Origin of the sequence: Frankia sp. AgB32 (genome assembly GCF_023243045.1) — a bacterium.
Classification (GTDB): Bacteria; Actinomycetota; Actinomycetes; order Frankiales; family Frankiaceae; genus Frankia.
Genome location: NZ_JALKFX010000001.1, coordinates 119,503 through 223,506 on the forward strand (window position 1 = coordinate 119,503; position 104,004 = coordinate 223,506).

Annotated in this window: 96 protein-coding genes, 1 tRNA gene and 5 pseudogenes; 52 read left to right on the forward strand and 50 right to left on the reverse strand. The window is 71.2% G+C overall.

Annotated features, from left to right (window positions below):
• The 4 genes from MXD60_RS00455 to MXD60_RS00470 form a co-directional block, all read left to right on the forward strand.
• Positions 1-2,658: ATP-binding protein (locus tag MXD60_RS00455; RefSeq protein ID WP_248816657.1), on the forward strand; the 2,658-nt coding region annotated here is incomplete at its 5' end.
• A complete protein-coding gene (locus MXD60_RS00460; protein WP_248816658.1) occupies positions 2,622-2,975 on the forward strand; it encodes a response regulator in 354 nt (117 codons plus the stop codon). The genes MXD60_RS00455 and MXD60_RS00460, both read left to right, overlap by 37 nt.
• 157 nt (positions 2,976-3,132) lie before the next feature.
• Positions 3,133-3,771 carry a response regulator gene (locus MXD60_RS00465; protein WP_248816659.1) on the forward strand — a complete coding sequence of 213 codons (639 nt, stop codon included), beginning with the start codon at positions 3,133-3,135 and terminating at the stop codon, positions 3,769-3,771.
• Between the two features lie 525 nt (positions 3,772-4,296).
• Positions 4,297-5,982, forward strand: coding sequence for a serine/threonine-protein kinase (locus MXD60_RS00470; protein WP_248816660.1), 1,686 nt, complete (start codon positions 4,297-4,299; stop codon positions 5,980-5,982).
• Here the strand turns inward: MXD60_RS00470 and MXD60_RS00475 are convergent.
• Positions 5,972-6,619 carry an alpha-ketoglutarate-dependent dioxygenase AlkB gene (locus MXD60_RS00475; protein ID WP_248816661.1) on the reverse strand — a complete coding sequence of 216 codons (648 nt, stop codon included), beginning with the start codon at positions 6,617-6,619 and terminating at the stop codon, positions 5,972-5,974. The two genes, MXD60_RS00470 and MXD60_RS00475, sit on opposite strands and share 11 nt — an antisense overlap.
• A gap of 355 nt (positions 6,620-6,974) precedes the next feature.
• Between MXD60_RS00475 and MXD60_RS00480 the strand changes: the two genes are divergently transcribed.
• Positions 6,975-7,520, forward strand: coding sequence for a MarR family winged helix-turn-helix transcriptional regulator (locus MXD60_RS00480; RefSeq protein ID WP_248816662.1), 546 nt, complete (start codon positions 6,975-6,977; stop codon positions 7,518-7,520).
• Positions 7,521-7,547: 27 nt separating this feature from the next.
• Here the strand turns inward: MXD60_RS00480 and MXD60_RS00485 are convergent, their stop codons facing one another.
• The 4 genes from MXD60_RS00485 to MXD60_RS00500 all read right to left on the reverse strand — a co-directional run bounded on the left by MXD60_RS00485 (position 7,548) and on the right by MXD60_RS00500 (position 11,861).
• Positions 7,548-7,829, reverse strand: a complete 282-nt coding sequence (locus MXD60_RS00485) for a metal-sensitive transcriptional regulator (protein WP_248816663.1) — start codon at positions 7,827-7,829, stop codon at positions 7,548-7,550.
• 34 nt (positions 7,830-7,863) lie between these two features.
• On the reverse strand, positions 7,864-10,062 hold the full coding sequence (locus tag MXD60_RS00490; protein ID WP_518467093.1) for an allophanate hydrolase: 2,199 nt from the start codon (positions 10,060-10,062) through the stop codon (positions 7,864-7,866).
• Positions 10,063-10,193: 131 nt separating this feature from the next.
• Positions 10,194-11,030, reverse strand: coding sequence for a biuret amidohydrolase (biuH, locus tag MXD60_RS00495; RefSeq protein WP_248816666.1), 837 nt, complete (start codon positions 11,028-11,030; stop codon positions 10,194-10,196).
• Positions 11,031-11,138: 108 nt separating this feature from the next.
• Positions 11,139-11,861 carry a GntR family transcriptional regulator gene (locus MXD60_RS00500; protein ID WP_248816667.1) on the reverse strand — a complete coding sequence of 241 codons (723 nt, stop codon included), beginning with the start codon at positions 11,859-11,861 and terminating at the stop codon, positions 11,139-11,141.
• Between the two features lie 444 nt (positions 11,862-12,305).
• Between MXD60_RS00500 and MXD60_RS00505 the strand changes: the two genes are divergently transcribed.
• Positions 12,306-12,956, forward strand: coding sequence for an alpha/beta fold hydrolase (locus MXD60_RS00505; RefSeq protein WP_248816668.1), 651 nt, complete (start codon positions 12,306-12,308; stop codon positions 12,954-12,956).
• 244 nt (positions 12,957-13,200) lie between these two features.
• Here the strand turns inward: MXD60_RS00505 and MXD60_RS00510 are convergent, their stop codons facing one another.
• Together MXD60_RS00510 and MXD60_RS00515 are read right to left on the reverse strand one after the other, a co-directional pair.
• Positions 13,201-13,344, reverse strand: a complete 144-nt coding sequence (locus MXD60_RS00510; RefSeq protein WP_248816670.1) for a hypothetical protein — start codon at positions 13,342-13,344, stop codon at positions 13,201-13,203.
• Between the two features lie 187 nt (positions 13,345-13,531).
• Complete coding sequence (locus tag MXD60_RS00515) at positions 13,532-13,819, reverse strand: hypothetical protein (protein WP_248816671.1); 288 nt, start codon at positions 13,817-13,819, stop codon at positions 13,532-13,534.
• Between the two features lie 79 nt (positions 13,820-13,898).
• Between MXD60_RS00515 and MXD60_RS00520 the strand changes: the two genes are divergently transcribed.
• The gene (locus MXD60_RS00520) at positions 13,899-14,129 is read left to right on the forward strand and encodes a hypothetical protein (RefSeq protein ID WP_173402713.1); all 231 of its coding nucleotides are present in this window, start codon (positions 13,899-13,901) and stop codon (positions 14,127-14,129) included.
• A gap of 740 nt (positions 14,130-14,869) precedes the next feature.
• On the forward strand, positions 14,870-15,100 hold the full coding sequence (locus MXD60_RS00525; protein WP_248816673.1) for a hypothetical protein: 231 nt from the start codon (positions 14,870-14,872) through the stop codon (positions 15,098-15,100).
• 14 nt (positions 15,101-15,114) lie between these two features.
• Here MXD60_RS00525 and MXD60_RS28435 read toward each other — a convergent pair.
• Together MXD60_RS28435 and MXD60_RS00535 are read right to left on the reverse strand one after the other, a co-directional pair.
• Positions 15,115-15,351: pseudogene (locus MXD60_RS28435) on the reverse strand (FmdB family zinc ribbon protein); the annotation flags it as partial.
• Positions 15,336-16,145 (reverse strand): 5-formyltetrahydrofolate cyclo-ligase, encoded by an 810-nt coding sequence (locus tag MXD60_RS00535; protein WP_308222324.1) that lies wholly within the window; start codon positions 16,143-16,145, stop codon positions 15,336-15,338. The pseudogene MXD60_RS28435 and the gene MXD60_RS00535, both read right to left, overlap by 16 nt.
• 279 nt (positions 16,146-16,424) lie before the next feature.
• Here MXD60_RS00535 and galU point away from each other — a divergent pair, with 279 nt between their 5' ends.
• The 6 genes from galU to MXD60_RS00565 all read left to right on the forward strand — a co-directional run bounded on the left by galU (position 16,425) and on the right by MXD60_RS00565 (position 22,637).
• Complete coding sequence (gene galU / locus MXD60_RS00540; protein WP_248816674.1) at positions 16,425-17,354, forward strand: UTP--glucose-1-phosphate uridylyltransferase GalU; 930 nt, start codon at positions 16,425-16,427, stop codon at positions 17,352-17,354.
• 275 nt (positions 17,355-17,629) lie between these two features.
• Positions 17,630-18,994, forward strand: a complete 1,365-nt coding sequence (glp, locus tag MXD60_RS00545; protein WP_248816676.1) for a molybdotransferase-like divisome protein Glp — start codon at positions 17,630-17,632, stop codon at positions 18,992-18,994.
• Positions 18,994-19,524, forward strand: coding sequence for a cyclic pyranopterin monophosphate synthase MoaC (moaC, locus tag MXD60_RS00550; protein ID WP_248816677.1), 531 nt, complete (start codon positions 18,994-18,996; stop codon positions 19,522-19,524). The genes glp and moaC overlap by 1 nt, the downstream gene beginning before the upstream one ends.
• A complete protein-coding gene (locus tag MXD60_RS00555; protein WP_248816678.1) occupies positions 19,521-20,063 on the forward strand; it encodes a MogA/MoaB family molybdenum cofactor biosynthesis protein in 543 nt (180 codons plus the stop codon). Before moaC ends, MXD60_RS00555 begins: the two co-directional genes overlap by 4 nt.
• Positions 20,064-20,073: 10 nt before the next feature.
• Positions 20,074-20,703 (forward strand): GNAT family N-acetyltransferase, encoded by a 630-nt coding sequence (locus tag MXD60_RS00560; RefSeq protein ID WP_248816764.1) that lies wholly within the window; start codon positions 20,074-20,076, stop codon positions 20,701-20,703.
• 644 nt (positions 20,704-21,347) lie between these two features.
• Complete coding sequence (locus MXD60_RS00565; RefSeq protein ID WP_248816679.1) at positions 21,348-22,637, forward strand: SepX/GlpR family protein; 1,290 nt, start codon at positions 21,348-21,350, stop codon at positions 22,635-22,637.
• 18 nt (positions 22,638-22,655) lie between these two features.
• On the opposite strand, the gene MXD60_RS00570 is transcribed toward MXD60_RS00565, so the two are convergent.
• Positions 22,656-23,408, reverse strand: a complete 753-nt coding sequence (locus MXD60_RS00570) for a cyclase family protein (protein WP_248816680.1) — start codon at positions 23,406-23,408, stop codon at positions 22,656-22,658.
• Positions 23,409-23,622: 214 nt separating this feature from the next.
• Between MXD60_RS00570 and MXD60_RS00575 the strand changes: the two genes are divergently transcribed.
• Together MXD60_RS00575 and MXD60_RS29175 are read left to right on the forward strand one after the other, a co-directional pair.
• On the forward strand, positions 23,623-24,189 hold the full coding sequence (locus MXD60_RS00575) for a YbaK/EbsC family protein (protein ID WP_248816681.1): 567 nt from the start codon (positions 23,623-23,625) through the stop codon (positions 24,187-24,189).
• 136 nt (positions 24,190-24,325) lie between these two features.
• Complete coding sequence (locus MXD60_RS29175; RefSeq protein ID WP_248816682.1) at positions 24,326-24,661, forward strand: hypothetical protein; 336 nt, start codon at positions 24,326-24,328, stop codon at positions 24,659-24,661.
• A 56-nt stretch (positions 24,662-24,717) separates the two neighbouring features.
• Here MXD60_RS29175 and MXD60_RS00585 read toward each other — a convergent pair whose 3' ends face one another.
• Positions 24,718-24,966, reverse strand: coding sequence for a hypothetical protein (locus MXD60_RS00585; RefSeq protein WP_248816683.1), 249 nt, complete (start codon positions 24,964-24,966; stop codon positions 24,718-24,720).
• Positions 24,967-25,124: 158 nt separating this feature from the next.
• Between MXD60_RS00585 and MXD60_RS00590 the strand changes: the two genes are divergently transcribed.
• The 4 genes and pseudogenes from MXD60_RS00590 (at position 25,125) to MXD60_RS00605 (ending at position 27,629) form a co-directional block, all read left to right on the forward strand.
• Positions 25,125-25,355: a sortase domain-containing protein gene (locus MXD60_RS00590; protein ID WP_368861157.1), complete on the forward strand. Its 231-nt coding sequence runs from the start codon at positions 25,125-25,127 to the stop codon at positions 25,353-25,355.
• Between the two features lie 138 nt (positions 25,356-25,493).
• Positions 25,494-25,955 carry an anthrone oxygenase family protein gene (locus MXD60_RS00595; protein WP_248816685.1) on the forward strand — a complete coding sequence of 154 codons (462 nt, stop codon included), beginning with the start codon at positions 25,494-25,496 and terminating at the stop codon, positions 25,953-25,955.
• A 417-nt stretch (positions 25,956-26,372) separates the two neighbouring features.
• Entirely contained in the window at positions 26,373-26,702 is a 330-nt protein-coding gene (locus tag MXD60_RS00600; protein WP_248816686.1) for a transposase, read from the forward strand.
• A 77-nt stretch (positions 26,703-26,779) separates the two neighbouring features.
• Positions 26,780-27,629: pseudogene (locus tag MXD60_RS00605) on the forward strand (IS630 family transposase).
• A 465-nt stretch (positions 27,630-28,094) separates the two neighbouring features.
• Here the strand turns inward: MXD60_RS00605 and MXD60_RS00610 are convergent.
• Positions 28,095-28,526 (reverse strand): Hsp20/alpha crystallin family protein, encoded by a 432-nt coding sequence (locus MXD60_RS00610; RefSeq protein ID WP_248816687.1) that lies wholly within the window; start codon positions 28,524-28,526, stop codon positions 28,095-28,097.
• Between the two features lie 433 nt (positions 28,527-28,959).
• Between MXD60_RS00610 and MXD60_RS29620 the strand changes: the two genes are divergently transcribed.
• Positions 28,960-29,361 (forward strand): ATP-binding protein, encoded by a 402-nt coding sequence (locus MXD60_RS29620; protein WP_283097564.1) that lies wholly within the window; start codon positions 28,960-28,962, stop codon positions 29,359-29,361.
• A gap of 96 nt (positions 29,362-29,457) precedes the next feature.
• Here the strand turns inward: MXD60_RS29620 and MXD60_RS00620 are convergent, their stop codons facing one another.
• Entirely contained in the window at positions 29,458-29,853 is a 396-nt protein-coding gene (locus MXD60_RS00620) for a helix-turn-helix domain-containing protein (RefSeq protein ID WP_248816689.1), read from the reverse strand.
• Between the two features lie 607 nt (positions 29,854-30,460).
• Positions 30,461-30,685, reverse strand: coding sequence for a YnfA family protein (locus MXD60_RS00625; RefSeq protein ID WP_308222329.1), 225 nt, complete (start codon positions 30,683-30,685; stop codon positions 30,461-30,463).
• Positions 30,686-30,944: 259 nt separating this feature from the next.
• Between MXD60_RS00625 and MXD60_RS00630 the strand changes: the two genes are divergently transcribed.
• From MXD60_RS00630 to MXD60_RS00660, 8 genes and pseudogenes are all read left to right on the forward strand, one after another.
• Positions 30,945-31,211, forward strand: coding sequence for a hypothetical protein (locus MXD60_RS00630; RefSeq protein WP_248816690.1), 267 nt, complete (start codon positions 30,945-30,947; stop codon positions 31,209-31,211).
• A 49-nt stretch (positions 31,212-31,260) separates the two neighbouring features.
• On the forward strand, positions 31,261-32,259 hold the full coding sequence (locus MXD60_RS00635; protein ID WP_248816691.1) for an IS30 family transposase: 999 nt from the start codon (positions 31,261-31,263) through the stop codon (positions 32,257-32,259).
• Positions 32,260-32,328: 69 nt separating this feature from the next.
• The gene (locus tag MXD60_RS00640) at positions 32,329-32,622 is read left to right on the forward strand and encodes a hypothetical protein (RefSeq protein WP_248816692.1); all 294 of its coding nucleotides are present in this window, start codon (positions 32,329-32,331) and stop codon (positions 32,620-32,622) included.
• Between the two features lie 289 nt (positions 32,623-32,911).
• Positions 32,912-33,139, forward strand: a pseudogene (locus tag MXD60_RS00645) (transposase); the annotation flags it as partial.
• Between the two features lie 90 nt (positions 33,140-33,229).
• Positions 33,230-33,451 (forward strand): hypothetical protein, encoded by a 222-nt coding sequence (locus MXD60_RS00650; protein WP_248816693.1) that lies wholly within the window; start codon positions 33,230-33,232, stop codon positions 33,449-33,451.
• Positions 33,448-33,570: a hypothetical protein gene (locus tag MXD60_RS28450; protein ID WP_283097538.1), complete on the forward strand. Its 123-nt coding sequence runs from the start codon at positions 33,448-33,450 to the stop codon at positions 33,568-33,570. Before MXD60_RS00650 ends, MXD60_RS28450 begins: the two co-directional genes overlap by 4 nt.
• Positions 33,571-33,584: 14 nt before the next feature.
• Positions 33,585-33,851: a PIN domain-containing protein gene (locus MXD60_RS00655; RefSeq protein WP_248816694.1), complete on the forward strand. Its 267-nt coding sequence runs from the start codon at positions 33,585-33,587 to the stop codon at positions 33,849-33,851.
• A 104-nt stretch (positions 33,852-33,955) separates the two neighbouring features.
• Positions 33,956-34,411, forward strand: a complete 456-nt coding sequence (locus tag MXD60_RS00660; RefSeq protein ID WP_248816695.1) for a GNAT family N-acetyltransferase — start codon at positions 33,956-33,958, stop codon at positions 34,409-34,411.
• Positions 34,412-34,524: 113 nt separating this feature from the next.
• On the opposite strand, the gene MXD60_RS29185 is transcribed toward MXD60_RS00660, so the two are convergent.
• The 3 genes from MXD60_RS29185 to MXD60_RS00675 all read right to left on the reverse strand — a co-directional run bounded on the left by MXD60_RS29185 (position 34,525) and on the right by MXD60_RS00675 (position 35,928).
• The gene (locus MXD60_RS29185; protein WP_308222325.1) at positions 34,525-34,812 is read right to left on the reverse strand and encodes a DUF4037 domain-containing protein; all 288 of its coding nucleotides are present in this window, start codon (positions 34,810-34,812) and stop codon (positions 34,525-34,527) included.
• Positions 34,813-35,281: 469 nt separating this feature from the next.
• Positions 35,282-35,578: a type II toxin-antitoxin system RelB family anti-toxin gene (gene relB / locus MXD60_RS00670; protein ID WP_248816696.1), complete on the reverse strand. Its 297-nt coding sequence runs from the start codon at positions 35,576-35,578 to the stop codon at positions 35,282-35,284.
• Positions 35,548-35,928 carry a type II toxin-antitoxin system RelE/ParE family toxin gene (locus MXD60_RS00675; protein WP_248816697.1) on the reverse strand — a complete coding sequence of 127 codons (381 nt, stop codon included), beginning with the start codon at positions 35,926-35,928 and terminating at the stop codon, positions 35,548-35,550. The genes relB and MXD60_RS00675 overlap by 31 nt, the downstream gene beginning before the upstream one ends.
• Positions 35,929-36,206: 278 nt before the next feature.
• Here MXD60_RS00675 and MXD60_RS00680 point away from each other — a divergent pair, with 278 nt between their 5' ends.
• Together MXD60_RS00680 and MXD60_RS00685 are read left to right on the forward strand one after the other, a co-directional pair.
• On the forward strand, positions 36,207-36,449 hold the full coding sequence (locus tag MXD60_RS00680) for a hypothetical protein (RefSeq protein ID WP_248816698.1): 243 nt from the start codon (positions 36,207-36,209) through the stop codon (positions 36,447-36,449).
• Positions 36,450-36,500: 51 nt separating this feature from the next.
• A complete protein-coding gene (locus MXD60_RS00685; protein ID WP_248816699.1) occupies positions 36,501-36,995 on the forward strand; it encodes a tyrosine-type recombinase/integrase in 495 nt (164 codons plus the stop codon).
• Between the two features lie 155 nt (positions 36,996-37,150).
• Here MXD60_RS00685 and MXD60_RS30175 read toward each other — a convergent pair whose 3' ends face one another.
• From MXD60_RS30175 to MXD60_RS00710, 5 genes are read right to left on the reverse strand one after another with little or no spacing between them, the layout of a single operon-like run.
• Positions 37,151-38,734 carry a hypothetical protein gene (locus MXD60_RS30175; RefSeq protein ID WP_248816700.1) on the reverse strand — a complete coding sequence of 528 codons (1,584 nt, stop codon included), beginning with the start codon at positions 38,732-38,734 and terminating at the stop codon, positions 37,151-37,153.
• A complete protein-coding gene (locus MXD60_RS00695) occupies positions 38,734-40,764 on the reverse strand; it encodes an AIPR family protein (protein WP_248816701.1) in 2,031 nt (676 codons plus the stop codon). The genes MXD60_RS30175 and MXD60_RS00695 overlap by 1 nt, the downstream gene beginning before the upstream one ends.
• A complete protein-coding gene (locus MXD60_RS00700; RefSeq protein WP_248816703.1) occupies positions 40,761-41,774 on the reverse strand; it encodes a PD-(D/E)XK motif protein in 1,014 nt (337 codons plus the stop codon). Before MXD60_RS00700 ends, MXD60_RS00695 begins: the two co-directional genes overlap by 4 nt.
• On the reverse strand, positions 41,771-44,620 hold the full coding sequence (locus tag MXD60_RS00705) for a Z1 domain-containing protein (RefSeq protein ID WP_248816704.1): 2,850 nt from the start codon (positions 44,618-44,620) through the stop codon (positions 41,771-41,773). Before MXD60_RS00705 ends, MXD60_RS00700 begins: the two co-directional genes overlap by 4 nt.
• Positions 44,617-46,143 (reverse strand): ATP-binding protein, encoded by a 1,527-nt coding sequence (locus tag MXD60_RS00710; protein WP_248816705.1) that lies wholly within the window; start codon positions 46,141-46,143, stop codon positions 44,617-44,619. Before MXD60_RS00710 ends, MXD60_RS00705 begins: the two co-directional genes overlap by 4 nt.
• 308 nt (positions 46,144-46,451) lie before the next feature.
• On the opposite strand from MXD60_RS00710, the gene MXD60_RS00715 reads away from it, so the two are divergent.
• The gene (locus tag MXD60_RS00715; protein ID WP_248816706.1) at positions 46,452-48,449 is read left to right on the forward strand and encodes a DNA cytosine methyltransferase; all 1,998 of its coding nucleotides are present in this window, start codon (positions 46,452-46,454) and stop codon (positions 48,447-48,449) included.
• On the opposite strand, the gene MXD60_RS00720 is transcribed toward MXD60_RS00715, so the two are convergent.
• From MXD60_RS00720 to MXD60_RS00735, 4 genes are all read right to left on the reverse strand, one after another.
• On the reverse strand, positions 48,446-48,871 hold the full coding sequence (locus tag MXD60_RS00720) for a very short patch repair endonuclease (RefSeq protein ID WP_248816707.1): 426 nt from the start codon (positions 48,869-48,871) through the stop codon (positions 48,446-48,448). The genes MXD60_RS00715 and MXD60_RS00720 overlap by 4 nt on opposite strands.
• Positions 48,872-49,272: 401 nt before the next feature.
• Positions 49,273-50,025, reverse strand: a complete 753-nt coding sequence (locus tag MXD60_RS00725) for a hypothetical protein (RefSeq protein ID WP_248816708.1) — start codon at positions 50,023-50,025, stop codon at positions 49,273-49,275.
• Between the two features lie 552 nt (positions 50,026-50,577).
• Positions 50,578-50,651: transfer RNA gene (locus MXD60_RS00730), tRNA-Ala, on the reverse strand.
• Positions 50,652-50,749: 98 nt separating this feature from the next.
• Complete coding sequence (locus MXD60_RS00735; RefSeq protein WP_248816710.1) at positions 50,750-51,307, reverse strand: hypothetical protein; 558 nt, start codon at positions 51,305-51,307, stop codon at positions 50,750-50,752.
• A 671-nt stretch (positions 51,308-51,978) separates the two neighbouring features.
• Between MXD60_RS00735 and MXD60_RS00740 the strand changes: the two genes are divergently transcribed.
• Both MXD60_RS00740 and MXD60_RS00745 read left to right on the forward strand, forming a co-directional pair.
• A complete protein-coding gene (locus MXD60_RS00740) occupies positions 51,979-53,289 on the forward strand; it encodes a phosphoribosyltransferase family protein (RefSeq protein ID WP_248816711.1) in 1,311 nt (436 codons plus the stop codon).
• 151 nt (positions 53,290-53,440) lie between these two features.
• Positions 53,441-54,184: a CBS domain-containing protein gene (locus tag MXD60_RS00745; protein WP_248816712.1), complete on the forward strand. Its 744-nt coding sequence runs from the start codon at positions 53,441-53,443 to the stop codon at positions 54,182-54,184.
• Between the two features lie 58 nt (positions 54,185-54,242).
• Here MXD60_RS00745 and MXD60_RS00750 read toward each other — a convergent pair whose 3' ends face one another.
• From MXD60_RS00750 to MXD60_RS00760, 3 genes are all read right to left on the reverse strand, one after another.
• On the reverse strand, positions 54,243-54,980 hold the full coding sequence (locus MXD60_RS00750; RefSeq protein WP_248816713.1) for an ABC transporter ATP-binding protein: 738 nt from the start codon (positions 54,978-54,980) through the stop codon (positions 54,243-54,245).
• Positions 54,977-55,918 carry an ABC transporter permease gene (locus tag MXD60_RS00755; protein WP_248816714.1) on the reverse strand — a complete coding sequence of 314 codons (942 nt, stop codon included), beginning with the start codon at positions 55,916-55,918 and terminating at the stop codon, positions 54,977-54,979. The genes MXD60_RS00750 and MXD60_RS00755 overlap by 4 nt, the downstream gene beginning before the upstream one ends.
• Before the next feature lie 114 nt (positions 55,919-56,032).
• Positions 56,033-56,440 (reverse strand): TOBE domain-containing protein, encoded by a 408-nt coding sequence (locus tag MXD60_RS00760; protein ID WP_248816715.1) that lies wholly within the window; start codon positions 56,438-56,440, stop codon positions 56,033-56,035.
• 241 nt (positions 56,441-56,681) lie between these two features.
• Between MXD60_RS00760 and MXD60_RS00765 the strand changes: the two genes are divergently transcribed.
• The 4 genes from MXD60_RS00765 to MXD60_RS00780 all read left to right on the forward strand — a co-directional run bounded on the left by MXD60_RS00765 (position 56,682) and on the right by MXD60_RS00780 (position 59,217).
• Positions 56,682-57,185: an NUDIX domain-containing protein gene (locus tag MXD60_RS00765; protein WP_248816716.1), complete on the forward strand. Its 504-nt coding sequence runs from the start codon at positions 56,682-56,684 to the stop codon at positions 57,183-57,185.
• A 132-nt stretch (positions 57,186-57,317) separates the two neighbouring features.
• Entirely contained in the window at positions 57,318-58,298 is a 981-nt protein-coding gene (locus MXD60_RS00770; protein WP_248816717.1) for a zinc-binding dehydrogenase, read from the forward strand.
• A gap of 98 nt (positions 58,299-58,396) precedes the next feature.
• Positions 58,397-58,576 (forward strand): hypothetical protein, encoded by a 180-nt coding sequence (locus MXD60_RS00775; RefSeq protein ID WP_248816719.1) that lies wholly within the window; start codon positions 58,397-58,399, stop codon positions 58,574-58,576.
• A gap of 107 nt (positions 58,577-58,683) precedes the next feature.
• Positions 58,684-59,217 carry a hypothetical protein gene (locus MXD60_RS00780; RefSeq protein ID WP_248816720.1) on the forward strand — a complete coding sequence of 178 codons (534 nt, stop codon included), beginning with the start codon at positions 58,684-58,686 and terminating at the stop codon, positions 59,215-59,217.
• Positions 59,218-59,437: 220 nt separating this feature from the next.
• On the opposite strand, the gene MXD60_RS00785 is transcribed toward MXD60_RS00780, so the two are convergent.
• Both MXD60_RS00785 and MXD60_RS00790 read right to left on the reverse strand, forming a co-directional pair.
• Positions 59,438-61,792: a hypothetical protein gene (locus tag MXD60_RS00785; RefSeq protein WP_248816722.1), complete on the reverse strand. Its 2,355-nt coding sequence runs from the start codon at positions 61,790-61,792 to the stop codon at positions 59,438-59,440.
• An 88-nt stretch (positions 61,793-61,880) separates the two neighbouring features.
• On the reverse strand, positions 61,881-62,699 hold the full coding sequence (locus tag MXD60_RS00790) for a TetR/AcrR family transcriptional regulator (RefSeq protein WP_248816723.1): 819 nt from the start codon (positions 62,697-62,699) through the stop codon (positions 61,881-61,883).
• 127 nt (positions 62,700-62,826) lie between these two features.
• On the opposite strand from MXD60_RS00790, the gene MXD60_RS00795 reads away from it, so the two are divergent.
• Positions 62,827-64,416, forward strand: coding sequence for an MFS transporter (locus tag MXD60_RS00795; RefSeq protein ID WP_248816724.1), 1,590 nt, complete (start codon positions 62,827-62,829; stop codon positions 64,414-64,416).
• 254 nt (positions 64,417-64,670) lie between these two features.
• Here MXD60_RS00795 and MXD60_RS00800 read toward each other — a convergent pair whose 3' ends face one another.
• The gene (locus tag MXD60_RS00800) at positions 64,671-65,567 is read right to left on the reverse strand and encodes an acyl-CoA thioesterase (RefSeq protein ID WP_248816725.1); all 897 of its coding nucleotides are present in this window, start codon (positions 65,565-65,567) and stop codon (positions 64,671-64,673) included.
• Between the two features lie 419 nt (positions 65,568-65,986).
• On the opposite strand from MXD60_RS00800, the gene MXD60_RS00805 reads away from it, so the two are divergent.
• Together MXD60_RS00805 and MXD60_RS00810 are read left to right on the forward strand one after the other, a co-directional pair.
• Positions 65,987-66,709 carry a cysteine hydrolase family protein gene (locus MXD60_RS00805; RefSeq protein ID WP_248816726.1) on the forward strand — a complete coding sequence of 241 codons (723 nt, stop codon included), beginning with the start codon at positions 65,987-65,989 and terminating at the stop codon, positions 66,707-66,709.
• A gap of 17 nt (positions 66,710-66,726) precedes the next feature.
• Positions 66,727-68,457, forward strand: a complete 1,731-nt coding sequence (locus MXD60_RS00810) for a regulator (protein WP_248816727.1) — start codon at positions 66,727-66,729, stop codon at positions 68,455-68,457.
• 29 nt (positions 68,458-68,486) lie between these two features.
• On the opposite strand, the gene MXD60_RS00815 is transcribed toward MXD60_RS00810, so the two are convergent.
• The 6 genes from MXD60_RS00815 to MXD60_RS00840 form a co-directional block, all read right to left on the reverse strand.
• The gene (locus tag MXD60_RS00815) at positions 68,487-69,266 is read right to left on the reverse strand and encodes a YceI family protein (protein WP_248816728.1); all 780 of its coding nucleotides are present in this window, start codon (positions 69,264-69,266) and stop codon (positions 68,487-68,489) included.
• A gap of 126 nt (positions 69,267-69,392) precedes the next feature.
• The gene (locus MXD60_RS00820) at positions 69,393-70,520 is read right to left on the reverse strand and encodes a family 43 glycosylhydrolase (protein WP_248816729.1); all 1,128 of its coding nucleotides are present in this window, start codon (positions 70,518-70,520) and stop codon (positions 69,393-69,395) included.
• 66 nt (positions 70,521-70,586) lie between these two features.
• Positions 70,587-72,131: a SulP family inorganic anion transporter gene (locus MXD60_RS00825; RefSeq protein WP_248816730.1), complete on the reverse strand. Its 1,545-nt coding sequence runs from the start codon at positions 72,129-72,131 to the stop codon at positions 70,587-70,589.
• Between the two features lie 234 nt (positions 72,132-72,365).
• Entirely contained in the window at positions 72,366-73,256 is an 891-nt protein-coding gene (locus MXD60_RS00830; RefSeq protein WP_248816731.1) for a DUF305 domain-containing protein, read from the reverse strand.
• A gap of 110 nt (positions 73,257-73,366) precedes the next feature.
• Positions 73,367-74,890, reverse strand: coding sequence for an FHA domain-containing protein (locus MXD60_RS00835; protein WP_248816732.1), 1,524 nt, complete (start codon positions 74,888-74,890; stop codon positions 73,367-73,369).
• A 253-nt stretch (positions 74,891-75,143) separates the two neighbouring features.
• On the reverse strand, positions 75,144-76,928 hold the full coding sequence (locus tag MXD60_RS00840) for a glycoside hydrolase family 15 protein (RefSeq protein ID WP_248816733.1): 1,785 nt from the start codon (positions 76,926-76,928) through the stop codon (positions 75,144-75,146).
• A 424-nt stretch (positions 76,929-77,352) separates the two neighbouring features.
• Between MXD60_RS00840 and MXD60_RS00845 the strand changes: the two genes are divergently transcribed.
• Positions 77,353-77,919 (forward strand): hypothetical protein, encoded by a 567-nt coding sequence (locus tag MXD60_RS00845; protein ID WP_248816734.1) that lies wholly within the window; start codon positions 77,353-77,355, stop codon positions 77,917-77,919.
• Between the two features lie 62 nt (positions 77,920-77,981).
• Here MXD60_RS00845 and MXD60_RS00850 read toward each other — a convergent pair whose 3' ends face one another.
• Positions 77,982-78,179, reverse strand: a complete 198-nt coding sequence (locus tag MXD60_RS00850) for a hypothetical protein (RefSeq protein WP_248816735.1) — start codon at positions 78,177-78,179, stop codon at positions 77,982-77,984.
• Between the two features lie 359 nt (positions 78,180-78,538).
• On the reverse strand, positions 78,539-80,227 hold the full coding sequence (locus tag MXD60_RS00855) for a dolichyl-phosphate-mannose--protein mannosyltransferase (protein WP_248816736.1): 1,689 nt from the start codon (positions 80,225-80,227) through the stop codon (positions 78,539-78,541).
• 85 nt (positions 80,228-80,312) lie between these two features.
• On the opposite strand from MXD60_RS00855, the gene rsmI reads away from it, so the two are divergent.
• Positions 80,313-81,320, forward strand: a complete 1,008-nt coding sequence (gene rsmI, locus MXD60_RS00860) for a 16S rRNA (cytidine(1402)-2'-O)-methyltransferase (protein WP_248816737.1) — start codon at positions 80,313-80,315, stop codon at positions 81,318-81,320.
• A gap of 131 nt (positions 81,321-81,451) precedes the next feature.
• On the opposite strand, the gene MXD60_RS00865 is transcribed toward rsmI, so the two are convergent.
• Both MXD60_RS00865 and MXD60_RS00870 read right to left on the reverse strand, forming a co-directional pair.
• Positions 81,452-82,099 carry a YdcF family protein gene (locus tag MXD60_RS00865; protein ID WP_248816738.1) on the reverse strand — a complete coding sequence of 216 codons (648 nt, stop codon included), beginning with the start codon at positions 82,097-82,099 and terminating at the stop codon, positions 81,452-81,454.
• Positions 82,100-82,199: 100 nt separating this feature from the next.
• Positions 82,200-83,294: a type 1 periplasmic-binding domain-containing protein gene (locus MXD60_RS00870; RefSeq protein ID WP_248816739.1), complete on the reverse strand. Its 1,095-nt coding sequence runs from the start codon at positions 83,292-83,294 to the stop codon at positions 82,200-82,202.
• 132 nt (positions 83,295-83,426) lie between these two features.
• Between MXD60_RS00870 and MXD60_RS00875 the strand changes: the two genes are divergently transcribed.
• Together MXD60_RS00875 and rsmA are read left to right on the forward strand one after the other, a co-directional pair.
• Entirely contained in the window at positions 83,427-84,251 is an 825-nt protein-coding gene (locus MXD60_RS00875; RefSeq protein ID WP_248816740.1) for a TatD family hydrolase, read from the forward strand.
• Positions 84,252-84,307: 56 nt separating this feature from the next.
• Complete coding sequence (gene rsmA / locus MXD60_RS00880) at positions 84,308-85,180, forward strand: 16S rRNA (adenine(1518)-N(6)/adenine(1519)-N(6))-dimethyltransferase RsmA (protein ID WP_283097573.1); 873 nt, start codon at positions 84,308-84,310, stop codon at positions 85,178-85,180.
• 70 nt (positions 85,181-85,250) lie between these two features.
• On the opposite strand, the gene MXD60_RS00885 is transcribed toward rsmA, so the two are convergent.
• From MXD60_RS00885 to glmU, 3 genes are all read right to left on the reverse strand, one after another.
• Positions 85,251-86,276, reverse strand: a complete 1,026-nt coding sequence (locus tag MXD60_RS00885; protein ID WP_248816742.1) for a tryptophan--tRNA ligase — start codon at positions 86,274-86,276, stop codon at positions 85,251-85,253.
• Positions 86,277-86,308: 32 nt separating this feature from the next.
• A complete protein-coding gene (locus MXD60_RS00890; protein WP_308222327.1) occupies positions 86,309-87,283 on the reverse strand; it encodes a ribose-phosphate diphosphokinase in 975 nt (324 codons plus the stop codon).
• Positions 87,284-87,566: 283 nt separating this feature from the next.
• Positions 87,567-89,141, reverse strand: a complete 1,575-nt coding sequence (glmU, locus tag MXD60_RS00895; RefSeq protein ID WP_308222328.1) for a bifunctional UDP-N-acetylglucosamine diphosphorylase/glucosamine-1-phosphate N-acetyltransferase GlmU — start codon at positions 89,139-89,141, stop codon at positions 87,567-87,569.
• Positions 89,142-89,860: 719 nt separating this feature from the next.
• Between glmU and MXD60_RS00900 the strand changes: the two genes are divergently transcribed.
• On the forward strand, positions 89,861-90,898 hold the full coding sequence (locus MXD60_RS00900; protein ID WP_248816743.1) for an acyl-CoA desaturase: 1,038 nt from the start codon (positions 89,861-89,863) through the stop codon (positions 90,896-90,898).
• A 638-nt stretch (positions 90,899-91,536) separates the two neighbouring features.
• On the opposite strand, the gene MXD60_RS00905 is transcribed toward MXD60_RS00900, so the two are convergent.
• Positions 91,537-93,420, reverse strand: coding sequence for an ABC-F family ATP-binding cassette domain-containing protein (locus tag MXD60_RS00905; protein WP_248816744.1), 1,884 nt, complete (start codon positions 93,418-93,420; stop codon positions 91,537-91,539).
• A gap of 153 nt (positions 93,421-93,573) precedes the next feature.
• Between MXD60_RS00905 and MXD60_RS00910 the strand changes: the two are divergent.
• Positions 93,574-94,551 (forward strand): annotated as a pseudogene (locus MXD60_RS00910) (RNA-guided endonuclease InsQ/TnpB family protein); the annotation flags it as partial.
• Positions 94,552-94,587: 36 nt separating this feature from the next.
• Here MXD60_RS00910 and MXD60_RS00915 read toward each other — a convergent pair.
• Entirely contained in the window at positions 94,588-95,697 is a 1,110-nt protein-coding gene (locus tag MXD60_RS00915; protein ID WP_283097575.1) for a 4-(cytidine 5'-diphospho)-2-C-methyl-D-erythritol kinase, read from the reverse strand.
• Between the two features lie 624 nt (positions 95,698-96,321).
• Here MXD60_RS00915 and MXD60_RS00920 point away from each other — a divergent pair.
• The 3 genes from MXD60_RS00920 to pth all read left to right on the forward strand — a co-directional run bounded on the left by MXD60_RS00920 (position 96,322) and on the right by pth (position 98,561).
• Positions 96,322-96,510: a hypothetical protein gene (locus MXD60_RS00920; RefSeq protein ID WP_248816746.1), complete on the forward strand. Its 189-nt coding sequence runs from the start codon at positions 96,322-96,324 to the stop codon at positions 96,508-96,510.
• Between the two features lie 741 nt (positions 96,511-97,251).
• Positions 97,252-97,878, forward strand: a complete 627-nt coding sequence (locus MXD60_RS00925) for a 50S ribosomal protein L25/general stress protein Ctc (RefSeq protein ID WP_248816747.1) — start codon at positions 97,252-97,254, stop codon at positions 97,876-97,878.
• An 89-nt stretch (positions 97,879-97,967) separates the two neighbouring features.
• On the forward strand, positions 97,968-98,561 hold the full coding sequence (gene pth / locus MXD60_RS00930; RefSeq protein ID WP_248816748.1) for an aminoacyl-tRNA hydrolase: 594 nt from the start codon (positions 97,968-97,970) through the stop codon (positions 98,559-98,561).
• Between the two features lie 43 nt (positions 98,562-98,604).
• On the opposite strand, the gene MXD60_RS00935 is transcribed toward pth, so the two are convergent.
• Positions 98,605-99,828 carry a glycosyltransferase gene (locus MXD60_RS00935; RefSeq protein WP_248816750.1) on the reverse strand — a complete coding sequence of 408 codons (1,224 nt, stop codon included), beginning with the start codon at positions 99,826-99,828 and terminating at the stop codon, positions 98,605-98,607.
• A 164-nt stretch (positions 99,829-99,992) separates the two neighbouring features.
• Between MXD60_RS00935 and MXD60_RS00940 the strand changes: the two genes are divergently transcribed.
• A complete protein-coding gene (locus MXD60_RS00940) occupies positions 99,993-101,201 on the forward strand; it encodes a glycosyltransferase family 2 protein (protein WP_248816752.1) in 1,209 nt (402 codons plus the stop codon).
• A 127-nt stretch (positions 101,202-101,328) separates the two neighbouring features.
• On the forward strand, positions 101,329-102,240 hold the full coding sequence (locus MXD60_RS00945) for a glycosyltransferase family 2 protein (RefSeq protein ID WP_248816753.1): 912 nt from the start codon (positions 101,329-101,331) through the stop codon (positions 102,238-102,240).
• A 59-nt stretch (positions 102,241-102,299) separates the two neighbouring features.
• On the opposite strand, the gene tyrS is transcribed toward MXD60_RS00945, so the two are convergent.
• Positions 102,300-103,589, reverse strand: a complete 1,290-nt coding sequence (gene tyrS / locus MXD60_RS00950; protein ID WP_248816754.1) for a tyrosine--tRNA ligase — start codon at positions 103,587-103,589, stop codon at positions 102,300-102,302.
• A gap of 9 nt (positions 103,590-103,598) precedes the next feature.
• Positions 103,599-104,004: pseudogene (locus MXD60_RS00955) on the reverse strand (hypothetical protein); the annotation flags it as partial.

Below are 104,004 nucleotides of genomic sequence, written 5' to 3' on the forward strand. Positions count from 1 at the left end.
CTGGGCGGCCAGGCGCACGTGCGGGGCGTGTCCGGGGTGTGGCGGGACCTGACCGAGTCGGTGAACTCGATGGCCGGCAACCTCACCGGCCAGGTCCGCAACATCGCGCTGGTCACGACGGCCGTCGCCCGCGGCGACCTGTCGCAGAAGATCACCGTTCCGGCGCAGGGCGAGATCGCCGAGCTGAAGAACACCGTCAACACGATGGTCGACCAGCTCTCCTCGTTCGCCGCGGAGATCACCCGGGTGGGCTGGGAGGTCGGCGTCGAGGGCAAGCTCGGCGGCCAGGCGACGGTCGCCGGGGTGGCCGGCACCTGGATGGACCTCACCGACAACGTCAACCAGCTCGCCACCACGCTGACCATCCAGCTGCGGGCGATCGGCGACGTGTCCACCGCTGTCACCCGGGGTGACCTGACCAGGTCGATCACGGTGGAGGCCGAGGGCGAGGTCGCCGAGCTCAAGGACAACATCAACCAGATGATCGCGCGGCTTCGGGAGACCACCGAGGTCAACGCGCAGCAGGACTGGCTGAAGTCGAACCTGGCCCGGATCGGCAGCAAGATGCAGGGCCAGCGCGACCTCTACGCGGTCTGCCAGATGATCATCAGTGAGATGACCCCGGCGGTCAACGCCCAGCAGGGCACGGTCTACCTGCTCGACTTCATCGAGGGCGACAAGCTGCGCTACGTCGCCGGCTACGGCTCGGTGCCGCGACGGCGCTCGGACGGCACGTTCCTGTTCGGCGAGGGCCTGATCGGCCAGGCGGCACTGGAGCGCAACCGCATCCGGGTCGAGCACGTGCCCGCCGGCTACCTCAACATCCGCAGCGGACTGGGCGAGGCACCACCGTGTGATCTTGTCGTTGTCCCGGTCGTCTTCGAGAACCAGGTGCTCGGGGTCATCGAGCTGGCCTCGTTCACCCCGTTCTCCGAACTGCACCTCACTCTTGTCGACCAGCTCGTCGACACCATCGGCGTCGTGCTCAACACGATCATGGCGAACGCGCGGACGGAGGAGCTGCTGGCCCAGTCCCAGCGGCTCACCCAGGAGCTGCGCTCGCAGTCGGTCGAGCTGCAGCGCACGAACAACGAGCTGGAGGAGAAGGCGGCGCTGCTGGAGGACAAGAACCGCGAGATCGAGCTGGCCCGCATCGGCCTGGAGGAGAAGGCCGAGCAGCTCGCGCTGTCCTCGCAGTACAAGACCGAGTTCCTGGCCAACATGAGCCATGAGCTGCGCACGCCGCTCAACAGCCTGCTCATCCTGGCCAAGCTGCTCGCCGACAACCCGGACCGCAACCTCTCCCAGAAGCAGATCGACTTTGCCGAGACGATCCACTCGGCCGGTTCCGAACTGCTCGGGCTGATCAACGACATCCTCGACCTGTCCAAGGTCGAGGCCGGCAAGATGGACGTCGACGCCACCAGCGTGCGCACCGCCTCGCTGTGCGACGCGGTCGCCGGGGCCTTCGGGCCGCTCGCCGACGAGAAGGGCCTGGCCTTCGAGGTCAACCTGGCCGCCGACGTGCCCGCGGAGTTCGTCACCGACGAGCAGCGCCTCCAGCAGGTGCTGAAGAACCTGCTGTCCAACTCGGTGAAGTTCACCGACTCGGGCACCGTGCGGCTCGACGTCACGCTCGCCCGCCCGGACCTGCCGCATCTGGCCAGCCACCTGCGCTCGGCCGGCACGGTCCTGTCGTTCGCGGTCTCCGACACCGGGATCGGGATCGCCGCCGACAAACTTCGAATGATCTTCGAGGCCTTCCAGCAGGCCGATGGCACGACCTCGCGGCGCTACGGCGGCACCGGCCTCGGCCTGTCGATCAGCAAGGAGATCGCCCGCCTGCTGGGCGGTTCCATCGCGGTCTCCAGCGCGGTCGGCCGGGGCAGCACCTTCACCCTGTACCTGCCGGCCGCGCCGCTCGCGCAGATGCCGGTGTTCGGGGTCACCCCCGGCGAGCCCGACGACGTGCTCATGATCGTCGGCATGGCCGACGGTGGTCTGCCGCGGGGCAACGGCGAGCTGGTGCCGGCGTCGGCGAGTCTGGCGACGGACGGCATCGAGGTCGGGACAGCGCAGGCGTGGCGCCACGGCGGCACGCACCGGTCGGGTCGTGATGACTGGTCGGAAGGCGGCGCCGGTGCCGGCGCCGCGGCCGCCCGCAACGGGGCCCCGGGGGGGGGTGCCGCGCGTGCGGCCGGCCGCCCGCCCGGGGCCCCCCGGGGGGGGGGGGGTCGCCGGGGGCGCCGGGGGGCGGGGGGCCCCCCCCCGCGGCCGACCGAAACGGTGCCACGGGGGCGGGTGCCGAGCGTGCGGCCTCCGGCCGGCCGGAGGCACCGGTTGCCGGGCCCGACCCGGCCACCGCTGGCGCGAACGGGGCTGGCGCGAACGGGGCTGGCGCGAACGGAGCCGGCACGAACGGAGCCGGCGCGGCCCGTTCCGGCGGCCCCGCGCGGATCGCGAACGGGTCGGGCGGTGGGGCCGCGACCACTCCGGCCACCTGGCGGCCGAGTGAAAGCGAGGAGGGCATACCGTTCCTCACCGGTTCGGCGGACACCGACGGGCGCGCGCCGGTCGACGCGTCCGACGGTTCCGACCCGCTTCTCGGGACGACCGTCCTCGTGGTGGACGATGACGTTCGCAACGTGTTCGCGTTGACGAGCGCGCTGGAGATGTACGGCATGCGGGTCCTCTACGCGGACAACGGCCACGACGCCATCCGAACGCTGCAGCAGGAGACCGGAGGGGTTCACCTGGTCCTGATGGACGTGATGCTGCCCGGCATGGACGGCAACGAGACGATGTCGATGATTCGAGACATGTCCGCGTTTGCCGAGCTCCCGATCCTGGTACTGACCGCGAAGGCCATGCCGGGGGACCGGGAGAAGAGCATCACCGCCGGGGCGTCCGACTACATCACCAAGCCGGTGGATCTTGACCACCTCCTCGGGGTGATGCGGTCACATCTGTATTGATCAGATCGCGTATGGTGCGCATTCGGGTGTCTACAGGTGGGGCGGTGGCGCGCCGCCAGAGGCAATCGGCGATGGTGGTGGGGTGGCTACACCCACCACGGACCGGCAGGGCGACCGCGCAGGTCGGCAGGGCGACCGTGAAGGAGGAGGCAGGCGGGTGACCGAGCGGACCGGCGGTTTCGCTGACGGTGAAGGCGGGCCGACCGCGGAACGGCCCCGTAGCAAGATCCTTCTCGTTGACGACCGGGCGGACAACCTCATGGCCCTGGAGGCGATTCTGGCCTCGCTGGACCAGGATCTCGTCACCGCGTCCTCGGGCGAGGAGGCGCTCAAGCGGCTGCTCGTCGACGACTTCGCTGTGATCCTTCTAGACGTCCAGATGCCCGGAATGGACGGATTCGAGACGGCCCATCGGATCAAGCAGCGTGGGCGTACCCGGGACACGCCGATCATCTTTCTCACCGCGATCGACCGGGAGCCCCACCATGCTTTCCGGGGTTACGCCGTCGGCGCCGTCGATTACATCGCGAAGCCCTTCGATCCGTGGTTGCTGCGGGCCAAGGTCAGTGTCTTCGTGGAGCTGTTCGAGAAGAATGAGCGACTCTCCGAGCTCGCCCACCAGCGAGTGCGGGACTTCGACCTGATGGCGGAGGTCGCCGAGCGGCTCATCGCGCTCGACGTGCTGTTGGAGGGCAGCGGTGACGGCACCGCGGACGAGACGCTCGCCGCCGCCGGGGCCGAGGTCCGTGGGCTGGTCGCCCGCCTTCAGCCGTTCGCCCGGTCCGCCAACTCCTGACGCGGGCCGGACCACTGTCGTCGCGGCCCGGTCGGGGCGGAGGCGGTCCGGCCGGGCCGATCGGCCGCCGCTCCCCCGCGGGGGACATCCCTGCGGGGGCGTCCGGGGGGCACGAACGGGTGGGACCCGTGGCCGCGATTGGCCGGTTGGAGCGTTCCCTCGGTCACATCATCAGGTCGTCGACGTCGACGACGGACCCGGCAGTGAACGCCGATGCGTTCGCGCGTTCCTACGCACGGTCATAACCGCTGAGTCGGCGGGTGTCGTACCGGCCGTCAGGCCGCTCAGGTCGCTCCGGCGCGCCCGCTGCGGCGGGGGTCCTCTCCCGGGGCGGACCGATTCATCGGCGCGCAATGTTCCGCCGTCGCCGATAACATGGATTTGTCGACCAGATCCGCCGGCGTACCTGCACGGCTGGATTGCCCGAACCGCAGGAGGTTTCGTCGTATGGCGATAGCCCGGCGCGATCATCATGGGCTGACCGGGTTTGACCCAGCCACTATCGGTCCGTATACGGTTGAACGGATGGTCGTTGACGCCGGGACCGGGCCGGTGTTTCTGGCGCGTAACAATCGCGCGCAGCCGGTTCTCGTCAAGACCGTCACCGCGGGCTTCGCCCGGGATGCGAACTTCCGCCGCCGCCTGAGCGCCGATCTCGACCGGCTCCGCGAGCTCGCGCCGTTCTGTCTGGCCACGATCCTGGACGCGGACATCGAGGCCAGCCCGCCGTACGTGGTTGTCGAGTACGTCGATGCGCCCACGCTCGCGACGAGCGTCGCCGACGAGGGTCCGTTGTCGGCCTCCGACGCCCTCCGGCTGGCGCTCGGACTCGCCACCTCGCTCGCCGCACTGCACGAACTGGACATTGTCCTCGCCGATTTGAAGCCCACTAATGTGGTGCTTTCCGGACAAGGTCTACGACTCGTCGATTTCGGCCTGGCCAGGGTGCTGAATGGCGACCTGCCCGATAATTCGGGAATGTCCGTCGGTGGGATTGGAACGCTCTCGTTCATCAGTCCCGAACAGGTTCTCGGTCAGCCGGTAACGGCGGCGTCCGATATCTTCACCCTGGGCGGGGTGCTCCTCTTCGCGGCGACCGGCCGGCCGCCGTTCGGCCAGGGCAGTCCCCGCGCGCTGCTCCAGCGTGCGGTCTACGCGGAGCCGGACCTGTCCGCGCTCGAGCCGGATCTGCGCGGCCTCGTCGCCGCCGCCATGCGCAAGGACCCCAAGCACCGGCCCGAGGCGGCCGAGCTGCTGGAGCGCCTCCTGGGCGACCTCCCGGCAGGCGACCCGGACCCGACCGGCGTCGCCCACCCGTCGACGACGCGCCCGCCCGCCGAGGCGGCTCCCGCGACCGTCGCCCCCCCGGCGCAGCGCCGTCCCACCACCGGGGCCACGCCTGTCCCGCTGCTCGTCAAGCCGCGCAGGCCAGCTGATGACCTGGAGCCGGTCACTCCCGCGGTCGAGTCCGCGAGGAGATCGTCCGCTGGCGGCAGGCCCGCCCCGCGGTCGGCCAGCGCGCGGACGGTGGCCGCGGCCGTCGCCGGCGCGGACGCCGACTTCGCCGCCGGCCAGGCCGCCGAGGACGACACTGCGCCGGCCGGCGCCAGCCCGCGTGGCGGCATCGTGGCCGGCAGGGTCGTCCCGGGTCTGGCGGACGTCTCGGAAGGCGACCTGGTCCTGCCGGCTGACCGGGTCGAGTCCCACGGCACTGCTCTCGACGAGCGGGACGATGTCGACCCGGACGACCTCGACCCAGACCTCGACCCCGGCGACGACGACTCGGCGGACGACCGGTCGTCGCGGCGGTGGCGGCCGGTGACCGCCGGCGCGGGCCGGCCGGACGGCGACCGGCCGGCCGGCGCAGGTCCCGCCGCAGCGGTGGCGCGCAGATGGCCGGGCGGCGGGCGGTGGCACCTCTCCGGGGCCGGCCAGCGCCTGCGACCGGAGCGCATCGACGGTGATCAGCTTGTCCGGCCGCCCGGGGTTGGCGCCGTCCGCGCCGTGCCGCCAGCAGGACCGGGCGACGATCGGCTCGGGCGGCCCGCCGGAGCCGAGGCCACCCCGGCTGAGCAGGCAGCTCCGTTTGCGCAGGCAGCTCCGTTTGCGCAGGCAGCCAAGGTCGACGACGCCCGGCCGCCGGTCCGTGGCTGGTTGCGGCGGGTCCTGCCGATCGGTTTCGCCGACGGGGGCCGTCGCGCTATCGGCTGAAGTGCCGGGCCGCGCCGTAGTCGGGCCCCTGCTCGGGACGCCCGGACCGGGAGGTCCACCGCCACTGCACCGAGATGCGGCCGCCGACGTGGCCATGGACCCGCGGGACGGCGTGCAGCCAGTCGGCCTGCGCCCGGCCGCCGAGAACGATCAGATCACCGCTGGCGGGGGAGAGGTCCCGGCCGCCGGGCGCGTGCGGGTCGTTGAGCAGCCGTCGGCCCGGTGGCAGGTGACGTGACTTCACCAGGAACGGCCGGCGCGCGCCGAGGCTGAGAATGGCGATCACCGTGTCGTCCAGCCAGCGCATCTCACGGTCCCGGTGGAAGGCGACGGCGTCGTTCCCGCCGCGGTACATCGACATGCCGAAGCCGTCGAAATCCACTCCGTAGGTGCGCCGCAGCGAGCGGTAGGCGTCCACCAGCGGGGGAAAGGGGATGGGACCGCCGCGCGGGATCCACGCGCTCAGCCGCGGTGCGGTGATGTGGCGTTCGTACCGCCACATGGTTCCCTGCCGCCAGGGCAGACCGTCGCGCATCGCCGCGTACAGGTCGTCCGCGCCGCGCAGCCACCCGCGGGCCACGTCCACCCAGGACTGGTCGTCGAGCCAGATCCGCTCGGCGCGGGCGGTCGGACTCACCCCGCCGACCGCCGGATCCGCCCCCGAGCCGCGAACGCTCCCCACATCCGGCAGGTCCGGCGGGTCTGGCGGAGCAGGCGCCGGTCCGGGCGGGGGCCAGCCTGCGTCCTTCACGGGATCGACGCTACTCCCGCTGGATGCGGCGGCCAGCAGGATGATCTGGACGGGCCGTGCCCGCCCCTGGACCGGCACGGCGTAATCTCCGTTCAGCCAGGGAGCCCTGTGGACGAGTGGACGTACTCCCGCGTGTGCGGGGATGGCGACTCCCACACCCACTGGAAGGGGAGGTCGCCACCTTGACGAAGCGGCATTTCCTGCCTGCCGTCCAGGGCATGGTCCCCGCGTCGCCGCCCCGATGAACGGCCCTTCGGTCGACGCCCAGACCGCGGGCGGCGTCGACGGCGGGTCCGCGGGCCCAGCGGCCGGCTCGGATGGTGATCTGGCTGGTCTGGACCGTGACGTGCGTCAACTCACGGAGGTCGTCAACCGGCTGCGGCGGGCCCTGCGCGCCAGCATCCGCACCGAGTACACCTGGGAGTCGCTGCCCATGGCCCAGGTCGAGCTGTTGCAGTGCCTGGCCGAACGCAACGGCGCCCGGGTCGGGGAGCTCGCCGGTCTGCTGCGGCTCGCCCCGAACAGTGTCTCCACGCTGGTGCAGCACCTGTCAGACGCCGGCTACCTGCACCGCGAGCGGGATCCCGCCGATCGTCGGGCGGCCCTGCTGCGGCTGACGCCGGTCGGGGCCGCCGCGCTCGCGGGCTGGCAGCGAGCCCACGAGCGGCGCCTGGGCACGGCCCTGGCCCGGTTGGGCGAGGGTGACCGGACGGCGATTCTGGCCGCGTTGCCCGCGCTGTCGAACCTGGTCGAGGCCCTCGGCGACCGCGGCGAACCGGACCGCTGAACCGCGCTCGGCAGGCCGCGCGACGGTTCAGGAACGCACGAGCCGCGCGATCGCCGCGGACGCCTCGCGCAGCTTTTCGTCGGCGACGGGTCCGCCCTCCGTGGCGGCGTGGGCGACGCAGTGGCCGAGATGGTCCTCGAGCAGACCGAGCGCGACCGACTGCAGGGCCCGGGTGGCCGCGGAGACCTGGGTGAGGATGTCGATGCAGTACTTGTCCTCGGCGACCATCCGTTGCAGGCCGCGAATCTGGCCCTCGATTCGCCGCAGGCGGGCGGTGTACTCGTCCTTGGAGTTGGTGTAGCCGTGCATCCACCGCGCCTTCCCCCAGGTGACAGGTACCCCCCTACGGTACCCGGGACGGTGTGGGCTCCGACCGGGATCCGGCGAGGAAGCGTCGCCACCCGCCAAGCTCGCTGATGTCCTCCGCGCCCGCGACAGCCGCCGACTCGCACAGGAAGCCCAGGGTCGGCCCACCGACAAGGTCGACCGTTCCGATCGCGAGCGGGGCCGGAACCCCGCGCAGGAACGTGCCGACCGCGGCGACCGGCATCCGCCACACCTCGGCGTCGATCGCCACTCCGTCGGCGGCCACCCGCAGCAGACCAGGACGGCGGGGCGGGCCGCCGGGCAACGCGTACAGGCGGTAACGCGGCAGCGTGCGATCGCGGCGGAGCAGCACCGCGCCGAGACGGACCAGCTCGCCATTGAGCGGCAGCCCACTCATGTGGGCACCGACCACGGCAACGTCCACCCGGTCCGTGTCCACCCGGTCCGTGTCCACCCGGTCCGTGTCCACCTCGTCCGCGGGACTCACCGGCGAAGCCGACGTACCGTCGGCCGCTGCGACACCTCGGGCGGCGGGCGTCGTACCGCGGAGGGTCACGGAGCCCGAGCGGACCAGGGCATGGCCCGTGGCGCCCAGGGGCAGGGCCGCGCGGGACTGGAACTGCGTGGCGACGTCCGCGAGAAGCGTGTCCCGGCCCGCCGGCGCGATGAACGTCACCCCGTGCGGAAGTCCGTCGGCGAAGCCGGCCGGGACCGCGATGGCGGCGAGGTCGAGCAGGTTCACGAAGGTCGTGTAGTGACCCAGCTCGCCGTTGCGCCCGATCGGGTCGGCCAGCACCGCCTCGACCGGGTAGGTCGTGGGCACGGTGGGCAGGACCAGCACGTCGATCGTTGTCCACACCTCATCCACCTGCTGGCGCAGCGCGCGCAGGTGGGACAGCCCGCGGAAGACGTCCACCCCGCTGATCCGCGATCCGGGGGCGAGCACGGCCCGGACGACCGGGTGCGTCTGCTCCGGTCGGGCCATCACGAACTCGCCCACCGAGGCGAACCGTTCGGCCAGCCACGGTCCGTTGTAAAGCAGCGCGCCGGCGGCCAGGAACGGCGCGAGGTCGACCTCGCGCGTCCGGTCTCCGCCCGCCCTGATCAGTTCCAGGCTCCGGGCGTGAACGGCGCGGGCCCCGCGGTCCCCGAAGAACGTCAGATCCTCCGGTCGGGCGATGCCGACGCGTAGTCTGCCCGTGCCTGGTCCGGATGGGTCGGTGCGCGGACCTGGCCCCGGACCTGGCCCCGGACCTGGCGGGTGGCCCGATCCGATCAGGCGCTGGCCAGCCGGCGAGCTGACCGGCCCGGACCCGACACCCGGCGGCGGCACGAGCGGCAGGCGGCGGGAGTACGGGTCGGCCGGGTCGTAGCCGTTCATGACCGACAGCACCAGTCGGGCGTCCGAGACGCTGAGCGCGAAGACGCTCAGGCAGTCCAGCGAGCGGCAGGCAGGGACCAGACCCCGGGTGCTGACCAGACCCCGGGACGGCTTCAGCCCGACGACGTTGCTCAGCGCCGCCGGTACCCGGCCCGAACCGGCGGTGTCGGTCCCGATCGCGAAGGTCACCAGTCCGACGGCGACCGCGACACCGGAGCCGGAACTGGAGCCGCCGGCGATCATTGAGGAGTCGAACGGCGAGACAGGCGTGCCATAGGGGGAACGGGCGCCGGACAGTCCCGTGGCGAACTGGTCGAGGTTCGTCTTGCCGACGCACACCGCGCCGGCGGCGAGCAACGCGGCCACGGCGTGGGCGTCCTCGGCCGGCTCGCGGGCGAACGCCGGGCAGCCCGCCGTGGTCGGCAGCCCCGCGACGTCAATGTTGTCCTTCACCGCGAACGGCAGCCCGAACAGCGCGGGCAGGTCGGCCTGGTCAGCCGGATCCTGGCCGTCCGGACGGCCGTCGTCGGGCCCGCCGGCCCGGTCGGCCGGCGGGCCCAGGAGCGCGTCCCGTTCGGTGTCCAGCGCCACCGCCCTCGCCAGGGCCTCCTCGCGCGGCACGGTCGCGATCCACACCGCGTCGTCGCCGCGCCGCTCGATCCGGTCGTAGACGGCCCGGATGACGTCTGCCACCCGCAGGGTTCCGGCCCGGTATCCGGCCCGCAGGGACGCGACCTGCAGATCCGCAGCGTCCGCCGCGGGCCATTGCCGTGGCTGTCCGGGGGATGCCCTGGGCGGTTCTGGGGATGCCCTGGGAAGTTCCGAGGATGCCATGGGCGCTTCGGGTGATTCCCTGGCTGGTGCGGGGGATGCGGTGGGCGCCTCGGGGGATGGAGTGGGCCGTGGGGGGGCCGGTCTGGTCGGATCGGGGGAGGGCGCGTCGATCGCCATGCGGGGGGTGCCGCTCAGCGGGCGGCGGTGGCGGCGGCGGTGACCGCCGACCGCACCGCATCGGATGACGCGACCGCGCCAAACACGCCACCCTGCATTTTGACCATGTGCAGGGCGGCCGCGTGGTTGGCCGGATCCGTCGCGCCGGTGCAGTCCGACAGCAGTAGGCACTCGTACCCGCGGTCGTTGGCGTCGCGCATCGTGGTGTGCACGCAGACGTCGGTCGTGATGCCGGTCAGGATGATGTGCGTGATCCCGTGCCGGCGCAGGACGAGGTCCAGGTCGGTCGCGTAGAAGGAGCCCTTGCCGGGCTTGTCGATGATGATCTCGCCGGGCAGTGGTGCGACCTCGGGCACGATTTCCCACCCGGCCTCGCCGCGGGTGAGGATCCGGCCGCGCGGACCGCGGTCGCCGATGCCGGCGCCGATCTGCTTCGACCGCCACAGCTTGTTCGGTGGGCAGTCCGACAGGTCCGGCCGGTGGCCCTCGCGGGTGTGGATGACGAGGAAGCCGAGTGGCCGCAGCAGGTCCAACAGCGCCGCCGTCGGCGCGAGGCCCGCGCGGGTCAGCGAGAGGTCGTAGCCCATCGCGTCCACGTAACCGCCGGGGCCGCAGAAGTCGACCTGCCAGTCAATATTGATCACAGCGGTCGTGGCCGGGCTGAACGAACCGTCGTACGGCCAGGCGTAGGGCTCGGCGCTGACCGGGCCGATCCGCAGGCCGCTGCCCTCGGCCAGGCGGTCGACGTTCGGCGGGGGCGGTCCCGCGGTGACGGCCGGGCGCCCGGGAGCGGCCGGGACGATGGTGGACTCCGTGTCACCATCGGTGACGGTGGACGTGGTGATGGTCATGGTGGCTCCTCTCGGGCGAGCCGACGGTCAGCTATGAGCCGGCGGACGGCAACAGCGATCGTTACCTTGGGTCGCTGGTGTGGCTGTCGGGGCGCCGATCCTGGGCGGTCAGTCCCGGCTGGCCGTGGTGCGATGGCGGTTGAGCACCATCTGGGTGATCGCCCGGGCCGCGCGCTTCTCGACGACGTCCATGGATTCGCCGACGTGCCGACGCAGGGCGACGACGCTGCCCTCGAGATCGCCCGAGAGCACCCTCTCGACGATGTCGAGATGCTGGTCGATGGTCAGATGAACACGGTCGGCCGTCACGAAGTCGTACATGCGGACGGGCCGGATCCGGGCATTGATCGAGTCCAGCATGTTCGCCAGCTCGGCATTCCCGGATGCTCTGCTGAGGGCAATGTGGAAACCCTCGTCCAGGCCGACGAAGGCGGGATCGGGGGCGGGCGGATCGTCCCGCAGCGCCCGCCAGGTGTCCCGCAGCGGCTCGAGCAGGGCCGGGTCGTGGGCCGCGCCGGACTCCACCGCGCGTTCCAGTCCGCGCAGTTCCAGTGTGACCCGGATCTCGTAGAGGTCGCGCAGCCCGCCCAGGTCGGGTTCGGCCGGGTAGTAGCCGCCGTCCGGGCGCCTCTGCACGAGCCCGTCGCTGGCAAGCCTGGTCAGGGCCTCGCGGATCGGGGTACGGGAGACGCCGAGAAGGGCCGCGAGGCGTTCTTCGGCGAGTCGATCCCGGAAGGAGAACTCCCCGGACATGAGCCGCTGGCGCAGGGCGACATAGGCCTGGTCGCGAAGATTCCCGGCGGCGGACCGGGAGGACGGGGACGCAGTCATGCAGCCGAGCATCCGGCATCGGGCCGGGCGGCGCGGCACCCGCCTCGGCCTGGCCACCCGAGCCCGGCCGGACGGCGACTTCCGACCGGAGCGTGGCGGCGGCCGTGACAGGCTTTCCGTCCGTATTGCATACTGACCTGTATACAGGGCCGTGTACATGGTTGGGACGTTAAGGATTCCAAGGTTTCCAATCAATGCATCGACTGTTACGTTCGTCTGCCGGCGATTGCGGGTCTGTTAACGACGGGGACCGTTGTCGCGGCCAGATCCGCCCACCGGTCGCGCGGCTGGCCCGGTACGTCGGGTTGGCGGCGGGTTGGACGCCGGGAACCTCGGAATGGAGGGGCCGCAGTGGCACAGCTCAGCTCGGCCGGCCACCCGGCCGGCCACCCGGAAGGCCACACTGAGGGTCAGGCAGGGGGCAACACGGAGGGTGAGGCGGGGGTGGAGCCGCCCGGCTTCGTGGGGATGTTGCCACCCGTCGTCCTGGTGCACGGCACCGCGACGACCGGCGCGGTGTGGCGCCGGGTGCGCCGGGAGCTCGGCGACCGTCGGGTGCACGCGCCGGACCGGCCGTCGAGCGGCAGCCTCTCGACCGAGTTGGCGGCGCTGCGGCCCCTGCTCGACGGTGCGGTGTACGGCGGGGTCAGCGGTGGGGCCACTCTGGGCCTCGCCCTGCTCGCCGCCGGCGTTCCGCTCGCCGGGGCCGTGCTGCACGAACCTGCGGTGGGATCGCTCCTGCCCGGCCTGCTGGCGCCGGTGGCGGCCGCCTACGCCGACGGTGGGGTGGCCGCGCTCGCCCGAACCCTGTACGGCCCCGCGTGGACGCCGGCGGACGCGCCGTCCGATCCCGCGGTGGTCGAGCGCGACCTGGCGATGTTCCTGGAGTTCGAACCGGAGCCGCTGCCCGAACGGGCAGGTCCGACGATCATCACGGTCGGCGCGAACTCTCCGCCGGTGCGCCACCGGGCCGCGGCTCTGCTGCGGGAACGGCTGGGCCTGACCGTGCGCGTTCTGCCGAACTGCGGGCACGCGGCCCATCTGGAGGCGCCAGCGGCCTTCGCCCGGACTCTGTTTGACGTGTACCGACCCTGACGGCTGGTCAGGCCGCCGGATTCCCAGGCGGAATGCGGCCCCGGCGACGGATTACCGGGTACCGGACCCGGATGGTTGGGGAAACCGGACCCGGCACCCTGGTAATTCCGCGGCGAGACATCTCGATCGGCACGGTTGTCGGCTGGGTGGACTTACCGGCCGGAGGGCGCAATACACCGGAAAGGGCGGGTGTCGGACTTTCCGGGCCGGCGGCCACCCCGCCGACGGTCGGCGACGCCGCTGGTCAGCGCTCCACGTGGTGCGGAGGCAGATCCGCGATGAGCCGCTCGATGTCCGGATCCTCGTCCTCGGACAAAGACTCGTCGCCCCATCCGATCTCTCGTTCGTCCTCGGTCCAGTCGTCCTCACGCGGCTCGGTGACGCCCATGGCCTTCCCCCTTGTGTGGCGTGCTTGTGCGACGTGCTGTGTGGCGTGCTGTGTGGCCTGATTGTGTCCTGTGCGCCCGCCGGAGAAATCGACCTGTCGTCGAGGCGGGCCGCCGCCGACCGGTCACCCGTGCCGTCCTGCCTGGCCCGGGTGAGCGGCGGTCAGCTACCGGCCGGTCCGCCGGCGGTCAATCTACGCCGCGCGTCGGCGGCGGCATGGCCAGAGCGTGGCCAATCACCTCGACGACGAGCCGCAAGGTGGCCCTGCTGCCCGCGAGAAAGGCGTCTGCCTCCCGCTGTGACCAGGCGCTGGCCACCACGCCGGGTTCTGGGGCCTGGGCGGCCAGGGTCGCCCGCAGCGCTGCTCGGTACCGGCTGACCGTGATCGGTGGATCCCCGATCGGATCCTCGTCGTATGCCTCGTCGCGGTCTAACAGCGCCCCGACCTCATCGGCGCGGCGCGGGGTGTGGGGCATGGTTTCCTCCTCCGTCTTAATTTGCTGTCAAGCAAATTAGACCCTAGCGAGGTTCTTGGGGAAGAGCAAAGTGGTTACGATGTTCCGTGTGGACGACGGTGAGCAGTTGGTCGGCATCGGGGACATCGCGTTCCAACTCAAGATCACTCGCCAGGCGGTGGACTACTGGACTCGCAAGGACTCCCGGTTTCCGGCGCCCTTGCAGGTCATCAACGCGCCGACGGGTAGTGGGGCCAAAGGGACCCGAGTTTGGCGCAAGCGAGAGGTAGACGCCTGGATCGTGGAGCACTATCGGCGGCGCAAACAGTAGACCGGCTGGTCAGCCTGCCGGAGCGGGTGCACGATCCGGTCTGGACCGATCGGGATCGACGTCCGGTGTGGTCCCGCAGCTCGTTGGCGTCAGCGCGATCGGGCTGCGGCCGAAATGCGTCGGCGCCCGGAGTGCCGTTTGCTCTCAAGCGCATTTCGGTGAACTGGGCGAATAGGTCGATTGCTTCCGAGTGGGAGTGACGACGTGGCGGAGCGGCGGCGATGTCGCATGCTCCGCACTGGTCGCGCCGCCACGTGGCGGTCGCGCGCATTGAGTCGGATTCGCGACACGTCGTGGTCCGTCGTGCGCGGGCCCGCCCGCCGTCACCGCGCGTGGTGGGCTGGCTGGTGCCGAGGCGGTCCGATGGTCGCTCTGTACGGACAACTCTGTACGGACAACCAGCCATGGAACCGGGTAGAACGACCATCGCGGCTGTGCGGCCTGACTCCGAACCGCGTGCGACGTCGACCCAACGTGGGTCCTCGGTGCCGCACTGACCGCCGCGCTCGCGAGGGCGTCACCGGAGGCGCTCCGCGCCCAGGTCGGCTACGCGTGCGTTACTGGCCGATCGAGCGGTCCGGTGGCGTGTGGTGGGTTGGCCGGCACCAGCCCGGTCCTGGCTCGTCCGGGCCTGAACAGCGGCAGCCCATCACCGTACGTACCGAAGGCGTCCGGGCACGGACGCCAGGACGCCTTCGGTAGACGGCGAGGCCTGCGCAGCCGTGGGCGGCGGAGGCTGCGTGCCAGCCGGTGGTCAGGCCGCCGCGGTGCTGGAGGCCGTACTCGTGCTCGCGGAGGACGCGGCAGGCGTCCCGCTGCCCGCCGCGGCGCCGGACGAGGAGTCCGACGACGAGTCTCCGTTGGTCGACGTCGAACTGGTGCTGCTGGAGCTCGCGGCGTCGCCGGCGGTGTCCTTCGGGCGTTGCTGGGTGGCGCCGCCCGAGGAGCTCGACCTGCTGTCGTTCTTGTAGAAGCCGCTGCCCTTGAACACCACGCCCACCGAACCGAACACTTTCCGAAGTCGGCCGGCGCAGGTCGGGCACTCCGTCAGTGAGGCGTCGCTGAAGCTCTGGACGACTTCGAGATCACGCCCGCAGTCGGTGCAGCGGTACTGGTAGGTAGGCACGTACTCCTCCCGGAGTTGGCACTCGGTAGTGGCGACTGCCAACTTTAGCTCGTGAGCGGGCCCGGATGTTCCCGGGTCCGTCAGACGGTTTCGCACCGTAGAGTACGACTCGGTGTGACGATGATGTCCACGCTGCGGTCATGTGGCTCGGACGGCACCCGATCGAGCAGTTCCTGATCATAGATGACGGCGATCACCGCGGCGCCGGCGGCCCGCTGCAGCGCCCGGTCGTAGGAGCCGCCGCCGCGGCCGAGTCGCCGCCCCGCGTGGTCGACGGCGAGGGCGGGCACGATCACCGCTCCGGCTTCGGCGAGGTCCCCGGGCGGCGCCGCGGCCGGGGGTTCCCGCGTGCCGAGCGCACCTGGCACGAGCGTGCCGACGTGCGCGCGGAAGTCCAGGTCAAGATCGGCGCGCAGGGTCGGCAGGAGCACCCGGGTGCCCTGCGCCAGCAGCCGGGTGAGCAGATCGCCAAGATCCGGCTCCCCGGGCAGCCCCACGTAGCCCGCCACGCACTGGGCGCTGGCGACCTCGGGGAGCCGCAGGATCCGGGCGGCCAGCGCGGCGGGGCCCGGCCGCGACCCGGAGCCGCGCCGCGGCGCTGCCAGGGCCCGGCGTTGGGCCAGCATCCTGGCGCGCAGCCGACTCTTGGCGACGCTGACGGACACGGTCTCGAGCGGCACCGTGTCCGGTGTCACCGTGTCCGGTGTCACCGGGTCTGGGGCCACCGACTCGGGGGGCGCCGGCCCGGTGGCCGGGCGTGACGCGGCCGCGTCCGGATCGGCCTCGCCGGGGTCGTCCGTGCCGGGCGCGGCCGGCGGGCGTAGGTCGGGCGTCGAGGGGCTGACGGCGGAGGTCCGCTGGTCGTCTGGTGAAAGGTGGTGTCCCACCATGCGCGCGGCCTCCCGCTGATCGGCGCCGCAGGGGCGTTGCTGCGGTCGCTGACCCTGGATGATGCACTGTTCGGGCCACTGGGTGGCGGTGTCCGCGTGGCCACGGCCGCCCGTGGCCGGATCCTCCCGGGCGGGGCGTTGCCCGCGCCTGCCACCGAACCCGCCGGGGGACGGGAACGCCATCGCCTCGTCCGGTGCCGGAGCGCCGTGAGCTGTGTGTTGTCCCTGAAGGCGGCCGCCGTGATGCTTCTGCTGCGCCGGTCCCGCTAAGGTCTGTCCATGCCAGTGACGAAGGCGGTAATTCCGGCCGCGGGTCTGGGTACGCGCTTCCTGCCGGCCACGAAGGCAGTGCCCAAGGAGATGCTGCCGGTGGTCGACAGGCCGGCAATCGAATACGTCGTCGAGGAGGCTTCGCGGGTCGGACTGCGCGATGTCCTCCTTGTCACCAGTCGCAGCAAAAAGGCCATCGAGGATCATTTCGACCGAGAAGCTGAGATCGAGGCGGCGCTCGAGCGCAAGGGCGACGAGACTCGCCTGGCCAGGGTGCGCGCGTCGTCCTCGCTCGCCGAGGTGCATTCCGTTCGTCAGTCCTCGCCGCGCGGGCTGGGGCACGCCATTCTGTGCGCCGCGTCGCACGTCGGTAACGAACCGTTCGCGGTCCTGCTCGGTGATGACCTCATCGACGAACGTGATCCGCTGCTGGAGGAGATGCTTACCGTCCAGGCGCGTTTCGGGGGCAGCGTCATCGCGCTGATGGAGGTCCCGCGCGAGCAGGTGTCGCTGTACGGCGTGGCCACCGTGGAGGCGGTCCCCAGCGGTCCCGACGACCGGTATCCGATCGTGAAGATCCGCGATCTGGTGGAGAAGCCGCCGGTCGCCGAGGCGCCGAGCAACCTGGCGATCATCGGCCGTTACGTCCTGGCGCCCGAGGTGTTCGAGGTGCTGCGCCAGACTCCGCCCGGCCGGGGCGGGGAGATCCAGATCACCGACGCGCTGCGGACCCTGGCGCTGCGGGCGGCGGAGGATCCGCAGGCCGCCCCGGTGCACGGCGTCGTCTTCACGGGCCGGCGTTACGACACGGGTGACCGGGTGGACTACCTGAAGGCGGTCATCCGGCTGGCCTGTGAGCGGGCCGATCTCGGTCCGGAACTCTATCCGTGGCTCGAGGAGTACGTCGCGGCGGGTGGGCCGAAGGAAGGCCTGTCCTGATTGTGGTATTTCATCCACTTGTCATCTACCGGACATTCCTGGTTGCATTCGTTTAACCTCGGCGGCCTGGCGGTGGGTCGGTAACGCTTCCGGAATCGGCCGACGCGCGGTCCCGTGCGGACCCGCCGTCGGCCGACGATCCGGCTCGGGTGCGCCACTTGGCGTGACCAGTGGTGCCGAGGTGATGCCCGGGTTCCGATGGCCGTAGCCCGGGTGATGGCGGAACGCGGCAGCGCGAGTCACCATCGACGGGCACGGAACGGGGACATGCGCCGATGACGACGGTGGACGAACACCTGGAGCGGATCCTTTCGGCGGTCTCGCCGGGCCGTCCCCGGCGAGCCGATCTGCACCAGGCCCACGGCTGCGTGCTCGCGGCCGCCGTCCGGGCGACCGTGGCGCTGCCCAGCTTCGACAACTCGTCCATGGACGGCTATGCCGTGCGCGCCGCCGATGTCGCCGACGCCACCGAGCAGGAGCCCGTCACCCTTCCGGTCGAAGCCGACATCCCGGCCGGACCCGGCACCCCGGCCCCGCTGGCGCCGGGCACCGCGGCCCGGATCATGACCGGCGCGCCGCTGCCCCGCGGCGCGGACGCGGTCGTCCAGCTGGAGTGGACCGACGGCGGGCGGACGTCCGTCGCCGTGCGCCGCCCGGTCGACCGCGGCCGGCACATCCGCCGGACCGGGGAGGACGTCACCCCCGGCTCGCTGATCCTGCCCGCCGGGACGATCATCGGAGCGGCCCAGATCGGTCTGCTCGCCGCCGCGAACGTGGCGCGGCCGCCGGTGCACCCGCGGCCCCGGGTCGCGGTGCTCTCCACCGGAAGTGAACTCGTCGAGGTCGGTTCGCGCCTCGGCGACGGGCAGATCGTCGACTCCAACAGCCACGCGATCGCCGCCGCCGCCCGGGAGACCGGCGCCGTCGTCGACCGGCTGACCGGCGTGCCCGACGACGCCGATGCCTTCGCCAAGGTCTTCTACGCCCTGCTGTCCGACTACGACGCGGTGGTGACCACCGGCGGGGTCAGCGTCGGCGCGTACGACGTCGTCAAGGAGGTGCTGACCGGCGCGGGCAGCGTCCAGTTCGACCAGGTCGCGATGCAGCCCGGCAAGCCGCAGGGCTTCGGCGTGGTCAGCGGCGTCCCGGTCTTCACCCTGCCGGGTAATCCGGTCAGCGCGCTGATCTCCTTCGACCTGTTCGTCCGGCCGGCTCTGCAGCGCATGCGCGGGCTGCCGGCGACGGGCCTGCCGCGGGCCGAGGTGACCCTGGACGCGCCGGTGCGTTCGGTGCCGGGCCGGCGCGGCTTCGTCCGGGTCACCCTGGCCGGCCTCGGCCCCGACGGGCGGCCCGGCCCGGACACCCTCGCCCGCCCGGCCGCCAGCCAGGGCTCCCACCAGCTCTCCTCCCTCGCCAGCGCGCAGGCACTGGTGATCGTGCCGGAGGAGGTGACGCAGGCGCCGGCCGGCTCGCGGCTCGTGGCGCTGTTGCTCGGCAACGGCCCAGGGTCCATCCTCTCCGGAATGGGCTGGGCGGATTCCGACTCGACGGACACGGGCGGCTCCCGCGCGGGGGGATCCCACCAGGCGTCGCCAGCGGCGGGCGCGCCGAAGGAGCCCGGCCCGGAGCCCACCCGCTGATGACGCACCCACATCTCACCCACCTCGACGAGCACGGCGCGGCCCGGATGGTCGACGTCTCCGCGAAGGACGTCACCACCCGGACGGCCACCGCCGCCGGGTTGCTGCGGGTCACCCCGGAGGTCGTGCGGCTGCTGCGCGGCGCGGGCGTGCCGAAGGGGGACGCCCTCGGGACCGCCCGGATCGCCGGGATCATGGGCGCGAAACGCACTCCCGACCTCATCCCGCTGTGCCATCCCATCGCGATCTCCGGTGTGACGGTGGACCTCACCGTCCATGACGACGGCGTGGAGATCACCGCCACGGTGCGGACCGCGGACCGGACCGGCGTCGAGATGGAGGCGTTGACCGCGGTGACCGTCGCCGCCCTGACCCTGCACGACATGGTCAAGGCGGTCGATCCTGGCGCGGAGCTGACCGGTGTGCGGTTGCTGGCGAAGACCGGTGGCCGGCGCGGGGACTGGCGGGCCGAGCCGTCCCGGGAGCCTGCGGGCGAGCCCGGCTCCGGGGCGGGGAGCGCGCCCCGATGAGCGCGGCGGCCAGGCCGCCGGCCGGCTCCCGGGCCAGGGTGGTCACGGTGTCGGATCGGGCCTACCGAGGCGTCTACCCGGACCGGTCCGGGCCGCTGCTCGCCAGCGGGCTTGCGGCGCTCGGGTTCGCCGTCGACCCACCGCGGGTCGTGCCGGACGAGCGGGAGCGGATCGAGGGCGCCCTGCGCGAGGCGGTCGCCGCCGGCGTCGAGCTGGTCGTGACGACCGGCGGTACCGGCCTGGGGCCGCGCGACGTGACACCGGAGGCGACCGACGCCGTCCTCGAACGACCGATCCCGGGCCTGGCCGAGGCGCTGCGCTGCGCCGGCCGGGACGCCGTGCCGACGGCCGTGCTCTCCCGCGGCCTCGCCGGCACGGCCGCGGGCACGTTGGTGGTGAACCTGCCGGGCTCGACCGGCGGCGTCCGCGACGGGCTCGGGGTGCTCGCCGGGGTCCTCGCGCACGCCGTCGCCCAGTTGCGGGGCGCCGACGATCACGGGTCCGTGCCCGGGCACGGCCCGGCCGGGACCGGAGGTTAGCGCGGCCATGGTGCGGGCCCCGGGTTGGCCGGCCATCCTGTCCGAGGGGCCGGTGACGGTGCGGCCGCTGCGGCTGCGGGACGCCTCGGCCTGGGTGGAGGTGCGCCTGCGCAACGCCGACTGGCTGGCGCCCTGGGAGGCGACGCCGCCCGGCCTGGTGATGGTCCGGGAGACCTGGGCGCAGCGGCAGTCCGTCGGCGTCTACCGGCAGATGTGGCACCGTCTTCGGCAGCAGGCCCGGATCGGCGTCGCGTTGCCGTTCGCCGTCGCCTTCCAGGGCCGGCTCGTCGGCCAGGTGACCGTTTCGCCCATTGCCCGCGGCGCCTTCAACAGCGCCCAGGTCGGCTACTGGGTGGACCGTGATTTCGCCGGCCGGGGCATCACCCCGACCGCGCTCGCGCTTGTCGTCGACCACTGTTTCGGCCCGGTGGGGCTGCACCGCGTCGAGGCGAATGTGCGCCCGGAGAACGCGGCCAGCCAGCGCGTGCTTGCCAAGCTCGGCTTCCGCGAGGAGGGGCTGCACCGGCGCTATCTCGCCATCGACGGCCACTACCGCGACCACATCTCCTTCGCACTCACGACGGAGGACGTTCCCACCGGGCTGGTGTACCGCCTGCGGGAGAACACGCGGCGCCACTGAGCCCACGGTCGAGGGTGCCCTCTCGACGGGTTGGCGTCCGGTGGGTTGGCACCTCGGCGGAACCAGAACGGTGACCCCGGCCGCCCGGTGCCCTGCCGCAGCGGCTCCACCTCGGGGGTTCCCGCCACCGGCCGGGGGTCCACAGGTGGGTGGCGCCCGGGTGGGGTGATGAGTTCCACGTCGCGCGCGGCGCCGCTGTCGTGAGGCGGACGTCCAGGGCCACTGTCACCCCCTGTTGTTCCCGCACTCACGCCCGAGCTCATTCCCGGCGTGGAGCTGGACCCTCGTGCTTTACCCGAGTGCCGCCGTATGTTGTCCCGTGATCTTCCTTGGTGTCTGAATTTGGTTGGACGACGACAGGACGATCGAGTCACACCTCATTGCGGATGCGACACGCGGGGTGCGGGTCGGTGACCACGTGGATTTCGCTCACTAGCGTCAACCCCGAAATCGCAATCCGCTGGTGTCGAGAAGAGGCTCCCCATGGTCTGCACCGCCGCCCCCGCCGCGCCTGTCGCGTCCGGCGCGCGCGGTGCGCGCCCGGTATTCGATGCGGTACGTCCTGTCCTCGGGAGGCCGGCGGTCGCACATCCGCCCGCGTCGCCCCACGCCGCGTGCGTTGCGCGTCGGGGAGTGATGTTCCGGTGAGCGCGCTGATCTGGGTGGCGATCGTCGCGGTATGGGGATTCGTGCTGATTCCCATGTGGCTGCGCCGCCACGACACGTCCTCCGAGCAGCGTGCCACGGAGCGGTTCACGGTGGCGATGCGGGTGCTCTCCCGCCGCCCCTCGGTCCACGACGAGGGAGTCGTCGACCGGCCGCTCGATGATCATGAGAGTCTCGACAGGGTGGGAGGCACGGCCATGTCGCACGCGGAGTCGATGGACCCGCCGGATCCGCTGACCCGGGAGGAATCCGCTCCGGCCCGCCCGGTGGCCACGACCGGGCCGCGGGCCGCGCGTCCGCTGGGCGCCCGGTCGGCGCCGGACCTGCGGGTCGAGCGGCGCGATACCGCCCGAACCGGCCCGAGACGGCGACCCGGCCCCGAGCGGGCGGCCGCGATGCGGGTTCGCCGACAGCGGCTGACGCTGCTGGCCGCGCTGTTCCCGCTGACGGTCATCCTGGCCGCCGTGCTCGGCGGACTGTGGATCGGCGTGCAGCTGCTGGCCGATCTGGCGATCGCCGGCTACGTCGTACACCTGCGTCGTTCGGCCCAGGTCGAGCGCCGCCTCGAGATCACCCGGGCGGCGATCGAGCGGCGCATCGAGGCCGAGCGGGCGGCCCGCGGCCGCCGGCGCCCCGCCGGTTCCGCCTTCGCCTACCGCGGCCGGGACGCCGACGGGCCGGCCGATGCTGAGGACGACTTCACCCCCGAGGAGCTAGCGCACGCCCAGGCGGAGACGATCGACCTCGGTGTGCTGATGTCCACGGCGTCGACCAGGTCCGGCGACTGGTCCGAGCCGGCCGATGACGAGCGGTGGGAACCGATCTACGCGGACGGCGCCGGGCACCCCGCGGCCCAGGTCGCCGAGCCCGGGGCAGGCCACGCGATCGGCGGCGGCCCCGCGGCGGTGCTGCCCTCGCGCGGCGCGGTCGATGCGGACCAGTTCTACGAGGCGCACCAGGTCGTCGAGGCGTATCAGGTCGTCGACGCGGACGTCGCCCTGGAGGTGGACGTCGAGGTCGAGATGGCGGTCGACACCCCGGAGGTCGCCCCGGCCCGGGCGGCTGCCCGCCCCGTGAACCGGCCGACGGGCCGGCCGACCACCTCCCGTCCCGGCCGCGTGCAGATCAACCCACCCGGCACCCACGGCGGTCTGACCGCCCCGCCGGAGGCGGCGCCGACAAGCCCGGCCGCCGGCGTCGAACCGGCCGCCGCGGTACCTGGCGAGGAGATCGACCCGCTGCTGCGCCGGCACGCCGTCGGAAGCTGACCGGCGGCGTCCACCCGCTCACCGCGGTGGCGGGCCCAGCCGGGCGACCGCGCGGACGGGCCCACCGTCGGCACCCGCCAGCGGCAGCGGGAACAGGAAGACCTCGATCGGCCGCCCCTGTGCGGCAGCGTCCAGCAGACCGCCCAGGGCGGTCAGGTTCTCCACGATGACCGCGCCCGCCCCGCACAGCACCCGGTGCGCCGCCAGGCCGGGCTCCCCGTCCGGCGCACCGGCAGCCACCGCGGCGAGGCCGGCCGGTCCGTGATCGCCCGGCCCGGTCGTCGGGTCGACGCTCGCCGCGTCGATGCCGACGGTCCGGACACCCGCGTCGACGATCGCCCGGGCTGTCGCGGCCGTCAGATACGGATGGTCGAGGTACTCGGCCCGACCCCAGTGCCGAGACCAGCCGGTCACGATCAGGACGACGTCGCCCGCGCGCAGCCCGGCCGGCAGCGCGCCTGGCCCGATCGGGGCCCGCGGCGCCAACCCGCGGGCGTCGACCAGCGCCACCGGCCCGGTGAAGCGTTCCAGCGGCAGCTCGTCGAGGCGGGGCAGCCCGTCGTCGACATGCCAGGGCGCGTCGACATGCGTGCCCGTCTGCGATCCCAGCCGCAGGCACTGGACGTTGACGCCGTCGACCCCGACCCGCAGCGCGGGCTCGACCGCCACCTCGGGGTCCCCCGGGTACACCGGCATGCCGGTGGTGATCGCCACCGAAAGGTCGATCAGGTCCCCCGGGGGCGGATCCGGTTCGACGGAACTGCTGGACATCGCGGACCTCCGGCCCGATCGGGTGCCCGCCGACGCGACGGGCCTGCCACCACCATGGAGCTGTCGCTTCCATAGGGATAAACCGGCCGCAAGACCCTGTGGAAGCGACAGGAAGCCCTTCTCCCACGTACCCCCGGGGCCTGTCCGCGCCGCATGCTGCCGCGGTCGCCCCCGGCCGCCGCCGCCCCGGCCACCGTCGCCGTAGCCTGCTGGCATGACCGACATCGTGCAGCCGGTCGGCGCGCTCGCCGGCGCGGACCTGCTGGCCGTCGCCACCGCGTCGGCGCTCACGAACTGGCCGGACCCGGCCACCCGGCCGCTGCTCGAACAGGCGGAGGTCGCCGAGATCGATCCCGAACTGGCCGACACCGCGGCCTTCTGCGAGCGCTACGGCGTCGCCCCGGGCGACTCGGCGAACTGTGTGATCGTCGCGGCCCGCCGCGGGGAGGTCACGACGCTCGCGGCGTGCGTGATCCTCGCGACGACCCGGGCCGACGTGAACGGCCTGGTCCGGCGGCGGCTGAACGCCCGCAAGGTGTCGTTCGCGCCGATGGACACGGCGGTGGCGCGCACCGGCATGGAGTACGGCGGCATCACGCCCGTCGGCCTGCCCGCCGACTGGCCGGTGCTGGTCGACCGGGTGGTGGCCGAGCATCCGCGGGTCGTCGTCGGCTCCGGGCTGCGCCGGTCGAAGCTGTGGGTGCCCGGCGCGCTGCTCGCCGCTCTCCCGAACGCCGAGGTCGTCGACGACCTCGGCCGTCCCGAGCCGGCGGCCCGCTAGCGCGCCGCCCACGATCCTCCCGGGCAGCGCGGTCACCGACCGCAGCGCTCGTTTCGGCTTCTGGGCCTGACGGCGGCACCGCCGAACGCCGCCCCGGGCTTGACAGCCTGCCCCCGCACCCGGCAGAATCGAATGCGTGTTCGAATTCCTCGGAACCCGGCCACGGCCCCGCCTCGCGACGCGTGACCATGCCGCCGGGCGGCGCGCGCCAGCCGTCGGACCTCCTTCGCGGATCGACGCCACCGCGCCACGCCCGTCCGCCGCGCTGCCGCCGAGCGTGGCGCGGGTGGCGGCGCGCAACCGGCTTTCCGCCGACCTGCTCGCCGCCCTTCTCACCGTTGACGGCCGCTCCCGCGCGACCCTCGACGACATGGAGCGCGCCGACGCCCTCGCGGACGCCATGCTCGCCCGCCGCCGCCAGCGCGCCACCCCCCACCGCCCCGACCTCACCGCGGTCGGCCGGCGTGGCTGACCCGGCCCCGGTGGGTCGACGCCGAGATGACCCAGGACGTCGAGGACTGACGCCGGTCAGCCGGCCTCGGTGGCCCCCGGGCTGGCCGGAGTCTCGTGCGGGCGGTTGCGGCGCCGGCGCTGGGCGTTCCAGTCATCCACCGTCGAGCGGTGCCAGCGCGGCCGCCGCCGGTGGGGCTCCTTGCCGTCGTCGGGGTCGTCGGGCTTCGGCGCGGATCCGTCGGCGACGGAGGCGCGCCAGGAGGACGCGGTCAGGCGAAGGCGGTCAGCGACTTCGGTGACGGTCAGCAGAGGATCGGCGTCCATCTGACCATCGTGCCTCCGCCGCCCCAGCACGACGCTGCCAGACGGATCACACCTGAATATCCCGAATTGTCGCATCATCTGTGGGTAGGTGAGTGCCGCCCTGACGAACCCGCTGCGGTAGGCCCACACCACCAGGCGGCCCGGCGGACTGCTACCGGCTGCGCGGACTGCGCGCGGGCGCCAGGGTGTTCGTCGACCGGGCGGACGTCACGACCGCGACCTTCGTCGTGGACAGGCTGGCCGAGTTCGCGAAGGCCGACTTCCTGGACCAGGAGGTCCACCACTCGGGCAGCGGCGCACAGCTTCGCCTGATCACCTGCGGCGGCCACTTCAACCACGGTACCGGCCACTACCACGACAACGTCGTCGTCTTCGCCCATCTCGGCTGAATCGGGCGGCGGCCAGGCCCGCTCCGCTGGGACATCCGCCAGGCCAGGCATGAAGTGGACAACGGGCGGCGACGACCCGTCCGGCTTGGTACGAATGCAGCCACTCAGCCGCGCCTGATGGATGGAGTACCGAAGATCATGGTCTCGTCCCTTGTAGTGGTCTCCCTCGTTCTGACCGGCCTCGTAGCGGGGACAATGACCATTGGTCTGGTCGCCGTGCGGCCCGCGATGCACTCGCTGCCCGCGACGACCTACGTGCTCGTCAAGCAGGCGTTCGATATCAGCTATCCGAAGTTCATGAAGCCGCTGCAGATCGCCGGCCTGCTTTCGACGGTGGCCCTGGCGGTGGTCGCCGCCGTAGCTGGCCCCGCAACCTGCGCGATCCTGGCCGCGGTCGCCGCGGTGGCCGTCTTCACCAACATCATCGTCACGGTGCGGGGCGATCTCCCGATCAACAACGCGATGGCCACCTGGACGCCGGACGCCCCGCCCAGCGACTGGCAGTCCCAGCGCGCCCGCTGGGACTACTTCAACTCCATCCGGACGATCGCCGCGGTCAGCGCCCTGGTGCTGCTCGCACTGGCGGCGACCGCGTCCTGACGCGGGTCTCCGAAGCGCCAACTCGATCAGGCTCTCCGACATCACGGCGGCTCGTCAGTCAACCCTCGCCTGGGCCACAGGGTCGCCAACCGGATATGCCGACGCCAGTCGAAGATCGCGAACGAGTTCGTCGACCGCCGCGAGTCACGTGTCGCATCGTGCACAGGTGTGCGTAGGGCCGCCGCTGCCCGTGAACGTGGGTCGTCTCGTACGACAACGAGTACTTCTGGACGAGCCAGGGGGCGGGCCGACGGAAGCGGACCGTGAGCGAGAACGGGCTGCGCGCCACCCGCAGGAGGGAGCCCCCGCTACGACCGAACCCGGGCGCCTGTGAAGAAAACCAGAGCGAACAGAAGAACGTCGCGAGACGCGTCCCGTGACAGTTACCGACTAGTTTTCCGTGATGCCACTTCCTTTATGATTGACGCTCGGCTAAGCACCCAGCCCCTGCCGGCGGCTCCTGACCAGGCTGGCTCTGAGGAGAACCCCAGAATCCACTTCCACTTCACCCCAAAAGGGTCATCGTGGAACAACCAGATCGAAACCTGGTTCGGCATCATCACCAAGCAGTCAATCCGCCGGGGCACCTTCAGTTCAGTCAAGGTGCTGGTCAAGCATATCCGGGACTACATCAAGCACTGGAACTCCCCTGCGGAGCAGTTCGTCTTGGACCGCGACAGCCGGGGAGATTCTGGCCAAGGTCAAACTCGTCGAGACCAACATCAAAAAACTGGTTGCCAACAATGAATAATAAAGGAAGCGAAATCACGAGACACTAGTGTCCTGAGTCGTTAATTCGCATGTAGATCTTATATGCTTGGGGTATGCCGGGTCCGCGTGCTGTGCAGATCGAGTTGACCGCTGATGAACGGCGGGTGCTGGAGGGCTGGGAGCGTCGACCGAAGACGTCGCAGGCGTTGGCGACGCGTTCCCGCATCGTTTTGGCTTGCGCGTCGGAGGCGACGAACGGGCAGGTCGCGGCGGCGGTCGGGGTGTCGATCGCGACGGTGGCGAAGTGGCGGGGCCGGTTCCTGAAAGATCGGCTGGAGGGTTTGGTCGACGAGCCACGGCCGGGTCGTCCGCGGACGGTGTCCGACGACCAGGTGGACGCGGTGATCACGAAGACGTTGGAGCAGGCGCCATCGAACGGGGACACCCACTGGTCGACGCGATCGATGGCGAAGGCGTCGGGTTTGTCGCAGTCGACGGTGTCACGGATGTGGCGTGCGTTCGGCCTGAAACCGCATCTGGTCGAGACGTGGAAGAGTTCGTGGAGAAGGTTCGCGACGTGGTCGGCGTCTACCTCGACCCACCGGAGAAGGCGATCGTTCTATGCGTGGATGAGAAAAGCCAGATCCAGGCTTTGGACCGCACCGCGCCTGTCTTGCCGATGATGCCCGGTACTCCGTCGCGGATGACCCATACCTACGTCCGCAACGGCACGACCAGCCTGTTCGCCGCGTTGGACCCGGCGTCCGGCTCGGTGATCGCCCATCACTACCGGCGCCACCGCCAGCAGGAGTTCCTGCGTTTTCTGAAACTGATCGATGCCTCGGTTCCGAAGGGGCACGACCTGCAAAGGACCCCAAGCCGTTCGTCTGGGCCAAGACCGCCGACGAGATCCTCGAGACCCTCGGCGCCTACTGCCAACGAATTAACGACTCAGGACACTAGTAGGGGGCACTGTCCGGAAGAAAAGAGGCACCTCAGCAGGTCTGGTCCCGGTAGGGCGGCCGGGGCCAGACCTGCGCGCGAAGCGACGTGATGATGGGAGTTTCTTGGGGTCGTGAGCGGTGGCTATGTCTCCCTTCGGCGTGTCGGTGATTCGGTGTCATGGTTCGGACTGTCGGGCGGCGCCCGCTGCCCGGCTCTCCGTTGGAGTCGTCGGGTAATCGGCGGTCCGGATCGGTGAGGGTGTGAACGGCAGGCGGTCCGTGGTGGTCCCTGCGGCGCTGGTCTCGGCGCGGGTGGCCGCCCCGGCCCGCCCGTCGGAACGTCGCTGTCCCATCCGGCCGAGATGATCGCGTCGAACTCGGCGTGCAGCAGGTCGGGGTCGGAGCAGATCAAGTCGGCCAGCTGCGCCTCGACTGGCCGGACCGGCGCCGCACCCTGCAGGTTCGTCATCGGTCCAGCCGCGGCTCAGGCGTGGATGGACCGGCGGTCGTCGCTGGAGGTGTCGATAGCGATCTTCCGGGGCTTGGCCTTTTCCGCGACCGGGATCCGCAGGGTCAGCACGCCGGCGTGGTAGCTGGCGGTGATCTTCTCCGTGTCCAGGTTGTCGCCCAGGATCAACTGGCGGCTGAACACACCGCGTGGCCGCTCGGCGACCAGGACCTCGCGGTCCCCTTTCAGTGCCGGACGTTGCGCCCGCACGGTCAGCACGTTGCGTTCGACGTCCAGATCCACAGTGGCCGGGTCCACCCCGGGCAGATCGAACTCCGCCACGAACTCCTCGCCCTCGCGCCAGGCGTCGATCGGCATCCCGGTCGGCCGGGCCACCGTGCCCAGGGTGCCGAGCACCTGCTGGCTGAGTCGATCCAGCTCCCTGAACGGGTCGGTGCGCACCAACATCGGAACTCCACCTCCACGATCACGATTTTGTCGATCAGAGCGTTGGGTCACCACTTATCTGTGGTGGCTGACCCATATTTTATATAGCACTGGCGGCACATCTGAGGCAAGACCCCGGTCGGCCGTCCGGGCGGAATCCCAGGAGGCGCCCCGTGAGACCGTCCGGTGTCGACCCGACCCAGGGGGTGTACGGCTCGGTAGTTAGGCTGTCGCGTCCAGCCTTAGGACCGCTGTCGTGGTGGACGCGACGACGAATACCAGCCCAGCAGGCTGCCTGCCCCGTGGGCCAGCAGCGCGCTGGCGGGGGCTAGCTTGGCAGGAGCGGTGAAGATCCGCTTGACGCGGTGTGGGCTACGCGAAGGGGCCGGCTGCGGGCACGGTTCGTGGAGTCCGTGGGTAGGCACGACGGCCGGTGAGAGACATGATCGACGGGATGAGGGGTTGGTCGCGGTGCGCGACAGGGGCTGGTCGGCCAAGTGTGGAGCTCCCGTTCGCCGCGCGTTCCGTGGGCGCTTCTCGAGAGGTGCTGCGGGGGTTGTTGCTGGCCTGGGGCCATGAGCATCAGATTGACGATGCTGCGGTGGTGGTGTCGGAGCTGGTGACCAACGCCGTGCAGCACGCCTGTGAACAGGGGCAACTGCGGCTGGAGCTTCGGGTCACCGGTGAGGTGCTGCGCCTGGAACTCGCCGACGGGTCGTCGGTGCGGCCGATGGCTCGGGAGATCGTCGACTCCGATGAGCGGGGCCGTGGGATGCACATCGTCGATGTGCTCACCGCCCGGTGGGGAGTCGAGACGCACGGCGACGGTAAACGCGTCTGGGTCGAACTCGACTAGCTGGCCCTCCGGGGCGGCCACTTGGACGGGGTCGTTCGGTGGCTGTGTTCGCCACGGGTCTGCGGCGGCTGGCCTGCGACGTCGCGTCCACCACCGCTACCCGAAGGGCGGGGCCACATCCCGACTGGTCCGCTTGCTGTTGGTCTGCGCGTCCGGGGTTTCGGCGGGCGACGGCTGGCTGTCGCGTATCTGCTGGTTGAGTTGCTGGGCTTCGGCGAGTTGATCTTCGAGGATGACGATGCGGCAGGCGGCGTCGATGGGGGTGCCTTGGTCGACGAGTTCCCGGACGCGGGCCGCGAGACGCAGCTGGTAGCGGGAGTAACGGCGGTGGCCGCCTTCGGAGCGAAGCGGTGTGATCAGGCGGGCTTCGCCGAGGGTCCGCAGGAAGGCCGGCGTGGTGCCGAGCATCTCGGCCGCGCGGCCCATGGTGTAGGCGGGGTAGTCGTCGTCGTCGAGACTGTCGGCTGGTCTACGAGCGCTTTCAGGGGTCATCGCGCCTCTCGGGACACGTCGAGGGGCCCGGTGCCATATAGCACCGGGCCCCGAGGGTTCACCACCATCTACCGGCCAAGACGCGCCGGGCACTGGAACCCGCCTGCCCACCCGAGAGGGCGGGGCTGCGGGGATCGCATATGCGTGACCGGGGACCACCTTCCAATCCGGGGCCTGCGCGGTGACCGAGCGAGAATGCCCATCGCCCGGGCGATCCTGATGGTGCCTGCTCCCCTCTCCTCGTGGGTCACCTAGGTTCTGCCGAACTTGTCGCGGTGATGCTCGGCGGCCTACCCTGGCCGCCGTCCTGCTCGCGGCAGTTCCTGTCTGCCGCGACCATGGACTCTCTTGGCTACGAGAGGAACTGTACCCAGCGTGGCGCCGGATGTCTAGTACGGCGGGGACAGATTTTCGGGCCCCCAGTAGACAGCTACCCTCCGGTGACTCTGGTAGCGAGTCTTGGATCCGGTGCTGATCTTGTGATGATCCGGTCTGCTGTGACAGCGCGCGGGCGGCAAGGATCGGGTCGCGAGCCGCAGACGGCATTGATCGAGTGGGGGGCCTGCGGTCCCTGTGCGACCCGGACGCCGCGAATCGAGTGAGTCGGTCAGTGACCGCCCGGCGCGAACATGATCACGGACATGCCGGTCAGGCAGATCAGCGCACCGGTGATGGCGAAGCTGTCGGGTCGGCAGCCGTCGGCCACCGCGCCCGACAGCAGCGAACTGGCGACGAAGATCCCGCCGTAGGCAGCCAGAATGCATCCGAAGTGGGCGTCGGGCTGGAAGGTGGCGGCGAAGCCGTACAGGCTGGCAACGCCAGCTCCGCGCAGCCCCGCCGGAACCCCGTGCGGACCTCCTGAACGTGCCCGACCCGCTCGGCCAGCGCCTCGCGCCCGGCCACGTTCAAGCCCGCCAGGTCCGCGCCCACGCCCTCCACCGCGGCGACCGGGACGTCGGTGAGCAGCCGGGTGCTGGGATGCGCCAGCAGATGAGCCAGCCCGACCTGCCGGACCCCCCTACTTCTACTGACTCGGCCGGCAGCGCGGAATCTGCCGGCAGCCCTACGTCACGATCGAGGTCGTCGAAAAGATGGTCGAGGAATGGTGGCGTCGTGTGGAGATCACCCCACGGCAGAAAGCCAGTATCCGGGACATCGTTCTTGGTAGCGCCCAGAGCCTTACCGCCAACGGGGCACAACAGGCCGACCGGCAGAAACGGAAAATCGGCGCGCTGGACGACGAACGGCGCCTGTGCATGCGTTCCTACTACAACGGCGCGATCAGCGAAGATTTCATGAAAGAAGAACAGCAGCGGATCGACCGGGACCTGAACCAAGGCAGGGTCAAACGGTCGTAGCGACGCCCCGATAGGATGATCGTGATGGTGTTGAGGGATGGGATGGTGGATGGTGCGGTGGGAGCTGTTGACGGTCGAGGATCGGGAGGTCATTTCCCGGGAGTTGAGCCAGGGCCGTTCGGCGCGGTTTATCGGGGCGATGCTCTGCCGGCATCATTCGACGGTCTCGCGGGAGATTGAGCGTAACGGCGGCGGGAGTGCGTACCGGGCGGTGGATGCGCAGGCGCGTTGTGACGCGATGCGGGCGCGTCCGAAGGAGCGGAAGCCTGTGGCGTCGCCGGAGCTGCATGACGCGGTCAACGCGGGCTTGGCGGAGAGGTGGTCACCGAAACAGATCGGGGAGAGACTGAAGAAGGCTTGTCCCGACGACGAAGGCATGCGGGTGTCTCACGAGACGATCTACGAGTGTCTGTATCTGCAGGCCCGCGGTGAGCTGCGTACCGAGCTGAAGCTCGCGTTGCGTAAGGGCCGGACCAGGCGGGTGAACCGGTCCCGGACGACCGTGGCCCGTGGCCAGATCGTCGACATGGTCAACATCAGCGAGCGGCCGAAGGAGGCCGACGACCGCGCGGTACCCGGCTTTTGGGAGGGCGACCTCGTCATCGGGAAGGGAAACAAGTCCCAGATCGCGACGCTCGTGGAGCGTACCACGCGGTTCGTCATGCTGGTGCGTATTCCCTACGACCGCAACGCCGAGAAGGTCGCCTACCTGCTGGCGAGAAAGATGGAGACCCTTCCCGAGTTCCTTCGTAACAGTGTGACCTGGGACCAGGGGAAAGAGATGGCCCGCCACGCCGACTTCACCCTCCGGACCGGGATATCGGTGTACTTCTGTGATCCGCATTCACCCTGGCAGCGTGGGTCGAATGAGAACACCAACGGGCTTCTCCGCCAGTATTTCCCGAAGGGTACCGACCTGTCCTTGCATTCCCGGGACGAACTCGATAAAGTAGCCGCGCAGCTGAACGGAAGGCCACGCCAGACGTTGGACTGGGCGACACCCGCCGAGGTCCTCAACGATCTACTGACAAAGCATGCGTCGCCATGACCACTTGATTCCGCCCAGGCACGCGCCACCCTCCACGCCTGCGAAGGTGAGTGGAAATCCGTCGGCACCGTGCTTGACCGAATTCTCAGCCTGTGCGAGGACGGCCACACCCTTTACCGAACCGTCCCGCCGGTCGTGAAACGCCAACTCAACCAGGCCGCTTTTCAACGCTTTTGGATCATGGATAAGGGCATCCACGGGTCGGACGTCTACCCGCCACTGGCCCAGATCCTGACAAACGATCTTGCCGAGCGGCTCACTCGGGAAACCGAGATCCTGATCAAGGCTCAGAACGTCTCAGACGCTTCAGAACAAGCCGACCCGGAAACCCCCTATCAGGCAGGCATGCCCGACAGCCTGTAGTGCTGTCGGGACCCACTACGGGGGTGCGACGGTGCCGTTGGGCATCTACCCGAACGGCCTAACCGCTTTCCAGGGTGCGAGCCGTGATGATCAAGTTTCAAACATCACAACTCTTGTGGACCTGACGCAACACAATAAGAACCGCCTGATCTTGGTTCAGGGTCCTGAGATCACCGTCCGCCCGGTCTCTGCGAGGCTCCCGACCAGGGGCGATGCCGAGTGAGCACTCGACTCGCGACATCATCGCCAGAATCGAACACGCGTTCCGTAGGTCTGGCGGGTCCGGACGCTGCGGTCCCGTTGGCGGCGCCGAGCGGGTCCCGTCGTCCCGTCAGGGGTGTGTCGCCCTCGTCCTGGCCTGGCGCCGCATCCCTGGCGGCAAGCCCCAGCCGAACTCACCGGATGGTGTGCCCGCCCGGTCCTCGCCGACGCCGGCTACGGAGACTCGGCGGAGTTCCGCCAAGACCTCACCGGCCAGAACCTGGTCTACGTCGTCGGCGCGGCCCACACCGCGACCGTGGCGGCCGTGCGGGGCTGAGATCCGCCGTGCAGCTCGCGTCCCGGCGGATCTCAGTGGCTGGCCACGCGTCGGTCGTATCCTCGATGGGTGAGTACTCTGCGGGACGAGCTGCACAGTCTGATCGACCGCCTGCCCGAGTCGCACGTGGCGCCGATCCTGGCTCTCGTGCGCGAGAACGCGCCCGCCGAGAGCGGCGGCGACGAGTGGCCACTACCGGATTTCGTAGGTGCGTTGGCCAGCGGCAAGGGCGATCTCGCCGCCCGTTCGGCGGAGATCCTGCGCGCGGAACTGGGGCGCGACCCCGAGTGATTGTCTGGGACACCGGGCCGCTGATCGCCGCCGCCGACACCGACGACGAGCACCACGCCCGCAGCGTCGCGCTCATGCGGCGCACACCCGGCCGCTACTCGTTCCCTATCCCGTCCTGACCGAAGTCTGTTTCATGCTCGAACGGGAGAAAGGCACCCGCGCCGAAGCCGCATTCCTGCGCTCCATCAGCACCGGACAGATCAGCCTGATCCCACTTGCTCGCCAGGACCTCGACCGGATGGTCGAACTGGTCGAAAAGTACAGCGACTTCCCACTCGGCGCCGTCGACGCCTCCGTTCTCGCGATCACCGAACGGCTCGGTGCCGATGCCATCGCGACCCTCGACCGGCGGCACTTCTCCGTCGTCCGCCTCACGAAGCCGGTCGCACTGCTGCCATGAGGCGGCGTCAAGCCGAAAGCCCGCCGGACCGCCAGGTCGCGGCGTCCCTCGGCCTGTTGCTAGCCCGACTGATGGCGAAATGATCGAACTCGTAGCCTCACACCATGACCCGCTCCCATGACCTTCGGGGTCGGCCCGCTCTGATCAGCGATCGAGAGTTCCTCTTCGGCGTGAGGCGAGCCGCCCTGCGGGCATACGTCGAACAGACGTCGGGGTGGGACGATGCGGAACAGCGCATAACCGCTGACAGGGAGTTCGCCGACCTGCCATTTGCCGTGGTCGAGGAGAGCGGGCGACCCGTCGGCTACGCATGTGTCATCCACCGGAGTGAGTACGACTTCGTCGAGGAGATCGCGCTGATCCCCGAGGCCCAAGGTCGTGGCATTGGCACCCATCTGTTACGGGGCATCCTTCGGGCTGCTCAGCGGCGCGGCGTTCCGGTCCGGCTCAGCGTCTTCGTCAACAATCCCGCACAGGCCCTCTATACCCGCCTCGGGTTCGAAGTCGTGCGGATCGAGGATCCGCGCATGTCGATGGAGTGGACTCCGGGCAACACGTGAGGCACCCCATCGTCCGATCTTCAGCCGAACGCGCCCCCAGACGGCCTGCGGAGTCGTCGTCGGCAACCAGCCAGTCGTAGAGAAAGCTCAGGAGTTCGGAGCCACCACAGGGATCATCCCCGTCCTGACCGATCATCGCCGCAGCCACCGGTGCGGCCGACGAACGGTTCCTCCTGGCTCACCCGCAGCCAGCCGGCGGCCAGGACACAGCGCCAGACATCGTCGGGATACCAGGCCAGCACTCGACGTACTGGTGAGCAGATCAAGCGGGTCGTCCCGGACCACGCCGCCCGTGAGGCTGGCCAGAATCTGGGTCGGGGCCACCCGGGCGCCGAACCGAACACGACCCCAGAATCTCCCCACGGCGTCCCGTCATGAACCGGACGACACCATGATCCCACCGCCCCGCCGACGGATAGCGCCCGCGAGCTCCCGAAGGCCCGCCCGAGACCACCTGACCACCTTGGGCCAACTCCACGCCGGCCGAACGGGGGTCCGGGGGTTGCCCCCGGGGAAACATCGCGGCCCGCCGCGAAGCCGATCAAAGATCGGCGAGCACGACGGGCCGGCTCGTGGACCTAACGCACCACAATAAGAACCATTTGATCTTGGTTCAGGGACCCGAAATCACTGTCCGACCAGTCTCCACGAGGCTCCTGGCCAGGGACGAGGTCCCGTGAGTCTCCGGTCGACAACATCATCCACCGAGTCGAACACGCGTTCCGCGGGTCTGGTGGGTCCGGACGCCCGCCCTGGCCCGCCTGGTGACCATAATCGTGGCCGGGTCTCACTCGCCGCATGCAGCTGACCCGGCGAGGCGGACTGAAACCACCGGCTCGCGTGCGGGCGAGCGGCATGCCAGGATGCCCGTTACGCCGCTGAACGAGGGATGACGCGGACGTCGAGGTCGGCGTCAAGAGCCTCGGCGAGCCGTTCCAGCACAGGCAGTGTCGGTACGGTGCCACCGGCCTCGAACCGCGCTACCGCCGACTGCGTCATGCCCGCCGCGCGGGCCAGTTCGGTCTGACTCCAGGCGCGCCGCTGGCGCAGCTCCCGCACCGACCTGCCCAGCTCAAATGCCAGCCTGGCTGCCTGGTAGGCCTCGCGCGCGCCCGGCTCGTCCATCCGGCGTTCCCTCAGCCCCGCCCAGTCCGCCCGCTCAGCCATCGCCGTCGCCCCCCTCGCCCTCGCCCACCGTGTGCGGCCCTGTCAGGCAGCGTGCCAGCGCGCGCCTCGCCCTCGGCGACCTCCCTCATCCGCGACTTGGCAAACACCGTCAGAGGCACCACCCTCCGCCCCGGCGCGATCCAGTAGGTCACCCGGATCGCCCGGCCCTCCAGATGAAACCGCAGCTCCCGCAGCTTGCCGTCGAACTGCCGCGTGTACGGCTCACCCAGCAACGGACCCTGCTCGGCGAGCAGATCCACATAGAAAGCGGCCGTCGCGAAATGCACGGTCGGCAGCCGTTCCAGCCAGTCCCGAACTTCCGGTTCCAGCTCGACGGTACCCCAGGTCATAGCGTTGACGCTATAGCCACGCGGCCGCGGTCCACCTGTCAAGACCGACACGGCCACCTGTCAGACCACGATGATCAGGTGGCCCGAGCGTAGTCCACTGCCGCGAGATCAGGACGCAGGCCAGAGTAGGAGGTGATCCTGGCGGGGCGTGCTCCTCGAAGCCGAGGTCCACCCAGCGTCCGGCGCGTCGGGCGGTGTCGGCTTCCCACGCCGCACGGGCGCGGCAGGTTATGCCAGCCACAGCGAAGGCCAGCGATCGACGGAGGCGAAAGCCGCAAATGGCGTACGACCCTGACAGCGACGTCACGGACGCCGCGAACAGCGACTCGGCCGCCGACGTCGAGGACAGTCCAGCCACAAGACCCCGGCGGCAACCCGCCATACGCCCGGCCATCGACAGCATCGAAACCGTCCCGATGACCCCGGAAGAACGGACACAGGCCGTCAATGCCCTCGCCGAGCTGATCGTCGCCTGGGAGAAAGTCGGAGCGCCGACCAAAATACCGCGAGCCGGGTTCTAGTCAACGCATCGCGCAGATGACGGCGTCGCCCTCGTCGAGCTTCACGACGACATGGTCGTCATCGGCACCCGCTACCGGCCGGCGGCGGGCGTGTGGACCCTGTACCGGAACCGGCTGCCGGTCGGACAGGTGACCATACTCGGCATCGCCGCCCAGGGCGCCCGGTCGGTACTGCGCCTGGCCGAGCCACTGCCTTTCGACCTGGAGGTGGGAGACGAGATCGGCGAGCGGCTACTCTCCCCCAATCGGCTACACGACCTTCGACACGGTTCGGCGTCGATCATGCTTGGGGAAGGCATCGACATCAAGACCGTGTCGAAGATCCTGCGTCACTCTTCGACGTCGATGACCGGGAACACCTACGCCCATCTGCTGCGGTCGACCGGGCAGGCGGCGGCGGAGACTGTCGCCGCGGCGATTGCTCGCAAAACGGTTCGTCCACACCAACCGCGCCACCGGCGAATCGACCCCAACCTGGCGAGGAACCTGAACCCGAATCAGACAGACTTCGCGGGATCGAACGCCCTGTTGATCAAGGAGCTGTAGTCGCCAGGTTCGGCATGACTGATGCCCGAGTCGAGGTCATGATTCGGGAATGGTGTCACAGAGCGCAGGGCTGACATGTGATCACAGAGTGCCCAAGATCGCTGGCATTCCCGGATCGATACGTGTCTGGTTTGGAACTGGCTGTGACGTCTCCATCACCGTGGATGCGCGTCAGTCGGCAGGGTCCGTTTCGCCAGACTACTGACTTCGTCGGTTCCACCGTGGGTCATGCTGACCGTTTCCTCCTCGAGATCAGCGCACATGTACACGTACTCGCCGACTCGCAGGCCGAACCGTCGGACGTAGGTACCAAAGCCGTGGGTGAATCCCGTCTCATCGTTGTACACAGCGGTGCCGCACGGTTCGCCTCGTCCATCGATCAGCTCAAACCGGGTGGAAGGGGTACCAGCCGGGAACCATCGTCGCAGCAGAACTCCGGTGAGTTTGAAGTTGGACGTCACGGCCAACGTGACACTCGGGCGACCGTTCGGCGTAGTACCGGCGCGGAAATGCCGGTTCTCCGTCAGCGAGCGTGCCCGTGCCTGACTCTGTACGGTCGCCACCACGGCCGAGGCGACCTGCGTACCGCGGACGGTCCACGCGTTTCGGTCCAGCTGCACGAACGCGGGATGGAAGGTCAGGTACACGCTGACCGTGCTGAGGTTCATGCCGAACGCCTCGGCGGTCTCCATCAGGCTCGTGCGATCGAGGACGCCGTTTGGTGACATCCTGATCAGCTCGACGAGAAGCGCCGCCTCGACACCCAGTTCTGCGTTGTGGTCCAGCGGGACTGTCGCGCTGAGCTCGTTGTCGTCGACCGCAAACTGGTCGTGCCACTCGCAGAACGCCCGCAGTCCGGTGATGGTCGGGGCCACCAGATCCGCTTGGTCTGCGGTGCGGCCGGAGTTGCGGTAGGTCCAGAAGTTCTCAACCGCCCGTCGTGCGCTGGGCAGGTCGACGGGCTGATGCACGGACAGAAGGGTACGGAGCGTGTTGACCAGGCGGTTTCGCACCGAGGACCCCCAGGTGACGTGGTCCTCATCGAGCCACACAACCGACTCCGACGCCGCCAACAGTGGTCTGACGTCGTCCTCGGTGACGACAACACCGGCGTCGAGTGCCTCGTCACTGACCTGGAGCAGCGTGGCGAGGCCCTGCCGTTCGGTAAGCCTGCGAGTTGCCCTGTACACGGCGGTGAGGGTGTCGGGATCGTTGGTGACGACCCCGGCCCTCAGGTCCAGGTCGAACGGTCGTCCGGCGAACTCGGCGCACGCGCGCAGGCTGTCGAGGCTGTACCGGGTGGTGGTGACGCCTCTACGGAGCAGTTCGTCGGCCAACGCCAACTCCGTGCAGGGAGCCTGCCTCCTCGCAAGCTCCAGCGCGGCATCGAGCTGCGGCCACCACAGATACAGCCCGTAGAGAACCTTGTGCTGCTTCTGGATCTGGCGGGCGCGTTCGCGGGTTACGCCCATCGCGAGCCCTGTTTCCTCCAATGTGGCGGGTGGCTTTCCGAGCAGTCCGTACCGTGCTGCCAAACCGTTGATGACGGCCGGTCGGCAGGGCTTTCGTTTGCCATGAATCACCCTGTCCGCCCCGGACAGAATTCCGACGACCGTCGTCTCCAGCGGTTCGGTGCCGTCGAAGGTCAGTTCGGCGAACTTGCCAAGCGCACTCGCCAGGTCAACCTGCGTGTCCGGCCGATCTGGTTCCTGGGGGGCGCTGGTTTGTTTGCCCGTCATCAGGCATCCGTGTTCCCGGTCAGGGCGAAGCCGTTGTTGAGGGCGGCGTCGTAGATCCTTCTGAGGCTGTCGATCTGCTTGTCGGTCGGCGTCTTTCCCGCGCTCAGCAGTACTGCGGTACCGGATGCGATGCGCCGGTCAACGGCGGTAAGCTTATTGTGCTCGCCCGCCCAGGCAGCCAGCTCCGACCAGGGCACGAGCAGTAGGTCCTCGGTGCTGATACTGGACGCGACGATCTGGATCGGGTCTTTCGTGGTGAGCTGGGCGACGGTTGCCCCGCTGAGCTTCCACGGTAGGGCGCGCGCCTTCTCCCAGCACGCTGGCTTCTTGGCCCATTCGCCGACGTTGCCGGGTGTCCGGTCGAAGAACGACCGGAGCAGTCGGGCCAGCGCCGGGATCTCGCTGCGCAGCTGCTCCGGTATCTGTTGGGTACGCCAGATGACGTCAAGGTCGAGGCGCCGGCTGGTACGATTGCTGATCAGCGCCACGGCGTAGGCGACGACCTGCGCCTTGTAGCCCTCCAAGCCGCTCTCCCGGAACGTCCTGGCCACGATCCTGTCAGTCTGTCGGAACAGGATCGCCTTCGCGACAAGGTGCTCGTAGTAGCGCCGAGAGGGCTTCTGGTCCTGCTCCGGACGTTGCGCGAGCCGCAGTGCGAACTCGGCGAAGCACTTCTGACCACCGAGGCTGACGGCGTGCGGAGCCTCGTCCCAGGCGAGCTCGAACTTCGCCAGGTCGGTCTTGACGAACTTTTGCGCGGCCGGATGGATCTCCTTGAATGCCTTCTGCCTGGCCGGTGTCCCCGTTCGGGCCAGCTCGTCCTGGTACTGGCCGCGGGCACGTTCGTAGAACCATCGGGTCTGCCGCTGGCTGCCGTTCGTGGCCGGCGCCCACACCGATCGGGAGAGACGTTCGATGTCGACATGGAAGGAGTGACTGGTGCTGAAGTCCGCCTCCTGGACCTTGTTCTGGCTGTTGGCATAGCGGGAGATCAGCGGGACGAGCTCGGCGAGTTGGTCCGGCGGGACGACGGTGAGCTTCATCTGGACGTGTATCCCGTCCAGCGTCGCCCTGTGTCGGACTGCCGCGTGGTATAGGGACGCGGTGGTCTGGCCGCCGTTGACGATCTGTAGGTCCTGCAGGCTGGCGATGGCGCTGCCGCCCTCGGGCGTCCTGACTATGTCGACGGCAGATGCGGTCGCGGAGATGCCGTTGTTGTAGGCGAGGAACCGGCGAGGCTCGTTGAGTATGGTATCGCGGATACCCTGGTTGACCTTGCCCCTTGCCTGCAGGAACGACCGCACGTTGAGTTCGAGCAGGCGGGCGGAGTACGTCGCGTAGATCTCCTTCAGCACGGTACCGGGCACGATGGCCAGCATCGTGTGACATCCCTGCTCGTCAAGGTCGGTGGGAAGACACGGGACTGGCGCACCGAACCGGCTGAGGAAGTCGACGTGGATGGGCTCCTGCTGCCGGCCAGAGGTCACCAGTCGGTGCAACCGCACCACGTCCCAGACCTGGACCGACGTCGGAACATCACCGAACTCCGGCGTCGCCACGTCCTTCCTGGTGGCGACCCCACCATCGGTGAACAACCAGAACCGGACCCGAGTGAGTTCCGGGAGAACCTGGCTGATGCTGTGCGCCATGTCGAACACCGGTGAAGCCACCTCAAGCCCGGCTGTGCGGTTCCGCGACACCTTCTCCAGGAAACCGCGCAGCCGCCGGAGACAGGTCTCGATCTCCGCCTTGCCGACGGGTGCGGGTGGCGCCACCTGCCTGAGCACTACGCCGAACAGGTCGAGCGTCTGGCCATCGACGCTGATGTTGTAGCCCGAGATCTCCTCGCCGCGCGCCTGGTGGAAACAGGCCTCCCCGCCCTCGAGTTCGGCGACATCGGTGAGCTCGCCGACCATCCGTTCAAGGAAAACGTCGCGGATGTTCCGCTCCGCGCCGGGCACACCCGCCTCCGCGCGCAGATCGTCCTGGAGCGACTCGGTGAACTGGCCGAGATCGGTGTCGTCGGTCATGCCTTCGTTTCCAGGGCGGTGATCATGTCCTCGTGGCTGACGAGGAACGAGGTGGCGGCCAGCAGGTCGACGGTGTAACGGACGCCGGACACCCCGACCGGTCTGGTCTGCTCGATGATCCGGGGAAAGCCGTCTGTCACCCGGTGGACCGTCCGACCGCGCAGCGCGTATCGCCGGTCCTCGTACAGCCGGCTCTGTGTGTCCAGGTAGCCGGCACGTACCAGCCGCCGATCCAGCTCGCCCGCGCCCCCGAGGCCGGTTGCCTGGTGACGCACCTGGCGAACGAGTTCGGGAAGGGACATTCCACGTCCGCCCTGGCGCGCGTCGAGCGCCAGCGTCACCAGGAACAACGCCCCCGGTCCGGCGTCGTTGAGCTGTCGTTCGCTGCTGATCCACACCCGGTTGGCGTCGTGTCCAGCCGCGGTCTTGATCTCCACGCTGCCGGACTGGAACTGGAAGTCCTGCAACTCCTGGTCGGGGCCGGTCCAAGCGTACACCGCCGCCGGGCCGAACGTCGGGAGGAACAGGTCGGACATCGTGTGCAGCTCGCCGAACAGCCCACGCTGCCGCTCTCGTGGCAGCCCGTCGGGACTGACCCCGGACAGCATCCGCTGCCACTCACTCAGCCGGTTCACCACCACGTCGCCCGGTTCCGTGGTGACCTGGGTGAGCATCACGAGCAGGTCGGCCACCAGCGTGGTGAAGATGTCCGTGTACGCACCCGCGCGCAGCACGAGGTCCAACGTGGTCCCGTACTCCGGGAGGCTCCCCGGCTCGACCACCACGCCGGAGGTGACCAGCAGCCCCTTCGTCGCGCTGGCCGGGGTGTGGTCGGTGACCACCGAGAACACCCGACGCGCGGCCGGGTACTCGACGGCGACGAAACAGTGGTGTGGACTGTCCGCCAGCACCCGCCGAACCCGCCGGCCGGCCGAGCCCGGGCCACCCTGCCTGGCCTCCAGTTCGGCCCAGAGTTCCTCAAGGTCCGTGGCGGACGGTACCGCGGTCACGCCTGCTCCTCGTCGGATTCCTCGCCGCCGAACTCCTGGCTGCCGAACTCCTGGTCCCACCACAGGTTCGTCACTCGGTACTTGATGGTCTTCGCGGTCGGACTCTTCGGAAAGCTGAGGGCGAACCCGACGGGCGGCAGGTCGGGATGCATCCAGGTGTCGGGCCGGAGCGGATACAGCAACAACAGTCCGCGACCCGGTGGGCGGACCTCACGGATGGCGAGCCCGCCCGGCGCGCTGGGCGCCGTCTTCCTCGTCTTCGGGTCCGCCTGCCAGGCCTGCCTGGTCATCTCCAGAGCTCGCCCGCCCTCCTCGTCGGAGAGGTCCAAGCCCTCGTCGCTCGGCGAGACGAGGCGACGGACCACGTAGCGGTCCTTCCCCGCCCGCAGCCCGGCCTTGTACTCCGCGTCGGCGTTCGCGCCTTCCCTCGGCAGGTACAGGGCCCGCCGGACCAGGCCGACCTCGAACTCACCGATCCGGTGAGTCCTCAGGTCGTCGCCGGAGACCGACACGAGCCCCACAGTCCATGTGGTGAGCTCCGGCTGCTCGGTGGTCAACAGCGTCCTGACGTAGTCGGCCAGTGCTCGCGGCTGTGCCTTGGTCGCGACGTCGGAGGCCTGGTACCTGTCCAGGAAATCCAGCACGTCGGCCGCCGGCACGTTGTCCCACCGAACGGTGCCGAGAGCACCCCGGCGGGGTGCCGGAGTGCCCATGACACCGACCAGGCGCTTGGTGGCGGCCAGGTTGGTGCGGAGCACCTCCTCGTCGGTCTCGAAGGTGATCGACTCGCTGATTGTCTGGGAGAAGGTGATATCGACGTCGGTGCCGTTGCGCATCTTGGTTCGGGCGGTGATCATCAGCCCGTCCGGATGCGCACGGACCCGCAGCCCGTACTCCTGCGGGGTCTTCCCGAGCGCCGCCATGTAGTCGAACTCGCGCAGCAGTTCCTCGTTGGCCAGCGCGATGTCCCGGTACCACCCGGCCAGCTCGTCGGTCGTGTAGAGCCGGCACAGGTCGAGGTAGCCGGGTCGGTAGCCGAACCAGCGGCCCATCTGCATCAGCGTGTCGTACATCCTCGACGCCCGCAGGTAGTAGCTGACCGTCAGCCCCTCGAGGGTCAGACCGCGGGAGAGCTTGTCCCCACCGATCGCGATCAGCGTCAGCGGCTGGTCGGCCTCACTGTAGGTCAGCGCGTCCTCGGACTTGCCGTTGAGAATGCGCAGTTCGACGTCGTCGAGCACGCCCGGAAGCGCCTCGCGGATCTGCGCCCAGTCGATGACCCCACCAACTTCCAACGTCACGTCCGGGTTCCGCAGCAGCGACTCGGTGGTCGGTACGAAGTCGCTTCGCCACAAGGACTCCAGGGCGGGCCAGGGGGAGTCCGGGCTGGTGGGGTCGCCGTGCCACAGGCGCTGGCGCATCAGGCCCAGATGCTCGTGCAGGGCTCGGCGGAGCAGCGCCTGGACGTCGGTGAAGCGGGTGACGTGCACCAACATCGAGTTGTGGTCCTCGTGGCCCCGAACCCGACGGGCGGCCGTGGCGAGTAGGAAGGCGTTGATCGCGGTGAGCAGCGATGCCGGCAGTCGGCCCGGGACGGTGTCCTTTCCGTGCTTGTTCGGGAGCCACATCTCGTGGTCGTCGAAGGTACTGATGATCGGTAGTCCGACCTGCCCCTCGATGCCGGAGTTCGCGTCGCGGTCCAGGCCGAACACCCTGTTCACGCCCACGTAGTTGCTCGGTGGCCGGAGGCTGATGATGAAGCTGCGTGGGAAGAGGTCCTCGCCGTACTTCTCGGTCCTCGCGTCAGCATCGATGAACACGTTGGCGAACGGCGTGGCGGTGTACGCGAGGTACGCGGACTTCTCGAACGTGCGCAGCAGCTTCCGGATCAGACCGTTGATCTTGGTTGGGTCGTAGTCGTCGATCGGCTGCCCGTTCTCGTCAGTCGGCCGGGCCCTGGTGTTGACCGACGCGTTGTCCGCCTCGTCGTCGATCACCAGCAACGGAACGTCGCGCACGATCTGCTGACCGGTCTCCGGGTCACGTTCCTGGTTCAGCCGGGTCGCCCACGAGTGTAGGTTCCGCAGTACGGACGCGTTCTTCTTGACCACCAGAATGACCGGGTCGCCGCCGCCCGCGTTGAGCCAGACCTGCCGGGCGACCTTGACCTGGAAGTCACCCTTCTCGTCGCTGCTGGTCAACGAGTGGACGTGGAGGAACTTCCCCGGCATCCGCCCGACGCCGACCTTGGCATTGGACTGGTCGTAGCTGCGGTTGCTCCTCGTGTCGAACCCGAGGAACTCCAGGTCCAGCCGGTGCTGGGTCTGGCTGCGCAGGCTGTTGTGCAGACCGGCCAACACGACGATCAGGCGGTAGCCGGCGTCCGCCGCCTTGCAGATGACGCCGGTGTAGTTGGCGGTCTTGCCGGACTGCACCTGCCCGACCACCATCCCGCGACGGTCCCACCGGCCAGGCCGGTCCGGCTTCTCGAACGAACCCAGAATCCGGTCGGTGACCTGGTCGATGCTGCGAATCTGGGCTGGTGCCCAGTCCTTCCGGCCCAGATACCGCCGGTACCGTTCCCAGAAGCTCCAGTCGATCTCGCCCCGGGCGGCGTCGAGCCAGGGTACGTGGTCCTCACGGCCGTTGAGAACCTGTTCGGTCGGAAGCCAGACGTTGCACCGACTCTCTACGTCCCGCCGCAACTCGCCGACGTCGACGTTGGCCTGCTCCACAAGAAGCAGCGCCTTGTCGACCGCCTGTTCGACCTCGTAGGCCGTAACGTCGTCTTCGTCGTCGAGCAACATCAGGGCGATCTCCATCGCCCTGCGATGGTCGGGGTTCATGCCGTCTCCTGACCGGGTTCGCGGGTACAGACCTCCCGAACCAGGTCGGGAAAGTCAGAGAACGGTTCCATTGTCAGCATCCGACCGACAATTTCCGGGTTGGACATCCCCGCGCGTCCCATCGCCCGGACGACGTCGGTCAGCACCGACCAGACCACGGCCGGGTCGGTCTCCTCGAACGGCGCCGCCTGCCGGCCCTGCCGGTCCGCATGGTTCAGGATGATCAGCGGAACCGGAACGGTCTCCTCCAGCAGCCTGACCAGGGCCTCGACGTCACCGCCGTCCGCCGCCGTGAGCAGCGCGGCCACCAGCGGGTGCTGACGGTTGACCTGGTAGGCGATCTTCGTCCCGCGTGCGACCTGTAGCCAGGCCTGGACCACTTCACCCTGGCTGGTCCGCTGAAGTACCTTGCCGCGGTGTCGGTAGACACTTGTCGACCGCAGCCGAACGACCTCGGCGATCCGCCGCAACCCGGGCCCCAGCGCGCCCGGCGCGCGGGCCACCGACTTACGGACGTCGATCTGCCAGTCGGAGTCCAGGTGGTTGGGCAGATCGAGCCGGATCCGGGCCAGCGAGGTCAGCTCGTCCCGCCGGAATCCGAGCCCGAGCCAGCTTCCGGACACGATCAGCCGTCGGTTCCGGTAGATGTAGAACCCCTGCTGGGAGGTCCAGCCACGACGACCCCCAGCGGTGGTGTGCTCCTGGGAGGTCAGCCGGCTCACGTGCGGCAGGACGAACGACTTCACCCTGATCAGCTCGTCCCGGCACGGCAGCGACTCGTCCGTGACCACCTGGGTGGTCTCGTGGGACTCGAGGAACGGGTCCCACGGCACGACGTTCCGGCCGTTCACCCGGATCGTGATCTGCCCGGGCCCCGTGACGTACCGATGGAAGGTCATCCCGAGATGCCGGGCAACCCGGTCGGCGATGTCGTAGAAGTGCCGCTCAGCCTGCTCGTTCCGCGGATCAGGTGCGGCAACCAGTCGGTCCAGCCCTCGCCACAGCACCACCGTTCCCGGCCGGTCACCGTGCAGCTCGTCCCACCGCGCCCGGTCCTCGGCGGCCAACGTCGTCAGGAGCTGCCAGGCGCCGACGCGGACGACGTGGTCGAGATCCCACGTCCGAGCCGCCAGCGACGAGCTCGTCGTCGCCGACATGACGACCAGCCGCCGGCACTGCGAGAACGACGCGGTCTTCAGCCCGAGCCCGAACCGCCCGAGGTCGTTCGCCCTTCTCGGCGTCGAAGGGCTGGTCGTGCCCGGCCGCATCGCCTCCCGGAGCCCGGCACCGTCCATCCCGAGACCGTCGTCGACGACCGCGATCCACGACTCCGCGCCGGCCCAACGCAGGCGGACGTCGATCGAGGTGGCCTTGGCCGTGATGCTGTTGTCAACCAGATCCGCAACCGCGGTCTCGGTGGAGTAGCCGAACGCGCGAAGGGACTCCACCAACGACTCCGCGCGAGGTTCGACCACCTCGTAGCCGGTCACGCTGCCGCCGTCGGACGATCTTCGGTCGGCCACCTCACCTCCTCGGACGCAGCTTCGGGAAGGGCTCGGCATCGTCGAGCGGTTTCCGATTCGTTCATCATCCGCAGTGCGGGCACAGGCACCTGCACACCGGGGCTCCCCTGGATCAGGCGACCAGTGTAAGGAAGCCGGGCAGATGCGTGCGTACCGTATGCTCTCGGGCCGGTAACCCGGTACGCAGAGTGATGGGCCGTAGTTCTGCCGTCCACCCCACCGTGATCGAACCGTCAACCTGGCTGCGAGCCACCCCGGCCAAAATCGTCGGACCCCACCGTTATCGTTACTGTCGTCCATCGGCCCCGGTGACGGACGGACGGCGACCCGACATCGAGATCCTGGGCCCCTTGATCCAGGACGATGTCCGTGTTCTCCTGGTGCTCGTTGACGCAGACGTTCGGGAAGGGTATCGGCGAGTGTCCACTTACGGGGTCAAGCTGCAACGCAGCGACGATCTGCGACTGGTCCGCCATCCGGATGGCTGTACAGGGGACACTTTCGAGCAGTGGTGCGCGCAGAGGCTGGCGGAGGGAAAGCGGCTCGCCGTCGACCTCTTCTCCGGCGCCGGGGGGCTGAGCCTCGGGCTGGAGGAGGCTGGCTGGACGGTCGCGGTCTCCGTCGACAACGACGAGAAGGCCGTGCAGACGCACAGCCACAACTTCCCCGGTCTGGCCCTGGACCTCGACCTCAGCGAACCCTCACAGCGTCAGGGGCTCGTCGATCTCCTCAACACGACCAACATCGATCTCCTCGCCGGCGGACCACCCTGCCAGCCGTTCAGTCGCGCCGGTCGCAGCAAGATCCGAAGCTTGGTGGTCGCCGGGCACCGCGAGGAACATGACCGTCGGCGTGAGCTGTGGCAGGCGTTCCTCGATGTCGCGCTGGCCGTGCGGCCTCGGGCTGTCCTGATGGAGAACGTTCCGGATATGGCCCTCGGTGACGACTTCGCCGTGGTGCGGACCATGGTCGACGCACTGGAACGCGGCGGTTACTACACCGAGTTCAGACTGGTCGATGCGTGGCGTTACGGCGTTCCCCAACATCGGAAGCGTCTCATAGTCCTTGCTCGGCGTGATGTCGAGGACTTCGCCTGGCCGGCCGAGCAGAGCAGGCAGCCAACACTGCGCGACGCGATCGGTGACCTCCCCGAACTCGGCGACACCACCGGCGCTCGCGAGCTGCCCCACAGCAGGCTCCGACGTCTGTCTGCCTTCGCCAGGACGATGCGAGCCGGCGCCCGGAACGGCATCGTGTGGGACCACATGACCCGGCCGGTGCGGGACGACGACCGCGCGATTTTCGGAATGATGGACGCCTCCACTCTGTACGCCAACCTTCCCGCAGCCCTGAGGCGCTACTCGGCCGAGACTTTCGACGACAAGTACAAGAAGCTCGACTGGAACTCGGTGAGCCGCTCCATCACCGCCCACATCGCCAAGGACGGCTACTGGTACATCCATCCCCAGGAGCTCAGGACTCTCACGGTCCGCGAGGCCGCCCGAGTTCAGACCTTCCCCGATCGCTTCCGATTCGCGGGTACCCGCAGCGACGCGTTCCGCCAGATTGGTAACGCCGTTCCCCCGCTCCTGGGACGCGCCGCAGCGACTGCGCTCCACCCGGCACCGACGTACGAACGTTCCGAGGAGCGGCTGGGGGAAGCATCACGCTGGGTACAGGCGAGGCAGGCGCTTACCATCTGGGCAGCGCAGCAGCAGCGCGGCCCCAACTGGTATGCGCTGCCCGGTCCGGACCTCACGCCGGCCGTGGCCGCAGTCGCGGCACTCCTGTTGAACCGTTCCAGCTCTCCCAAGGGAACCGACCAGGCGCTTTCCGTGATCCGCGGCCGTGCGCGGCTGGCGAGGGCGGAGCTGGACCAGATGCAGCAGGAACTCCCGACGCAGGCCGGACGTCAGGTGCTGGAACGGTTCCGCCCACTGCTGCCGAAGCGCAAGCTCTGGGCGGACCCCGAGGCACTGATCGAGCACCTGACAATGAAAGCAGCGGAGGAGCGAACCTTCCGACTCCTGATCGGCGAGGACGTACTCCTTGCCTCCCAGACGACTCTCAGGGTTGCGGCCCGAGTGGCTGGCAGTGACTCGGACAGGACGAACAGGTTGAGCGACGGCCGTGTCGATCTGGCCAGGCTGGTCGGAGCCGGCGCGGAGGCGCCGCTGCGTACAGCGGCACTCCGGCTGCTCGGCAGTACGGTGTGCAGGGCACCCAGCACCGTGTGCGGCGACTGCCCGCTCCAGCAGCAGTGCGTCGGCAGCTCCGGTGAGCGTGCCGTGCAGACCCTGTTCTAGCCACCGCTGCTTCGTGTCGCCGCCAGTACCCGACCGGCAGCAGCAGCAGCATCCCTGCGGATCTCGCATTCCCACACCCGGACCACTCGCCAGCCTGCCATCTCGGCGGCTTGGTTGTTCCGTCGGTCGCGTTCGCGGTTAGTCGACAGTTTCTCGTCCCACCGCTGGGCGTTCGGGCCACGGAACTGTGTGGGTGAATGTGTGGGACACCCGTGCCAGAAGCATCCGTCGACGAAAACGACCAAGCGGTACCGAGGTAGGACGAAGTCAGGCGTACATCGTGGAGCCACGGTCCGATGGATCCGGAACCGTAGTCCCAGGGCGTGTACGGCGCGGCGCAGTACGAGTTCGGGCTTCGTGTCGCGCGTACGTCGGCCGCGCAAGTGTTGGCCCTTGACGGTCTGTATCCATCCTTCGGGCACAAAGTCCCCCAATCGCCAACATCGGCTACGCAAGATCCCGTCGTGAACTCAGCTCGGTCACTCCTATTTTCTCGACAACCCGTGCCCCCAGGTCGCCACAGGGAACTCCCTGCGCCGCGACTGGCCGACCCCGACCGCGCGGGACTCGACCCGCAGGGGCTGGCTTGAACGACCCTGCCCGACCCCTGCCTGAGACGGTTGATGGACGCCTCAGCCCCGAATGGGTGGAGCTGATGATGGTCCTGTCCCTGGCCGGACCGAAGTCGAGTAGGGCCCTGAGAGCCTGGCAAGCGACGTGCCGCACCAGGTCGAACGGCTGCGCGGCCTGGGCAACGCCGTCGTACCCCAGGGTGTGGAACACCTCGGCCGCATCCTGCGCACTTGGCGGCGCAGTGCACCGATCAGCTATCAGCCCGATCGGAGAAGTCGATCTTCAGCTGAGATTGGACGTCGAGTTGCGAATCACCACCAAGAGCCGGTTGTACATCATCACGGTGCGGTACTCGCGCAAGGAGGTTGATCACGAGTCCGGCCAGCCGGCTCGTCTCGAACACGGACGGCGCCAGGATGACAAGAAGTTCCGGCCGCGCGGGGTCGATAGTGAATCCACAGCCACTCTCCTCGACCAGTGGCTGCAACTGCTGGACAACCCGCCTGCTGGCCGCGAAGTAGACCACCGGATGATCAGACCAGGCGTGGCGGTCGCCGTGCCCCCGGCAGCTGGCCGCGGGGAAGGCACCGAACTCCGCCAGCGCATAGGTCAGGCCGGCAACGCCGATCTCCAGGCCATCGAGTGTAGGTTCGTCGTAGGGCCCCCTCAGCAGGACGTCGGCGAGGTCGCTTCCGGCAGGCAGGTCGATGCTATCTCGACCCTCGACCGCAGTGGCCAGCTCTGCGAAGTGGTCCGGGCTATCCGCCAAGAGACAGAGGCCATCAATGATCTTTCGCTCTTCCTCCACGATTCCCGAAGCAACACCCGGGCCCAGATCGGCTATCACCCAGTTGTCCCGGAAGTAGCCGAAGCCTTCGTCGTCGGTCAGATCATCGTCGCTCGGCAGCCAGTAAGCCGCCGCCTTTGGGATTGTCGGGTCAACATCGATGTCCGCACAGGGAAAGACTCGTCGGAAGCTCTCGCGCTCCACCATCCTCGTCATGGCCCTCCAATATTGGAATATCGGATCGCGGCTTTTGCCTCCTAAAGAAGCAATAGCGCCAGCATCTTAGCACTCGTCCGCATGACTGAGGTCATGCCTCGCCGGACACCGGAAACCTGTGGACATCTGGCCCGTCCCATCCGGGCCCAGGCGTCGCCGGAGACGGATCCCATTGCCTCTACTTACAGACTTCTCCTCGTCGCGAGCGTTCAGGCCCCGGAGGCCGGGGACGGGTGCGTGGTCCCGGCGGCGGCTCGGTCGGGTGAGGACTTCTACGCTGTCGACGGACTGGTCGATCGCGCCCCGGGGAGATGGACAAGCGGGCCGTCAGATCGGTGCCCGAGCAGGGCGAAGAAGGCTCGCAGCCGCGAATCGTTGATCGCATGGGTCAGGCGCAGCGCCGAGTACATGCTCGCCTGACACCACCCCACCAACCACCACCAAGCCGGTTACACGCCGGCGGGACGGGGGGCTCGGGGGGTTGTCCCCCCGAAAAACATTGCGGCCCGCCGCGAAGCTGACCAAAGTCAGCGAGCACGACGGGCCGGCTTGTGGAGGTGAGGGGACTCGAACCCCTGGCCTCCTCCGTGCGAGGGAGGCGCTCTACCAGGCTGAGCTACACCCCCTGGAAGTAAGTGAAGCTTACAGGACGCCGGGGAGTAGGTGGGGACTGCCCCCCGTCGTCCCGCGCAGTGGGCTCCCGGAGCTTCCTGGGCCCGGTTGTTCAGGTCGGGACGACCAGGGGGTGCTGGTCCACCGACCTGGCGACGGGGACGGTGATCTCGGGAGATCTGCCCAGATGCAGGGCGGGACGTTCGCCCTGTGCCTGGGCGGTGGGGCGGACGGGCGTTGTCGCGTCGCCGATGGCGAGGTCGGCGGCCAGGCGGTCGAACAGAGCGGCCGCGTCGGCCGGGCGCAGCAGGCCCGCCTCGTGGCTGGTCCAGCCGTAGGCCTTCGCGCCGTCGATGACGATCACCTGGTCGGGTTGGGCGCCGGGGAAGGCCAGCCGTGCGCCGGTGGGCGGCGGTGAGGATTCGAGCGGGCGGTGGGCCCACAGCTGCAGCTCCTCCTCGGGGCACCATGCCTCGTCCCGGACGCAGACCTGCCAGGCCGTGCGGCCGGGACGGTAGGCGGCGAGGCGGACGGCGGTGCCGCGGCAGCGGAAGTGCAGGCCGACACCGTCCCGGCGGACGCTGCGGACATCGACCGGAACCGCGGAACTGGCCGGGCAGACGAGGTGTCCGTCCGCCCGCAACCTGGTCATCCACGCCTTGAAGGACATGGCTTCGTTGCCTTCCTTCCTCGTCGAGCGAACCTTGCCGGACACGGGACTGTCAGCGGGAGGTCTGGGATGAGACGGGGCGCGGCCGTCGGCCGCCTGCCGCACCGGCCGGGCCCGTGGTTCACAGCGGATTCGGCGATGCCGGCGTAGACGCGAGGCGCGACGAGAGCGGATGTCGAGGGCAGGGACTTGCCCGCCGATGGATCCGTCATCCAGCGGTCAGACCAGCGGGAGCGATCGCCGCGTGGACGAGGCGGTCGGCCCGCTGTGACCGACTCGTGTGCGCGGAAGGCCGCGTTCCGGCCCGGGCGCGGAGTTGGCCGCGCGCCGCGCCGGGGACTTCAGCTGCCGAGGGGGACCCTCGCGCCAAGGCGGCTCCGCTGTCAGCGGGCCGCGCGGCTCGTCGTGGTGGCGAGGAGCCTCAGTGGACGCGAGGGCTGGGACAACACGGACAGGCTCCGGGACGACAGACCACTTGCCACGCCCAGCGAGGGGCGGTGCCGTGCTGCAGACGGAGCGTCACCTCTCCAATTATGCACGGTAGTTGCCGAGGATGCCCGTGCCGAGGTGCGTGCCACAGCGGACAGCCCGTTCGGAGGATGGGGTGGGCGGTCCGGGGGGAATCAGTCTGTGGAGGGATCCGGCGGCGCGGCGGGAAGGCGGTGCGGACAATGGCGATCTTCGTGGATCGGGCCGACGCCGGTCGACTGCTCAGCGCCCGCCTCGCCCACCTGTGCGGCGAGGACGTCGTCGTCGCGGCCCTGCCGCGGGGCGGCGTGCCGGTCGGGTTCGAGATCGCCCGGGCGCTGGCCGCACCGATGGACGTGATCTCCGTTCGCAAGATCGGCGTTCCGCGCCAGCCCGAACTGGCCATGGGCGCGATTGCCGAGGGCGGCATTCGCGTGGTCGACGACGAGACGGTGTGCATGGCCCAGGTGGGCCAGGAGGAGTTCGCTCGGATCGAGGCGCTGGAGGCGGTCGAGCTCGATCGGCGCGCCCGCCGCTTCCGGGCCGGCCGGCCGCGGATACCGCTGTCCGGACGCACCGTTGTCGTCGTCGACGACGGCATCGCCACCGGCTCGACGGCCCTGGCCGCGTGCCGTGCCGCGCAGGCGCAGGGCGTGGCCCGGCTGGTGCTGGCCGCCCCGATCGCCGCGCGGGACCGGCTGATCCGGTTTCGGGCCGACGCCGACGAGGTGGTCTGCGTCGAGGCGTCGCAGGCATTCTTCGGCGTCGGCGAGTTCTACGGTGATTTCACCCAGACCTCGGATGAGGAGGTCGTCGAGCTGCTTGACCGGTCCGCCCGCAATGTGGGGCGAACCGTGGAGGTCGAGATCCCCACCCCGGCGGTCGGGCTGTCGGGCATGCCTGGACTACTTGGCCTGCCCGCGCGGCCCCGCGCGGTGGTGGTCTTCGCGCATGGCAGCGGCAGCGGTCGGCACAGTCCGCGCAACCGGTTCGTCGCCGACGTACTCCGCGCGGCCGGCTTCGCGACGCTCCTGGTCGACCTCCTCGACCAGGACGAGGCGGCGGACGACGTGGCCGCGTTCGACCTCAGGCTGGTGGCCGGGCGTCTGCTGACCGCGGTCGCCTGGCTGCGCGCGCGGCCTGAGACGGCCTCGTTGCCCCTCGGCTGTTTCGGCGCCAGCACCGGCGCCGCCGCGGCGCTGTCGGCGGCGGCCCAGGCCGGCGCGGGCATTGCTGCGGTCGTGTCCCGGGGTGGGCGCCCCGACCTGGCCTGGGAGGTGCTGCCGGAGGTCAGCGCGCCCACCCTGCTCATCGTCGGCGACCGGGACGACCAGGTGGTGGAGCTCAACCGGTGGGCCCGGCAGCGACTGACCGGCTGCATCAGTCGGCTGGAGATCGTGCCCGGGGCGACGCATCTGTTCGTCGAGCCGGGCGCGCTGACCCAGGTGGCGACGGACGCCCGCGACTGGTTCCTCGAACGGCTCGCGCCACGACCGGCGGCCCGATCGGCCTGACCAGGCGGCGCACCGCCCGTTCGGGCCACCCGGAACACCTCTCGCGACGATGTGCGTTCTCTCTGTAATCGGGGAATGACGGTGGAGGCACACGTGAGCCCGTTCGCGCGGTGTAGGTAGATGGGAACGGGCCGATCGGAGGAGGAGAGAGATGGCCTACGTCGGCTCGATGATCAGCCGGCCGCCGACGACGGTCGAGCGGTCCACCACGATCGCGAACGCCGCCCGGGAGATGGCCCGAACGGGGGTGGGTGCCCTGCTGGTGGTCGACAACGAACATCTCGTCGGAATTGTCACCGATCGTGACATTGTGGTACGGGGAATGGCCCGCGGGATCGGTGCCGACGGCCGTATCGACGCGTTGATGACCACGGAGGTCGTGACGGTCCCCGCGGGCATGGGCATCGAGCGGGCGTACGAGATCTTCCGCGATCACGCGTTGCGACGGCTGCCGGTGCTCGACGGACGCCGCATCGTCGGCGTCGTCACCGTCGATGACCTGCTCATCCGCTGCCAGCACGAGCTGGCGGAGCTGACTCGTCCGCTGCGGGACGAGACCTTCGCTCCGCAGCACGAGGCCGCCGCACCGGTCGTTGTCGGCGCACCCGCCGCCGGCGCGGTCGCCGGTACCGTCGCCGCACTGTCACATTCCGCGGTGTTCCCCCACCGCATCGGCGTGCTCCGGGCTCATCCCGGGGACACGTTGATCGTCCACAGCCATATCCCCCGCACGCCGGACCGGCTGGGCGAGATCTTCGATGTGCGGTCGGATGTCGGTGACCCGCCGTTCGCCGTGCGGTGGGCCGACAACGGCCATGTCACCTTCGTCTTCCCCGGCCCGGACGCCGAGGTCCGCCACGTCCCCGCCGGCGCCGCCAGCCGGCAACCCGCCTGACCGGCCCCGCGGCCTCGAGGGGCCGGGCCGGTTCGGCGGCTCAGGCTGTTTCGGCGGCTCAGGCTGTTTCGGCGAGGTCCGCCAGGTGGCCGGCCTCTATCGCGATGGTGCGGTCGGCGAGCACCTCGGCGTCCGTCGGGTCGTGCGTGACGATCAGAACGGGCGCGGACAGGGTCGGCAGCAGGCCGAGCAGGAACGTGCGGACCTCCTGCCGGGTGACGGTGTCGAGCGCGGACAGCGGCTCGTCGAGAAGCAGCAGACCCGGCTGGGTGGCCAGCGCGCGGGCCAGCGCGACCCGCTGCCCCTGGCCACCGGACAGGGCGGCGGGCCGGCGGTCCGCCAGTTCGCCGATCCCGAACTGGTCCAGCCAGTCCTGGGCCTGGTGGCGGGCCTGGCGGCGGCGCTGGCCGAGGCGGGCCCGCAGGCCGAAGGCGACGTTGTCGCGGGCGCGCAGGTGCGGGAACAGCAGGTAGTCCTGGAAGACCACGCCCACCGGCCGGCGCTCGCTCGGCACGAACCGGCGGGCGGCCGGATCATCGAGCACCTGGTCGGCGAGGGTGATGTGGCCGGCGTCGATCGGCAGCAGGCCGGCCAGGGCGCGCAGCAGCGTGCTCTTGCCCGCGCCGCTGCGGCCGAGGACGGCGACCGTCTCGCCCGGGGTCACCCGCACCTCGACGTCCAGCACGAACTGGCCGCGCCGCACCGTCACCCGGGCGTCGAGGCCACCGAGGGGGGCGGCCGTGGCCTGGGCCGGCATGCGGCGACCAGCCGGTTCGGCGGACCGTTCGTCGTTCACAGGACCTCCCCGCCGGCGGCGGCCGCCGGCTCGACGGCGCCTCGACTGCGCAGCACGCGCCGGGCGCCCGGCACCCAGCTGGCACGCAGCGCGACCAGTACCGCGACACACACCGCCAGCAGGATGAGCGACAGCGCGATCGCGGCATCCGGGTCGTTCTCCAGGGCCAGGTAGACGGCCAGTGGCATCGTCTGGGTCGTGCCGGGGAAGTTGCCGGCGAAGGTGATCGTCGCGCCGAACTCACCCAGCGCCCGCGCCCAGCACAACGCGGCGCCGGCGGCCACCGCTGGGGCGACGAGCGGGACGGTGACCCGGTGGAACGTCGTCCACGGGTCGGCGCCGAGGGTGGCGGAGGCATCCTCGTAGCGGCGGTCGGCGCTGTTGAGGGCGCCTTCGACCGAAACGACCAGGAAGGGCATCGCCACGAAGGTCTGCGCGACCACCACTCCGGTGGTGGTGAACGGCAGGGTGAAGCCGAACCACTGGGACAGCCACTCCCCGAGCAGGCCGCGCCGGCCGAGCGCGAGCAGCAGCGCCACGCCGCCGACCACGGGCGGCAGCACCATCGGCAGCGTGATCAGGGCTCGCAGCAGGGCCCGCCCCGGGAAGCGGGTGCGGGCGAGCAGCCAGGCCAGCGGGATGCCGAACACCAGCGACAGGCCGGTCGCGATGGTCGCGGTCCGCAGCGACAGCAGGAGTGCCTGCCGGACGTAGGTCTGGGTGATCAGACCACCGAGCCCGGACCAGGGCGCCCGCACCAGCAGGCCGACGAGCGGCAGCAGCAGGAAGAGGATGGCGAGCGACGCCGGCACCCACAACGCCCAGGGGACCCGCCGACGGGTCTCCCGGCGGACCGACCGGCTGCCCGCGAGGACGCGGGGAGGCGGTCCGGAGCCGTCCGCGGACGCCGCCGCTGCCGAGACGTCTGGGCTCGTCATCGCCGGCGTGGACCCCTCTCCCCAGGGACGGACGTGACCGATGGATGTGGCGCGACCGGCGACCCGACGGACCGCGGAGGCCCCGTGAGGCGGACCACGCCGGGCCGGGTCGCCTCAGCGGCGTTCGGGCATCTCGATGACGACGTTGGTCGACTTCACCGCGCCGACGGCCAGGACACCGGGCTCGAGGCCGAGTTCGTCGGCCGCCTCCCGGCTCATCAGGGAGACCAGCCGGTGCGGACCGGCCTGGATCTCCACCTGGGCCATGACCGTGTCCCGGGTGACCCGGGTGATGATGCCGGGGAACCGGTTGCGGGCGGACTCCGCCACGACGGGGATTACCGTGCTCGGTTGCTCGCCTGCCATATCCTTGGCGAACTCGGCCAGGTTGGTTCCCTCGACTGCCCGGCGGCCGGCGTCGTCCAGGATGGTCGGCAGGCGGCCGCTGTCCGCCCACCGGCGGACGGTGTCATCGCTGACACCAAGCAGCGCCGCTGCCTCACTGATCCGGAATCTCGGCATTCCTGGATAGTATCCCCGCAAGTTCGGTTACTTGGCGATGGTTGACCCGAATTTGCGGTGATTTCTACTGCGTTTTTGCCGCTCGTGCGGAGTTCGCTTCGGGCCGTGGCGATAGGCGCCATCGTGGCCTCGCCGCCCCGCCGCGGGCCGGATGGCCGGTTAGCGCACGGCCGCCGGCGGGAAGCGGCACGATGCGGAGACTGCCCACCCGACCCCGACCCCGTCCCCGGAGGGTCCGCCCGTGACACTGCCCACCAAGCCGTCCATCGCCTCGACCGCTCGCGGCCGGATTCCCGATCCGGAGCGGCAGGCCGCTGACCCGGTGCGGATCAACGTCCGCGCGCTGCTCGTCGAGGGGGATCGGATCCTGCTCGCCAACGTACGTGGTCAGACTACCTTCCGCCTGCCCGGCGGCTCGGTGGGCCCCGGAGAGACGGTGCAGGTGGCGCTGCGCCGCCTGCTCGACATGCAGGCCGGCATCGAGATCGACTCCGTTACCTTCGTCGGCTGCATCGAGGCGACCGGCGTCGACCGTGGCGTGCCGATCACCGAGGTCGACGTCATCTTCGCCGTCGACCGGTCCTGGGCCGGCGAGTTCGGCAGTCGACTCGACGATCTTGACATCGTCTCGGCCCCGCTGGCCGGCCTGGCCGATCTCCAGCTGCGCCCCGCCAGTCTGCGCCAGCTCCTTCCCGAGTGGCTGCTGCACGCCCGGCCGGCCTGGTTCAGCGCCGCCCGGAGCTGAACCAGGCGCGGACGGACCGACCGGCCGCCGTTGACCTCTACTCGGCTTCAGGTTCTAGTGTGCGGGCCAGACGCCCGGCAGCCGTGTCCTCGGCTGCCGGGGAAGGCCCGCGACCGAACCGGAGACCCACGCATGTACGCGGTCAGGCTGCGCGAGTTCGGCCCGGCGGAGAACCTCCGGTACGAGGAGGTGGATGATCCCCGCCCCGCGCCCGGCGAGGTGCGGATCCGGGTCGAGGCGGCCGGCGTCCACGTCCTCGACACCCGGCTGCGGGAAGGTCTCAGCGGCGGCCCGTTCCCCGCACCGTCGCTGCCGACCATCCCCGGCCGGGAGGTCGCCGGGGCCGTCGACGCGCTCGGCGCCGGCGTCGACCCGGTCTGGCGCGGCCAGCAGGTCGTCGCGCACCTCGGGCCGGACGGGCACGGCTACGCCGAGCTCGCCGTCCGGGCGGTCGACAACGTCCACCCCGTCGCCGACGGACTCACCGCCGCTGCCGCCGTCGCGATGATCGGTACGGGGCGCACGGCGATGGGCATCCTCGAGGTGGCCGAGCTGTCCGCGCGGGACGTCGTGCTGGTCACCGCCGCGGCCGGCGGCATCGGCGGCCTGCTCGTCCAGGCCGCCCGCAACGCCGGGGCGACCGTCGTCGGGGTGGCCGGGGGAGCCGCGAAGCTCGCGGCGGTCCGCCGGCTCGGCGCTCACGTCGCCGTCGACTACACGCTTCCCGACTGGCCGGACACGGTCCGCGACGCGCTCGGCGGCCGGGCCGTGACGGTGACGCTCGACGGCGTCGGCGGCCAGAGCGGTCGCGCCGCCCTGGAGCTGACCGGCCAGGGCGGCCGCGTCCTCATGTTCGGCTGGTCGGCGGGCGAGCCGACCGCCCGTACTCCCGCGGACGTGACGGACCGCGGCCTGCGCGTGGAATCCGAGCTGCCGGGACGCATCATGCGCCGGCCGGGTGGCATCGCCCCACTGGAGCAGGCCGCGCTCGCCGCCGCCACCACCGGGACGCTGGTGCCGACCGTCCAGACCTTCCCCCTCGCGCAGGCCGCCGCCGCCCACACCGCCCTGCAACGGCGAGAGACCATCGGCAAGGTGGTCCTCGTGCCCTGAGCTGGTGCTGTGCCCCGAGGCGGTGCTGTGGCCCGAGGCGGAGCTGTTGCCGCCGCGGGCGCTCCTGGCCCGGCCGTGGGGTGTGGATGATGGCGGCCGTGGTGCGGAGCGGGATCGTGCTCCCCGCTGCCGAGGATCCGGCCGCGGTCGCGCGGGAGCTCGCCGCCGAACTCGGTGAACTCGCCCGGTGGTTGGCGCTCGACCGGATCGAGGTGGTCCCGACAGGCACCCTCGCGTCCCCGCGTGCCCACGCCGTCGCCGTGGCCACCGCCGGGTAGCCGGCCGGCGGCTACCCTCGCGGAGTGCCACCTACGGTTTCGATTCATCCTGGCGTGGCCAGGCACACACACCGGCTCATGAGGCCGCGCTCCAGGCGGGTGGGTACGTGCGCACCGTCGGCGTGACAGGGCATCGCGGCCTCACCGGGGACCAGAGCAGCCTTGTCGCCGCGGAGCTTCGCCGGGTGCTGCGGCCCCTCGCCGCCGGCGGCTTCGCCGGCATCAGCTGTCTGGCCGACGGTGCGGACACCGTCTTCGCCGACGTGGTCCTGCAGCTCGGGGGACGGTTGATCTCGGTGATCCCCGCCGCTGGCTACCGGGAGTTTCAGCCCGCCGCCCACCTGGGTGATTTCGATCGGCTGCTGAGCAGTTCCGCGGAGGTGCGCCGGCAGGATCGTCCGATGCCCGATCTGGCGAGTCTGATGGATGCCAGCCGGGCGCTCGTCGACGCCTCCGACCAGATCCTCGCGGTCTGGGACGGCCTGCCCGCCCGCGGCTTCGGCGGTACGGCGGACGTCGTCGACTACGCTCGCCGACGCAGCCGCCCGGTGCAGATCATCTGGCCGCGGGGAGCCGTGCGCCGGCCCGCCGACCCCGCGACGGACGCCGACCCCACCACCTTCCGGGCCGACCGGGATTAGGTCGTGTCCGGCCGATCATGGTGAGGGCATCCGGACACCGGTCCCTGCAAAGCGACCAGTCGGCAGCGCAATCGGCCCCTCCATGGAACCCGACCGGCTCACCGGGCCACAACCCACAAAATGACGACTCACCCACCAGCAAGATCGCCCGGACGCTGCCTGGCCGGCCAGCCCCCGCCACGACGGTCGGGGGCGGCGGGGATTGCCGACCGCGAGGCACTCAGCGGGGTGTCAGCGCCACCACGCCGATCGGAACCGCGGCAAGACCGTTGCCGGCAGCGGAGGTGCTCGCCGCCGTGCTGGCTGGTGTCTGCTGCGCCGACGGCCGGTGGGCGCTGGTGGCCGCCGGTGCCCCCGCGGCGGCCGCCCGCACGGCCGGAATCCGACCCATCGGCCGGTTGGCCGCGGGGCGGACCGCCGGCTGTGGTGCGACCTGCTGTGGTGCGACCTGCTGTGGCGCGGCCGGTTTGGCGGCTGCCGGCTGGGGTGCTGCGGGCTGGGGTGCTGCCGCGGGCTGGGGTGCTGGCTGTGGTGGAGCTGGCTGGGGCGCGGGGGCGATGGACGGCCGGTTGGTCGGGGTGAGCGGGGTGATCAGGAGACCTGCCGGGAGCTGCGCGGCCAAACCGCCGCCCACGGCTGGTCGGTCTGTCGACAGGGGCGGCGCGGTGCCGTCGTCCCCGGTGCCGGCCGCGAGGGTCAGCATGTTCACCGCGGAGTCCTGGGCGCTCAGATGCCGCTGCTGCTCCTGCGCGGCCGGCGCGAGTGCCTCGTCGTCGCCGGTGGTGCCGGCGCCGGCCGACGCCGACGGGACGGGTGCGCCGATGACGGGGACGTGATCGGCGGCGCGACTGTCGGTGGCGTCGTCTCCGGACCGCGTCTCGTGCAGGGGCGCCTGGGCGCCGGTGGTCACGTCGTCGCTTGCGCCCGCTCCGAGCCCCGCGGCCGTCGCCGCCGCCGCGACCGCGGCGGCCGCCGCCACGGCGATGGCCGCCGCCGGGCGAACCCAGGGGCGCCGCCGGCGCTCGGCGTCGCTGCCCGCCTCGACGTTGCCGCCCGCGGGGCGCGGTGGAAGGAGACGGATGGCCGGTTCGGCCGACCCACGCCTCGGCGTCCCGTGATCGGCGTCGGCTGCGCCAGCCAGGGCGCCGTCGGCCGCCGCCACCGGTTCGGTCCGGCCGCGTCGGGTCGGGCGACCCGGCCTGACCGCCGCGTCCTGCGCCGACGGCGGCAGGGGCGACGGCGGAAGGCTGGCCAGCGGTGGAAGCAGAATGCTGAGCGCGTCCAGCTCCGTACCCATCGCCTCGACGTGTTGGTCGCTGCCTGCGCTGCCGCGACGAGTCTTCCTGCCGGGCCCGGCCGACCGGGAGGCGCCGTGCCGCGTCGCGCCGGCGGTGCCACCGGCCCGAGCGGCGCTGTGCCGACCTCCGCCGGCGGGGCGGGCGTCCCCGGCTCGGGCGGCGTCCGGGCGCCTCGTCGGCGGCGCGGCTTCGGCCGGCGCCGGACCGACGGTCCCGGTTGCCCGCGGACGGGGATCCCGCGACGCGCTCGGGCGCGGGTTCGGCCCGTCGATCGTGTCCGGTACGGAAGCGGCGGGCCTGGTGGTTGGTGCGCCGCTGCTGTCCCGCGCCTGGCCGCGGCGTTCGGAGCCGGGGATGACGGTCGCCCGCTCCGGAGCCAGGCTGGGAAGGTCGCGCTGGTCCCGCTCGCGCCTGGCCCGCGACGGGCGGGCACGCCCGGCGGTGAGCAGGGCCAGCAGCTCCGAGGTGTCGGGCAGGGAGGCGCCGTCGGCCTGCCGCACGCAGGCGAGCGCCCGGCGCACCCCGGGGCTGGTCGGGAGGTCGGGACCGGAGCGGTCCGCGCGCCGCCAGGCGCCGCGGGCGGCCGGTTCCACCGCGCCGCCCGCCCGGCCGGTGGCGGCCAGGTCGACGATGCCGGCCCAGGCGACGATGTCCGCCGCGGGACCCTCCCACCCGCTGGCGGCGGGCCCGTAGCCGTAGCCGGGCACGTAACCGCCCCCGGTGAGGGCGCTGGCACCGCTGCGGGCGGCGGTCGTCACCAGCAGCGGCCGCAGCGCGGCGGCGATTCCGAGGTCGACCAGGCGGGGGCCGACCACGGACAGCACGAGGTCGGTGGCCGTCAGGTCACCCAGCGCGCCGATGGTGTGATGGGCCGCCTCGATCGTCATCAGCAGGGTTCGGGCCAGCCGGTCGATCTCGTCGACGGACAGCGGGCCCCGTTCGGCCAGTTCCCGCGCCAGCGTCGGGCCGCCGACGAACTCGCTGACCACGTAGGGACGGTCCGCCTCCGGCGCGGCGTCGAGCACGCCACAGGTGTGCGGCCCGGCCAGGGCGCGGGCGCGGTCGACCGCGGCGGCGAAGCGGGCCCGCATGTCGGCGCGCGGCGAGTCGCCCGGATGCAGCGAGCGGACCGCGACCTGCGCGCCGCCGGGAGCCCGGCCGAGGTGCACGACGCCGGTGATACCCGCGTCGATGCGGCCGAGGAGCTGGTAGGGCCCGAGCGCGTCCGGCTCGCCGGGAGCGAGGGGCGCGACGTGGCGCGGAAGTCGAACAGTCATGAAGGGCTGCCCCGGGTGCGACTCGAGGATCGCCGGTGGCGACTGACCTCTCCGACGGTAGCTACTCAGGTCGCGTCCGTGAAGGCCGCTAAGCCCCCTTCTTCGGGACGGTCCCGGTCGTGGTCGCCACAGCGCGGCCTTCCCCGCCGCCCTTACCGGCGCCGAGCTGCACGGCTTCGGGGTGCGCCGCCCCGATGCCGTCGAGCAGCCAACCCAGCGCCTGCTCGAAGCGCGTCGGGCGCCGCAGGCATCCGCTCGTCCACAGGTTGCGCAGCCGCGGGAGGTCCTCCGCGCGGACGAGCTCCCCGAAGTCCGGCATCGGCTGGAGCACCTCGGCCCAGGGGTCGCCGGAGTCGGCCGGATTCCCGGTGGGCGGGGGGAAGGCGCGGACGCCGAGCTCCCGCAGGGTGCAGCCGACCACGAGATCGCTCACGGAGTGCAGGATGCGCAGCTGCTCGTCCAGATCGTCGGTGATCATCGAGACGACGGTGAGGTACTGCTCGATGTGGCGCATCTTGTTGGGGCCGCGCGCGGGGCGGGCGACGACGTGCAGCGCCCACGGGTGGCGCTGGTAGGACTCCCGGGTCCGCTGGGCGATCGCGGTGAGCGCGGTGCGCCAGTCCGCCGGCACCTCGGCGAGCAGGTGCTCGCCCATGAACTCGTCCCACATCAGGTCGAGCAGCTCGTCCTTGTCGCGGACGTGGTAATAGAGCGTCATCGTGCCGACGCCGACGGTGGTGGCCAGTCGTCGCATGGACACTGCCGCGAGGCCGTCGACGTCCGCGATGTCGATGGCGGCCCGGGCCAGCAGCTCGGGATGCAGCCTCGGCCTGCTGGCCGCCGCGGTAGCCAGCGCCGCATGACCGCTCCGACCTGGCTCAACAGCTGGATCTGCTGGCGCAGCCATCTTCTGGTCACCTCCGAGAGCGTGCGGCCGACGCACGCCGTTTTGCCGCTCGTACATCGTACGGCGTATGGTGGTCCTCGTCGTCGTACGGCGTACGACGACGAGTGGAGGTGGGAGGACCTTGGCGATGAGTTCAGAGGCGATGAGTTCAGAGGCGACGGCGAGTTCGGAATCGAAAGCGAGTTCGAAAAGTGGGGCGGCCGACCGGTCGCGGGCGAGCTGGGCGGTCCTGGCGGTGTGCTGCCTGGCCCAGTTCATGGTGGTGCTCGACATCTCCATCGTGAACATCGCCCTGCCGTCGATGCAGGACGACCTCCACATGTCGGCCGGTGGGCTGCAGTGGGTGGTGAACGCGTACACGCTGGCCTTCGCCGGTCTGCTGCTGTTCGGCGGGCGCGCGGCGGACCTGTTCGGCCGGCGGCGGGTGTTCGTCTTCGGCCTGGCGCTCTTCACGCTGGCCAGCCTCGGCGGCGGCCTGGCCCAGAACGAGACGCAGCTCATCATCGCGCGGGCGGTGCAGGGCCTCGGCGGTGCCGTGCTGGCGCCGGCCACCCTGAGCCTGCTGATGACCTCCTTCGCCGAGGGGCGGGAGCGGACCCGGGCGGTCGGCGCCTGGGGCGCGACGGCGGCCAGCGGTGGTGCGTTCGGCACGGTCCTCGGTGGCGTCCTGACGGACGTCGCCAACTGGCGCTGGGTGCTGTTCGTGAACGTGCCGATCGGTGCGCTGTTGATTGTCGCCGCGCGGGCGGTGCTGGTGGAGTCGCGCGGCCAGGTCAACCGGCTTCGTGACCTCGACGTGCCGGGCACCCTGACGGTCACGGGTGGGCTGGTGCTGCTGGTCTACGCGATCGTGCGCACCGAGAGTGACTCCTGGACATCGGCGACCACGATCGGCATGCTGGCCGGCGGAGTCGCCCTGCTCGTCGCGTTCCTCGTGATCGAGGCGACGAGCGACAACCCGCTGGTGCCGCTCGGTATCTTCCGCTACCCGGGCATCGCGGTGGCGAACTCCATCGCGGCCGTGCTGGGTGCCGGCATGTTCGCCGTGCTGTTCTTCCTGACGCTGTACCTGCAGCGGGTCCAGGGCTTCAGCCCGCTGCGGGCCGGGGTCGCGATCCTCCCCATGCCGGTGTCGATCATCATTGCCTCGCAGACCGTGACGCGGGTCATCGGGCGGCTGGGGCCGCGTCCGATCATCCTGACCGGTGTGGTGCTGGGCGCGGCGGGCCAGTTCTGGATGACGGGCATCTCCGCGGGCGGTTCCTACTGGGCGGAGGTGTTCGGGCCCATCTCCCTGATGTCGCTCGGCATCGGCACGGTAATGGTCGCGATGGTCTCGGCCGCCACCGCGGGCGTGCCCCTGCACATGGCCGGCCTCGCCTCCGGGCTGATGAACACCGGCCGGCAGATCGGCGCGGCTGTCGGTCTCGCCGTTGTCACCACCCTCGCCGCGAACCGGACCGCGCATGAGACCAGCCACGGCGCGACCGTGCCCGACGCGCTGACCTCCGGGTACTCCTTCGGCCTGCTGCTGGCGGCCTGCGTGTTCGTGGTCGGCGTGCCGCTCGCGCTGCTGCTGCCGCGTCGCCGCGGACCCGTCGCGCCGGTGCCGGCAGCGGCCGGCCCGTCGGACGGCGAGCCGCTCGTGGTCGCCGACGCCGACGTTCCGGTGAACGCAGGCGTCGTCGCGCAGGCCGCCGGGGGCGCCGAAGTCTGATCCCCCGCGGGGCAGTTCCCAGGGCACGCGGTCGGGGTCGGCGCGAACCAGGCGCCGGCCCCGACCCCGACCCGTCCCGCCGCGACTTCGGCCGCTGGCCCTGCTCTCCGGCGCCGCGTCGGGCCGGCGTCTTGGTTACGTGGCGTAGTGGGGTGTCGGGGAGAGCGGCTTCGTGGGTCCCTCTGGCCGACATTTCGGGCGTGAGTCCACCCGGAGGGACCTGCCCGCGCCGATGGTCTCGAGCGGGATGCCGGTCAGGCGCGCGATGCCTTCCGCGCGGCGCGGAGCAGGCCGATGGTCTCGGCCTGGGCCCGGAGTTCGCCGTCGGCGGTGAAGATCTCTACGCGGCTCGTGGTTCGCCCGTGGCTCGCGTGCAGGGCGTGGACGCGGAACAGGTGCCAGTCCCGCACGTCGAGGTCATCGAGGAAGGTCACGGTCAGGGAGAGCGCCGCGCTCGCGAACGCGGTCGTGGCCGCCCCGTCCTGGTCCATGAGGCCTTCGGCGATCGCGATGTCGGGCACCGGGTACAGCTCGCAGGAATGCGCGAGGAGCGCGCGCCAGATCGACGGGTCGTCACCGGCGCCGGTGATACGCGCCCACCGATCCTGCTGGGCCCCCTCCGCACGCGGAAGCTGACGGATCTCCCAGGGCATCATCCACGTGTTGTCCCGCGGCTCGCCCGCCTCCGGGCCGGGAGGCATCCGGATCGACGTCCGCCGGTCGACGAGATGCGCCTCGGGGGCGCGCAGCATCAGGTTCGCGCGGGACAGCAGCTGCGAGTCCTGGCGGAACGACAACGCCAGTGTGTCGATCGAGCTGCCGTGGGCGAGGCGCTCCACATCGATCCACACCGGCCGGCGGGAGTCCCCGGGGCGGGTGAAGATCGTGCTGACCGAGTGCACCGACTTCCCCGGCGTCAACCGTTCGGCGAGGACGACCTGCTGTCCGACCTGCTGCGAACCGAGGACGCCGCCGTGCGCGCTGAGCAGCGTCCGGCCCCGCACCGGCGGGACATCGCCGCGCAGATCCAGCGCCGTGAGCAGTTCGTCGAGCGTGAAGGTGCCCGGGGTGGCGTTGACGGGGCGTTCCCCGTCGGGTTCCGCCGTGAACTCGTCCGACGCCGCTCTCATGGCCGGCCGTGTCTGGGTCACCAGTGCGCACCTTTCGTCGGCGCACCTTCGTTGGCGCGCCCGTGGGCCGACGCGTGGGCGACGGCCGTGGTGGACGGAGCGTCGCTGAGCAATATCGACCCGGCTCGGCGCGCAGCGCCGGTCCCAGTGGCATATGCCACTGCCGACCCCGGCGACCAACTGCGCAAATACCGCAAAACATGCAGGTGGCAGGCCTGCCAATCTGTATACGAGTCCGTGTACTGGGCTGGATACAGAGTTTATCGGCGTGTTACGTGGCGGGCGGTGGGCTGAAACGCCATCCCCCGACTCTCGTCAGCAGACAGGACGGGACAGGCACCGGACCGCCGGTTCGTACGTGCCGAGCTCCCTCGGACCCACCCGTGTGCTCCGACGCGGGCGGGTCGCGAAACTGCGGACCCGGGATGGCGAGAGCTGGCATGAGCGAATCCGATCCGATCCCCACCGAGGCCCTGACGGTGGGCGCTCGACCCTATGACTTCACCTTCGATCCCGCTACCACCGCGCTCGTGCTCATCGACATGCAGCGTGACTTCCTCGAGCCGGGCGGCTTCGGCGAGAGCCTCGGCAACGACGTCAGCCAACTGCGCGGCACGATCGAACCGCTGCGCGCCGTCCTCGCCGCCGCCCGCGCCGCCGGCCTCACCGTCATCCACACCCGCGAGGGCCACCTGCCCGACCTGTCCGACCTGCCGCCGGCGAAGCTGCACCGCGGCAACGCGACCCTGAAGATCGGCGACCTCGGTCCCAAGGGCCGGATCCTCATCCGGGGCGAGTACGGCCAGGACATCATCGACGAGCTCGCGCCGGTCGAGGGCGAGACCGTCATCGACAAGCCCGGCAAGGGCGCCTTCTACGCCACCGCCTTCGGCGACGTGCTGGCCGAGAAGGGCATCACCAGCCTGGTCGTCACCGGCGTGACGACCGAGGTCTGCGTGCACACGACCGTCCGCGAGGCCAACGACCGCGGCTACGAGTGCCTGGTGCTCAGTGACTGCGTCGGCTCCTACTTCCCCGACTTCCAGCGGGTCGCGCTGGAGATGGTCGCCGCGCAGGGCGGGATCTTCGGCTGGGTCGCCCCGTCCACCGAGTTCCTCGCCGCGCTCGCTCCGCTGTCCACCGCCGCCGCCACGGCCTCCTGAGAAGGACCGCTCCCGTCATGATCAAGCTTGGGAATCGGCCGGCGTCGTCCGCGCCGGCACTGCCCTACTGGACGAAGGGCGACACCAACGCCTTCTTCGGCCTGGGCATCAACGTCCTGGTCAACGTCATCGTCCTGACGTCGTTGTGCCTGTTCGTCGTCAACATCCCGAAGAAGGACGTGTTCGGCGCGATCCTGCCCGCGCTCGGGATCGCGATGCTGATCGGCAACCTGTTCTACGCCTACCTGGGCCGGCGCCTCGCGGCGAAGGAGGGCCGTGACGACGTCACGGCGATGCCGTACGGGCCCAGCGTGCCGCACATGTTCATCGTCGTCTTCGTCATCATGCTGCCCATCTACCTGAAGACGAAGAACCCGCTCGCGGCCTGGGAGGCGGGGCTCGCCTGGGCGTTCATCATCGGCCTCATCGTCGTGATCGGCGCGTTCGTCGGGCCGACAATCCGCAGGTACGCGCCGCGGGCCGCGATGCTCGGCACGCTGGCGGGTATCTCGATCGCGTTCATCTCGATGCGGCCGGCGGCGCAGATGTGGGACGCCGCCTGGATCGCGCTGCCGGTCTTCGGCCTGCTGCTCGTCGGCCTGCTCACCGACCTGAAACTGCCGTGGAACCTGCCGATCGGCGCCGTCGCGCTGGCGGTCGGCACCGCCATCGGCTGGATCGGCGGGTTCATGAACACCCCGGACGTCACCGAGGCGGCCAAGGACATCGCGGTGTCGCTGCCGACGTTGCACTTCCACCAGCTCGGCCAGGGCCTGTCGAACATCTCGCCGCTGCTGGCCACCGCCATCCCGCTCGGCGTCTACAACTTCACCGAGGGCATGACCAACGTGGAGAGCGCCGCGTCGGCGGGGGACAGCTTCAACCTGCGCCCGATCCTGCTCGCCGACGGCTTCGGCGCGATCATCGGCTCGGCGCTCGGCTCGCCGTTCCCGCCCGCCGTCTACATCGGGCACCCGGGGTGGAAGTCCGCCGGGGGGCGCACCGGTTACTCGCTGGCGACTGGCGTGGTCATCGCGCTGCTCTGCTTCCTGAGCATGTTCGGCCTGCTCAACGCGGTGCTGCCGCTGCCCGCGATCGTGCCGATCCTGCTCTACATCGGGCTGCTCATCGGCGCCCAGGCGTTCCAGGTCTCGCCGAAGGCACACGGCGCGGCGGTGGTGGCCGCGATCATCCCGAACATCGCCTCCTGGGCGGCCACCCAGATCGACAACACGGTGACCACCGCGGTCGGCGTGGCATCGAAGATGAACCCGGCGGTCACCCTGAACGTCACCGACGCCGACCTCGAGGGCAACAGCGTGCTGCTGCACGGCCTGCACGTGCTCGGGGACGGCGCGGTGCTGGCCGGGCTTGTCCTCGGCTCGATCGTCGCGTTCATCATCGACAAGAAGTTCGTCTCGGCGACGATCGCCGCGGCCGCCGGATCGGGGCTGGCCTTCATCGGCCTGATCCACGCCGAGAAGGTCGAGTGGGACGCCGGGGGCGGGCAGGTCGCGCTCGGCTATCTGTTCCTCGCGGTGGTCTGCGGGATCTGGGCGCTGACCCGCCCGGCGCCGCGGGTGCTGGACGCCGAGGAGCTCGCGCTGGAACGCGAGCACGGCATCCCGACGCCGAGGACGACCGACGACGCCCCGACAGAACCGATCACCGAGCCGGTCGGAGCCGAGTCGGCCGCGACCGAGCCGGCCGAGTCAGCGAAGGCCGAGCCGGCGGCGACCACCGGCTGAGTCCGCCGATCGCCACGCCCACGCCGGAATCACGGGGTGGGCGTGGCGGTGGTCGCCGGGGCGGGGGACGTCCGGGTGAAGACGAGCGAGACCTCCATGATCCCGTGGTTCTCCGTGGAGATGCCCGGGAAGTTCGGGTTCGGTATGCCGTAGTCGGCGAAGACGATCGGGAGCTGGCCGACGGTGCGGATCGACGTGCCGTCCCAACGGGACTGCAGCGTCATCGAGACGCGCCTGGTCGTGCCGTGCAGGGTCAGGTCGCCCTTCGCGGTGGACGAGCGGGTGGTCCGCGAGTCGGGGGGAGCGGCGCCGATGGCGACCGGTTCGGTGAGGGTGAACGTCGCGGTCGGGAACGTCCCGGTGTCCATGATCCGCCCGCGGAACTGGTCGTCCCGGCGGCTCTCGTCGCTGGCGATCGTGGCCATCTGCACCGTGAACGACGCCGCCGAGGCGACCGGGTCGTCGATGGTCAGCGAGCCGGTGACGCCGGTGGTCCGGCCGGCCGCCGTGGTGTCCTGGCCGAAGAGCACCTCCTTGACCCGGTAGCCGACCTCCGAGCCGCTGGCGACGCGCCACCCGCCGGACAGCGAACCGGTCGGCGCGATCGACTCGGTGCCGCTGGGCTGCGCGAGGGCGAACTCCTCCGGCGGGTCCGACTTGATCACGTTGATGTAGACCGTGGTGCCGCCCACCACCAGCACCGCCAGCGCGAGGACGGCACCGAGCAGGACCACCAGCAGGCGCGGACGGCGCCGCCGGCGCCGCGGCGGGGACTCGGCGGGCCCGCTCGGATCGAGGGTTGCGGTCATTGGTGTTCGTCCCTTTCGCCGACGGCTCCCGGTGGCGCGCGTGACCCCGAAGTCCGTTCCTGCCGGCTGCCTGATCGTCCTGGCTGTATCAGTGACCTTGCCCAGGGAACGTGACCGGCACCCATCTCATGCGCCGCCGTGGTTGCCGCCCGTGCTGTCCGCGCCGTCGTTGCCGTCGTTGCCGTCGTTGCCGTTGCCGTCGTTGCTGTTGTGCCTGCTGTGTTCGGGCGGGCGTACCTGACCCTGGGTGAGTGACTTCACCTGGACCGACACGTGGTCGTCGTGCAGCTTCAGCGGCGCCACGACGAACCTGCCGCTCGGCTGGTAGGCGCCGCCGGGGGCGGCGTCCCAGCTGTGCAGGCCCAGCCACCAGCGGTCGCGGGCGTCGGTGAAGGCGTGTGCGCCGCCGGGGCCGAAGCCGACCTTGCCGCCGGTCAGGATCGGCTTGTCCGCGGCCGTGCACGGGCCGAGCGGGCTTCGGCACATCGCGTCGCCGACGACCTGGCGGTCGTTCAGCTCGGGCGCGGCCGAGTAGATCAGGTGGTAGTTGTCGTCGTCGCTGATCATCGACGGGTCCTCGACCCGGTTCTGCTGCCAGGGTCTGGTCGGTCGCAGCAGCACGGCCGGCTCGCCGGTGAGCACCAGGCCGTCCGAGCGCAGTCGTTGGGCCCAGAGCGCCGGGCCCGGCCCGCCGGCCCGGCCGGGGCTGCTCCACGCCAGGTACGGCCGGCCGGCGGCGTCGACGAACGGGCTCGGGCCGGTGCTGCCGCCGTCCCCGGTCTGGCAGACGAACGGGGCGAGCGAGGTGTCGACGAACGGTTCGTCGAGGTCCTTCGTCGTCGCCGCGGACACACAGCGCAGGCCCAGGCCGCGCACCTGTGCCGTGTAGTACAGGACGAAGGAGTCGCCGAAGGCGCCGATGGCGGCGGGGCCCAGCGCGCCGCCGGGCTCGGCCCACGGGGGCGGCGCCGCCAGCGCGTCGGGCTGGACGGTCCAGGAGCGCCGGTCCCGGCTGGAGAGCAGGCCGATCCTGGTGGGGGCGCGTGGGTCGACGCCCACGACGTAGGTGGTGCGATCGTGGGTGAGCAGCGACGGCGCCGGAAAGTCGACGTCGGCGACGGCGACGGCCCTGGTCGCGGCGGCCGAGCCCGCCTTCGACGCGTACAGCCCGACCAGCACGATGACGATGATGACCACGGCCGGCTGGCGCCGAGCGTAGTCGATCAGCCCCCCGGCCAGCCCCTTCTCGCCCATGTCGCCACCATCCCCATCGTGAGCATCTGATGGCGGAGTGTATTCACGGTGGGGCTGTGTTGGGTGTTAATCGACCTTGGGTCCTGGTGCCGTGGATAGTTTGCGCAGAAGGTCCGCGCTGCGGGTGTTCAACCCGAGGAGGATCACGTCGATCCCGCGGGCGCGGTACTTGGTCCGGACGTCGTCCAGGGCGGCCACGGCGGCGGAGTCCAGCACGTCCGCCTCCGCGAGGTCGATGACCACGCGGGTCGGGTCGTGGGCGTAGTCGAACGCGTTGACCAGGTCGTTCGTCGAGGCGAAGAACAGCGTGCCGTGCACGGCGTAGATCCGCTCGCCGCCCTCCGGGTCGAGCACGCTGGTCACCAGCGCCACGTGCGCGACCCGGCGGGTGAACAGCAGGGCGGCGAGCACGACGCCGACCAGCACCCCGTAGGCCAGGTTGTGGGTCGGCACGACCACGGCCACCGTCGCGACCATCACCAGCGTCTCGCCGCGTGGCATCCGGCGCAGGGTCGACGGCGCGACGCTGCGCCACTCGAAGGTCATCACCGCGACCAGCATCATCACCGCGGCCAGCGCCGACATCGGGATGTTGCAGACGACGTCCCGCAGCGGCACGACGAGCAGCAGCAGGAAGCCGCCCGCGGCGAACGTCGACAGCCGTCCGCGGCCGCCGGAGTTGACGTTGACGATGGTCTGGCCGATCATCGCGCAGCCACCCATCCCGCCGAAGAACCCGTTGACGACGTTGGCGATGCCCAGGCCCCAGGACTCGCGGTTCGGGTTGTGCGTGGTGTCGGTCATCCGGTCGACGATCTGGGCGGTCAGCAGCGTCTCCAGCAGACCCACGGCGGTCAGTGCCACCACGTACGGCCCGATGATCCGCAGGGTCTCCCAGGTCATCGGGACGTCGGGCACGCCGAACCGGGGCAGGGAGCTGGGCAGCCGACCCTCGTCGCCGACCGTCGGCACGGAGATGTGGAAGCAGACCGTGACGAAGGTCAGCAGGCCCACCGCGATCAGTGGCGCCGGGACCGCCTTCGTCAGCCGGGGCACCGTGAGCAGGATCGCCAGCCCGGCGGCCACCAGCACGTACACCTTCCACGACTTGCCCACGACGTGCGGGAGCTGGGCCGTGAAGATCAGGATGGCCAGCGCGTTCACGAAGCCGACCATCACCGTGCGGGGGATGAAGCGCATGAGCCGCGCCACCCCGAGCTGCCCGAGCACGAACATCAGCAGCCCGACCCCGATGGTCGTGGCCAGCAGGTAGTTCAGCCCGTGCGCGCGCACCAGGGGGGCGGCCACCAGCGCCATCGAACCGGCGGCCGCCGAGATCATCGCCGGGCGCCCGCCGGTGAAGGCGATGACCACCGAGATGGCGAACGACGCGAACAGGCCGACCTGCGGGTCGACCCCCGCCACCACCGAGAACGAGATGGTTTCCGGGATCAGGGCCAGCGCGGTCACCAGCCCGGCAAGCAGCTCCACCCGCACATGGCGCACCCCGGGCCAGCGCCGCGACAGCGCGATGACCGGCCGCCGGCGGGCGGTCGGACGGCGCACCTCGGCCACTGCGGCAGCCGAGGTGCGCTGGGAGAGCTCAGTCATGGGCGGGACCTCGGGGATCGGCGACGACGGTGGCGCGCCGCGCGACGGTCGGCCGCGGCCAGCGGGCGGATCCGATAATTCGGCTTAGACGATACAAAGTGCTATTCGTCGACGGTACGGACAGAGTACGGCTCTGTGCCGGTGGCGCAGGGCGCGGTCCGCGGCGCCGCGACACCGGCACGAAGGCCCTCAGCACGAGGCCGTCAGCGAGATCGCTGGCACCGGGCGGGGACGTCAGGCGCGCGGGGCGCCGAGTCGGACGAGATCCTGCTGCATCTGCTCGATCTCGATCGACTGGTTGAGCACCATCGCCCTGGCCAGGTCGCGGGTGCGGTCCTGCTGGCCGTGTTCGGCGGCGTACTGCGCCATCGCCAGCCCGCCGCGGTGATGGTGGATCATCAGGGTGAGGAACTGCACGTCAAGGTCGTGACCGCTGCTCGACGCGAGCCGGCGCAGCTGCGCGGGCGTCGCCATGCCCGGCATCCTGGCGGTGTCGTCGGGCGACGTCGACGGGCTGGCGGTGGCCGAGGCGCCCCCCATGTCCATGCCCGGCATGCTCGCCATGCCGTCGGAGGCGCCGGCGGCGCCGCCGGCGCCTCCGACGCCCATCCAGCGCATCGGCGCGCCGCTGGCCGTCTGCGTCCGACCCCAGCCGGACAGCCAGGCCGACATGATGCCGATCTCCCGCTGCTGGGTGAGCGCGACGTCCTGGGCGACGCTGCGCGAGGTCGGGTCGGCGCCCCGGTCGAACTCGATCATCGCCACCTGCACGGCCTGCGCGTGGTGCTCGGACATGTCCCGGGCGAAGCCGACGTCGACCGAGTCCTCCCCGGGCGAGCTGGCGGTCAGGTCGTGCAGCGCGGCTCCGGCGGCCAGCAGCCCGGCAACCAGCACCAGCAGCACGGGGGTCCACAGCAGCGCGGACCGCCGGCGGCCGCGACCGGGGCGGTCCGCCCCGCCGAGTGGAAGGTCGCCGCCTCCCGTCGGCCGCTCGTCGGCGCCTCGCGGCCGGTTGTCGGAGATCGGGAGGTTCCCAGGCATGCCGCCGCGCGGGCTGGCCGGTGCGTCTGCGGGCGCGGTGGCGGCGGGCAGGCCACCCCCGGCGCGCGGGTCTGATTCGCTCATCGTCCGTCAAGTCTGACGTAGGTGGCGAGATTGCGCGCGCAGCCCCGCCGCACGGAGCCCGCCTGGGCAGTGACCGGTGTGGGCAGTGACCGGTGTGGGCAGTGACCGGTCTAGACGTGGAGGTGGGAGTTGAAGACGAACGTGCGCTTGCCGACCTGCACGCGGGTGCCGGGGAGCAGCGGGGCCGGCTGGTGCGGACTCAGCGGAGTCCACACGGTCGCCTCCGGCGGCGCGATGTAGGTGCCGTTCGCGGAGCCCTGATCGGTGATCACCGCGTCCCATCCGGACAGGGTGATCACCGCGTGTTTGCGGGAGATCGCGCTCTCCCCGTCCTCGACGGGCAGCGCCCGCGCCTTGCCGGCCCGGACCGCGTCGTCCCGGTCGGGCTGACGGCCGATCACCAGGTCCATGTCGACGTTCACGGTCTGCCCGTCGTCGAATACCAGCACGCCGATCGGTGGGCGGGGCCCCCAGACCGTGCGGTTGGCCTGTTGCGCGAGCGACAGCCCGCACTCGGCGCAGTACGGCGCCAGCGGGTGGTTGAAGTGGCCGTTCGCGCACAGCACCCCCTCGACCTGCAGCTCCGCGTTGCTCGGCAGCATCGTCGGCGCCTCGTCGTCCTCGATGAGGTCGGAGACGGTGAAGGTCTGGCCGGGTAGCTGGGTGAGGGCGTCGTGCTCGTCGTCCGTGAGGTCGTCGCCGAGGCCGTCCGTCAGCGGCTCGATGGGCCCGCTGAGCCGCTGCTCCGCGGCCCCGCCGTGGACACCCGGGTAGCCGTTCTGACTGGCATCGGCGGCGCCGCGGCCGAGAGCCTCCCGGTTGGCGAGCTCCGTCGGCGGGTCCACGTCGAGTTCGTCGAGTTCGTCGAGTTCGTCGAGATCGGCGGCCTGGGTCGGCTCGGCCGCGGCCCGGCGGCGGTGGGCCTCCTCCTCCTCGCTGAGCAGCGGCGCCAGCGCCGGCGGCGTCGATGCCTTCGAGTCGGGGATGCGCGCGCCGACGGACGGGATCAGCTCCGCTCCCGTCCGCGGCTCCTGCGCCGAACTGAACCCGGCGAGCAGCCGATCGGCGGACGCCTTCGGGATCGGCAGCACCGGGCCGTCGCTGAGCACCAGGCTGACGCCGATCCCGGGGACGGCACCGATCCGCAGGTCCAACGGGAACCCGAGGTCACCGAGGCCGCCCGGGAAGCCACCGGCGGTCACCAGCCCGGTCGGGCCGACGTCGACGCGGCTGATCTCGGTCGGCAGGAGCCGGTCGACCCAGGTGGCCGAGTCGACACCGGAGAGGGTCACCCCGGACGGGCCGCTGGCCACGACGTCCATCGCCCCGTGGACCAGGGCGGCCACCCGTTCGTTGACGGTCGTGAGCAGGCTGAAGTCGGGCACCCGGTCCGGGTCCGCGTCGGCGAGCACGCCGGCGACGCGGCGTACCAGCCGCCGGCCCATGTTCGCCGCGCTCATGCCGACCTCGGCGGCCACCTCGGCGCACAGCTCGAGCAGCCGACCGGTGATCTCGGCCGTCTCGGGCCGGCCGACGTGAGCGACGATCAGCGCCCCGGGCAGCCGCACGACCACCCCTGCACGGTCCGCGCTCCCGGCCTCCACGACCACCCGGAAATGGTCCAGACCCGCCATGCCTCGCCCCTCGTCCCCGCATTCCTCGCCGCGCCGGTCCTCGCCGCCGGTAGCCGCGTGGCACATCCTCGCCGGGCGTCCGTGGACGTGGCTCGTCGGAGTGCCGAAGTTGTCCTGTCGTGCTTCCGACCGGGCCGGTGCCGGGCGGTCACGGTCCTATCCTGCCGTGCTCACCGCCCGGCGGGTATCGGCTTGGCGTCATCCTGGCCGCCCGGGACGAAATCGAGGGCGCCGACAGGCGCCCCCGGGGCGGTCAGGCGAGGGCGCGGTCGAGGTTGATCGCCGCGCTGATCAGCGCGAGGTGGGTGAACGCCTGCGGGAAGTTGCCCAGCGCCTCGCCGGACGGACCGATCTCCTCGGCGTACAGCCCGACGTGGTTGGCGTAGGTGAGCATCTTCTCGAACACCATCCTGGCCTCGGTCACCCGGCCGGCGCGGGTCAGCGCCTCCACGTACCAGAACGAGCACAGGTTGAACGTGCCCTCGTCACCGGTCAGCCCGTCGCTGCCGTCGGCCGCGTAGCGACGCACCAGGCTGTCGCTGACCAGGTCCTCGCCGAACCGGTCCAGGGTGGACAGGAAACGCGGGTCGGTGGGGCCGGAGAACTTCACCAGCGGCATGCACAGCAGCGAGGCGTCGAGCCGCGGCGAGCCCGGGAACTCCATGTAGGCGCCCCGGGTGGGGTTCCATGCCTCGTTCTGCACGAACCTGTACGCCTGACCGGCGAGTTCCTTCCAGTCGTTCGTCGGCCCGGGCAGGCCGCGCTGGCGGGAGATGCGACAGGCCCGCTCGAAGGCGACCCAGGTCATCAGCGCCGAGTAGGTGAAGCGCTGGCGTCCGCCGCGGGTCTCCCAGATGCCCTCGTCGGGGGAGTCCCAGTGCTTGGCCAGCCAGTCGAGCTGGCGGCCGAGCGCCTCCCACAGCCCGAAGGAGATCGGCGCCCGCTTGTTGTACAGGTACACCGAGTCCATCAGCTCGCCGTAGATGTCGAGCTGGAGCTGCTCGGCGGCGGCGTTGCCGACCCGCACCGGCTTCGAGTCGCGGTAGCCCGAGAGGTGGTCCAGGACGATCTCGTCCAGGTTCGCGTTGCCGTCGACGCTGTAGAGCACGTACAGGCCGGAGTCCTTCGGCGCCTCGTGGCAGCGCTGCTCCAGCCAGTCCATGAACGCGGCCGACTCGTCGGTGAAGCCCAACGCCATCAGCGCGTAGGTGGTGAACGCGGCGTCCCGGATCCAGGTGTAGCGGTAGTCCCAGTTGCGCACGCCGCCGAGCTCCTCGGGCAGCGACGTCGTCGGCGCCGCCACCAGCGCGCCGGTGGGCCGGTAGACGAGCAGCTTGAGCACCAGGGCGCTGCGCAGCACCATCTCGCGCCACCGGCCGTGGTAGCGGCCGCGGCGGATCCAGGACTGCCAGTACTTCAGCGTCCGGTTGAACAGCGCGTCGGCCTCACCGAGGATCAGGGGTCGGATCGACGAGTTCCATTCGAGGACGATGTCCGCGGTCTCGCCCATGGCCAGGTCGAACTCGGCGTAGACCGCCGTGCCGTCGACCCGCAGGGGCAGCGCGGTGCGCAGCACCAGGGTGCCCTTCGTCGACTCGAAGACCGCCCCCGAGCCCGGGATCAGGGTCACCGTGTGGGCCGCCCGGCCGTAGTCGAAACGCGGGTCGCAGCGCAGGCGGAACGAGGCCGTGCCGCGCACCGACCGCGCCTGGCGGACGACGACGTGCGGCGTCTCCGTGACGTCGCTGTCCATCGGCACCATGAAGTCGACGACCTCGCCGACCGCGCGGGGGGCGAGGAAGCGGGTCATCAGAACGTTGGAGTCGGGCAGGTAGAGCTGCTTGGCCCGCGATTCCGGGCAGTGGATCTGGAAGGAACCGCCGCGGTCGGCGTCGAGCAGGCTCGCGAAGACCGACGGCGCATCGAAGCGTTGCGGGCAGTACCAGTCGATCGTGCCATCCGTGGCGACCAGTGCCACGGTCCGCAGGTCGCCGATGACCGCGTGCTCCTCGATGGGCGGATAGTCGGTATGGGGCATTCGTGGGCTCCGCGAGGCGTGATTGGCCGAAGCTCCGGCCAGGGTTCCGCAGGTGATGGCCGGAGAGGGCGTCGCCGCGCCGCGGCAACCCGCCGGGGGTCGCTCGCGTCCTCCCGGCCGCCGCCGGTCGCCACCCGGGGCGGTGGCAACCAGGCGACCGTAACCCGCGGCAGCGATCCACGACCATGCCTCGCGAGAACGGTGCCGATCGGGTCGATTCGCCGTGTGAATACCCGATGACAGCGGTGGGTCGGCCCGGGATCCGAACGGCATCCGCCGTGGTCACCGGGCCTGCCCTACCGGCCGCGACACCCTGGGCACCGGGGTGCGCGCTGGGTTGCGCCCGGCGTCGGGCGCGTGACCGATCCCACCACGGTGGGGTCTGGGCGCAGCGGGCCCGGAGGCCGCCACCTACGATCACGCCATGGCCGCGCACTCACAGACCGCCGAGGACGGTCACGCCGCACTGGTGATGTTCGCGCGGGGAGACCGGGTCTTCCCGATCGACGACCTTGGCGGCGGGATCTGGTCCCGGCGTGGCACTGTGCTGGCCGTGCACGCCACCGGCGGACGGCCGCCGAGCGGGCAGACCGGTCCGGTGCGGGTCGACTCGCCCCGCGTCGAGATGCCGGTGCCCGCGCGCGCGACGGTTCTCTGGGACGACGGCACCGCCGAGGTGCTGGCCGAGGACCACCTCTGCCTCGTCTACGACCAGGAGGCGCCCGTCGGCGTCCGGGTCGTCACCCTGCCGATGGCCGAGCCGGTCGACGTCGTGCAGCACGGCGGGCATGTCGTGCTCGTCCTGCGCGACGGGCTGGTGCCGCCCGCGGTGCTCGACGCGCTGCGCGGGAAGCTGCGGCGGGTGCGGGCGGCGCTGACGCCGGCGCGGGCCGATGAGGCGTCCGCGGCGGAGCTGCGCCGCCGCGACCTCGACCTGCTGCGCGCACTGATCGCGCAGCTCACCGGCGGTCCGCCGGCCGAGCCGCGCTGACGGCTGCCGGCGGTCGGCCTGTTCGGGAGACGCCGCCGGTCAGCCTTTTCAGGTGACGTCGCTCAGGAGGTGGAGTACGGCCCGGGGCGCACGCCGGGGCCGTAGGAGTTGCCGTTCATGCCGGCCCGTGGCTGCTCGGTCATCGCCTGGCTGACCTTGGACGCGATCGCCTCCGTCAGCCGGATTGCCTGCGTCAGCGACAGGTTCAGCACGATCTCGCTGTCGTCGGTCATTGCGAACCGCACTGACACATCCGCCATGGTGATTCCTCCCAGTTTCGCACCCGCCCGACACCCGGCTCCGGTGATTGGAGGTCGCAGGGAGGCCCGCGCGGACGTTGCCCGCCGCACGGCCTCGGGGCATGCTGACCGACTCACCATCCACGATCGTGGGCGCCGGTCCGACGTGACCCCCCCTGTCGCGAGCCGCGGTAGTGCTGCTAGAGCGACCATTGCCAGACTCAAGGTAGTGGATTGGCTCCGGAGAATTGTTTTATGTCGTCGCGCCGGCGATCTGGGAACCCTGCGTTGTGATGATGTTGCATTGGGATTTGATGGAGCGGGCGTATAGGTTGCTGTGAGAGAGCTCACAGCGGGGTGGTCGGAACGCGTTCCAGCCGTCAGATCCAGCCCGGGAACCACATCCGGGCCCGCCAGGACGAGTACGGGATCACCTGTGCCGCGAGGATCGGATAGAAGTACGCGAACAGCAGCACCACGATGATCGTGTAGATGCCGACCGACAACGCCCCGGTCAGCCGTCTGGCATCGGAGGCGTCCCGCGGGCCGAGCGCCAGGCCGGCGAGCGAGGTGATTCCCAGGATCAGGAACGGCAGGCACGGCAGCGCGTAGAAGAAGAACATCGTCCGGTTCGGGAACAGCAGCCACGGCAGGAACGCCGAGCCGAAGCCCACCAGCACCAGCGCGGCCCGCCAGTCCCGCCGGGTCACCCACCAGACGAGCATGGCGATCAGGCTGGCCGTGCCGACCCACCACACCGCCGGGTTGCCCAGCGCCAGCACCTCGCGGGAGCAGCCCGCCGGATCGTGGCAGCCCTGCGTCCCGTAGGCCGGCGACGAGTAGTAGTACGCCACCGGCCGGCCCATCACCAGCCAGCTCATCGGATGCGACGCGAAGGCGTGGCCCTGGTCGAGTCCCTCGTGGAACTTCAGCACCGCCATCTGGTACTTCCACCAGCCGTGCCAGGCATCCACGAAGCTGTTGCCGTAGAAGTGCCGGTCATAGCCGCCGTCGGTCACGAACCAGCCGGTCCAGGTGGCCAGGAACACCACGATCGGCACGACCACGAACCCGGCGAACCACAGCGGCAGATCCCGGCGCAGCGCGCCGAGCACGGGCCGGCGGGCGCCACCGGTCCGGCGGGCACCGATGTCCCAGGCGATCGCGAGCGCCGAGAAGCCGATGATCGAATAGACCGCGCTCCACTTCACGCCCATCGACAGCCCCAGCGCCACCCCGCAGGCCAGCCGCCACGGCCGCAGCCCCAGCCGCGGTCCGTACAGCTCGCGCAGCCGGTCCTGCCGGCCGGGGGCGGCAACGCCCACGACCGCGTCCGCACCCGCGCCGCCGCCGACGTCGCCTGGAGGCGGCGCGGTACGGCGGGTGAGCGCCGGGGCCAGCCGGTCGACGAGTCGCGCGCGGCCGGAGTCCCGGTCCAGCAGCAGACCGGCCAGGGCGACGACGACGCCGGTCATCAGGAAGATGTCCAGGATCCCGATGCGGCTCTGGACGAACTCCAGGCCGTCCATCGCCAGCAGCAACCCGGCGAAGCAGCCCAGCACGGTGGAGCGGAACATCCGCCGCGCCGCGCGGGCGAGGACCAGCACGGCCAGCGTCCCGAACAACGCCGAGGAGAACCGCCAGCCCAGCTCCGGATCGCCGTGCGGCACCCCGGCGCAGTTGGTGTAGCCGAACAGGCCCTCCGAGGCCGCCATCAGCCACTTGCCGAACGGCGGATGGACCACGTAGGCGGGCCCCGAGCAGGTCGAGGAGTCGATCTCGTAGCCGGCCTTGAGCAGGCCCAGGGCATCCTTCGTGTAGTAGACCTCGTCGAAGTACCTGCCGCGGGGCTGCGTCACGTGCCAGAAGCGCAGCACACCCGCGAGTAACGCCACCGAGAGGGTCGCGAGCCATCCCGCCAGCGGCGAGCCGGGCATCGGCGGGCACAGCCGCTCCCGCAGGCTCGGGGCCGGCGGCTGTGGCGCACCGTCGGCGTCCCGGGCCTCGGCTGGTGGCCGGTCGGCGCGTCCGCTCGCACTCCAGGGCAGGTGGGCCGTCGTCGCCGTCACACGAATCAGCGTAGGTCCTCCCGTTGGGGACCCGGCGCCGAGGGCCAGCCCTCCGGGCCGGCCCGGCGGCTGAAAGACTGGACCGGTGTCCGGGACCCTGGTGCTGTGCGGCGCGCCGATCGGTGACGTACGGGACGCAAGCCCCCGGCTCGGCGAGATCCTCGCGACCGCGGACGTGATCGCCGCCGAGGACACCCGGCGGGTGCTGCGCCTGGCGCACGCGCTGGGCGTCACCATCGCGGGACGGGTGGTGTCCTGCTACGACGCGGTCGAGGGCGCCCGCGCCGCGATGCTCACCGACCTGCTGCGGGCCGGGGCGACGGTCGCGTTGGTCACCGACGCCGGGATGCCGGCGGTCTCCGATCCCGGTTTCCGGGTGGTGGCCGCGGCGGCCGCCGCCGGCATCCCGGTGACCGTGGTGCCCGGGCCGTCCGCGGTGACGGCGGCCCTCGCCGTCAGCGGGCTGCCGTCCGACCGGTGGACGTTCGAGGGCTTCCTGCCGCGGCGCGGGGGCGAGCGGCGGGGCCGGCTGCGGGAACTGCGCGACGAGACCCGGACGATGGTGTTCCTGGAGTCCCCGCACCGGCTCGAGGCCAGCCTGCGCGATCTCGTCGGCGCGTTCGGCGGGTCCCGGCCCGCGGTGCTGTGTCGCGAACTGACCAAGACGTACGAGGAGATCGTCCGCGGTGACCTGGCGGCCCTGGTCGCCTGGGCGAGCGACGGCCGGGTGATCCGAGGCGAGTTCACCCTGGTCGTCGGGGGCGGGGCGGGCCGCGGGCCCGTCACGGTCACCTTCGACGACGCCTCCACCGGCGCGCCGAGCTCCCCCGCCGGCGTCCCCGCTCGCGGCCCGGCGGCCCGCATCGACGCTGGCGTGGATCCCACCGTGGCCGGCGGGGAGGACCCGCCTGGCGGCGGGGACGGGGCGTCGACCGTCTCGGCGCAGGTGCTTGCCGCGGACGTCGCGCGCCGTGCCGCCGCCGGGATGTCCCGCAAGGACGCTCGGCGGGCCGTCGCCGCCGACCACGGCGTGTCCCGCAACGACGTCTACGCCGCGGAGCTCGCCGCCCGTCCAGCCCGCACGCGGCCCTGAGTGCGCCGCGGCGCATTGCGCCGTGCTGCCCCTACCGTGCTTTTGTCGTGATCTGAGCGCGCTGCGTGACCGGAAGTGCGCCGCGGCGCACTGCGCTGTGCCGCGCCTACCGCGGCGGAGCCTCGGGCGGGTCAGCAGCCGCGTTGCAGGATGAGTGCCTTGCCCAGCGCCGCCCACTCATAGGCGATCATGTAAGGCCACGACAGAGCCGGCGGTGGGACGCCGATCATCCGGGCCTCGCCCGGGTAACAGCGGCCCAGCCGCAGGCGGGCCCGGGTGGTCTGCGACGTCGCGGTGATCACGATGACGGAGTGCCAGCCCCGCTGTGCCGCCGCGGCGGCGAGCCAGCGGGACTCACCCTGGGTGGTGAGCGGGTCGGGTGCGAAGCAGATCACCTCGACGCCGGTGACCCCCTCGGGGCACGGGTCGTCCGCCGTCGGCGTCGAGACCGCGAGCACGGGTGCGTAGCCCGCCCGGGCCAGGCTGACCGCGCGTTCGAGCCGGCCGGGGCTACCCGCGAACATGACGATCGCGTCGGCCGGCGCCGGCCGGTCCTGGTCGGGGAAGACGAACAGCCGCGCCGTGGTGGCGGCGAACGCCAGCGCCAGGACACCGATCACCCCGAGCCGGATCGCCCGGCGCCGGGTCGACCGGGTCGACCGGGTCGACCGGGTCGACCGGGCGGACGGAGTCGGCGCGGTCGAGGCTGCCGGGGTCGGTGCTGCCGGGGTCGGTGCTGCCGGGGTGGGCGGATCGCGGTCGGGCGGTGCGGCCGTCATGACCCCCTCCCTCCGCGGCCGTCGTTCCATCGGTCGGCCCGAGCCAACCACGGTCGACCCGGTCCGGGTGGGTCCACCCGCCGTGGGCGGCCGCGCCGGCTCAGCCGGTCGGCGCGGTGGCCGGGCGGCTGGTGATCAGCCTCGGGTGGGTGAACGTCGCCCGGGCCGCCTCGCGCGGCCAGACCGTCCGCGACGCACCGTCCTGCCACTGCACGATCTGGATCTGATGGCCGACCTGCAACCCGGTGGCCTCGTCGAGGCGGAACCGGCCGAGCAGGGTGGTCGTGTCGATGCCACGGGCCGCGGCCAGCACCGAGGTGTCCTGCGCGCTGCCGCAGAAGCGGATCGCCCGGCCGAGGATGAGGCCGGTGACGTAGGCCCAGGCGGCCGTCTCGGTCGGCGGCACGCCGTGCAGGTTGGTGAAGTCGGCGGTGAACGCCTGGGCGGTCGGGCCGGTCGCGGACGCCCGGGTGCTCTCCGGGATCCAGCTTCCCGGCGCCAGCAGCCGCTCGCGCAGGTCACCGAGGCTGGCGGTGGCCTGGGCACTGACCGCGGTGGAGAAGGCGGCGGCCCGCCACGGGCGGCGTAGCAGGATGTTCGCCGCGGCCAGCTCGTCCGCCGGCGCGGCGTGCACGATGAGGATGTCGCCGGGGGGCAGTCGGCTCGCGGCGAGCGTGGCCTTCCCGGCCGGGAACACGTGCGAGGCGACCTCGAACGCCTGCGTCGCGGCCGCCGCCCTGGTCACCGAGGTGATCTCCACGGCGGTGTCACCCGACGCGAGCAGCACGACCTTGCGGGCCCGCCGGTCGGCCGCCCGTACGGTCGACAGCACTCCTCGCGGCCACGTCGAGGTTGCCGCGGCGATGTTGACCACGTTCGGGAACGCCTGGCGAACGAAACGGGTCGACGGTGCCCCGGTGTTGAACACCACCCGGTTGGTCGCCGCACAGGCGGCCAGGGCGGCCCGGTGGCCGTACGGCCCGAGCAGGGCGTCCGGTTGGGCGGCCACGGCGGCGCGCATCGCGGCCGCCGGGTCGGGGTGCGCGTCGTAGGCGGTCAGGCTGACCTCGTCCCACGGGTGCGGGAGCTGCTCGTCGCGCGCCCACAGGGTGACGCCGCGCAGGCCAGCCAGGCCTTGGGCGGAGTCCGGCCCCGTGAGCGGGGTGACCAGGGCGACGGTCAGCGGTGTCGTCATAGGAGGCCCTTGCAGTCGTTCACCTGGTTAGCGTCCCATGCCCGATATGCGAGATCTTCGGGATGTCCGAAGGTCGCCGTAGACTTCCGAGTCACCGAAGGACAGGTTGCGAGCGGAAGGACGGTCTGCGAGGTGGCGCGCAACTCCGGCCGCAGCGGTGATCCACCACCGTCGCCTGATCCCCTCTCCGTCGCCGTGGTCGACAGCCACTGTCATCTGGATCTGATGGACACCGAGGTCGAGGCGGCGCTGGCCGCGGCGACCGCGGTCGGTGTCACCAGGGCGGTGACCGTCGGGGTCGATCTGCCGACGAGCCGCTGGCAGGTCGAGGTCGCTGAGGCCCATCCCCAGCTCTACGCCGCCGTGGCCATCCACCCCAACGAGGCGGCGCGGGGCGTGAGTGAGGAGACGTTCGCCGCTGTCACCGAGTTGGCCCGGCGGGACAAGGTCCGCGCCGTCGGCGAGACCGGCCTCGACTACTACCGCACCCCACCCGAACAGCATGCGGCGCAGCAGGAAAGCTTCCGCCGGCACATCGCGATCGCCAAGGAGACCGGGCGTGCGCTGATGATCCACGACCGGGAGGCGCACGAGGACACGCTGCGCATCCTCGTCGAGGAGGGTGCCCCCGAGAAGGTCATCTTCCATGCCTTCTCCGGTGACGCGGAGATGGCGAAGATCTGCGCCGACGCCGGCTACCTGATGTCCTTCGCCGGGAACGTCACGTTCAAGAACGCGACGAACCTGCGCGAGGCCGCCGCGGCCGCCCCGGCCGAGCTGCTGCTTGTCGAGACCGACGCGCCGTTCCTCACCCCGGTGCCGTGGCGGGGGCGCCCCGGTGGTCCCTATCTGATCCCGCTGACCCTGCGGGTGCTCGCCGAGACCCGCGGCGTGGGCGTCGCCGAACTCGCGACGGCCATCGCCGCCAACGCGGAGCGGGTGTTCGGGCCCTGGTAGCCGCCGACGCGCTGCTCGCCCCGGCCGACCTGCGAGCACTGGCCGAGGCGCTCGACCTGCGCCCGACGAAGCGCCGCGGGCAGAACTTCCTGGTCGACGCGAACACCGTGCGCCGGCTCGTGCGGATCGCCCGCATCGGCCCGGACGACGCGGTGCTGGAGATCGGGCCCGGCCTCGGCTCGTTGACGTTGGGGCTGCTCGGCGCCGCCGCGTCCGTCGTCGCCGTCGAGATCGACCCGGTGCTCGCCGCGGCGCTGCCGGCGACCGCCGCCGCGCGGATGCCGCCCGAGGTGGCGGGGCGGCTGCGGGTCGTGACGGCCGATGGGCTGCAGGTCGGGCCGGGCGATCTGCCCCCGGAGCTCGCCGCGCCCACGGTGCTGGCCGCGAACCTGCCGTACAACGTCGCCGTGCCGCTGTTGCTGAACCTGCTGGAACGGTTCGATTCGCTGACCCGGGGCCTGGTGATGGTGCAGGCCGAGGTCGCCGACCGGCTGACCGCCAGCCCCGGCGGCCGCGTCTACGGCGCGCCGAGCGTGAAACTGGCCTGGTACGCGCATGCCCGGGGGGCCGGGGGAGTGCCCCGGCCGGTCTTCTGGCCGCAGCCGAACGTCGATTCGGGGCTCGTCGCCTTCACCCGCCGGGACGCGCCCCCGGCCCCGGCGCGGCTGCGCCGGTCCGTGTTCGCCGCCGTCGACGCCGCCTTTGCCCAGCGCCGCAAGACGCTGCGGGTCGCCCTGAAGCCATGGGCGGGCTCGTCGGCGGCAGTGGCGGAGCTGGCGGCGGCGGCCGACGTCGATCCCGGCGCCCGCGGCGAGACCCTCGACGTCGAGGCCTTCTGCCGCCTCGCGCTCGCCCGGGAGGCGGCCACCGGCCCCGAGGGCGACGCGGATCATGCCGCCGAGTCCACCGCCCCCCGCGTGCCCGACTAGCGCTTTCCACGAGGGCCTGCGGACACCCGGCCACCGGCGGCCGGCTGGCGTTGGCGCTGGGGCGTGTGGGTCAGCCGGTGGCGATGCCGACGGCGCGGCGGACGCCGGTGAGGACCGGCTGGGCGCGGTCGCGGGCCTGTTCGGCGCCGGTGGCGAGGATGGCGTCGAGCTCGCTGCCGGGGGCGACGAGGTCGGTGTAGCGCTCGCGCAGTGGAGAGAGCCAGTCGTTGATCGACTCGAACAGGGCGTTCTTGAGGTCGCCCCAGCCGGTGCCGCCCTGTTCCAGGCGGACGCGCATGTCCTTGACGGCCTCGGGCGAGGCGAAGTTCTCGTAGAGCGCGAACGCGGCGGAGGTGTCCGGGTTCTTCGGGGCCTCGACGGGGGTGCTGTCGCTCACGATGCCGCGCACGCTCTTCCGGAGCTGCTTCTCCGGGGCGAACAACGGAATGGTGTTGCGGTAGGACTTGCTCATCTTCCGGCCGTCCGTGCCCGGCAGGGTCTTCGCGGACGCGCCGGCCGGATAGATGCCGGTCGGGACCTTGAGGGCGAAGGAGTCGCCGTAGAGGTGGTTGAACGTGCCGGCGATGTCGGCGGCGTATTCGACGTGCTGGGACTGGTCCAGGCCGACCGGGACGACGTCGGTGTTCATGATGAGAATGTCGACGGCCATCAGGACCGGGTAGTTGAACAGGCCCATGTTGATGCCGGCGTCCAGGTCGGTGACGCCGGCCTCGGCGTTGCGGTCGCGGGCCGCCTTGTAGGCGTGCGCCCGGTTCATCAGGCCCTTGGCGGTGACGCAGGACAGCACCCAGGACAGCTCGAAGATCTCGGGCACATCGGACTGGCGGTAGAAGACCGTCTTCGCCGGGTCCAGGCCGAGGGTGATCCAGGTGGCGGCCACCGACCTGGTGTAGGTCGCCAGCTCCGCGCGGTCCCGGATCGAGGTCAGGGCGTGGTAGTCGGCGATGAAGTAGATCGACTCGTACGTCGAGGTGAGCTCCAGCGACGGCCGGATCGCTCCGATGTAGTTCCCGAGATGCGGCTCGCCCGTCGGCTTGATGCCGGTGAGCGAGACCTTCGGCTGTTGCGCTGCCATGGCAGCGCAGTCTACGGACGCCGCCGGGTCACTCAGGCGTCGCCGCCGAACAGGCCGGTCACCGAGCCGTCCTCGAACACCGCTCTGATCGCGGCGCCGAGCAGCGGGGCGATCGACAGCTCGGTGATCTTGTCGATCCGCGCCTCGCTCGGCAGCGGCAGCGTGTTGGTGAGCACGACTTCGGAGATCTCGGAGTTCTTCAGCCGGTCGGCGGCCGGGCCGGACAGCACACCGTGGGTCGCGGCGGCGATGACGTCGGTCGCGCCGTGCGCCTTGAGCGACTCGGCGGCCTTGGTGATGGTGCCGGCGGTGTCGATCATGTCGTCGACGATGACGCAGGTCCGGCCGCGGACCTCCCCGACGACGTCGAACATCTTCACCTGGTTCGGGACGTCCGGGTCGCGGCGCTTGTGGATGATCGCCAGCGGGCAGCCCAGCCGGTCGGTCCACCGCTCGGCGACCCGCACCCGGCCCGAGTCCGGGGCCACGACGGTGACCTCCGAGGTGTCGAGCTTGTTCTCGAGGTAGTCGGCGAGCAGCGGCAGCGCGAACAGGTGGTCCACCGGGCCGTCGAAGAAGCCCTGGATCTGCGCGGTGTGCAGGTCGACGGACATCAGCCGGTGCGCACCCGCGGTCTTGAACAGGTCGGCGACGAGGCGGGCGGAGATCGGCTCCCGGCCGCGGTGCTTCTTGTCCTGGCGGGCGTACGGGTAGAACGGCGCGACCACCGTGATCCGCTTGGCGCTGGCCCGCTTCAGCGCGTCCACCATGATCAGCTGTTCCATCAGCCAGGTGTTCACCGGCGCCGAGTGGCACTGGAGCACGAACGCGTCGCAGCCGCGGACCGACTCCGAGAACCGGACGAAGATCTCGCCGCTGGCGAACTCGTAGGCGTTCGTCGGCACCGGCTCGACGTCGAGCTCGGCCGCCACCTCCGCCGCCAGGCCGGGGTGGGAGCGTCCCGCGAACAGCATCAGGTTGCGCCGGTTCTCGGTCTGGTAGGTCACCGCGTTCTCCTCGGGCGTGATGAATGATCGGGCTGGCCGGCCGCGGCGGGGCGGGTCGCGCCCCTGGCCGCGCGGCAGTGCCACGGCCAGAGCGCATTCGGGTCGTACCCGGGCGCGCGGCGGTCACCGCGGCTTGTTGCGATCGGTCGGCGTCGGCCGGACCGGTCCGGGACACCAGGGTCGCGCAGGGGCGGCACCGGGCGCTGCACCGGCTGGCCCCAGCGGGGGTCAGATCGGGTGCTGAGCATCCTCCCGCTGGTAGGAAGGGTGAAGACCGACGCCTCTACGTTCTGCTTCCCGCTCCCGGAACGCCAGCGATCCCGGCCTCGCCCACCCGGGTGTGCGTCAACTCACCTGCGTCAGCAGCGGATCCGGGCGGCTCGGGGACCATCGGAGTGGTGGGGGCGACCGGCCCGGCGGGGGAGGGCGCGGTGCCGGCGGCGGCCGCCGCGCGGGCTGCGGCGCTGCCGGGGCGGCGCCGCGCCACCCAGCCCTCGATCGTCCGCTGCTGTCCTTCACGGATCGCCAGGGCACCCGGCGGCACGTCCTCCCGGATCACCGCACCGGCGCCGGTGTACGCGCCGTCGCCGACGACGACCGGCGCGACGAGCATCGTGTCGCTGCCGATGCGGACGTCCGATCCGATGATCGTGCGGTGCTTGGCGACGCCGTCGTAGTTCACGAAGACGGTGGTACAGCCGATGTTGCTGCGATCGCCGACGACCGCGTCGCCGACGTAGGCCAGGTGCGGGACCTTCGTCTGCTCGCCGAGCACGGCGGCCTTGGTCTCGACGAACGAGCCGATCTTGCCCTCTCGGCCCAGTCGGGTACCCGGCCGCAGGTGGGTGTACGGGCCCACAGTGGCGCCGGCGCCGATCTCGGCCTGGTCGGCGGTGGTGCGCACCACGGTGGCCCCGGGGCCGACGACCGTGTCGGTGAGCGAGCAGTCCGGGCCGACCTCGGCGCCGCGGGCCAGATGGGTGCGTCCGTGCAGGGCGGTGTTCGGGGCGATCGTCGTGTCCGGTTCGAGCGTCACTTCGGCGTCGATCCAGGTGGTCTGCGGGTCGACGACGGTGGTGCCGGCGCGCATCGCCGCCTCGACGAGGCGGTCTCGCAGGGCCCGGCCGGCGGCGGCGAGCTGGACGCGGTCGTTGACCCCGGCAGCCTCGGCCGGGTCGGCGACGGCGCGGGCGGCGACCGGGCTGCCGTTGGCGACCAGCAGGCCGACGACGTCGGTCAGGTACTCCTCGCCCTGGGCGTTCTCCCTGGTCAGCCGGGCAAGCGAGGCTTGGAGTGGGCCGGCCTGGAAGGCGTAGACGCCGGTGTTGATCTCGCGGATGGCGGCGGTGGCCGCGTCGGCATCGCGCTGCTCGACGATCCCGCGTACCCGGCCGGCGTCGTCGCGGACGACCCGGCCGTAGCCGGTGGCGTCGGCGAGCACGGCGGTGAGGACGGTGGCGGCGGCGCCCGCGGCCAGGTGCTCGCCGGTGAGGCCGGTGAGGGTGTCGCCGGCGAGCAGCGGTGCGTCACCGGGCAGGACGACAACGGTGTCCTCCGGACCGAGGCCGTCGAGCGCGTGCAGGGCGACCCGGACGGCGTGGCCGGTGCCGAGCTGACGGTCCTGCACGGCGACGACGACGTCGGGGGCCCGCTCGTCGAGCATCGCGCCGACCTGCTCGCGGCCGTGCCCGACGACCACCGCCGTGCGGCCGGCGCCGAGGGCGGCGGTGGCGTGCAGCACGTGTTCGAGCAGGCTGCGACCGGCGATGCGGTGGAGAACCTTCGGCGTTGACGAGCGCATCCGCCGACCCTCGCCCGCGGCCAGGATGATGACGGCCGCCGGACGTGGTGATGTCACGCGATCTCCCGACTCTTCGACTCGCACGAGGGTGGGGCGACGGGGACCACAGTACCGCGACGGCTCGATCGCTCCACGGAGGCAGCGCTGGTCGGCCGACTGCCGGCCCGGACCACTTCGGTAAACCACGATGGCCGGGAGCCGGGGCGATCGCCGCACCGGAGCGGGAGGCGGCGCCGCAGCCCGATGCCACCGCCGATGGCGCGGCGGGCGGTGACGAATCTCGATCCATCGTGCCGGAACTGGTCGGCGGCCCTTCCCTGCAATTCTTTGTGATGGTATTACTGGTAGTGCTCCGGTATTGCTCCGCCGCCACGACTCGAACGTGGACTAAGAGAACCAAAATCTCCTGTGCTGCCGATTACACTACGGCGGACCGCGGGGAAAACATGGCAACTCTACCATCGTGGGGGCCGGCGGAAGATAAACCCGACCGGGTGCCACCGGCTCGCGGATGTGCGCTTCGTGATCCGATGTGGTACGCCGCGCGCTGCGCGCGCCGATCGGTGTCATCATGATTACTTTCCGTTGGTCTCTGGTTCTCGCTGATCGGGCTGGCGGCCCCCTCATGGCCCAGGTACAGGTCGTGGCCTGCGCGTCGGCGCGGCTGACCGTTTGCGTGGTGGACGCCGACAACGGGGACTGTTGTCACATCCGCCGGCTACCGTGACGAGGGAGTGCCGGCGCAGTGGACCTGCCGCGATGGACGGGACGAGGCGATGACCGCTACCGACACGGTGACCCCGGGCGACAATCGGGCGCCGGATGACGACCGTGGATCCACCGGTGGGCAGCCAGCCCGCCGAGCCGACCCCGCGAACCGCCGCGGTAACGCGACCAAGCCGCGCTCGATGGCGAAGGCCCGAGCCGAGCAGGTCATCCTCGTGGCGGTCATCGCGATCCCGCTGGTGGCCCTGGCCGCCGCGATCCCGGCGTTGTGGGGCCGCTGGATCGCCTGGCGGGACGTGATCCTCGCCGTGATCTTCTACGGGATCAGTGGCCACGGGGTGACGGTCGGCTTCCACCGGTACTTCACCCACCGCGGCTTCCGGACCTCACGGCCGATGCGGATCGCGCTCGCCGTGGCCGGCAACATGGCGATCGAGGGCCCGGTGATCCGCTGGGTGGCCGACCATCGCCGCCACCACGCCTTCAGCGACGCCGAGGGCGACCCGCACTCCCCGTGGCGCTACGGCCCCGGCGCCTGGTCGATGACGAAGGGCCTCTACCACGCGCACATCGGCTGGCTGTTCGACGTCGAGCAGACCGACCAGCGCCGGTACGCCCCCGACCTGCTCGACGACCGGGACATCGTCCGGGTCAGCCGCTCGTTCGCGCTCTGCGCCTTCGTCAGCCTGGCCGCTCCGACCGTCATCGGCGGCCTGTGGGGCGGTTCGTTCGAGGCGGCCCTGCAGGCGTTCTTCTGGGCCGGCCTGGTCCGGGTCGCGCTGCTGCACCACGTGACGTGGTCGGTGAACAGCATCTGCCACGTGCTGGGCTCCCGGCCCTACCGCAGTCGGGACCAGTCGACCAACGTGTGGCCGCTGGCGCTGCTGTCGATGGGCGAGTCCTGGCACAACCTCCACCACGCCGAACCCACCTCGGCGCGGCACGGTGTCCGTCCCTGGCAGATCGACACCAGCTTCTACCTGATCAAGATGATGGAGGTCCTGCGCCTGGTGCGGGACGTCCGCTGGCCCGACCCGGCCCGCCTGGCCGCCAAGCGCGTCGAAGCCGAACCCGCCTCGGCGGCCTGACCCCACCGATCGCATCCGCGGCGTAGGCGCCCGCCGCCTGACCGGCCGGCGGATCAGCCCCGTACGCCGCACGGCTACGGTCCGAGACCGACGCCGTCACGGATCCGGACCGACTGCGGGAGAGCGAGCGTTCCTGTCTCCTCTGTAGGGACAAAATGGACGCGGAACCCTACAGAAGAGACAGGAAGGCTGCTTCTCTTCGGGGACTCCCTCCACTCGCTAACCGTCGGTGACATGGGCCGATTGCCTCGCCCGGCCGCTGGGAACGGTTCCGAGCCATGGAGCGGGAGAGCAAACGATCGGAAGGCGAGGAAGAGAATTCCTGCCAGGGGAACGAGTCTTTTCCGATAATCATCGGCCGCTCTGCGTGATCCCGCAGGCGGGAGACCTTTCCGGTTACCTTCCGCCGGGCGGCCTCGCCCGCGGCCTGCAATCACCCGCCGACTCCGCCCCGATCCGGGTGTCTCGGCAGAGCAGTCGCCTGCCCCGGCGCCGCGCCTGAAAACGGGGGACGTGACGGATGGGGCCCGGCGTCCTCCGCGACGCGACGCCGTGCCGAGTGTCCGAAGGCATGGCGCTCTGCTCTGCATCGCCGTGTGTTGAGCAGCGCGCTGTGGCGTGCGGAGTGTCGTTGGGGCCTAACCCTCGACGTCGGCAGCGAGGGTGAGCCAGGCCTCCTCGGTGCTGTCCTTGTCGGCGACGACCGCGCGTAGTTCGGCGTCCAGTGCGAGCAGCCGCTCGTGGTCGGTGGCCGCTTCGGCGAGGGCGTGGTGCAGTTCCTGTTCGCGGCGGGTCAGCCGCTCCAGCGCACGCTCCAGGCGGGTCAGCTCCTTGCGGGCCACCCGCATTTCGCTGCCGGAGAGCGCCGGGCGGGCGTCACCGCCGCCGTCGCCCGCTCGGGTAGTGGTGGCACTGGACCGGCCCGAGCCATCGGACGTCCCGGCAACCGGCGGCACGCTGGTTGCCAGGACGTCCGAGCGGGCGGTGGCGGTGGCCCGCGCGGGGGAGGGGTCGGCCTGGGCGCTGATCGCCTCGGCCCGTCGGCGCAGGTACTCCTCGATGCCGCCGGGGAGCATCCGCAGGTGTCCGTCGCCGAGCAGGGCCATCGTGACGTCGCAGGTCCGCTCGAGGAAGTAGCGGTCGTGGCTGACCACGATCAGGGTGCCGGGCCAGGTGTCGAGCAGGTCCTCCAGCGCGGCGAGGGTGTCGGTGTCGAGGTCGTTCGTCGGCTCGTCGAGCAGTAGCACGTTCGGGCGGGCCATCAGCAGGCGCAGCAGCTGCAACCGGCGCCGCTCGCCACCGGACAGCTCCCCGACCCGGGTCCACTGCCGCGACGAGGGCAACCCGAACTGTTCGAGCAGCTGACCAGCGGACTTCTCCCGGCCCCGCTCGACCTCCAGCACCCGGCCGACCTGCTCGACCGCCTCGAGCGCGCGCAGGTTCGGCGGCAGCTCGGCGACCTCCTGGGACAGCAGTGCCGGGCGGACGCTCGCCCCGGTCCGCACCCGGCCGCTGGTCGGGCTGACATCGCCGAGCAACGCCCGCAGCAGCGTCGTCTTGCCCGCGCCGTTGACCCCGACGAGCCCGACCCGGTCACCCGGGCCGATCAGCCAGGTGATGCCGTCGAACAGGGTGCGCTCGCCCATTCGGACGGTGAGGTTCTCGGCGTCGTAGACGTCCTTGCCCAGCCGGGAGGAGGCGAAGCTGCGCAGTGCCATCGCGTCGCGCGGCGGTGGCTCGTCGGCGATCAGGGCGTTGGCCGCGTCGATCCGGAACCGCGGCTTACTGGTCCGCGCGGGCGGTCCACGGCGTAGCCAGGCGAGTTCCTTGCGCATCAGGTTCTGGCGCCGGGCCTCGGTGGCGTCCTCGCGCCTGGTCCGTTCGGCCCGGGCCAGGACGTAGGCCGAATAGCCCCCCTCGTAGGCGTCGACCCGTCCGTCGACGACCTCCCACACGCGGAGGCAGACCTCGTCGAGGAACCAGCGGTCGTGCGTGGCGACCAGCAGGCCGCCCCGCCAGCCCCGCAGATGCTCGGCCAGCCAGGCGACCCCCTCGACGTCGAGATGGTTCGTCGGCTCGTCGAGGATGATCAGGTCGAGGTCCTGGACCAGGAGCCGGGCCAGGGCCACGCGGCGTCGTTCGCCACCCGACATCGGGCCGACCACGTCGTCGAGGCGATCGAGCAGGCCGAGGCCGGCGAGCACCCCCCGACGGCGGGGGTCCGCCGCCCACTCGTGCTCCGCGGCGGCGCCGAGGACGATGTCGCGCACCGTCTGATCGGGTGGCAGGTCGTCCGCCTGGGCCAGTGTCCCCACCCGAACGGAACTCCCGTGGACCACCCGGCCGGCGTCCGGCTCGGCCTCGCCGGCGATGATCCGCAGCAGGGTCGACTTGCCGGCGCCGTTGCGCCCGACGACGCCGATCTTCTCTCCGGTGCCGATTCCCAGGCTCACCCGGTCCAGCAGCGTGCGGATACCGAAGGCGGCGTTGACGTTCTCCAGGGTCGCCAGGACGCCGCTCACCGGGTTTGCGCCGTGGATGCCCCGACCTTCAGGCCGGGGAGGATACGGCGTCGCACGCTGGAACTCATCGGGGGAGTCCTTCCTTCCGATAGAATCGGATCATGTCCCGGTACCGGCTTTATCCGACCGCCGATCAGGCGGTGGTCATGGCCGAAGCAGGCGCTGCGGGATTTCTCCACTGCCATGGCCAACTTCTTTCGGGGTTCTCATCGGAAGCCCAGGTTCCGGATACGCGGCCGGGGTGAGGGGTTCCGGATCGTCGCAGTGAAACCCTCGGAGGTGCGGCGGATCAACCGCCGCTGGTCCGAGGTCCGCATTCCAAAAGTCGGCTGGGTGCGGTTCCATCGCTCCCGCGCGGTGCCCGACGCGAAGTCCTACCGGATCACCCGGGACCGTGCTGGGCGCTGGCAGGTGGCGTTCGCCGCCGTGCCCGAGCCGATTCCGGCGCCGGGCAGCGGTGCGGTCGTCGGTGTGGACCGGGGCGTGGCCGTGTCCGCGGCGCTGTCGACCGGGGAGCTGCTGGCCTGCCCCGGGCTGCGGCCTGCCGAGGCCGCACGGCTGGTCCGCCTGCAACGCCGTCTTGCCCGAGCAAAGCGCGGCAGCAACCGGCGGGCACGGCTTGAGGTACAGATCGCCCGGGTGAAAGCCCGCGAAGTCGGCCGGCGGAAAGACTGGGTCGAGAAGACCAGCGCCAGCCTCGCCCGACGGTACGACCTGATCCGCGTCGAGGACCTGCGGATAACGAGCATGACCCGCTCCGCGCGGGGCACGGTCGACCAGCCGGGCCGGAACGTCCGACAGAAAGACGGGTTGAACCGGGGCATCCTCGGTAACGGCTGGGGACTCCTCGTTCAACGCCTGGAACAGAAAGCCCCCGGCCGGGTCGAGAAGATCCCGGCCGCATCTACCAGTCAGCGTTGCTCGGCCTGTGGGCATACGGCGCCCGGGAACCGCGAGAGCCAAGCGGTTTTCCGGTGCGCAGCCTGCGGCCACACGGCCAACGCTGACGTGAACGCGGCAACGAACATCGCGGCCGGACGGGCCGTGACCGCGCGGGGAGGCACCGGGTTGCCGGTGCCCGTGAACCGCGAACCTCAACATTCCACACCTCCCCTTCCGATGGATGTGTAGGAGTTGGAATCCCCCGCGTTCACGCGGGGGAGGACGTCAAGTAGTGCCGCCCGCTCCGTCCAGGCCCTCCACGACGCGGGCCCCGGCCGCCGGTCCCGACGCGCGGCGCACCGCCCGGGCCACCCCCATGCCGGCCAGGCTCGCGGCCAGTTCGACACTCGCGCCGGCACCGGCCGCGAGAAACGCGCAGGTCGGGCCGGATCCGCTGACGATCGCGCCGACGGCGCCGAGCTCGCGGCCGGTCTCCAGGACCCGCCGCAGCGCCGGCCGCAGTCGCAGTGCCGCAGGCTGAAGGTCATTGACGAGCGCGGCGCCAAGCTGCACCGGATCACCGGTGCGCAGCGCCGCGAGAACGTCGTCCGCCGGGGTCGGCCCGGTACGCAGCCGCCCTTCTGAGAGCTTGTCGAACTCCGCGTAGACCGCGGGCGTCGACAGGCCGCCGTCCGCCAGCGCGAACACCCAGTGGTACTCGCCGGTGGCCAGGACGTCGGTGAGCTGCTCGCCCCGGCCGGTGCCGAGGGCGGTGCCGCCGGCCAGCGGGAACGGGACGTCGCTGCCGAGCCGGGCGGCCAGTCCGGCGAGGGTGGCGCGGTCCAGGCCGGCCTGCCACAGGGCGTCACAGGCGACCAGGGCGGCCGCCGCGTCCGCGCTGCCGCCGGCCATTCCCGCCGCGACCGGAATGCCCTTGGTCAGCGCGAGATGGACCCGCTCGGAGGTGATTCCCGCGGCCTCCGCGACCAGATGCGCGGCCCGGACCGCGATGTTGTCCATGCCGGTCGGGACGATGGAGACGTCGGGGGTGGTCGTCGCCGGCCCGCGGGACGAGTCGGCGCCCTCGCCGGACACGTCGACGGTGACGACCAGCCCGGAACCGTCCGGGTTGGTGGCAATGGCGTCATCGGCCGGGGTGGCCGGGGTCGCCGGGCCGTCGAGGTCGACGACGGTTCCGTTGGCCGGCGGGAGCGAGGTGGCGGTGAGGTCGTCGAACAGCGAGACGGCCTGCAGCACCGTGATCACGTCGTGGTAGCCGTCAGGCCGTAGCGGGCCGACGCCGAGATGCAGGTTGACCTTGGCCGGAGCCCGGACGGTGACAGCGGCGGGTCCGGTTCCCGCGGCGTGGCGCGGACCCGGATGGGATCGAGGCAGCGGAGGCTCCTTCGCTCGGGCTCACACAGGCTCACCTGTACGCATGGGCTCGACGGGTGACTGGGCCCGCCCGCGTGGACCTGACTGGCGCGCACGGGTCATGCCCGGCCCCCGCCGGGCGGAGTGGTCTCACTCTCCGGCTGGGTGGGCGTGCTCGTGCGCGGGCGGCCTGGCCCGGGCGGGCGGTGCGATCGACCGGATCCAACCTATCCGCGCTCGCGGCGCAGATGACCGTCCGCCCGCGAGGTACCTCGGGGAACCGGCGGCCGTACCGGCGAAATCGGACGGCGCGTGCCGGGGCGACGCCGGCGGGGATCCTCCGACCGGGTCATCACCCCCGGTGGGGCGCAACGGGTCCGATCGGGCGATGGTGCGGTCATCCGCAGCACCTGAAGAGCGCCGCGCCGCCCGGCTGCGTCAGGCCCGTGAGCGCGGGTGGGTGGGAGTGCCCGCTGGTCCAGGCGTGGTCCTGGAGGTGGTCGGCTCCGACATCCGCGGCACGTTAACAACTTTCTGCTGTTGAGATGTCACGATCGGCCAGGATTCCTCGGCGGCCAGCCGGGGGAGCGGCGGCCGCACTGCCCCGGCGGGCGGACTGTCCCTGGACTGGAAGGACACGGCGGCATGCGAGCAACAGGGCCTGGCCTCATCAGTGGGCTGATCGCCGGGCTCGCCCTGGCTTTCGGCGGGTTCGGCGAGTTTCTGGTCGTCCTGGCCTTTGGGGCGATCGGGCTGGTCGCCGGCAAGATCGTCGACGGTGATCTGGACATCACCCGGTACGTGGGTGGTGACCGACGCCGGAACCGGCGGTAGAAGCTGCGGCGCACGGCGTCCGCGTGCGTCCCGGTGCAGGACACCCCGTCGATGTTCGCGATCCCGCCAGCTCGGTCCGGTGGGGTGCGAACGGTCGTCGATCGCGCCGGGTGGTCCGGCTGGGCGGATGCAACCTCCGGTGGCCGCCGGGCCGATCCGCGCCAGGGCCGCCCCACCCGGCGGTGGGGCGTCCTGGGCGGGCCGTGAGTCCCGACTCCGGCCCGGGGCGATCGGGCCACTGACCAGGGCGATCGGGCCATCATGGCTGCTCCGGGGCTGCTGGTTGCCGGCCGCGGTCGCGGGCGGGGCGGCGCCGGACCTGCCGGGCGGGCCGCGCTGGAATTCGCCCCGCCCGCCGGGCGAGGCAGGTCCGCGGGTGTCGAGGGTCCGCCGGAGAACTCGCCAGGCCGGGTCCCGCGTGGCACCGATGTGCTGGCGGTGCCCGCGCGGCGGGCAGGCGGGCGCAGGGCCTGACCGCGGCGGCGGTTGGCCGCCCAGACCTGCGAGCTCAGGTGGTTGCGAGGACCGCCCGGCGCGGCCGGCGGTGTCCGGGTGTCCGCGCCGGCGACCAACCCGGCCGAAACCGCCCTCCGTAGCGGGCCTCGGGACGGCTCGGGTCTTGACAGATCGGGGGGGGTGCGCCTTCGTTGCGCGGAGTCCGGTACTGTGAAGGACCGCGCCGCGGTGGTTCGTCCGCCCTCCGGCGACGGAATCCCACGTCTGGAAGGACTGAGCGTCGCCATGTCCGAGGTCCGCATCGCCGCGGAGCCGCGCACCGAGTTCGGCAAAGGCGGTGCTCGTCGCACTCGCCGTGCCGGCAAGGTCCCGGCCGTTCTCTACGGTCACGGCAAGCCGCCGCGGCACATCGCGCTTCCCGCGCACGACCTGCTGCACGCCTTCAAGACCAACGCCGGAACGAACGTCCTGCTGACGCTCGAACTGGCCGACGGCACCGAGCTCGCGCTCGCGAAGGACGTCCAGCGCCACCCCATCAAGGGCAGTTTCGAACACATCGACCTGGTACTGGTCAACCGAGGCGAGAAGGTCGTCGCGGACATCCAGATCAATGTGATCGGTGAGCCCCATCCCGACACGCTGGTCGACCAGCAGGCGGCCACGATCGCGGTCAAGGCCGACGCGACGCTTCTGCCTGGGCCGATCGAGGTCGACATCACCGGTCTGGAGCCGGGCACGGCCATTCTGGCGCGTCAGGTGGCGCTGCCGGAGGGCTCGGAGCTCGACGCCGACCCCGACACCGTCATCGTGCAGTGCCTTGCCAAGCGGACCACGGCGCAGGTCGAGTCCGACCTCGGCGAGACGTCGGCCGAGGGGTCCGAGGAGGCCGCTGCGGCAGGCGCGTCCGCCTAGCCCACGCGGACGGGTTCTCCCGGCCGACGTCAGTCGGCCGGCACCACGTGACCAAGGCCATCTCGCCCTGACTAGTGGATGCGCTGGCGATGACGAACATCCCGACCGACGACGGGCCCTGGCTCGTCGTCGGACTGGGCAACCCCGGTCCGGGCTATGCCGGTAACCGGCACAACGCCGGCTTCATGGTTCTCGACCTGCTGGCCGAGCGAACCGGTTCACGGTTGAAGTCGCACCGGTCCCGTGCGGACGTCGCCGAGGTCCGCCTCGTCGGCGTCCGGGCGGTGCTGGCCCGACCACTGTCGTTCATGAATCTGTCCGGCGGCCCGGTCGGTGCGGCCCGGACGTTCTACAAGGTCGATCCAGCTCGGATCATCGTCCTGCATGACGAGCTGGACATCCCGTTCGGCGCCGTGCGTCTCAAGCGCGGCGGTGGGGACAACGGCCACAACGGCCTGCGCTCGATCTCCTCGACTCTGGGTACCCGCGACTACCTGCGGGTTCGGATCGGCATCGGCCGTCCGCCCGGTCGGATGGACCCGGCCGACTTCGTGTTGCGTGATTTCGGGACGACCGAGCGCCGCGAGCTGCCGCTGCTGGTGGAGAACGCCGCCGACGCGGTGGAGATGCTCATCAAGGATGGCCTCGAACCCACCCAGAACCGCTTCCACGCGCTGCTCTGAGCAGCTCCCGGCCGCGATTCGGAATCGGCGAGATGCCGCCTGGTCAGCCGCCGAGGTGGTCCTGGATCTGCCGGATGAGCGAGCCGTGGTCGAGTTCGCGCAGCACGTACGCGCGGCCGGCGGCGCCGATCGCGGCAGCCCGGCCAGGGTCGGCGAGCAGTGCGCAGGCCGCGGCGGCGAACTCGCCCGGCTCGTCGGCGACCAGCAGGTGCGTCCCGGCGGTCCAGCCCAGGCCACGGCTGCCGGTCTCGGTGCTCACCACCGGTGTTCCGGTTGCCATCGCCTCGATCGCCTTGATGTTGACGCCGGAGCCGGAGCGCATCGGGTTCACCGACAGGCTTGCCGCGGTGAGGTAGCCGGCGACGCTCGGGACGTCGGTGTGCAGCTCGACGCCATCGAAGCCGCCCAGCCAGGCGGCCAGACCGTCCTCGGGACGGCGCCCCACCACCTGGAAGATCGCGTGGGGGTGGCGGACCCGGATCGTCGGCCAGCAGCCGCCGAGGAACCAGCGCAGCGCCTCGATATTGGTCGGCGTGTCCAGCGAGCCGACGAACACCAGCCGCTGCTCGCCGGCGCCCGCGCCGCCGGCCGCGCCCGGGTCGGCAGCGGAACCCGCTGCGCCGGTGCCGGTGCCCGCCCGCAACGCGCCGACGGGCAGGAACGGGGGCAGGTGGAAGGTCGGCACGCTGGCGCGGGTGCGGCGCCACTCGTGATCTTCCAGCGAGATGTCGGCGATGCAGGTGACCAGCGGGGAGTGGTGCAGCGCGAGCTCCGCCAGCCGCAGCTTGTGGTACTCCATCTCGTAGGCGACGGCCTTCGGCCCGGAGCTGCTGCGGGCCAGTACCCGGAAGAACTCCGAGTCGACGTTGTGCGCCCGCACGAGGTGCGGCAGCTTCCAGATGCGGGCGATCTCCTCGCCGAGGTGGGAGGACCGGCAGCTGTAGCTGATCACGGCGTCGGCGCGCGGCGGCGTCGCCTCCAGCGCCCGGCGCAGCGGGGCGACCGGGCGGGACGCGTGCATGAACGGCTTGGTCGTCAGATGGGCGCGCGGGCTGTCGTCGCGGCGCAGCCGGATGACGGCCGAACCAGGAATCGCCTCCTCGTACGAGGCGATGTCGAGTTCCTCGCGGGCGGGCACGAGAACCTGCATCCGTATTCCGGCCGCGGAGGCCGCGGTGAGGAAACTGAATGTCTCCACCCGACCGCCGGCGTCCGCGGGGAGAAAGGGTTCCTCGACAACGACGATCCAGCGCGTGGAGTCGCTCACCGGTCCAACTGTAACCGTCATCTGCCGGCTGCCCGCGAGGGAGGGGCGGCCGGGGACCGCTCGGGCACTGGACCGGTGGCACGGCGTCACGGTGGCGGGGACGCGCTGCGGTACGGGCGGAGCCGTTGGCGCCGACCGCCGATGTGAACGCTACCGTTGGGGTCATGACAGGTGTCCGGACCATCGGCCGAGGAGCCGCCGTGGCGGCCCTTGGCGCAGCGGCCGTTTACGGTCACGTTCTGTACCCGGTTTACATCGGGCTGCGCAGCCGCGGTCTGGAATCGCGGGCGCCGGCCGACCCCGATAACTGGCCGGCCCTGAGCGTTGTCGTCTCCGCGTATCGCGAATCTGCTGTTATTGGGACAAAGCTCGACGAACTCGCCGGCACCGACTACCCGGGGCCGATGGAGATCATCGTCGTCGCGGATGACACGGACACGGCTGAGGCCTCCCGCCGGCCCGGCGTGCGCGTGCTGTCCTCCGGTGAGCGGCTCGGCAAGGCGCGTGCGGTCAACCGCGGCGTCGCCGCGGCCACCCACGACATCGTCGTGCTCACCGATGCCAACGCGGTCCTCGCCCCGGGGGCGCTGCGGGCCGCCGCCCGCCACTTCACCGACGAGACGGTCGGCGCGGTCGCGGGCGAGAAGCAGGTCGACGACCCCGACGGTGCCCAGGGCTTCTACTGGAAGTTCGAGTCCTGGCTCAAGCGCTGCGAGTCCGCGACCGGAGCCACCATCGGCGTCGTCGGCGAAATGCTGATGTTCCGCCGCCAGGCGTTCCGCCCGCTGCCCGGCGACACCGCCGTCGACGACGCCTGGCTGGCCCTCGACGTCCTCGAAGGCGGCCTGCGGGTCGTGTACGAGCCCGAGGCGTACTCCATCGAGCAGGCCGCCCCCGACTACACCGGCGAGTGGGAGCGGCGGACCAGGATCGTCGCCGGCAACCTCGACATGCTCTGGCGGCGCCGCGCCGCGCTGGTGCCCGGCGCGCTGCCGGTCACCCCGCAGCTGTGGGGGCACCGGCTGGTCCGCTCCTCGTTCGGCCCGATCGCCCACGTCGTGCTGGTCGGGATCGCCGTGCCGGCCGCGCGGGACAGCTGGGCCGCCCGGATCTTCCTGGCCGGCAACGCCGTCGGCGCGGCGAGCACCGCCGCGCTGCTGACCGGGCGCACCCCGCCCGGGCCGACGCGGCTCGTCGCCCAGGTCTTCTTCCTGCAGGCCGTCGCGCTCGGCGGCGTGCGCCGCTTCCTTTCCGGGGACCGGCCGGCTGTCTGGGCGAAGCCCGAGCGGCAGGCGGTCACGCCGGCCACGGGCGTCAACGGGTCGGGGCCGTCCCCGTCGCCGTCCGACGCGCTGACCTCTGCCGGCGGCTGAGCCGGCCGCCGGGGCGACGCCGCCGCGGGCCGCCCCGGCCCAGGAGATTCGCCGCCGTGGGCTGCCCGGCCGCACGGCGGTACCGGAGGAGTCCGCGTGGAGTCCACGCAGTGAGGAGCGTGCCGCCGTGCCGGTCGAGGGATCCAAGCGAACCACCTGGCAGTACGAGCTCGTGCTGGTCAGCTATCACAGTCGGGACCAGCTCGAAGGGCTGTTCGCCACGCTGCCCGCCGACATGCCGGTGGTCGTCGTCGACAACGCCAAGGGCGTCGACGGCGTCGAGGAGCTGCTCGCCGACCGGCCGAACAGCCGCTACCTCGACTCCGGCGGCGGCAAGGGCTTCGCGAAGGCCGCGAACATGGGCATCCGCTCGTCCCGTTACGACATCGTCGTTCTCGGCAACCCGGACAGCCGGCCCACCGTCGACGTCATCGACATCCTCGTCGACGACCTCGTCGCCGACCCGGAGCTGGTGACCAGCGCGGCAACGATGAAGGGCCACGACGGCAAGCCCGAGCTCGGCAACGGCGGGTGGGAGCCGACGCCGCGCCGGGTCCTGCTGCACGTCCTCGGCGCGCACAAGGTCGCGCCGACCTCGGCGCTGTTCGCCCGGCCGACCCCCGGCCGGCCGATGAACCCCGAGTGGCTGACCGGGGCGTGCATGGCCGTGCGCCGCTCGACGTTCCTGGAGCTCGGCGCCTTCGACGAGACGTTCTACGTCTACAACGAGGACATGGCGTTCGGTCGGGCGATCCGCGAGGCCGGCCTGCGCCAGAAGCTGCACACCGACCTGCTGGTGCCGCACGGCGCCGGCGGCAGCGGCGCCGGAAAGACCTGGATGCTCCAGATGCGCGGCGCGTCGATGGTGCGCTACCTGCGCAAGCACAACGCCCCGTCGCGGGTGAACGTGATGCGCTCGATGCTCGTCGCCGGCTACGCCGGGCGCACGGTGCTCTCCCGCGCCCGCGGCCAGAAGGCCACCGCCGACGAGCACGCCGCCTACATCAAGGGGCTGCTCGCCGGGCCGCCCGCGCCCTGAGTCCCGGCGGCCCGCCGCCCACGACGCGGCGGCGGGTACCGGTGGTCGGCCGGGGACGCTCAGACGAACCGGACGACCCGCCAGTTGCGCTTCCCGCGGCGGACCAGGATGACCGAGCCGTGCAGCAGATCCTTCTCGGTCACGGCACTGCGGTCCGCCGCCTTGTCCCCGTTGACCAGCACGGCGCCGGTGCGGAGGTGCTCGCGGGCGTCCCGGAGGCTGGAGGCCAGGTCCGTGGCGATCAGCAGCTGCTCCACGAGCCACCCGCCGTCCTTGGCCAGTCGATCGAGCGGCTCGGTGATCGTCGGCACGTCGGCGAACACGTCGGAGAGCAGGTCCGGGCCGATCGCCTTCACGTCCCCGCTGAACAGCGCCGCGGACGCGGCCTCGGCGGCGTCGACGGCGGGCTGCCCGTGCACCAGCGCGGTGATCTCCCGGGCGAGGTGACGCTGCAACGCCCGCCGCCCCGGCGCCTCGGCGTGCTCGGCGAACAGCCGCTCCAGCGGCTCACGGTCGGTCAGCGAGAAGAACAGCGCGAACCGGCGCGCGTCGTCGTCCGACAGGTTGATCAGGAACTGGTACAGCGTGTACGGCGAGGTCCGGTCGGCGGTCAGCCACACCGCGCCCTTCTCCGACTTGCCGAACTTCGTGCCGTCGGAACGCAGCAGCAGCGGGCAGGTCAGCCCGTGGACCTGGGTGCGCAGCACGCGGCGCACGTAGTCGATTCCGGCGACGATGTTGCCCCACTGGTCGGACGCGCCCATCTGGAGCGTCACGCCGTGGTCCTCGCGCAGCCGGCGGTAGTCGTACGCCTGGAGCAGCGAGTAGCTGAACTCGGTGTAGGTCAGGCCGACGTCGGGGTCGTCGAGGCGGCGGCGCACCGAATCGCGTCGGGTCATCTCCGCGACGGGGAAGTGCTTGCCGACGTCCCGCAGAAACTCGATCATGCCGAGCCCGCCGAGCCAGTCGGCGTTGTCGACGAAGGTCGGCACCTGGTCGGCCTCGAGCGCCCGGCCGGCGATGGTCTCGAAGATCTCGCGGTGGTGGGCGACGTTCGCCCGCACGTCCTCCGCGGTCAGCAGGCTGCGCTCGACCGACTTGCCGGACGGGTCGCCGATCAGCCCGGTGCCGCCGCCGAACAGGGCCACCGCCCCGACACCGGCCCGCGCGGCGCGGATCAGCAGTGTGATCGGCAGCAGGTTGCCGATGGTCAGCGACGGTGCGGTCGGGTCGAAGCCGATGTAGCAGCGCCGCGCGCCGCTGCCGAGATGGTCCCGTAGCTCGGTGGGATCGGTACTGTCGTGGATCAGTCCACGCCAGGACAGCTCGTCCAGGAGCGCGTGTGTCATGTGGCCATGTTAGGAGTGGCCCGGGTCTCCTCCCGTCGCCGCGGGCACCCGGTCGGTCCGGACGAGGGGCGGGGAGGGGTACGGGGCCACCGCGCGATCCGCCCTGGCGGACCGCGGGCGGCGTCGGCGGGGCCGGGCGGCCAGCAGGTGCGCGCCGACCCCGAGCAGTCCGCCGAACCAGACGGCGACCCCGAGTCCGATGATCCAGACAAGCGTGGACGGGCCGCTGGCGCGCTGGCCACCGGTCGCCGCGGCGGTCCCCGCGGCCGGGTCCTCAGCGCCGCTCGCCCCGCCGGAGGTCGACGTCCCGCCGGCGCCGCCCGCCTGGCCCGGCACGGCCCGGCCGCCGGCGCCGCTGCCCGCCCCCGCGCCCGCGCCCGGGTTCGTCCCGGCGGGACCCGCCGTGGTGCCGGCC

Excerpts from the sequence above, each read along its gene's own strand:
- MXD60_RS00470 (WP_248816660.1), top strand. The coding sequence starts at position 4,297 with ATGGTCGTTGACGCCGGGACCGGGCCGGTGTTTCTGGCGCGTAACAAT.
- MXD60_RS00480 (WP_248816662.1), top strand. The coding sequence starts at position 6,975 with ATGAACGGCCCTTCGGTCGACGCCCAGACCGCGGGCGGCGTCGACGGC.
- MXD60_RS00485 (WP_248816663.1), bottom strand. The coding sequence starts at position 7,829 with ATGCACGGCTACACCAACTCCAAGGACGAGTACACCGCCCGCCTGCGG.
- MXD60_RS00490 (WP_518467093.1), bottom strand. The coding sequence starts at position 10,062 with ATGGCATCCTCGGAACTTCCCAGGGCATCCCCAGAACCGCCCAGGGCA.
- biuH (WP_248816666.1), bottom strand. The coding sequence starts at position 11,030 with ATGACCATCACCACGTCCACCGTCACCGATGGTGACACGGAGTCCACC.
- MXD60_RS00500 (WP_248816667.1), bottom strand. The coding sequence starts at position 11,861 with ATGACTGCGTCCCCGTCCTCCCGGTCCGCCGCCGGGAATCTTCGCGAC.
- MXD60_RS00510 (WP_248816670.1), bottom strand. The coding sequence starts at position 13,344 with ATGGGCGTCACCGAGCCGCGTGAGGACGACTGGACCGAGGACGAACGA.
- MXD60_RS00515 (WP_248816671.1), bottom strand. The coding sequence starts at position 13,819 with ATGCCCCACACCCCGCGCCGCGCCGATGAGGTCGGGGCGCTGTTAGAC.
- MXD60_RS00520 (WP_173402713.1), top strand. The coding sequence starts at position 13,899 with ATGTTCCGTGTGGACGACGGTGAGCAGTTGGTCGGCATCGGGGACATC.
- MXD60_RS00535 (WP_308222324.1), bottom strand. The coding sequence starts at position 16,145 with ATGGTGGGACACCACCTTTCACCAGACGACCAGCGGACCTCCGCCGTC.
- galU (WP_248816674.1), top strand. The coding sequence starts at position 16,425 with ATGCCAGTGACGAAGGCGGTAATTCCGGCCGCGGGTCTGGGTACGCGC.
- glp (WP_248816676.1), top strand. The coding sequence starts at position 17,630 with ATGACGACGGTGGACGAACACCTGGAGCGGATCCTTTCGGCGGTCTCG.
- moaC (WP_248816677.1), top strand. The coding sequence starts at position 18,994 with ATGACGCACCCACATCTCACCCACCTCGACGAGCACGGCGCGGCCCGG.
- MXD60_RS00555 (WP_248816678.1), top strand. The coding sequence starts at position 19,521 with ATGAGCGCGGCGGCCAGGCCGCCGGCCGGCTCCCGGGCCAGGGTGGTC.
- MXD60_RS00570 (WP_248816680.1), bottom strand. The coding sequence starts at position 23,408 with ATGTCCAGCAGTTCCGTCGAACCGGATCCGCCCCCGGGGGACCTGATC.
- MXD60_RS00575 (WP_248816681.1), top strand. The coding sequence starts at position 23,623 with ATGACCGACATCGTGCAGCCGGTCGGCGCGCTCGCCGGCGCGGACCTG.
- MXD60_RS00585 (WP_248816683.1), bottom strand. The coding sequence starts at position 24,966 with ATGGACGCCGATCCTCTGCTGACCGTCACCGAAGTCGCTGACCGCCTT.
- MXD60_RS00595 (WP_248816685.1), top strand. The coding sequence starts at position 25,494 with ATGGTCTCGTCCCTTGTAGTGGTCTCCCTCGTTCTGACCGGCCTCGTA.
- MXD60_RS00600 (WP_248816686.1), top strand. The coding sequence starts at position 26,373 with ATGATTGACGCTCGGCTAAGCACCCAGCCCCTGCCGGCGGCTCCTGAC.
- MXD60_RS00610 (WP_248816687.1), bottom strand. The coding sequence starts at position 28,526 with ATGTTGGTGCGCACCGACCCGTTCAGGGAGCTGGATCGACTCAGCCAG.
- MXD60_RS29620 (WP_283097564.1), top strand. The coding sequence starts at position 28,960 with ATGAGGGGTTGGTCGCGGTGCGCGACAGGGGCTGGTCGGCCAAGTGTG.
- MXD60_RS00620 (WP_248816689.1), bottom strand. The coding sequence starts at position 29,853 with ATGACCCCTGAAAGCGCTCGTAGACCAGCCGACAGTCTCGACGACGAC.
- MXD60_RS00630 (WP_248816690.1), top strand. The coding sequence starts at position 30,945 with ATGGTCGAGGAATGGTGGCGTCGTGTGGAGATCACCCCACGGCAGAAA.
- MXD60_RS00635 (WP_248816691.1), top strand. The coding sequence starts at position 31,261 with ATGGTGCGGTGGGAGCTGTTGACGGTCGAGGATCGGGAGGTCATTTCC.
- MXD60_RS00655 (WP_248816694.1), top strand. The coding sequence starts at position 33,585 with ATGCTCGAACGGGAGAAAGGCACCCGCGCCGAAGCCGCATTCCTGCGC.
- MXD60_RS00660 (WP_248816695.1), top strand. The coding sequence starts at position 33,956 with ATGACCCGCTCCCATGACCTTCGGGGTCGGCCCGCTCTGATCAGCGAT.
- relB (WP_248816696.1), bottom strand. The coding sequence starts at position 35,578 with ATGGCTGAGCGGGCGGACTGGGCGGGGCTGAGGGAACGCCGGATGGAC.
- MXD60_RS00675 (WP_248816697.1), bottom strand. The coding sequence starts at position 35,928 with ATGACCTGGGGTACCGTCGAGCTGGAACCGGAAGTTCGGGACTGGCTG.
- MXD60_RS00680 (WP_248816698.1), top strand. The coding sequence starts at position 36,207 with ATGGCGTACGACCCTGACAGCGACGTCACGGACGCCGCGAACAGCGAC.
- MXD60_RS00685 (WP_248816699.1), top strand. The coding sequence starts at position 36,501 with ATGGTCGTCATCGGCACCCGCTACCGGCCGGCGGCGGGCGTGTGGACC.
- MXD60_RS30175 (WP_248816700.1), bottom strand. The coding sequence starts at position 38,734 with ATGACGGGCAAACAAACCAGCGCCCCCCAGGAACCAGATCGGCCGGAC.
- MXD60_RS00695 (WP_248816701.1), bottom strand. The coding sequence starts at position 40,764 with ATGACCGACGACACCGATCTCGGCCAGTTCACCGAGTCGCTCCAGGAC.
- MXD60_RS00705 (WP_248816704.1), bottom strand. The coding sequence starts at position 44,620 with ATGAACCCCGACCATCGCAGGGCGATGGAGATCGCCCTGATGTTGCTC.
- MXD60_RS00725 (WP_248816708.1), bottom strand. The coding sequence starts at position 50,025 with ATGACGAGGATGGTGGAGCGCGAGAGCTTCCGACGAGTCTTTCCCTGT.
- MXD60_RS00735 (WP_248816710.1), bottom strand. The coding sequence starts at position 51,307 with ATGTCCTTCAAGGCGTGGATGACCAGGTTGCGGGCGGACGGACACCTC.
- MXD60_RS00740 (WP_248816711.1), top strand. The coding sequence starts at position 51,979 with ATGGCGATCTTCGTGGATCGGGCCGACGCCGGTCGACTGCTCAGCGCC.
- MXD60_RS00745 (WP_248816712.1), top strand. The coding sequence starts at position 53,441 with ATGGCCTACGTCGGCTCGATGATCAGCCGGCCGCCGACGACGGTCGAG.
- MXD60_RS00755 (WP_248816714.1), bottom strand. The coding sequence starts at position 55,918 with ATGACGAGCCCAGACGTCTCGGCAGCGGCGGCGTCCGCGGACGGCTCC.
- MXD60_RS00760 (WP_248816715.1), bottom strand. The coding sequence starts at position 56,440 with ATGCCGAGATTCCGGATCAGTGAGGCAGCGGCGCTGCTTGGTGTCAGC.
- MXD60_RS00770 (WP_248816717.1), top strand. The coding sequence starts at position 57,318 with ATGTACGCGGTCAGGCTGCGCGAGTTCGGCCCGGCGGAGAACCTCCGG.
- MXD60_RS00785 (WP_248816722.1), bottom strand. The coding sequence starts at position 61,792 with ATGACTGTTCGACTTCCGCGCCACGTCGCGCCCCTCGCTCCCGGCGAG.
- MXD60_RS00790 (WP_248816723.1), bottom strand. The coding sequence starts at position 62,699 with ATGGCTGCGCCAGCAGATCCAGCTGTTGAGCCAGGTCGGAGCGGTCAT.
- MXD60_RS00795 (WP_248816724.1), top strand. The coding sequence starts at position 62,827 with ATGAGTTCAGAGGCGATGAGTTCAGAGGCGACGGCGAGTTCGGAATCG.
- MXD60_RS00805 (WP_248816726.1), top strand. The coding sequence starts at position 65,987 with ATGAGCGAATCCGATCCGATCCCCACCGAGGCCCTGACGGTGGGCGCT.
- MXD60_RS00810 (WP_248816727.1), top strand. The coding sequence starts at position 66,727 with ATGATCAAGCTTGGGAATCGGCCGGCGTCGTCCGCGCCGGCACTGCCC.
- MXD60_RS00815 (WP_248816728.1), bottom strand. The coding sequence starts at position 69,266 with ATGACCGCAACCCTCGATCCGAGCGGGCCCGCCGAGTCCCCGCCGCGG.
- MXD60_RS00820 (WP_248816729.1), bottom strand. The coding sequence starts at position 70,520 with ATGGGCGAGAAGGGGCTGGCCGGGGGGCTGATCGACTACGCTCGGCGC.
- MXD60_RS00825 (WP_248816730.1), bottom strand. The coding sequence starts at position 72,131 with ATGACTGAGCTCTCCCAGCGCACCTCGGCTGCCGCAGTGGCCGAGGTG.
- MXD60_RS00830 (WP_248816731.1), bottom strand. The coding sequence starts at position 73,256 with ATGAGCGAATCAGACCCGCGCGCCGGGGGTGGCCTGCCCGCCGCCACC.
- MXD60_RS00835 (WP_248816732.1), bottom strand. The coding sequence starts at position 74,890 with ATGGCGGGTCTGGACCATTTCCGGGTGGTCGTGGAGGCCGGGAGCGCG.
- MXD60_RS00840 (WP_248816733.1), bottom strand. The coding sequence starts at position 76,928 with ATGCCCCATACCGACTATCCGCCCATCGAGGAGCACGCGGTCATCGGC.
- MXD60_RS00845 (WP_248816734.1), top strand. The coding sequence starts at position 77,353 with ATGGCCGCGCACTCACAGACCGCCGAGGACGGTCACGCCGCACTGGTG.
- MXD60_RS00850 (WP_248816735.1), bottom strand. The coding sequence starts at position 78,179 with ATGGCGGATGTGTCAGTGCGGTTCGCAATGACCGACGACAGCGAGATC.
- MXD60_RS00865 (WP_248816738.1), bottom strand. The coding sequence starts at position 82,099 with ATGACGGCCGCACCGCCCGACCGCGATCCGCCCACCCCGGCAGCACCG.
- MXD60_RS00870 (WP_248816739.1), bottom strand. The coding sequence starts at position 83,294 with ATGACGACACCGCTGACCGTCGCCCTGGTCACCCCGCTCACGGGGCCG.
- MXD60_RS00885 (WP_248816742.1), bottom strand. The coding sequence starts at position 86,276 with ATGGCAGCGCAACAGCCGAAGGTCTCGCTCACCGGCATCAAGCCGACG.
- MXD60_RS00900 (WP_248816743.1), top strand. The coding sequence starts at position 89,861 with ATGACCGCTACCGACACGGTGACCCCGGGCGACAATCGGGCGCCGGAT.
- MXD60_RS00920 (WP_248816746.1), top strand. The coding sequence starts at position 96,322 with ATGCGAGCAACAGGGCCTGGCCTCATCAGTGGGCTGATCGCCGGGCTC.
- MXD60_RS00925 (WP_248816747.1), top strand. The coding sequence starts at position 97,252 with ATGTCCGAGGTCCGCATCGCCGCGGAGCCGCGCACCGAGTTCGGCAAA.
- pth (WP_248816748.1), top strand. The coding sequence starts at position 97,968 with ATGACGAACATCCCGACCGACGACGGGCCCTGGCTCGTCGTCGGACTG.
- MXD60_RS00940 (WP_248816752.1), top strand. The coding sequence starts at position 99,993 with ATGACAGGTGTCCGGACCATCGGCCGAGGAGCCGCCGTGGCGGCCCTT.
- tyrS (WP_248816754.1), bottom strand. The coding sequence starts at position 103,589 with ATGACACACGCGCTCCTGGACGAGCTGTCCTGGCGTGGACTGATCCAC.